The sequence below is a fragment of the Micromonospora lupini genome (assembly GCF_026342015.1).
Lineage (GTDB): Bacteria > Actinomycetota > Actinomycetes > Mycobacteriales > Micromonosporaceae > Micromonospora > Micromonospora lupini_B.
In genome coordinates this window covers 1,019,743-1,134,004 of the sequence record NZ_JAPENL010000002.1, presented here as the reverse complement: position 1 = coordinate 1,134,004, position 114,262 = coordinate 1,019,743, and the positions used below count along the sequence as shown (strand labels likewise).

At 72.2% G+C, this 114,262-nt stretch carries 99 protein-coding genes, 3 tRNA genes, 1 other RNA gene and 1 pseudogene (2 of these 104 running past the window's edge); 56 read left to right on the top strand and 48 right to left on the bottom strand.

Annotated elements, in window-relative coordinates:
* Both OOJ91_RS20145 and OOJ91_RS20140 read left to right on the top strand, forming a co-directional pair.
* A protein-coding gene (locus OOJ91_RS20145; RefSeq protein WP_266247101.1) for a tRNA adenosine deaminase-associated protein crosses the window boundary here: on the top strand, nt 1-129 show its final stretch. It extends 399 nt beyond the left edge of the window; 129 of the gene's 528 nt are visible here — the last part of the coding sequence; its start codon lies off the left edge, out of view; the stop codon is at nt 127-129.
* 196 nt (nt 130-325) lie between these two features.
* The gene (locus tag OOJ91_RS20140; protein ID WP_266249774.1) at nt 326-769 is read left to right on the top strand and encodes a nucleoside deaminase; all 444 of its coding nucleotides are present in this window, start codon (nt 326-328) and stop codon (nt 767-769) included.
* A 69-nt stretch (nt 770-838) separates the two neighbouring features.
* Here the strand turns inward: OOJ91_RS20140 and OOJ91_RS20135 are convergent, their stop codons facing one another.
* Both OOJ91_RS20135 and OOJ91_RS20130 read right to left on the bottom strand, forming a co-directional pair.
* Nucleotides 839-1,993: a sensor histidine kinase gene (locus tag OOJ91_RS20135; RefSeq protein WP_266247098.1), complete on the bottom strand. Its 1,155-nt coding sequence runs from the start codon at nt 1,991-1,993 to the stop codon at nt 839-841.
* A complete protein-coding gene (locus OOJ91_RS20130) occupies nt 1,990-2,646 on the bottom strand; it encodes a response regulator transcription factor (protein ID WP_266247096.1) in 657 nt (218 codons plus the stop codon). The genes OOJ91_RS20135 and OOJ91_RS20130 overlap by 4 nt, the downstream gene beginning before the upstream one ends.
* 140 nt (nt 2,647-2,786) lie before the next feature.
* Between OOJ91_RS20130 and OOJ91_RS20125 the strand changes: the two genes are divergently transcribed.
* From OOJ91_RS20125 to OOJ91_RS20110, 4 genes are read left to right on the top strand one after another with little or no spacing between them, the layout of a single operon-like run.
* Complete coding sequence (locus OOJ91_RS20125; protein WP_266247094.1) at nt 2,787-3,296, top strand: hypothetical protein; 510 nt, start codon at nt 2,787-2,789, stop codon at nt 3,294-3,296.
* A complete protein-coding gene (locus OOJ91_RS20120) occupies nt 3,293-4,381 on the top strand; it encodes a peptidoglycan-binding protein (protein WP_266247092.1) in 1,089 nt (362 codons plus the stop codon). Before OOJ91_RS20125 ends, OOJ91_RS20120 begins: the two co-directional genes overlap by 4 nt.
* A complete protein-coding gene (locus tag OOJ91_RS20115) occupies nt 4,378-5,073 on the top strand; it encodes an ABC transporter ATP-binding protein (protein WP_266247089.1) in 696 nt (231 codons plus the stop codon). The genes OOJ91_RS20120 and OOJ91_RS20115 overlap by 4 nt, the downstream gene beginning before the upstream one ends.
* A complete protein-coding gene (locus OOJ91_RS20110; RefSeq protein WP_266247087.1) occupies nt 5,073-6,272 on the top strand; it encodes an ABC transporter permease in 1,200 nt (399 codons plus the stop codon). Before OOJ91_RS20115 ends, OOJ91_RS20110 begins: the two co-directional genes overlap by 1 nt.
* A 158-nt stretch (nt 6,273-6,430) precedes the next feature.
* On the opposite strand, the gene deoD is transcribed toward OOJ91_RS20110, so the two are convergent.
* A complete protein-coding gene (gene deoD, locus OOJ91_RS20105; RefSeq protein WP_030328147.1) occupies nt 6,431-7,138 on the bottom strand; it encodes a purine-nucleoside phosphorylase in 708 nt (235 codons plus the stop codon).
* Nucleotides 7,139-7,213: 75 nt separating this feature from the next.
* On the opposite strand from deoD, the gene OOJ91_RS20100 reads away from it, so the two are divergent.
* Nucleotides 7,214-7,300 (top strand) — tRNA-Ser (locus OOJ91_RS20100).
* A 56-nt stretch (nt 7,301-7,356) separates the two neighbouring features.
* Here the strand turns inward: OOJ91_RS20100 and OOJ91_RS20095 are convergent.
* A complete protein-coding gene (locus OOJ91_RS20095) occupies nt 7,357-8,106 on the bottom strand; it encodes an SDR family oxidoreductase (protein WP_266247082.1) in 750 nt (249 codons plus the stop codon).
* A 131-nt stretch (nt 8,107-8,237) separates the two neighbouring features.
* Between OOJ91_RS20095 and OOJ91_RS20090 the strand changes: the two genes are divergently transcribed.
* Nucleotides 8,238-8,870, top strand: coding sequence for a TetR/AcrR family transcriptional regulator (locus OOJ91_RS20090; RefSeq protein ID WP_266247081.1), 633 nt, complete (start codon nt 8,238-8,240; stop codon nt 8,868-8,870).
* Between the two features lie 64 nt (nt 8,871-8,934).
* On the opposite strand, the gene OOJ91_RS20085 is transcribed toward OOJ91_RS20090, so the two are convergent.
* The gene (locus OOJ91_RS20085; protein WP_266247079.1) at nt 8,935-10,071 is read right to left on the bottom strand and encodes an ice-binding family protein; all 1,137 of its coding nucleotides are present in this window, start codon (nt 10,069-10,071) and stop codon (nt 8,935-8,937) included.
* 125 nt (nt 10,072-10,196) lie between these two features.
* Nucleotides 10,197-11,132, bottom strand: coding sequence for a TetR/AcrR family transcriptional regulator C-terminal domain-containing protein (locus OOJ91_RS20080; protein WP_266247076.1), 936 nt, complete (start codon nt 11,130-11,132; stop codon nt 10,197-10,199).
* A gap of 170 nt (nt 11,133-11,302) precedes the next feature.
* Between OOJ91_RS20080 and OOJ91_RS20075 the strand changes: the two genes are divergently transcribed.
* Nucleotides 11,303-12,925: a carboxylesterase/lipase family protein gene (locus tag OOJ91_RS20075; protein WP_266247074.1), complete on the top strand. Its 1,623-nt coding sequence runs from the start codon at nt 11,303-11,305 to the stop codon at nt 12,923-12,925.
* A 67-nt stretch (nt 12,926-12,992) separates the two neighbouring features.
* On the opposite strand, the gene OOJ91_RS20070 is transcribed toward OOJ91_RS20075, so the two are convergent.
* The 4 genes from OOJ91_RS20070 to OOJ91_RS20055 all read right to left on the bottom strand — a co-directional run bounded on the left by OOJ91_RS20070 (nt 12,993) and on the right by OOJ91_RS20055 (nt 15,189).
* Nucleotides 12,993-13,487, bottom strand: coding sequence for a hypothetical protein (locus OOJ91_RS20070; RefSeq protein ID WP_323178578.1), 495 nt, complete (start codon nt 13,485-13,487; stop codon nt 12,993-12,995).
* Between the two features lie 92 nt (nt 13,488-13,579).
* A complete protein-coding gene (locus OOJ91_RS20065; RefSeq protein ID WP_266247070.1) occupies nt 13,580-14,134 on the bottom strand; it encodes a hypothetical protein in 555 nt (184 codons plus the stop codon).
* 105 nt (nt 14,135-14,239) lie between these two features.
* Entirely contained in the window at nt 14,240-14,431 is a 192-nt protein-coding gene (locus tag OOJ91_RS20060) for a DUF397 domain-containing protein (RefSeq protein ID WP_266247067.1), read from the bottom strand.
* Nucleotides 14,422-15,189, bottom strand: coding sequence for a helix-turn-helix domain-containing protein (locus tag OOJ91_RS20055; protein WP_266247065.1), 768 nt, complete (start codon nt 15,187-15,189; stop codon nt 14,422-14,424). The genes OOJ91_RS20060 and OOJ91_RS20055 overlap by 10 nt, the downstream gene beginning before the upstream one ends.
* Nucleotides 15,190-15,385: 196 nt before the next feature.
* Here OOJ91_RS20055 and OOJ91_RS20050 point away from each other — a divergent pair, with 196 nt between their 5' ends.
* A complete protein-coding gene (locus OOJ91_RS20050; RefSeq protein ID WP_266247063.1) occupies nt 15,386-15,631 on the top strand; it encodes a flavin reductase in 246 nt (81 codons plus the stop codon).
* Nucleotides 15,632-15,641: 10 nt separating this feature from the next.
* Here the strand turns inward: OOJ91_RS20050 and OOJ91_RS20045 are convergent, their stop codons facing one another.
* On the bottom strand, nt 15,642-16,478 hold the full coding sequence (locus OOJ91_RS20045) for a class I SAM-dependent methyltransferase (RefSeq protein ID WP_266247061.1): 837 nt from the start codon (nt 16,476-16,478) through the stop codon (nt 15,642-15,644).
* Nucleotides 16,479-16,600: 122 nt separating this feature from the next.
* Nucleotides 16,601-16,685: transfer RNA gene (locus tag OOJ91_RS20040), tRNA-Ser, on the bottom strand.
* Nucleotides 16,686-16,767: 82 nt separating this feature from the next.
* Here OOJ91_RS20040 and ffs point away from each other — a divergent pair.
* Nucleotides 16,768-16,857, top strand: an RNA gene (gene ffs / locus OOJ91_RS20035) — signal recognition particle sRNA small type.
* A gap of 189 nt (nt 16,858-17,046) precedes the next feature.
* Complete coding sequence (locus tag OOJ91_RS20030) at nt 17,047-20,562, top strand: DNA polymerase III subunit gamma and tau (RefSeq protein ID WP_266249773.1); 3,516 nt, start codon at nt 17,047-17,049, stop codon at nt 20,560-20,562.
* Nucleotides 20,563-20,662: 100 nt separating this feature from the next.
* On the opposite strand, the gene OOJ91_RS20025 is transcribed toward OOJ91_RS20030, so the two are convergent.
* A complete protein-coding gene (locus OOJ91_RS20025) occupies nt 20,663-21,340 on the bottom strand; it encodes a DUF998 domain-containing protein (protein WP_266247059.1) in 678 nt (225 codons plus the stop codon).
* Nucleotides 21,341-21,543: 203 nt separating this feature from the next.
* Between OOJ91_RS20025 and OOJ91_RS20020 the strand changes: the two genes are divergently transcribed.
* The 9 genes from OOJ91_RS20020 to OOJ91_RS19980 all read left to right on the top strand — a co-directional run bounded on the left by OOJ91_RS20020 (nt 21,544) and on the right by OOJ91_RS19980 (nt 33,260).
* Complete coding sequence (locus OOJ91_RS20020) at nt 21,544-21,852, top strand: YbaB/EbfC family nucleoid-associated protein (RefSeq protein WP_266249772.1); 309 nt, start codon at nt 21,544-21,546, stop codon at nt 21,850-21,852.
* An 8-nt stretch (nt 21,853-21,860) separates the two neighbouring features.
* Nucleotides 21,861-22,454: a recombination mediator RecR gene (recR, locus tag OOJ91_RS20015; RefSeq protein ID WP_007466277.1), complete on the top strand. Its 594-nt coding sequence runs from the start codon at nt 21,861-21,863 to the stop codon at nt 22,452-22,454.
* A 105-nt stretch (nt 22,455-22,559) separates the two neighbouring features.
* Nucleotides 22,560-26,546, top strand: coding sequence for a golvesin C-terminal-like domain-containing protein (locus OOJ91_RS20010; RefSeq protein ID WP_266247058.1), 3,987 nt, complete (start codon nt 22,560-22,562; stop codon nt 26,544-26,546).
* A 61-nt stretch (nt 26,547-26,607) separates the two neighbouring features.
* A complete protein-coding gene (locus tag OOJ91_RS20005) occupies nt 26,608-27,066 on the top strand; it encodes a hypothetical protein (RefSeq protein WP_266247057.1) in 459 nt (152 codons plus the stop codon).
* Between the two features lie 229 nt (nt 27,067-27,295).
* Nucleotides 27,296-28,969 carry an ABC transporter substrate-binding protein gene (locus tag OOJ91_RS20000; RefSeq protein ID WP_266247056.1) on the top strand — a complete coding sequence of 558 codons (1,674 nt, stop codon included), beginning with the start codon at nt 27,296-27,298 and terminating at the stop codon, nt 28,967-28,969.
* Nucleotides 28,970-29,067: 98 nt separating this feature from the next.
* The gene (locus OOJ91_RS19995) at nt 29,068-30,075 is read left to right on the top strand and encodes an ABC transporter permease (protein ID WP_266247053.1); all 1,008 of its coding nucleotides are present in this window, start codon (nt 29,068-29,070) and stop codon (nt 30,073-30,075) included.
* Between the two features lie 86 nt (nt 30,076-30,161).
* Nucleotides 30,162-31,121, top strand: a complete 960-nt coding sequence (locus OOJ91_RS19990) for an ABC transporter permease (protein ID WP_439117121.1) — start codon at nt 30,162-30,164, stop codon at nt 31,119-31,121.
* 55 nt (nt 31,122-31,176) lie between these two features.
* Nucleotides 31,177-32,163 (top strand): ABC transporter ATP-binding protein, encoded by a 987-nt coding sequence (locus OOJ91_RS19985; RefSeq protein ID WP_266247051.1) that lies wholly within the window; start codon nt 31,177-31,179, stop codon nt 32,161-32,163.
* A complete protein-coding gene (locus tag OOJ91_RS19980) occupies nt 32,160-33,260 on the top strand; it encodes an ABC transporter ATP-binding protein (RefSeq protein ID WP_266247050.1) in 1,101 nt (366 codons plus the stop codon). Before OOJ91_RS19985 ends, OOJ91_RS19980 begins: the two co-directional genes overlap by 4 nt.
* 121 nt (nt 33,261-33,381) lie before the next feature.
* Here OOJ91_RS19980 and OOJ91_RS19975 read toward each other — a convergent pair whose 3' ends face one another.
* Together OOJ91_RS19975 and OOJ91_RS19970 are read right to left on the bottom strand one after the other, a co-directional pair.
* Nucleotides 33,382-33,756 (bottom strand): hypothetical protein, encoded by a 375-nt coding sequence (locus tag OOJ91_RS19975; RefSeq protein WP_266247047.1) that lies wholly within the window; start codon nt 33,754-33,756, stop codon nt 33,382-33,384.
* Nucleotides 33,753-34,397 (bottom strand): HNH endonuclease family protein, encoded by a 645-nt coding sequence (locus tag OOJ91_RS19970; protein WP_266247046.1) that lies wholly within the window; start codon nt 34,395-34,397, stop codon nt 33,753-33,755. The genes OOJ91_RS19975 and OOJ91_RS19970 overlap by 4 nt, the downstream gene beginning before the upstream one ends.
* Before the next feature lie 107 nt (nt 34,398-34,504).
* Here OOJ91_RS19970 and OOJ91_RS19965 point away from each other — a divergent pair, with 107 nt between their 5' ends.
* Nucleotides 34,505-36,007 (top strand): MFS transporter, encoded by a 1,503-nt coding sequence (locus OOJ91_RS19965; protein WP_266247044.1) that lies wholly within the window; start codon nt 34,505-34,507, stop codon nt 36,005-36,007.
* A 32-nt stretch (nt 36,008-36,039) separates the two neighbouring features.
* Here the strand turns inward: OOJ91_RS19965 and leuA are convergent, their stop codons facing one another.
* Nucleotides 36,040-37,791 carry a 2-isopropylmalate synthase gene (leuA, locus tag OOJ91_RS19960; RefSeq protein ID WP_266247041.1) on the bottom strand — a complete coding sequence of 584 codons (1,752 nt, stop codon included), beginning with the start codon at nt 37,789-37,791 and terminating at the stop codon, nt 36,040-36,042.
* Between the two features lie 237 nt (nt 37,792-38,028).
* Nucleotides 38,029-39,300, bottom strand: a complete 1,272-nt coding sequence (locus tag OOJ91_RS19955) for an MFS transporter (protein WP_266247039.1) — start codon at nt 39,298-39,300, stop codon at nt 38,029-38,031.
* Between the two features lie 108 nt (nt 39,301-39,408).
* Here OOJ91_RS19955 and OOJ91_RS19950 point away from each other — a divergent pair, with 108 nt between their 5' ends.
* The gene (locus OOJ91_RS19950; RefSeq protein ID WP_266247038.1) at nt 39,409-40,365 is read left to right on the top strand and encodes an ArsR/SmtB family transcription factor; all 957 of its coding nucleotides are present in this window, start codon (nt 39,409-39,411) and stop codon (nt 40,363-40,365) included.
* A gap of 5 nt (nt 40,366-40,370) precedes the next feature.
* Here the strand turns inward: OOJ91_RS19950 and OOJ91_RS19945 are convergent, their stop codons facing one another.
* A complete protein-coding gene (locus tag OOJ91_RS19945) occupies nt 40,371-40,901 on the bottom strand; it encodes a nitroreductase family protein (protein ID WP_266247037.1) in 531 nt (176 codons plus the stop codon).
* An 85-nt stretch (nt 40,902-40,986) separates the two neighbouring features.
* Nucleotides 40,987-41,775, bottom strand: coding sequence for a hypothetical protein (locus OOJ91_RS19940; protein ID WP_266247036.1), 789 nt, complete (start codon nt 41,773-41,775; stop codon nt 40,987-40,989).
* Nucleotides 41,776-42,041: 266 nt separating this feature from the next.
* Here OOJ91_RS19940 and OOJ91_RS19935 point away from each other — a divergent pair, with 266 nt between their 5' ends.
* Entirely contained in the window at nt 42,042-43,307 is a 1,266-nt protein-coding gene (locus OOJ91_RS19935) for an aspartate kinase (protein ID WP_007466238.1), read from the top strand.
* A 5-nt stretch (nt 43,308-43,312) separates the two neighbouring features.
* Nucleotides 43,313-44,374, top strand: a complete 1,062-nt coding sequence (locus OOJ91_RS19930) for an aspartate-semialdehyde dehydrogenase (RefSeq protein ID WP_266247035.1) — start codon at nt 43,313-43,315, stop codon at nt 44,372-44,374.
* A 179-nt stretch (nt 44,375-44,553) separates the two neighbouring features.
* On the opposite strand, the gene OOJ91_RS19925 is transcribed toward OOJ91_RS19930, so the two are convergent.
* Nucleotides 44,554-45,975: a GGDEF domain-containing protein gene (locus OOJ91_RS19925; RefSeq protein ID WP_266247034.1), complete on the bottom strand. Its 1,422-nt coding sequence runs from the start codon at nt 45,973-45,975 to the stop codon at nt 44,554-44,556.
* Between the two features lie 184 nt (nt 45,976-46,159).
* Here OOJ91_RS19925 and OOJ91_RS19920 point away from each other — a divergent pair, with 184 nt between their 5' ends.
* Both OOJ91_RS19920 and OOJ91_RS19915 read left to right on the top strand, forming a co-directional pair.
* Nucleotides 46,160-46,939, top strand: coding sequence for a phosphodiesterase (locus OOJ91_RS19920; RefSeq protein ID WP_266247032.1), 780 nt, complete (start codon nt 46,160-46,162; stop codon nt 46,937-46,939).
* A 10-nt stretch (nt 46,940-46,949) separates the two neighbouring features.
* Entirely contained in the window at nt 46,950-47,606 is a 657-nt protein-coding gene (locus OOJ91_RS19915) for a histone deacetylase (RefSeq protein WP_266247030.1), read from the top strand.
* Nucleotides 47,607-47,631: 25 nt separating this feature from the next.
* Here OOJ91_RS19915 and OOJ91_RS19910 read toward each other — a convergent pair whose 3' ends face one another.
* On the bottom strand, nt 47,632-48,009 hold the full coding sequence (locus tag OOJ91_RS19910; protein WP_266247028.1) for an alpha/beta fold hydrolase: 378 nt from the start codon (nt 48,007-48,009) through the stop codon (nt 47,632-47,634).
* 231 nt (nt 48,010-48,240) lie between these two features.
* Between OOJ91_RS19910 and OOJ91_RS19905 the strand changes: the two genes are divergently transcribed.
* Entirely contained in the window at nt 48,241-49,968 is a 1,728-nt protein-coding gene (locus OOJ91_RS19905) for a bifunctional metallophosphatase/5'-nucleotidase (protein WP_266247026.1), read from the top strand.
* A 259-nt stretch (nt 49,969-50,227) separates the two neighbouring features.
* Here OOJ91_RS19905 and OOJ91_RS19900 read toward each other — a convergent pair whose 3' ends face one another.
* Nucleotides 50,228-51,511, bottom strand: a complete 1,284-nt coding sequence (locus OOJ91_RS19900) for an MFS transporter (protein WP_266247024.1) — start codon at nt 51,509-51,511, stop codon at nt 50,228-50,230.
* A 129-nt stretch (nt 51,512-51,640) separates the two neighbouring features.
* Between OOJ91_RS19900 and OOJ91_RS19895 the strand changes: the two genes are divergently transcribed.
* Nucleotides 51,641-52,114, top strand: coding sequence for a hypothetical protein (locus tag OOJ91_RS19895; protein WP_266247023.1), 474 nt, complete (start codon nt 51,641-51,643; stop codon nt 52,112-52,114).
* Between the two features lie 47 nt (nt 52,115-52,161).
* Here the strand turns inward: OOJ91_RS19895 and OOJ91_RS19890 are convergent, their stop codons facing one another.
* The 3 genes from OOJ91_RS19890 to OOJ91_RS19880 all read right to left on the bottom strand — a co-directional run bounded on the left by OOJ91_RS19890 (nt 52,162) and on the right by OOJ91_RS19880 (nt 55,472).
* Nucleotides 52,162-54,081, bottom strand: a complete 1,920-nt coding sequence (locus tag OOJ91_RS19890; RefSeq protein ID WP_266247021.1) for a hypothetical protein — start codon at nt 54,079-54,081, stop codon at nt 52,162-52,164.
* Nucleotides 54,082-54,284: 203 nt separating this feature from the next.
* Nucleotides 54,285-54,361 (bottom strand) — tRNA-Pro (locus OOJ91_RS19885).
* 217 nt (nt 54,362-54,578) lie between these two features.
* Complete coding sequence (locus OOJ91_RS19880) at nt 54,579-55,472, bottom strand: metallophosphoesterase (protein WP_266247020.1); 894 nt, start codon at nt 55,470-55,472, stop codon at nt 54,579-54,581.
* 25 nt (nt 55,473-55,497) lie between these two features.
* Here OOJ91_RS19880 and OOJ91_RS19875 point away from each other — a divergent pair, with 25 nt between their 5' ends.
* Complete coding sequence (locus OOJ91_RS19875; protein WP_266247018.1) at nt 55,498-55,953, top strand: GatB/YqeY domain-containing protein; 456 nt, start codon at nt 55,498-55,500, stop codon at nt 55,951-55,953.
* 121 nt (nt 55,954-56,074) lie between these two features.
* Here the strand turns inward: OOJ91_RS19875 and OOJ91_RS19870 are convergent, their stop codons facing one another.
* Complete coding sequence (locus OOJ91_RS19870) at nt 56,075-58,489, bottom strand: penicillin-binding protein (RefSeq protein WP_266247017.1); 2,415 nt, start codon at nt 58,487-58,489, stop codon at nt 56,075-56,077.
* Between the two features lie 405 nt (nt 58,490-58,894).
* Here OOJ91_RS19870 and OOJ91_RS19865 point away from each other — a divergent pair, with 405 nt between their 5' ends.
* Nucleotides 58,895-59,215 (top strand): WhiB family transcriptional regulator, encoded by a 321-nt coding sequence (locus tag OOJ91_RS19865; RefSeq protein ID WP_007466209.1) that lies wholly within the window; start codon nt 58,895-58,897, stop codon nt 59,213-59,215.
* A 6-nt stretch (nt 59,216-59,221) separates the two neighbouring features.
* On the opposite strand, the gene OOJ91_RS19860 is transcribed toward OOJ91_RS19865, so the two are convergent.
* The 3 genes from OOJ91_RS19860 to OOJ91_RS19850 are packed head-to-tail and all read right to left on the bottom strand — an operon-like array spanning nt 59,222 to nt 62,013.
* A complete protein-coding gene (locus OOJ91_RS19860) occupies nt 59,222-60,373 on the bottom strand; it encodes an ArsA family ATPase (RefSeq protein ID WP_266247016.1) in 1,152 nt (383 codons plus the stop codon).
* A 54-nt stretch (nt 60,374-60,427) separates the two neighbouring features.
* Nucleotides 60,428-61,405, bottom strand: coding sequence for an ArsA-related P-loop ATPase (locus tag OOJ91_RS19855; protein ID WP_266247015.1), 978 nt, complete (start codon nt 61,403-61,405; stop codon nt 60,428-60,430).
* Between the two features lie 26 nt (nt 61,406-61,431).
* Nucleotides 61,432-62,013, bottom strand: a complete 582-nt coding sequence (locus OOJ91_RS19850; protein ID WP_266249770.1) for an Rv0361 family membrane protein — start codon at nt 62,011-62,013, stop codon at nt 61,432-61,434.
* A gap of 743 nt (nt 62,014-62,756) precedes the next feature.
* On the opposite strand from OOJ91_RS19850, the gene OOJ91_RS19845 reads away from it, so the two are divergent.
* The 7 genes and pseudogenes from OOJ91_RS19845 to OOJ91_RS19815 all read left to right on the top strand — a co-directional run bounded on the left by OOJ91_RS19845 (nt 62,757) and on the right by OOJ91_RS19815 (nt 70,977).
* Entirely contained in the window at nt 62,757-63,242 is a 486-nt protein-coding gene (locus OOJ91_RS19845) for a hypothetical protein (RefSeq protein ID WP_266247013.1), read from the top strand.
* A 43-nt stretch (nt 63,243-63,285) separates the two neighbouring features.
* On the top strand, nt 63,286-63,441 hold the full coding sequence (locus OOJ91_RS19840; protein ID WP_007466198.1) for a DUF4177 domain-containing protein: 156 nt from the start codon (nt 63,286-63,288) through the stop codon (nt 63,439-63,441).
* A gap of 55 nt (nt 63,442-63,496) precedes the next feature.
* A complete protein-coding gene (locus OOJ91_RS19835; RefSeq protein ID WP_266247012.1) occupies nt 63,497-63,958 on the top strand; it encodes a RidA family protein in 462 nt (153 codons plus the stop codon).
* Nucleotides 63,959-64,081: 123 nt separating this feature from the next.
* Nucleotides 64,082-64,918 (top strand): MBL fold metallo-hydrolase, encoded by an 837-nt coding sequence (locus OOJ91_RS19830; protein WP_266247010.1) that lies wholly within the window; start codon nt 64,082-64,084, stop codon nt 64,916-64,918.
* Nucleotides 64,915-68,517 (top strand): adenylate/guanylate cyclase domain-containing protein, encoded by a 3,603-nt coding sequence (locus OOJ91_RS19825; RefSeq protein ID WP_266247009.1) that lies wholly within the window; start codon nt 64,915-64,917, stop codon nt 68,515-68,517. The genes OOJ91_RS19830 and OOJ91_RS19825 overlap by 4 nt, the downstream gene beginning before the upstream one ends.
* 207 nt (nt 68,518-68,724) lie before the next feature.
* A pseudogene (locus OOJ91_RS19820) lies at nt 68,725-69,189 on the top strand (hypothetical protein); the annotation flags it as partial.
* 228 nt (nt 69,190-69,417) lie between these two features.
* Nucleotides 69,418-70,977 (top strand): serine/threonine-protein kinase, encoded by a 1,560-nt coding sequence (locus OOJ91_RS19815; RefSeq protein WP_266247007.1) that lies wholly within the window; start codon nt 69,418-69,420, stop codon nt 70,975-70,977.
* On the opposite strand, the gene OOJ91_RS19810 is transcribed toward OOJ91_RS19815, so the two are convergent.
* Entirely contained in the window at nt 70,964-71,305 is a 342-nt protein-coding gene (locus tag OOJ91_RS19810) for a hypothetical protein (protein WP_266247006.1), read from the bottom strand. The two genes, OOJ91_RS19815 and OOJ91_RS19810, sit on opposite strands and share 14 nt — an antisense overlap.
* A 169-nt stretch (nt 71,306-71,474) precedes the next feature.
* On the opposite strand from OOJ91_RS19810, the gene OOJ91_RS19805 reads away from it, so the two are divergent.
* Together OOJ91_RS19805 and OOJ91_RS19800 are read left to right on the top strand one after the other, a co-directional pair.
* On the top strand, nt 71,475-72,416 hold the full coding sequence (locus OOJ91_RS19805) for a transporter substrate-binding domain-containing protein (RefSeq protein ID WP_266247004.1): 942 nt from the start codon (nt 71,475-71,477) through the stop codon (nt 72,414-72,416).
* Nucleotides 72,413-73,567 (top strand): hypothetical protein, encoded by a 1,155-nt coding sequence (locus tag OOJ91_RS19800; protein WP_266247003.1) that lies wholly within the window; start codon nt 72,413-72,415, stop codon nt 73,565-73,567. Before OOJ91_RS19805 ends, OOJ91_RS19800 begins: the two co-directional genes overlap by 4 nt.
* Before the next feature lie 22 nt (nt 73,568-73,589).
* Here OOJ91_RS19800 and OOJ91_RS19795 read toward each other — a convergent pair whose 3' ends face one another.
* Nucleotides 73,590-74,282 (bottom strand): hypothetical protein, encoded by a 693-nt coding sequence (locus OOJ91_RS19795; protein ID WP_266247002.1) that lies wholly within the window; start codon nt 74,280-74,282, stop codon nt 73,590-73,592.
* Between the two features lie 71 nt (nt 74,283-74,353).
* Between OOJ91_RS19795 and OOJ91_RS19790 the strand changes: the two genes are divergently transcribed.
* Nucleotides 74,354-74,764, top strand: coding sequence for a PadR family transcriptional regulator (locus tag OOJ91_RS19790; protein ID WP_266247001.1), 411 nt, complete (start codon nt 74,354-74,356; stop codon nt 74,762-74,764).
* 115 nt (nt 74,765-74,879) lie between these two features.
* Here OOJ91_RS19790 and OOJ91_RS19785 read toward each other — a convergent pair whose 3' ends face one another.
* From OOJ91_RS19785 to OOJ91_RS19745, 9 genes are all read right to left on the bottom strand, one after another.
* A complete protein-coding gene (locus tag OOJ91_RS19785; RefSeq protein WP_266247000.1) occupies nt 74,880-76,043 on the bottom strand; it encodes an acyl-CoA dehydrogenase family protein in 1,164 nt (387 codons plus the stop codon).
* Nucleotides 76,040-78,124 (bottom strand): ATP-binding protein, encoded by a 2,085-nt coding sequence (locus OOJ91_RS19780; RefSeq protein WP_266246998.1) that lies wholly within the window; start codon nt 78,122-78,124, stop codon nt 76,040-76,042. Before OOJ91_RS19780 ends, OOJ91_RS19785 begins: the two co-directional genes overlap by 4 nt.
* Before the next feature lie 11 nt (nt 78,125-78,135).
* Complete coding sequence (locus tag OOJ91_RS19775; protein ID WP_266246997.1) at nt 78,136-79,737, bottom strand: acyl-CoA carboxylase subunit beta; 1,602 nt, start codon at nt 79,735-79,737, stop codon at nt 78,136-78,138.
* Complete coding sequence (locus OOJ91_RS19770) at nt 79,734-80,930, bottom strand: acyl-CoA dehydrogenase family protein (RefSeq protein WP_266246996.1); 1,197 nt, start codon at nt 80,928-80,930, stop codon at nt 79,734-79,736. Before OOJ91_RS19770 ends, OOJ91_RS19775 begins: the two co-directional genes overlap by 4 nt.
* Nucleotides 80,927-82,591 (bottom strand): acyclic terpene utilization AtuA family protein, encoded by a 1,665-nt coding sequence (locus OOJ91_RS19765; RefSeq protein ID WP_266246995.1) that lies wholly within the window; start codon nt 82,589-82,591, stop codon nt 80,927-80,929. Before OOJ91_RS19765 ends, OOJ91_RS19770 begins: the two co-directional genes overlap by 4 nt.
* On the bottom strand, nt 82,588-83,385 hold the full coding sequence (locus tag OOJ91_RS19760; RefSeq protein WP_266246993.1) for a TIGR03084 family metal-binding protein: 798 nt from the start codon (nt 83,383-83,385) through the stop codon (nt 82,588-82,590). The genes OOJ91_RS19765 and OOJ91_RS19760 overlap by 4 nt, the downstream gene beginning before the upstream one ends.
* A 38-nt stretch (nt 83,386-83,423) precedes the next feature.
* Nucleotides 83,424-84,059 (bottom strand): TetR/AcrR family transcriptional regulator, encoded by a 636-nt coding sequence (locus OOJ91_RS19755; protein WP_266246992.1) that lies wholly within the window; start codon nt 84,057-84,059, stop codon nt 83,424-83,426.
* A gap of 658 nt (nt 84,060-84,717) precedes the next feature.
* Nucleotides 84,718-85,461: a metallophosphoesterase family protein gene (locus tag OOJ91_RS19750; RefSeq protein ID WP_266246990.1), complete on the bottom strand. Its 744-nt coding sequence runs from the start codon at nt 85,459-85,461 to the stop codon at nt 84,718-84,720.
* Nucleotides 85,462-85,604: 143 nt separating this feature from the next.
* Nucleotides 85,605-86,282: a Crp/Fnr family transcriptional regulator gene (locus tag OOJ91_RS19745; protein WP_007466162.1), complete on the bottom strand. Its 678-nt coding sequence runs from the start codon at nt 86,280-86,282 to the stop codon at nt 85,605-85,607.
* A 143-nt stretch (nt 86,283-86,425) separates the two neighbouring features.
* Between OOJ91_RS19745 and OOJ91_RS19740 the strand changes: the two genes are divergently transcribed.
* The 6 genes from OOJ91_RS19740 to OOJ91_RS19715 all read left to right on the top strand — a co-directional run bounded on the left by OOJ91_RS19740 (nt 86,426) and on the right by OOJ91_RS19715 (nt 91,735).
* Nucleotides 86,426-87,088, top strand: coding sequence for an adenosylcobinamide amidohydrolase (locus tag OOJ91_RS19740; protein ID WP_266246973.1), 663 nt, complete (start codon nt 86,426-86,428; stop codon nt 87,086-87,088).
* A 56-nt stretch (nt 87,089-87,144) separates the two neighbouring features.
* A complete protein-coding gene (locus OOJ91_RS19735; protein ID WP_266246972.1) occupies nt 87,145-88,323 on the top strand; it encodes a CapA family protein in 1,179 nt (392 codons plus the stop codon).
* Between the two features lie 41 nt (nt 88,324-88,364).
* Nucleotides 88,365-89,153, top strand: a complete 789-nt coding sequence (gene nth, locus OOJ91_RS19730; protein WP_439117084.1) for an endonuclease III — start codon at nt 88,365-88,367, stop codon at nt 89,151-89,153.
* On the top strand, nt 89,150-89,803 hold the full coding sequence (locus OOJ91_RS19725; protein ID WP_266246971.1) for a TlpA family protein disulfide reductase: 654 nt from the start codon (nt 89,150-89,152) through the stop codon (nt 89,801-89,803). The genes nth and OOJ91_RS19725 overlap by 4 nt, the downstream gene beginning before the upstream one ends.
* Nucleotides 89,800-90,492, top strand: coding sequence for an NUDIX hydrolase (locus OOJ91_RS19720; RefSeq protein WP_266246969.1), 693 nt, complete (start codon nt 89,800-89,802; stop codon nt 90,490-90,492). Before OOJ91_RS19725 ends, OOJ91_RS19720 begins: the two co-directional genes overlap by 4 nt.
* A gap of 64 nt (nt 90,493-90,556) precedes the next feature.
* Nucleotides 90,557-91,735: a MarP family serine protease gene (locus OOJ91_RS19715; protein ID WP_266246966.1), complete on the top strand. Its 1,179-nt coding sequence runs from the start codon at nt 90,557-90,559 to the stop codon at nt 91,733-91,735.
* A 13-nt stretch (nt 91,736-91,748) separates the two neighbouring features.
* Here the strand turns inward: OOJ91_RS19715 and OOJ91_RS19710 are convergent, their stop codons facing one another.
* The 4 genes from OOJ91_RS19710 to eccCa all read right to left on the bottom strand — a co-directional run bounded on the left by OOJ91_RS19710 (nt 91,749) and on the right by eccCa (nt 98,746).
* Nucleotides 91,749-92,444, bottom strand: a complete 696-nt coding sequence (locus OOJ91_RS19710) for a phosphatase PAP2 family protein (RefSeq protein ID WP_266246964.1) — start codon at nt 92,442-92,444, stop codon at nt 91,749-91,751.
* Between the two features lie 37 nt (nt 92,445-92,481).
* The gene (locus OOJ91_RS19705; protein ID WP_266246962.1) at nt 92,482-93,273 is read right to left on the bottom strand and encodes a phosphatase PAP2 family protein; all 792 of its coding nucleotides are present in this window, start codon (nt 93,271-93,273) and stop codon (nt 92,482-92,484) included.
* A gap of 89 nt (nt 93,274-93,362) precedes the next feature.
* On the bottom strand, nt 93,363-94,694 hold the full coding sequence (mycP, locus tag OOJ91_RS19700; protein WP_266246961.1) for a type VII secretion-associated serine protease mycosin: 1,332 nt from the start codon (nt 94,692-94,694) through the stop codon (nt 93,363-93,365).
* 74 nt (nt 94,695-94,768) lie between these two features.
* Complete coding sequence (gene eccCa, locus OOJ91_RS19695; RefSeq protein WP_266246960.1) at nt 94,769-98,746, bottom strand: type VII secretion protein EccCa; 3,978 nt, start codon at nt 98,744-98,746, stop codon at nt 94,769-94,771.
* Nucleotides 98,747-98,846: 100 nt separating this feature from the next.
* Between eccCa and eccD the strand changes: the two genes are divergently transcribed.
* Nucleotides 98,847-100,250: a type VII secretion integral membrane protein EccD gene (eccD, locus tag OOJ91_RS19690; RefSeq protein ID WP_266246958.1), complete on the top strand. Its 1,404-nt coding sequence runs from the start codon at nt 98,847-98,849 to the stop codon at nt 100,248-100,250.
* Nucleotides 100,251-100,281: 31 nt separating this feature from the next.
* On the opposite strand, the gene OOJ91_RS19685 is transcribed toward eccD, so the two are convergent.
* Complete coding sequence (locus tag OOJ91_RS19685) at nt 100,282-100,788, bottom strand: inorganic diphosphatase (RefSeq protein WP_039907066.1); 507 nt, start codon at nt 100,786-100,788, stop codon at nt 100,282-100,284.
* Nucleotides 100,789-101,324: 536 nt separating this feature from the next.
* Here OOJ91_RS19685 and dacB point away from each other — a divergent pair.
* The 3 genes from dacB (at nt 101,325) to tilS (ending at nt 104,971) form a co-directional block, all read left to right on the top strand.
* Nucleotides 101,325-102,788 carry a D-alanyl-D-alanine carboxypeptidase/D-alanyl-D-alanine endopeptidase gene (dacB, locus tag OOJ91_RS19680; protein WP_439117120.1) on the top strand — a complete coding sequence of 488 codons (1,464 nt, stop codon included), beginning with the start codon at nt 101,325-101,327 and terminating at the stop codon, nt 102,786-102,788.
* A gap of 103 nt (nt 102,789-102,891) precedes the next feature.
* Nucleotides 102,892-103,962, top strand: a complete 1,071-nt coding sequence (locus OOJ91_RS19675) for a zinc-dependent metalloprotease (protein WP_266246954.1) — start codon at nt 102,892-102,894, stop codon at nt 103,960-103,962.
* 10 nt (nt 103,963-103,972) lie between these two features.
* Complete coding sequence (tilS, locus tag OOJ91_RS19670) at nt 103,973-104,971, top strand: tRNA lysidine(34) synthetase TilS (RefSeq protein WP_266246953.1); 999 nt, start codon at nt 103,973-103,975, stop codon at nt 104,969-104,971.
* A gap of 99 nt (nt 104,972-105,070) precedes the next feature.
* Here tilS and OOJ91_RS19665 read toward each other — a convergent pair whose 3' ends face one another.
* Nucleotides 105,071-106,033, bottom strand: a complete 963-nt coding sequence (locus OOJ91_RS19665) for a GlxA family transcriptional regulator (RefSeq protein WP_266246952.1) — start codon at nt 106,031-106,033, stop codon at nt 105,071-105,073.
* Between the two features lie 138 nt (nt 106,034-106,171).
* On the opposite strand from OOJ91_RS19665, the gene OOJ91_RS19660 reads away from it, so the two are divergent.
* The 4 genes from OOJ91_RS19660 to folE all read left to right on the top strand — a co-directional run bounded on the left by OOJ91_RS19660 (nt 106,172) and on the right by folE (nt 110,232).
* Nucleotides 106,172-106,321 (top strand): hypothetical protein, encoded by a 150-nt coding sequence (locus tag OOJ91_RS19660; protein WP_234587421.1) that lies wholly within the window; start codon nt 106,172-106,174, stop codon nt 106,319-106,321.
* A gap of 100 nt (nt 106,322-106,421) precedes the next feature.
* The gene (gene hpt, locus OOJ91_RS19655; RefSeq protein WP_266246949.1) at nt 106,422-106,997 is read left to right on the top strand and encodes a hypoxanthine phosphoribosyltransferase; all 576 of its coding nucleotides are present in this window, start codon (nt 106,422-106,424) and stop codon (nt 106,995-106,997) included.
* A 515-nt stretch (nt 106,998-107,512) separates the two neighbouring features.
* Nucleotides 107,513-109,531, top strand: coding sequence for an ATP-dependent zinc metalloprotease FtsH (gene ftsH, locus OOJ91_RS19650; protein ID WP_266246947.1), 2,019 nt, complete (start codon nt 107,513-107,515; stop codon nt 109,529-109,531).
* A 35-nt stretch (nt 109,532-109,566) separates the two neighbouring features.
* A complete protein-coding gene (folE, locus tag OOJ91_RS19645) occupies nt 109,567-110,232 on the top strand; it encodes a GTP cyclohydrolase I FolE (protein WP_091403265.1) in 666 nt (221 codons plus the stop codon).
* Nucleotides 110,233-110,340: 108 nt separating this feature from the next.
* Here folE and OOJ91_RS19640 read toward each other — a convergent pair whose 3' ends face one another.
* Together OOJ91_RS19640 and OOJ91_RS19635 are read right to left on the bottom strand one after the other, a co-directional pair.
* The gene (locus OOJ91_RS19640; protein ID WP_439117083.1) at nt 110,341-111,060 is read right to left on the bottom strand and encodes a hypothetical protein; all 720 of its coding nucleotides are present in this window, start codon (nt 111,058-111,060) and stop codon (nt 110,341-110,343) included.
* A gap of 28 nt (nt 111,061-111,088) precedes the next feature.
* The gene (locus OOJ91_RS19635; RefSeq protein ID WP_266246945.1) at nt 111,089-113,650 is read right to left on the bottom strand and encodes an FtsK/SpoIIIE domain-containing protein; all 2,562 of its coding nucleotides are present in this window, start codon (nt 113,648-113,650) and stop codon (nt 111,089-111,091) included.
* A gap of 185 nt (nt 113,651-113,835) precedes the next feature.
* Here OOJ91_RS19635 and OOJ91_RS19630 point away from each other — a divergent pair, with 185 nt between their 5' ends.
* Nucleotides 113,836-114,262 carry the 5' portion of a hypothetical protein gene (locus OOJ91_RS19630; RefSeq protein ID WP_439117082.1) on the top strand. It continues 137 nt past the right edge of the window, so only the first 427 of its 564 coding nucleotides appear in the window; the start codon lies at nt 113,836-113,838; its stop codon lies beyond the right edge, outside the window.

Here is a 114,262-nt window from a genome sequence, read left to right as displayed (position 1 = left end):
CTGGGCATCTCCGCGCAGAAGCTGCTGACGCTCTGCGGGACCGAGGGGATGCTGCCGGCCGACGTCACCGCCGAGATCTGCGAGGTCCTCGGGTGCGTCGACGAGGTCGAGGAGCTGCGTGAGGTCTGACCCCACCGGGTCGGCAGCGTACGGCGGGATCGTGCCCGCGGGCGGCGCGGAGCCGGCCGACGCCACCGATCCGCTGTTGGAGACGATCCGGCCGGGGCAGCCGACGCCCGGCGCGGTGGGTCGAGCCGGCCCGGGCGCGCACGAGGGGCTGGCCGACCCGGGCGACCTCGGTCGGCGGCAGCGGCACGAGCTGTGGATGCGCCGAGCCCTGGAGGTCGCCGTCACCGGCCCGGCCGCCTCCGAGGGCGCCGACACGATCGATGACATTCCGGTGGGCGCGGTGCTCTACGGCCCGGACGGCGTCGAACTGGCGACCGGGCGCAACGAGCGGGAGCTGACCGGCGACCCCACCGCCCACGCCGAGGTGCTGGCCCTGCGCCGCGGGGCGGAGCGCACCGGCCGGTGGCGGCTGGACGGCTGCACCCTTGTGGTCACCCTGGAGCCGTGCACCATGTGCGCGGGCGCGCTGGTGCTGGCCCGGGTCTCCACAGTCGTCTTCGGCGCCTGGGAGCCGAAGACCGGCGCGGCCGGTTCCCTCTGGGACGTGCTGCGCGACCGCCGGCTCAACCACCGTCCGGAGGTCTACGGCGGCGTGCTGGAGGCCGAGACCGGGGCCGTCCTGCGCGCCTTCTTCCGCTGAACCCGAGTGGGCACACTGCCGCGCCTGCCATCGCCTCGCGGTCCGGCTGCGGGCCGGGCGCCCCGGCGATCACACTGCGGGAAGGGTCACCGTGATGTCCAGGCCACCGGCCGGGCGGGGTCGCGCATCGACGGTGCCGCCGTGGGCCCGGGCCACCGCGCGGACGATCGACAGCCCCAGACCGAAACCCCTGGCGCCCGCGACCCGCTCCCGGGACAGCCGGCGGAATGGCTGGAACATCGTCTCCACGTCGTAGCCGGCGATCATCGGGCCGGTGTTGCGCACAGTGAGGGTTGGCTGGCCGTCGACGAGCCCGGTGCGCACCTCGACCCAGCCCTCGGTGGGCAGGTTGTGCCGCAGCGCGTTCTCCACCAGGTTGAATGCGAGCCGTTCCAGCAGCACCGGGTCGCCGAAGACCTGCGCCGGCGCGAGCGAGCGGTGCACCGGGAGGTCGGGTGCCTGCTCCGCGGCCTGGTCCGTCACGTGCGCGCAGACCTCGGCCAGGTCCACAGGCGTACGCTCGGTCAGCTCGTTCTCCGAGTCCGCCAGGGTCAGCAGGCCGTCGATCAGCCGCTCGTGCCGCTCGTTGACCGCCAGCAGCGATTCGCCCAACTGCCGGGTCTCCACCGACGCGTCCGGACGGGTGATGGCCAGCTCCACCAGGGCGCGGTTGAGCGCCAACGGGGTACGCAGCTCGTGCGAGGCGTTCGCCACGAATCGGCGTTGCCCGTCGAACGAGCGGTCGAGCCGTCCCAGCATCTCGTCGAACGTGTCGGCGAGTTCGCGTACCTCGTCGCGGGGGCCGCGGAGCGCGATCCGCTCGTGCAGGCCCCGACCGGCGGTGTCCGCGCCGGCGATCCGTCGCGCCGTGTCGGTGACCTGCTGCAAGGGCTGTAACGCCCGGCCGGCGAGCAGCCAGCCGAAGGCGATCGCCACCGCCGACACCACGACCAACGCGATGCCACCCTGCGTGAGCAGCGACTCCAACGCGCTGCGTTTCGCCTCGTCCTGCGCGTCCTGAAGGAGGGCGCGCAGGTTGTCGACGTTCTGCCCGCTGGGCGTCGTGGCGGTGACCTTCGGCAGGTCCCGCAGGTTCACCCCGAACGGCTGCGGCATCCGCTGATCCACAAGCACGTACGTGACGGCGAGCAGGACCATGCCGGCAAGCAGGAAGAGCCCTCCGTAGATGAGGGTGAGCCGGGCGCGGATGGTCAGGCGTTTCATCGGATCCGGTACCCCGCTCCCGGCACCGTCTCGATCACCGGCGGGTCGCCGAGCTTGCGGCGCAGCTTCATCATCGTCACCCGGACCACGTTTGTGAACGGGTCGATGTGCTCGTCCCAGGCGCGTTCCAGCAGGTCCTCGGCGGAAACCACAGCGCCGTCGGCGCGTAGCAGCTCGGCCAGCACCGCGAACTCCTTGCGGGAGAGCGCCACGTGCCTGTCGTCGCGGCGTACCTCGTGTCGGGCCGCATCGAGCTGGATGCCGGCGCGGCGCAGCGTCGGAGGCGCGGCCGGGCGGGCCCGGCGGGTCAGCGCGTGCACCCGGGCCGACAGCTCGACCAGGGCGAACGGCTTGGTGAGGTAGTCGTCCGCGCCGAGCGCCAGCCCCGCGACCCGCTCCCGGACGGCCGCCGCGGCGGTCAGCATCAGCACCCGCGTCTCCCCGCCCGCGTCCACGATCGCCCGGCACACGTCGTCGCCGTGCACCACCGGCAGGTCCCGGTCCAGGACGACAACCGCGTACTCGTTGACACCGAGCCGTTCCAACGCGGCGTCCCCGTCGTACGCCACGTCGACAGCGAACGACTCCCGACGAAGCCACTCCGCGATGGCGTCCGCCAACATGGTCTCGTCCTCGACCACCAGCACTCTCACCCCTCCATGGTGCTCGGGGTGCGGTAACGGCGGCATAACCGCCGACGGTAACGCCGGGGATACGGCCGCCGGCGTCCACTGGTGCCACGTTCGGCGAACCGCGCCGGACCTGAGCGGAAGTGGACACCATGCGACGACAGATGCTTGCGATCCCCGTCCTGCTCGCCCTGGCGCTGGCCGCGTGCGGCGCGGGAGGCGACGACAGCGGGGTCGCGACCGCCGGCGGGACGAAGGCCGAGGCCACGGCGAGCGGCGCCCCGGTCAGCGACTCGGACCGGCAGCTCGCCTTCGCCCGGTGCATGCGGGAGAACGGGGTGGACATGCCCGACCCGGAGCCGGGTGGCCGCCCCAACTTCCGGTTCGGCGCGGACGTGGACCAGCAGAAGGTCCAGGCGGCCATGGAGAAGTGCCAGGACAAGCTGCCCAACGGAGGGCAGGGACCGCAGCTCAACCCCGAGCAGGCCGAGCAGATGCGCGCCCTCGCCACGTGCATGCGCGCGAACGGCGTACCTGACTTCCCGGACCCGGACGCCGACGGGCGGCTTCGGATCGGGACCGGGGACAACGCGATCAACATCGGCGACCCGGCCCTGAAGGCCGCGCTGGAGAAGTGCCGGCAGCACGCGCCCCAGCTCGGGGGCGGCAAGTGACCGACGCCACCCGACGCCCAGGGCTGCGCGCTGCTGTCGCCGTGGGGATCGTCCTGCTTGTCGCCGCCGTGGGCGTCGTCGCCGCACTGGGCTTCGACGGCGCCGCCGGGGACGCCACCCGCGCCGGCGGCCCGGCGGCGACCGCCCCGATCACCCGGCAGACCCTCGCCGACACGCAGACCGCCGACGGCGAGTTGGGGTACGGAACGACGCGCACCGCCACGGCGAAGCTCAGCGGCACGATCACCGGGCTCCCCGCGACCGGGTCGACAGTGCGGCGGGGCAAGGCGCTCTACCTCGTCGACAACGAGAAGGTCGTGCTCCTCTACGGCGGGCTACCCGCGTACCGGACGCTCGCGCCCGGCATCGATGGTCCGGACGTCACCCAGTTCGAGCGGAACCTCAGGGCGCTGGGCTACACCGGGTTCACCGTCGACGACGAGTACACAGGCGACACCGCCGACGCGGTCCGTGACTGGCAGGAGGACCTCGGTCTGCCCGAGACCGGCCGGATCGAGCAGGGTCGCGTCGTGTACGCCGACGGGGAGGTCCGGGTGGAGAGCCACCAGGCCGACGTCGGTGCGGCCGCGCAGCCCGGTCAGGCGGTGTTGACCTACACCGGCACCAACCGGGTGGTCACCGTCGACCTCGACATGGACGACCAGCGGCTCGCCAAGCGGAAGGCGAAGGTCACTGTGAAGCTGCCGGACGGACGGGCTGTCGCCGGCACGATCAGCACGGCCGAGACGGTCGTCCAGGCCGGCGCGTCCGGCGCGAACGGGCAGTCGTCAGGCGAGGCGGAGACGAAGATCGAGGTTACAGTCGCGGTCACCGACCCGAAGGCCCTCGCCGGCTTCGACCAGGCCAGCGCCACAGTGACATTCACCGCCTCGGAGCGCCGCGACGTGCTCACCGTCCCGGTGGCGGCGCTGCTGGCGCTCGCCGAGGGCGGCTACGGCGTCGAGGTCGTCGACGGCGACGGCAGCCGGATCGTTGCCGTGACGACAGGGCTGTTCGCCGACGGCCGGGTCGAGGTCAGCGGGTCGGAGATCGCCGAGGGCATGACGGTGGCGATGCCGACATGACAGGTGACGTGATCGTCCTCGACCGGGTCAGCAAGCGGTACGCCGGTGGTGTGGTGGCGTTGGACGACGTCTCGTTGCGGATCGGTCATGGCGAGCTGGTGGCCATCGTCGGCCCGTCCGGTTCGGGCAAATCGACGATGCTGCACCTGATCGGCACCCTGGACCGGCCGTCGTCGGGAAGCGTGCTCCTCGACGGGTACGACGCGGCGAAGCTGACCGACCGGGAGCTGTCCGCGTTGCGGGCCACCCGGATCGGCTTCGTCTTCCAGCAGTTCCACCTTGCCCCCGGCGTTCCGGTCGTGGACAACGTCGCCGACGGGTTGCTCTACTCCGGCGTACCCCTGCGGCGGCGTCGGGAACGCGCGGAGGCCGCGTTGGTCCGGGTTGGCCTGGGCCACCGGCTCGGGCACCGGCCGCACGAGCTGTCCGGCGGCGAACGGCAGCGGGTGGCGGTGGCCCGGGCGGTGGTCGGTGAGCCGGCGGTGCTGCTCGCCGACGAGCCGACCGGCAACCTCGACTCGCAGTCCGGCGCCGGGGTGTTGGAGCTGCTGCGCGATCTGCACCGGGCCGGCACGACCGTCGTGGTGATCACGCACGACCGGGAGATCGCGGGAAGTCTGCCCCGGCAGGTGCGGATGCGCGACGGCGCGGTGCGGCACGACTCGGCCTTCGCGTCGGGCGGGGTCGGCTGATGGCGACGCTGACCCCGGCCCGGCTGCGGCCGGCGGACGTCCTGCGCGTCGGTGGGGTGGGGCTGCGGACCCGTCCGCTGCGGGCGTTCCTCTCCGCGTTGGGCATCGCGATCGGCATCGCCGCGATGATCGCGGTCGTCGGCATCTCCTCGTCGTCCCGGGCGGAACTGGACCGCGCGCTCGACGCCCTCGGCACCAACCTGCTCACCGTCGAGCCGGGCGACACTCTGTTCGGCGCGGACGCGCAGCTGCCCGGGGATTCGATCGCCATGATCGGCCGGATCGGTCCGGTGACGCAGGTGACAGCCACCGGGCGGGTCCCCGACGCCAAGGTGTACCGCACGGACCGGATTCCGGCGGCGGAGACCGGAGGCATCGCCACCCGGGCGGCCCGGTTGGACCTGCTGGACGCGGTCGGAGCCGAGGTGGCCGACGGCACCTGGCTCAACGAGGCCACCGCCCGCTATCCGGCGGTCGTCCTCGGCGCCACCGCCGCGCAGCGACTCGGCATCACCACGGCCGGTTCGCAGGTGCGGGTGTGGTTGGGCGGACGGTGGTTCACGGTGGTCGGCGTCCTCGGGGCCGTGCCGCTCGCCCCGGAGCTGGACGCCTCGGCGCTTGTCGGGTGGTCCGCTGCGAGCGACTACCTGGGGTTCGACGGGCACCCGACCACCGTCTACACCCGGGCGCAGGAGTCGCAGGTCGAGGCGGTGCGGTCCGTGCTCGGCGCGACCGCCAACCCCGAGGCGCCGAACGAGGTGGAGGTGTCCCGCCCCTCCGACGCGCTGGCCGCGGCCGAGGCGACCGACGACGCGTTCACCGGGCTACTGCTCGGTCTCGGGGCGGTCGCCCTGCTGGTGGGTGGGGTGGGCGTGGCGAACACCATGGTGATCTCGGTATTGGAGCGACGGGCCGAGATCGGCCTGCGCCGCGCACTCGGGGCGACCCGCGGTCAGGTACGCACACAGTTCCTCGCGGAATCGCTGCTGCTGTCCGCGTTCGGCGGGATCGGCGGAGTGCTGCTGGGCATCGTGGTCACCTCGGGGTACGCGCTGTCGCAGGGCTGGCCGATCGTGGTGCCGGCGTGGGCGATGCTCGGCGGAGTCGGCGCGACCCTGGTGATCGGTGGCTTCGCCGGTCTCTACCCGGCGGTCCGCGCCGCCCGCCTCGCGCCGACGGAGGCGCTGGCCGCCGTCTGACCGAGGTGCCGGTCCGTGCCGGTGTGGCGGGCCGGCGTGGCGGGGATCGGGCCGGCGTGGCGGCCGGGGGCCGGCAGATGCGGAAGAGCGGTATGACTCTGAGGCATATTTATACCTCTGAGTCATACCGCTCTCGGCAGTGACACCCGCCAAACGGGTCAGGCGATGATCGTGTCGAGCGCGATCTCGACCATCTGGCTGAAGGTCTGCTCGCGCTCCTCCGACGTGGTCTTCTCGCCGGTCTTGATGTGGTCGCTCACCGTCAGCACGGTAAGCGCGCGGGCCTTGAACCGGGCGGCGATCGTGTAGAGGGCCGCCGACTCCATCTCCACCGCCAGCACGCCGTAGTCGGCGAGCGTGTCGTAGAGGTCCGGCCGGTCGGTGTAGAAGGCGTCCGCCGCCAGGATCGGCCCGACGTGCATGCTGATGCCGCGCCGCTCGGCCACCTCGACCGACGTACGCAGCAGCCCGAAGTCGGCCACCGGGGCGTAGTCGATCAGCCCGTCGAAGCGCATCCGATTCATGTTCGAGTCGGTGGACGACCCGATCGCCGCGACCACGTCGCGCAGTTGCAGGTCGGTGCTGAGGGCCCCACAGGAACCGACCCGGATAAGCGTCTTCACGCCGTACTCGTTGATCAACTCGTGGGCGTAGATGGAGGCGGACGGCATGCCCATGCCGGAGCCCTGGACCGAGACCTCGACGCCGTTCCAGCGGCCGGTGAAGCCCAGCATGCCCCGAACCGTCGAGTAGCAGGTGGCGCCCTCGAGGTAGGTCTCCGCGATCCACTTGGCCCGCAGGGGGTCACCCGGCATCAGGACCCGCTCGGCGATCTCGCCCGGCTTCGCGCCGATGTGCGTACTCATGGCAAAGATCCTGCCAGGCCGGCGGGAGCGATACCGGTTCGGCGTCCGAACCGGCGGTCCTGTACCCTCGTCGGCGGTGGCGTGTCCGAGCGGCCTAAGGAGCACGCCTCGAAAGCGTGTGAGGGTTAACGCCCTCCGAGGGTTCAAATCCCTCCGCCACCGCTCTGAAATGCAGAAACGCCCGGTCGATCCGTGAGGATCGACCGGGCGTTTCCGCGTCAGAGCTGCTGCTCGCCGCCGTCGACGAACAGCTCGCCGCCGGTCATGAAGCTGCTCTGGTCGGAGGCGAGGAAGAGCGCCGCGTTGGCGATCTCGTCCGGGTGGGCCATCCTGCCCATGGGCACGGTGGAGGCGATGCCCTTCAGCAGGCCGGGGGCCTCCTCGGGGCTGGACGCCAGGCCCGCGAGCCCGGGGGTCTCGGTCGAGCCGGGCACCAGGGTGTTGACCCGGATCTTCCGGCCCATCAGCTCGGCGGCCCAGGTGCGGCCGAACGAGCGGATGGCGGCCTTGGAGGCGGCGTAGACGCTGAACGCCGGAATGCCGCTGACCGCCGAGGTCGAGCCGGTGAGCACGACCGAGGCACCCTCGTTGAGCAGGGGCAGGGCCTTCTGCACTGTGAAGATGGTGCCGTAGACGTTTGTGTCGAAGGTGCCGGCGACGTGCTCGACCGTGATCGATTCGAGCGGGCTGAACTCGCCGCCGCCGGCGTTGGCGAACAGCACGTCCAGCCCCGCGCCGCGGGCCTCGATCGCCCGCATCACCCGGTCCAGGTCGTCGAGCTTGCCGACGTCGCCGGCGATGCCTGTGGCGTTGGCCCCGATGCTTGCCACGGCCTCGTCCAGCGGGCCCTTGCGGCGGCCGGTGACGAAGACGTACGCGCCTTCGGCGGCGAAGCGGCGGGCGGCGGCCAGGCCGATGCCCGTGGTGCCGCCTGTGACGAGGGCGGTCTTGCCGTCGAGCTGTCCCACGATCGATCTCCTTCACAAATTGTGTACCGAGCGGTATTGATCCGACCGTAGCAACCCCTGACCCGCTCCGCAAATTTCTGTACCGATCGGTTTCGGTAGCGGGTAGGATCAGTTGCGGGAGGTGGTGGGCCGTGCCACAACGAGGGCGACCACGCGGCTTCGACGCCGGCGAGGCGTTGGAGCGCGCGCTTGAGGTGTTCTGGCGTCAGGGGTACGAGGGCGCCTCGATGAGCGACCTCACCGCCGCCATGGGCATCAACAAACCGAGCCTCTACGCCGCCTTCGGGAGCAAGGAGGAGCTGTTCCGCAAGGCCGTGGCCCGCTATGCCGAACAGGACATGGAGTACGCGCGGCGCGCTTTCGCCCAACCCACCGCGTACGAGGTCGTCGCCACCCTGCTGCGGGAGAACGTGCTCGCCGTGACCCGACCCGACCGCCCGGCAGGCTGCCTGTCGATCCAGGGTGGCACCGCCTGCTCCAGCGACAACGCGGCGGTGGCCGGATTCCTCGCCACCAGCCGTCTGGCCGGGGAGCACGCCCTCGCCGACCGGTTCAGCCGGGCGGTGGCCGAAGGCGACCTACCCGCCGACGCCGACCCAGCCGCGCTCGCCCGCTTCGTCATGAGTGTCACCGAGGGGCAGGCGATACACGCCGCCGCCGGGGTCGCCCGGGAGGCTCTGCGTCAGACGGCGGAGATCGCGCTGGCCGGGTTCGCGGCCGTTTCCGGGGCGCGGTCCCCCGAGCAGGTCGCCGAGTCCGTCTGAGCAACGGCCGCCCGGGCCCGGCGCGTTCACCGTCCAAGCCGAGCGGCGTCGTTGCCATGGTCTTTCAGGCGACCGAGAAGGTGACAGTTCCGGTGTAGGTGCCCGCGACGGCCGTCAGGGGGATCTGGACCGAGACGACCGGATTCCAGGTCGCCGAGTTGTTGCCGATGCCGTCGGTAAGGGTGAACGCGGTGCGTTCGACGTTGATGATCTCTGCGTCTCCCGCGGTGGGTTGGCCCGAGGTGAACGTGCCGATACCGCTCGTCGCGGTGGCCGGCCCCGACCAGCAGGAGACGTTCGTGCTGGCGATCGAGTGAACCGGAAGGCCGCTGGTGACGAAGTTCGTCGCGACCACAGTCGCGGTCCAGGTCGGCGCCGACAGCAGGCGCTCATCGGTCACCGTGACCGATCCCAGGCTGCCCGAGGCGACTCCGCCGAGGCCGGCGCTGCTCAGGGTGGCCGTCTCCGGCGCGCTGATCGACAACTCGCCCGGCTCGGCGCAGGTCGACCTGGTGACCGTGTCGGTGTCCATGGTGACCGCGCCGTTGATCGCCATCGCCCGACCGTCCACCTCCAGTGCCGCGCCCACGGTGATCGAGGTGAAGGTGAGCAGGTTGCCGCGGAACAGGGAGTTGGCGCCGAGCGTGACGGAGCTGCCCACCTGCCAGAAGACGTTGCACGACTGGGCGCCGTTGATCAGGTTCACGGTGCTCGACGCACCGGTGATGAGTGTGGTGGTGGTCTTGAAGATGAAGACCGCGTTCGGGTCGCCCTCGGCGTCGAGGGTCAGGTCCCCAGCGAGGGTGAACGTGCCCCCGGCTGATTCGTACACGCCTGTGGTCTTGGTGGTGCCGCCGAGTTCGGTCGCGACGACGTCAGTGGTCGTGCGGGAGGCGGCGTTGTTGTAGGCGACGGCGAGGTCGCTCTTGGCCTGCACGGCGGGGCCGTCGTTGGAGTGGATCGCCCCGTTCAGTTGGCCCGGAGGGAATCCGGTCACGGCGGTGCCCGGGCTCACGCCCAGGTCGCCGGTGACGACGCTGAGCCCGGTGTTGGTGACAGTCGTTCCGGCGAGGACCGCGAAGTCCGCGGCCGTACCCAGCGGCACCGGCGACTCGGCGGCGCTCGCGCTGGGAGGCCCGGCCACGATGACCAGGACGGTGGTCGCACCGACCAGGGTCAGGGCGCTTGCTGTCCGGGACATCCTGGTGATCGTGCGGCGGATGCCCGTGCGCGGAAAGGTCGCCATGGTCTCCTCGAAGCTCGACAGGGCGGTAGCTCTTCAGCGCCCCATACTGGCACACCGAGGCACAAATAGGTTGTAATCGGTCATGAGCCGATCAGTCGGTCCACTCCGTCGAGCAACCGTTGCAGCCCGAACTCGAAGAGGCTGTCGACGTTGAGGTCGATCGCCGACCGGGAGAGCCGGGCCAGGTGCGGAAACTCGCCGGCCGCGAGCAGCCGGCCCAGGGCGTCGGCCTGGGCCTCCATCCACTCGTCGTCGGTCAGGCCGGTGTCCTGTTCCGCCTCGGCCCCCTGTTGCAGGTTCACCGCCGTGCCCCGTACGTGGTTGGCGAGGGCGGTCACCAGGTGCAGCTGGGTGTGCGGATCCAGGCCGCAGCCGGCGAGGGCCCGCAGGGCGCATTCGGTGTGCGCGACCGCGTGCGGTGCCATCAGCGGGCGGGTCAGCGAGACGACCTGGGGCAGCCAGGGATGTCGACAGTAGATCGACCACTGCAGCCGGCAGAGCAGCTCCAGGTGGGCCCGCCATCCGGGTGGGAACGTGCCGGGCAGTCGGTGGGCGGCGAACGCGGCGTCCGCCATCAGCAGCAGCAGATGCTCCTTGCCGCGGACCTGCCGGTACAGCGACATGGTCGGCACGTCCAACTCGGTCGCGATGCGCCGCATGCTCAGCCCCGCCAACCCCTCGGAGTCGGCGATCCCGACGGCCGTCCGCACCACCTCGTCGCGGGTCACCCCGTGGGCGGGGCCACGCCGCACCTCGGCCCGGCCCCCCCGAGCGGGCGGCGTCGGCGGCGAGCCGGCGACCACCATGCCCACGCCGGGCACCGCCTGGACCAGGTTCTCCTGCCGGAGCACGGTGAGGGCGCGACTCGCCGTCGCCATGGCGACCCCCCACTCCCGGACGATCTGGCGGGTGGACGGCACCCGGTCGCCGGGGCCCAGCTCACCCGACGCGACGCGCCGCCGCAGCTCCGCGACGATGCGCAGGTACGGGGGTGTGGACTCGTCGATCCCCGTCACCGTCGCCCTTCCCGTCGGCCGGAACCCGACCCTAGCGCACTAGAGCACTGGGAGTCGTCCCGCCGACCCGTCCTGGCGGCTGTCCACGGGTGCACTAGAGCTATCTGGCCACCCGGTGCCCGAGCCGACATGCTCCCCACACGGCGTGTACGCCGTACATGATTTCACGAATGGGGACTGTCATGACATGCATCCCGTACCGCCGATGGGTTGTCGCGATCGGCGCGGCCGCGCTCCTCGCGGCGGCGACGGCCGTCGGCCCGGCCGTGGCGGCCGACCGTCCGGCCGCGGCCGTGGTGCGAACCGACCAGGGCGCCCTCCGCGGGACCGTCGCTGCGGACCACCGGACGTTCGAGGGCATCCCGTACGCGCGCCCGCCGCTGGGCGCGCTGCGCTGGGCCCCGCCGCTACCCGGCCCGCGGTGGACGGGTGTACGCGACGCGTCCCGGCCCGGTGCCGCCTGCGCCCAACTGAAGGGGCTGCCGATGGACGACGCGTCGGCGTCCGAGGACTGCCTCTACCTCAATGTCACCACGCCGCGCACCCCCGTCCGGGCGCCCCGACCGGTGCTGGTGTGGCTGCACGGCGGCGACTTCCGGTTCGGCCAGGGCGACGTCTACGGCGGGGAGCGGCTGGCCGCCGACGGCGACGTCATCGTCGTCACGGTCAACTACCGACTCGGTGCGCTCGGCTTCCTGGCGCATCCGGCGCTGGCCGGTCCGGACGGGTCCACCGGCAACTACGGGTTGCAGGACCAGCAGGCGGCGCTGCGCTGGGTTCGGCGCAACGCGGCGGCCTTCGGCGGGGACCCGGGCAGCGTCACAGTGGCCGGCCAGTCGGCCGGCGCGACAAGTGTCTGCGCCCACCTGGCCGCGCCCGGTTCCGCCGGCCTGTTCCACCGCGCGATCATGCAGAGCAACTCGTGCGCCAACCCCGTCCAGTCCCGGGCCGAGGCGGTCCAGGCCGCGCAGGAGTTCGCCGGGCGGGTGGGCTGCACCGATCCCGGCACGCTCGCCGCCTGCCTCCGGGGGCGGGACGCCGCCACGCTCGTCGACGCCGTCGGCTACCCCGGCGCGGGCGTCGACCTGGGCCCCGCCGTCGACGGCCGTACCCTGCCGGTGGATCCCGCGGACGCGCTGGCCCGCGGCCGGTTGCACCGGGTGCCGGTGCTGACCGGGACGAACCGCGACGAGTCCGCGCTCCAGGTGTGGGGGATGGAACGCAGCGGGATGAACTGCGTCCAGCCGCCCGCTCCGGGCCAGGAGCCCGAGTCGTGCCGGCTCACCGACGACACGTACCGCGAGCAGGTCCGCGCCATGTTCGCCGATCACGCCCAGGAGGTGCTGGCCCGCTATCCGAGCGACGAGACGCGCTCCGCCAGCGAGGCGTTGGGGGCCGTGTGGACCGATCAGGGGTACGCGGAGCCCATCTACACCGCCGCGCTGGCGTTCGCCCGGAACGTGCCGACGTACGTGTACGAGTTCGCCGACGAGGACGCGCCATTCTTCACCGAGGGGCCGGCGCCGACCTTCCCGACCGGCGCGTACCACTGCGCGGAACTGCCCTACCTGTTCGACGTCGACTACGCCGAGGCGCTCACGCCCACCCAGCGACGGCTCTCCGCCGAGATGGTGCGCGCCTGGAGCGACTTCGCCCGCACGGGTCGGCCCGGGTGGCCCCGACTGCGCGCCGACGCACCGTACGTGCGGGTCCTGGCCGGTGGCGGCGGGTCGGGCAGGACTGACTTCGCGGCGGCGCACTCGTACGACTTCTGGCGGTCGCTGCGCGGCTGACGCCGGGCCGGGCGGGCGGTCCACAGCGGACCGGCCGCCTGACGTGGCGGGGTGGGCGTCGGACGGGTCAGCAGGGTCCGGCGCCCTCGTCGAAGAGGCGGCGGGCCCAGTCGGCGTACCCGGCGATGGTTTTTCGGACCGTGCGTCCGTCGTGCAGGAAGAGGTACGCGCGGTCGCCGCTGCGGGCGAGCAGCCCGTCGAGCCGGTGCGTCCCCTGTGGAGCCGGTAGCCGCGTGACCGACGGGTAGCGGGCCCAGACCTCGTCGATCGGCGAGCCGGCAGTGATGCCCTCAGGTGTGCGCATCGGGTCACCGACCCACAGCAGCACCAGTCTGTCCTCGACGAAGACCGGGCTGACCGTGTCGTGGCCGGTGAGCACCGGGCCGCAGGCGTCCTGGTCGGTGCGCAGGGCGCCCCGACGGGTCAGCTCGGCCTCGGTGTCGCCGAACTCGATGTTGCGCAGGCCGTTCAGGTCGATGATCTCGACGTTGCCGGCGGGCCGGTTCGGCGGCATCGGGCTGGGCGGCGACGTACCGCTGCCCGCGATCGAGGCAGCAGTCAGCAGCATGGCAATAAACGCGAATTGTCGCAATTTCATGGAATCCCCCAGTCCCCAACGGGATGGGGCCGCTCAGGTTGCTGCCCGTCGCCGGATTACCGGTTTTCCCACTGTTCGACAAGCTCGTCCCAGTAGTCGGCGCTGAGTCGCCGCCGCCCGTGCGCCAGCCACCCGTCGGTGTTGCGCTCCAGGTGCAGGCCCACCTCGGCGAACGGATCGATCCACGCCCCGCGCTCGACGCCGAGCCGGACCAGCGCCGCGTTGATCGGCCACTCGTCGCGCGGCGCATCGAGAACGTCGTCGAAGCGCGGACCCCAGGACGGCGCGCCGCCCAGCCACACCGCCGCCGCCTGGTGACCGACGCCCCCGCCGAACTCGGCCTCCACGTACGCCACCGGCCCTGACCGCGACCAGCGTGCCAGCGGCTCGACCAGCGCCGGCGACAGCATCAGGCCGAACGGCTGCGCGGCGCTGCGGTCGTCAGTCGCGTAGTCCGGCAGCGACCCGGTCAGCTCCACCACCAACTGCGGGGTGATCGGCAGCAGCGCGAAGTCCTGCCGCAGCTCGCCCAGGACCGCGTGATCCAGCTCGGCGGTCTGCTCGCGGAGCAGGTCCGCGTCCGCGACCACCGCGCTGAGCTGGTAACCCATCGAACCCTCCGCCGTCCACAGCCTGTGGATAGAACGTGTGTACGACGGGTTCCGGGTCCGCCGTTCCCTGGCACGCTACCGGTGCCAGCTGTGGCGATGCGGGCGTCAGGCGCGGTGGGGGAGGTGGGTGACGAACGCGCGCCAGGCCGTCGGCCCGAAGGTGAGCGCCGGCCCGCTCGGGTCCTTGGAATCCCGTATGCCGATCACGCCGGGCAGGTTGGCGGCGACCTCGACACAGTTGCCGCCGTTGCCGCTGCTGCGGCTGCTCTTGCGCCACCGGGCGCCGTTCAGCTCCATGTCTCCGCCACTTCCGTCATCAGCTCGACCGACTGCCAGTGGGACAGCGCCTCGCCGCGCACGTTCTCCCATGCCGCCATCATGGCCGCGATGTCGTCCGGGTCGCTAGCCACGTGTCCCTGGAGCTGGTTGTCGAGGTAGCCGGCGACCCGGTGGTCGTGACTGTTGGCGATCACGAACGGCCCGTTGAGGCCGGCGTACGCGCCGACCGTGCTGGGCACGACGTGCACCCGGACGTGCGGCTCCGCGCACGCCGCGACGACGGCCAGCAGTTGGTCGCGCATTGTCGCCCGGCCGCCCACCGGCCGGCGCAGGATCGCCTCGTCGATGACCGCCGTGAACTGGGGCGGGTCGTCCCGCCTGAGCACGCCCTGGCGGTTGAGCCGCACCGTGAGGTGCCTCTCGATCTCGCCTCGCGGGATCAGGCCCGCGCCGCCGAGCACCGCGCGGGCGTACGCCTCGGTCTGGAGCAACCCCGGCAGGACCGTCGACTCGTACGAGCGCAGCGACACCGCCTCGCGCTCGATTTCCTGCCACGGACGAAACCAGATGGGGTCACGACGTCTTGAAGTGTCCGGCCAGATGTCCGACACGTCCTTGTGGAGGGCTTCCGCTGCCGCGAACCGGTGCCGAGGATGCGGGATGCGCCCCTCGGTCAACCAGCGCGCCGCGGTCTTCGGGTCGACACCGACTGTCTCGGCGAGGGATTCGGTGGTGTGCCCGGTGTCGTTGAGCGCCACCCGCAGAGCGTCGTTCATGGCTCCTCCATCGGATGTCTCGAATATCTGAAGACCATATAGCTACGGGGTGTACTTGTCCGATTACGCGCCCCAGGGTGGTCCACAGAAGACGGCGAGGCCGGTGGAGGCGCAGCAGCCCGGCGGCCGACGTCAGTCAGGGGTCGCCCCGGCGGGAAGGGCGGGGCGGCCCCTTCCACCGCGAAGGAGGCCCGAATTGCCCCGCCGCCGCCGCAACCGGAACCACCTGCCCACCCGTCCCACCTGGCGCTGCGCGGCGTGCGGCATCGCCTGGCCCTGCTCGGCGGCTAAGTTGCGGCTGCTCGGGGAGTACCGGCACGACAGGCTGGCGTTGACCGTCTACCTGGCGACGCTCCAGGCCGAGGCCTGTGAACACCTCCGGGACGTCGACCCGACCCGGCTCACCGAACGCTTCCTCTCCTGGACCCGCGCCCGGGGGTGAGGGCCTTTCGTCAGGGGCGCCAGATGATGATGTCCACGTCCCGTCGCCGCTCGGCGAAGCGGCCCGCACGCGCCGCCGCCGTCAGCAGCTCGCGCAGGTCGGCCTCGAAGGCGGCGAGGCGGTCGGCGAACAGGTGCGGTGCCGAACTGGACAGCGAGAACACGGCCGAGACGGTCTCGTCGACCGAGCGTTCCACGACCATCCCCTGTTCGACGGTGACCCGGGTGGGGCCGGTGAAGCCCGCCGCGAGCATGATCTCCCCCTCGCCGCTGGGAGTGCCCGAGGGCAGCGATCCCTGACCGGCCCGGCGGACCGGCCCCAGGTAGCGCGCGACCAACTCGTTGATCTGCGGCCAGGGCGGGCGGGGGTACGGCAGCAGGTCGTCCCCGGTCACACCCTGGTGCGTGTTGGCGCTGACGTGGACCCAGGCCCCGTCCGGCGCGAGCATGTCGCGGACCCGGCGGGCCACGAGCGGCCGATCCATCCAGTGGAACGACTGCGCGAACGTGGCCACCCGGAACGTACCCAGGTCGGCCGGCAGCGCCTCGGCGCGCAGGTGCCGCCACTCGACGTTTGCGGTCCGTGCCGCGTCGGCTCTGCGCTGCGCCTCGACGAGCATGCCCCGGTCGGGGTCGACCCCCACCGCCGCCTCGAACAGTGGCGCGAGCAGCAGCGTCAGCGAGCCGGGGCCACAGCCGACGTCCAGGAGGCGACCGGTGCCGTCGAGGTCGAGCGCGGCGCGGATCGCCTCGGCAAGTTCGGGTGGATAGGGCAGCCGGCCCACGCTGTAGTGGCGTGCGGTGCCCGCGAACAACGTCTCGTCCCACTCCCACGCCGCGTCAGCCACGATGTCGATGAGACCACAGGGGTGGACCCGGGCCGACCGATATTCGGTCGAGGCGCGTCGGCTGACGAATCAGGGCCGGTCCCCGTGGGGGCCGGCCCTGCCGTTTTTCCTGCTCAGGAGAGCGGAGGATACGAGATTCGAACTCGTGAGGGTGTAAACCCAACACGCTTTCCAAGCGTGCGCCCTAGGCCTCTAGGCGAATCCTCCGCGAGCCAGGATACAGGCCCTCGCCGACCGGGCCACCCCACCACCCCCTGAAGATCGACGGGCCGTCGGGTAGGGTTGGCGTCACCTCCCGTGCGGCGGTATCTCGTGAACCTCCCCAGGGCCGGAAGGCAGCAAGGATAAGCGAGCTCTGCCGGGTGCACGGGAGGCCTTTTCGTCTCCGGCGCCTTGATCCACTCCAGGTCGCCGATGTGGGGCTGTTCTGGGCCGTGGATACCGCCACGTCGCCGAGGTGGAGTCGATCAAGCGCGGCAACCCGCAGCAACCCGGGCTGCCCGGCGGGGTGGGTGGTCAGCCGCGCCCGACCGGCGCAGAATGGCTCGGTCGAGAGGAGGCGGGACGAGTGACGCTGGCGCTCTACCGCAAGTACCGGCCGCGTACCTTCGCCGAGGTCATCGGGCAGGAGCACGTCACCGAGCCGTTGTCGCAGGCGCTGCGCAGCGGGCGGCTCAACCACGCCTACCTCTTCTCCGGCCCCCGTGGCTGCGGCAAGACCTCCAGCGCCCGGATCCTGGCCCGCTCGCTCAACTGTGAGCAGGGCCCCACCCCGGAGCCGTGCGGCAAGTGTGAGTCGTGCCGCTCGCTTGCCATCGACGGCGCCGGTTCGATCGACGTGATCGAGATCGACGCGGCCAGCCACGGCGGTGTCGACGACGCCCGGGAGCTGCGGGAGCGCGCGTTCTTCGCGCCGGCCAGCAGCCGCTTCAAGATCTACGTGATCGACGAGGCGCACATGGTCTCGACCCAGGGCTTCAACGCCCTGCTCAAGCTCGTCGAGGAGCCCCCGGAGTACGTCAAGTTCATCTTCGCCACCACCGAGCCGGAGAAGGTCCTCGGCACGATCCGGTCGCGGACCCACCACTACCCGTTCCGACTGATCCCGCCGAAGGTCCTCCGCCCGTACCTGGAGCAGCTCACCCAGGCCGAGGGCGTCGCCGTCGAGCCGGCGGTCTTCCCCCTGGTGGTCCGCGCCGGTGGCGGTAGCGCCCGGGACAGCCTCTCCGTGCTCGACCAGCTCATCGCCGGCGCCGGCCCGGAGGGCGTGAGCTACGCACGGGCCGCCGCGCTGCTCGGGGTCACCGACGCCGCGCTCATCGACGAGATGTGCGACGCGCTGGCCGCCGGTGACGGCGCCGCCGCGTACGGCACCGTCGACCGGGTCGCCGAGGCCGGGCACGACCCGCGCCGGTTCGCGTCGGACCTGCTGGAACGGCTGCGCGACCTCATCGTGATCCAGCAGGTGCCGGACGCCGCCGCGAAGGGCCTCATCGACGGCCCCGCCGACCAGATCGAGCGGATGGCCGCCCAGGCTTCGCAGCTCGGCCCGGCCACGCTCTCCCGCTGCGCGGACATCGTGCACGACGGCCTGGTCGAGATGCGCGGCACCACCGCGCCCCGCCTGTTGCTGGAGCTGATCTGCGCCCGGATGCTGCTGCCCGGCGTGGACGACTCCACAGGCGGCCTGCTCCAGCGCCTCGAACGGATGGAACGCCGGCTCACCCTGAGCGGCACCGACGCGCCGTCGGCTGCCGCCGGCTCCGCGCCAGCGGCCCACCCAGGAGTACGCCCACAGCACGCCCCTCCCGTCCCGGCTGCCGCCACCCCGGCACCCGCCGACGCCCCGACCTCCGCACCGCCGTGGGACGTCGACCCGACCGCGTCCCCGACCCCGGGCACGCGGTCCACAGGCGCTGCGGGCCCAACCGCCTCGGGCGCTGCAGGTTCGGGTGCTGCAGGTTCGGGTGCTGTGGGTTCGGGTGCTGTGGGTTCGGGCGCTGCCGGTTCGGGCGTTGCGGGCTTGGGCGTCGCTGGCTTGGCCGCTGTGGGTTCGGGCGCTGCCGGTTCGAGTGCTGCCGGTTCGGGCGCTGCCGGTTCGGGCGCTGCCGGTTCGGGCGCTGCCGGTTCGGGCGCTGCCGGCTCGGGCGCTGCCGGCTCGGGCGCTGCCGGTTCGGGCGCTGCGGGCTCGGGGGCTCGTGCCACGGGCGCACCGGGCTCGTATGCCCCCTCGGGGGCCGACTCACCGATTCCGGGATCGCCCGGCGCGTCGGCGTCTACCTCCGCTGACCCGGCCGCACCCGTCTCGCCCGCCGGACCGGGCACCGGCTCGCCGGCCCCGCGTCGCGTGGTGCCGCCGTCGGCGGTGCTGCCCGACCCGGCGACACCCGTGCCGCCCCGCCCCGGAGCGCCGGCCGCCGCACTGGACGCGGTAGCGGTCCGCCGGGTCTGGCCCGACGTGGTCGGCAAGGTCAACCGGACCAACAAGCGGATCGCCGCCCTCATGCGCGACGCGGTCGTGCGGGAACTCGACGGCGACATGCTGGTGCTGACGGTGAAGTCCACAGTGCTGGCCAAGATGATGGCCGACCACGCGGCGGTGCTGACCGACGCGCTCTACGAGGAGTTGGGCGGACGCTGGCAGATCCGCTGCGAGGTGGCCGGCGAGCGGGGTGGCGTGTCGCTGTCCGGCCAGCCGCGCTCGCAGCCGGCCTCGCCGCCCCGCCCAGCGGCGCCGACCGTGGCGGCCTCGCCGTCCAACCCACCGAACGCGCCCGCTGCCGGGCCGACGAGCGCCCCGCCCGCGTCGAACGCGCACGCCGCTGCGCCGAGTGCTGGGCCGGCGGGCGGCGCGTCGACCGTGCACGCCGCTGCGCCGGGTGCCGGGCCGGCGGGCGGCGCGTCGACCGTGCACGCCGCTGCGCCGGGTGCCGGGCCGGCGGGCGGCGCGTCGACCGTGCACGCCGCTGCGCCGGGTGCCGGGCCGGCGGGCGGCGCGTCGACCGTGCACGCCGCTGCGCCGGGTGCCGGGCCGACGGGCGGCGCGTCGACCGTGCACGCCGCTGCGCCGAGTGCCGGGCCGACGGGCGCCCCGCCCGCGTCGAACGCGCACGCCGCTGCGCCGGGTGCCGGGCCGACGGGCGGCGCGTCGACCGTGCACGCCGCTGCGCCGGGTGCCGGGCCGACGGGCGGCGCGTCGACCGTGCACGCCGCTGCGCCGGGTGCCGGGCCGACGGGCGGCGCGTCGACCACGCACGTCTCGGCGAACGCGCCTACCGCCGCCGGCCCGACGAACGCAGCGTTCACCGGAGCGAACTCGGCAGGTACTGCCGGCCCGGGTTCGCGTGGCGGTGTCGGTGCGGACGGATCGACCGGTCACGGTGTTGGAAACCAGGGCGGCGGGCAGCCCGCCGAGTCGGCTGCCGATGAGGACGACTGGCCGGAGGCGGCCCGTCCCGGCGGCAACGCTCCTGCCCCGGCCACGGATGCCCCAGCCACGGATGACGAGGACTGGCCGGAAGCCGCCCGACCCGGCGGCGCCGCCACGGGCAACGGTGTCCCTGGCGATTCCGGCTCAGCACCCGTGCCGCTCAGCACGAACGGTGCTGGCGGCCCTGCCGGCCCCGGTGCGGCCAACGGCTCCCATGGCTCCAACGGCGGCAGTCCAGGTGGCACAGGTTCGACGACCGGTAGGCCGGACGCGCGGGCGGCCAACCCGACACCGGCGGCCCGGCAGCCGGCGACAGCCGGTGGCGCCCCGGTGAGCAGCGCCATCGCCGCGGCTCGCGCGGCGGCGGCGGGACGCGGTCCGCGTACCGCATCGGCTGCCCGGCCCGTCGCGGACGCCGAGTGGGCCGGCGAACCTCCCTACGACCCGGACTTCGACGGCCCGCAGCGTGGCGGACGGCCGGGTGGCGCGGCACCGGCGGCGACCCCAACCTACGAGGGGTTCGACCCGGGCGACGAGCCGTTGGACGAGGTCATCGACGAGAAGACCGCCCGGGAGTCGAGCGAGGAGCAGGCGGTACGGCTGCTGCGCGATACCTTCGGGGCCGAGAAGATCGACGAGGTCGACGCCCGCTAGGCCCTCGTCCCCTTGATCGTTGGCAGTTGAGCGACTCGACACGCCGAGCACCGCCTCGCTGAAGTGCCAACGATCGCCGTGCCCGTGCCGCTCAGCCACGTCAGGTCGGCGCGGCCGAGCGGCTCTGTGCGGGCCGGTCAGCGGGGGTTTCGGCGAGTAGGGCGCCCAGGCAGCAGGCCCACACCGGAAAGGGCAGCACCGCTACGCGTTCCATGCCGCCGACGCCGATCCCGAAGCCCTGCTGGGCGAAGAACAGTACGGTTCCCGCCAGCGCGGTGAGCCCGGCGGCAACGGTGAGCCCTCGCCACCGGCCGAGCACCGTGGTGTTCGGCGCGAAGCCGGCGAGGAGCAGGCCGACGTTGCCCACTCCCATGATCAGGAATGCGCCGAGGACGTGCCGGTTCTCATCGACGTCGGCGGGGTTGAGGGCCGCCAGGGCGTACCCGCCGGCAGCCAGCAGGAGGAGGGTCTGCGCCGAGCGCACCACGGCGCCGCGACCGAGGAGCCGCCAGGTCAGCAGCAGCCCGGCGGCGAGCAGGACGGCGGTGGCGAGCGTCGCGGCGTTCATCAGCGGGTGCCAGGGCGAACAGACGTAGCGCGGTCGGGTGGTGTCCCAGATCCCGCAGTGCGCGTTGCCGAGGTCGCTGATGTTGTGGGTGGCCCAGCTGTAGGCCGGGTCGTGCCAGCGCAGACCTGTGACGAGGCTCGCGACCAGGAAGATCGGTACGGCCGTCACCCAGCAGAGCGCGCCGACGCGGCCGGTGCGGTTGAGGTTCATGCCGTCGAGCACACCAGCGCGACGGGTCGCCGCGCACTACCCGCAGATGGCCGGTTCGGGGTAGGGGTAGGCGTACCCCGGAGGGCTCGGCGTGGGCGGACGCACCGGGCGGGGCGTGGTCGGTCCCAGCGGTTAGGCTGGTCGGCGGCCGAGCAGACGAGCGCGAGAAGGAGCCATCCGTGCGCCCAGGTGGACAGCCCAACATGCAGCAGATGCTGAAGCAGGCGCAGAAGATGCAGCAGCAGATCGCCGCCGCCCAGGCCGAGCTGGCCGAGGCCGAGCTGACCGGCACCGCCGGCGGAGGGCTGGTCACCGCGACCGTCTCCGGCTCCGGTGAGCTGAAGACCATCAAGATCGACCCGAAGGCCGTCGACCCGGACGACGTGGAGACGCTTGAGGACCTGGTGGTCGCGGCCGTGCACAACGCCGCCGAGGCCGCGCGCGAGTTGACCGAGCGCAAGATGGGTCCGGTCGCCGGCGGCATGGGCGGCCTCGGCCTGCCCGGTTTCTGAGCCGGCAGATGTACGAGGGCGCCATCCAGGATCTGATCGACGAGCTGGGGCGACTGCCGGGCGTAGGCCCGAAGAGCGCACAGCGGATCGCGTTCCACGTCCTGTCGGCCGACCCGGCCGACGTCACCCGGCTGGCCGGCGCGCTGCGCAAGGTCAAGGAGCTGGTGCGCTTCTGCACGACCTGTTACAACGTGGCCGAGTCCGAGCAGTGCCGGATCTGCCGCGACCAGCGCCGCACCGACGAGGTGCTGTGCGTGGTGGAGGAGCCCAAGGACGTGGTGGCCATCGAGCGGACAGGTGAGTTCCGCGGTCGCTACCACGTGCTCGGCGGCGCGATCAATCCGCTGGAGGGGATCGGCCCGGACAACCTGCGCATCCGGGAGCTGATGACCCGGTTGAGCGGCGGCGCGGTCCGGGAGCTGATCCTGGCGACCGACCCGAACACCGAGGGCGAGGCGACCGCCACCTATCTGGCGCTGATGGTGAAGCCGATGGGCATCGCGGTGACCCGGCTGGCCAGCGGGCTGCCGGTCGGGGGCGACCTGGAGTATGCCGACGAGATCACACTGGGCCGGGCCTTCGAGGGCCGTCGAGCGGTCTGATCCCTCGGCCGGTGATGTGCGATCGGTGAGCCGGTGATGACGCCACGGTGAGATCCGTCGTGAGGATGGTGGCTCTTCTCTCCGCATCTCGCGACGGAGGTCACCGTGCGTCGGTTCCTCGCTCCCCTACTGGGACTCGCGGTGTTGACACCGCTGGTCCCGTCTCAACAGGCGGCCTCGGCCGCCTCCGTCGACCCCTCCCGAACGACCTCCGTCAACCGGCCGGCCGACCCGGGCCGGCCGGCCGACCCGGACCGCATCCTCGATCCCGACCGACGGCTCGGCGCCACCTGGAAGCGTTCCACCGACCGGGTCGTCACCACCTCGTCCGACGAGACCGGCCTGCACGTGCTGGTGGCGGACTCCAAGGAGGCGTACCACTGGCGGACGGCCGCCACGCTCGGCGGACGCGGCCTGCCGACGGACCAGTGGATCGGGCAGGTCTGCCTGACCGGCTCCGGTCGACGCGCGGTGGCGGTCTACGCACCCCGTGAATTCACCAACCGGGAGAACATGCTCAACGCGGGGGCCTTCGCGGCGGTTGTCGACCTGGACACGGGCGCGGTCACCACGTTGCCCGAACGCTACTCCCTGGCCTATCACAATCCCGGTTGCGGGGCGGGGGAGACGGCGGTGCTGTCCCGCCTGGAGCTACCGGCATCGCCGCGAGCCGGCACGGCGGCGCGGACCGTACTGACCACCGTCGACACCCGCAAGCCGCTCGCCGTGCAGAAGACGGTGGAGCCGGGTCAGCTCAGCTCGGCCATCCCCGTCGGTGATGCCATCATCGCCGCCAAGGGTGACGCACTGCTCACCCTCGACCGCCGAGGGGCGGTCCGGGCAACCCTGCGGACCGGAGGATCCCCGTTCCGGTTGATGGCGGACGGCCCCCGGGACGTTGCGCTCCAGGTGGCCCGGGGAGACGAGGTCGATCTCGCCCGGATGGCCGGTGGTCGGCTGGTGCCGGTGGCGACTGTCCCGACGGGCACCGTCAAGCTGCGGGCCGGGGGTGAAGGCCGAGTCTTCGCCGTGGGCGGCCGGGCCGGCGGTCGGCTCGTGGGCAAGCGCCTGCCCTCGCGGTGGAGCACTATCGACGCGCCACCCGACAGCGACGTCTCCCGCACCGGCGACCTGGTGCTGACCAGGGCCGTCACTGGCCGGGAGGCCGCCGGGTCGGTCGCGGGTGCGCCGAGCGACGGGCAGACGGACCGGGTCGACATCAAGGCTCGTCTGCGTACGGGAGGCGATGTCGCCTTCTCGGTACTGCCGCCGAGCGGGGTCGGCGGGCAGACGGCCGCGCCCGCCGGGGCGGCGGGAAAGACGACCACGCTCGCCGACCCGAGCCCGGAGACCGTCGCGTACGACCTCGACGGCTCCTGCGCGGTACGCCGCAACGATCCGGCCATCCAGGTCTACCAGCCGACCCGTGAGCAGGTGGAGTGGGCTGCCGACCTCGCGGTACGTGGACAGTTGACCTTCCAGCGGGCGGCCAACTGGGCGAACAACGGCCTGCCGGCCTACTCGCCGCAGGCAATGTTCCCGTCGACGACGCTCGCCGGTGGAGGCAACGTGCCGGCGCAGGTGTTCCTGGGAATCCTCGCGCAGGAGTCGAACCTGTGGCAGGCCAGTTTCCACGTCGTGGACGGCCTGGCCGGGAATCCGCTGACCAGCCTCGGCTACTACGGGCTGGATCTGGCGAACCCGGACTACACAAAGATCGACTGGACGAAGACCGACTGCGGCTACGGCGTTGGTCAGGTGACCTCCGGGATGCGGAAGAGCGACACCGACCAGTGGATCGCGGGCGTCCAGTGGGACGCGACGAAGCAGAAGGCGGTGGCGCTGGACTACGCGGTGAACGTCGCAGCCGGTCTGCGGATTCTGCAGGACAAGTGGAACCAGACCCGAAACTCCGGGCTGATCGCGAACAACGGTGACGCGAGGTACATCGAGAACTGGTGGTTCGCCATCTGGGCGTACAACACCGGTTTCTACAACCAGATCCCGGCGAGCCCCACCGCGCCGTGGGGGGTGGGCTGGGCCAACAACCCCTCCAACCCCAACTTCCCGGCAGACCGGAAGATGTTCCTGACCCAGCCGTTGGACGTGCCGAGCGCCAACCCTCCGGTGGACGACCAGGTCGGTTACGACAATGCCAAGCACCCGAACCACTGGTCGTATCCGGAGCGGGTGATGGGCTTCGCCTACACCTCGCTGCGCCGCTACAACTACGAGACCGGTAACTACAGTCCGACGTATGCCACGGCGCAGGAGCGCAACAAACTCGTCGCCCAGCCGTCCCGGTTCACCTTCTGTGTGCCGGCCCAGAACGAATGCGACCCGAACGCGTCGGAGGTGCCGGGCGACTATCCGACGGAGGAGCCGGGCCCGTGCACCCGGGACGACCTGAAGTGTTGGTGGCACTCGTCGGTCACCTGGACGGACTGCTCGATCAACTGTGGGCTGGAGAACCGGCGGTACACAAGCGTCGAGCCCCGTCCGTACGGATCCAGCATCTACGATTCGCAGTGCAGTCGGGACGGGTTGCCGAGCAACGCGCTGATCATCGACGACATCGACAGCGCGGTCCCACTCGGCCCTCAGGGCTGCCAGCGGGACTTCACGCCGGCAGGGAAGTTCTCGTTCAGCTATCCCTCCCGTGTCGGGCCGAACAACGTGACCATCTATCCCGGCAAGGTGGACACCCACCAGATCGGTGGCGGGTTCGGCGGTCACTTCTGGCACGCGCACACCCAGAAGTCCGACGCGGCGCCAGAGAAGGTCACCGGGCGATGGACGCCGACCACCCGGCTGAACGGCTGGGCCAAGGTCATGGTGCACATCCCCGACCATGGCGCGCACACCCAGCAGGCGAAGTACGTGATCAACACGGGGGCGGGGCAGAAGGCCCGGTACATCCCCACGCGGACCGAGGAACACCGCTGGGTGACTCTGGGGACTTACCAGTTCTCCAACGCGGGCGCTCAGTCGGTGGAGCTGAACAACATCACCGAGGACGGCAACGGCACCGAGGACATCGCGTGGGACGCTCTCGCGTTCGTCCCCTTGAGCGCCAAGCCACGGCACTTCGTGGTGGCAATGGGTGACTCGTACGGCTCCGGTGAGGGCGTCGGCAGCTACTACTACGAGACGGACAACAACTACGGCAACCACGCGTGGAACGCCTGCCGCCGCAGCACCAAGGCCTGGCCGCTCTTGACCCGCCTTCCCGGTTCGTCGAGTTCGATCTCCAGCCGGCTGGCCGGCCACGACCAGAGTCTTGACTTCCAGAACGTCACCTGCTCCGGATCGACGGCAGCAAAAATGGGCAGCACGAGCACGCCCTACTACTGGCAAGACCCACCCGACGATATCGGCGGGTACGGGTTCGACGCGGAGGGGCAGTTCCGGGAGATGTCCCAGATCGAGTCCGGCGTGCTGGACGGCAACACGACCCTGGTGCTGCTCTCGGCCGGCGGCAACGACGCCAAGTTCCCTCTCACGATGAGCACGTGCGCGGAGGATGCCTGTGACACCGCGGCCTACGAGGCGACCGTCCAGCAGCGGATCGACAACGCACAGCTCGAGGTGCGTCAGTTGATCAACGCGGTGTCCACGAAGGCGCCCAACGCCACCATCATGGTGGTCGGCTATCCCCGCATCTTCGCGAGTTACTACCAGGACTCGTGCGTCTTCAACAGGTACACCGCTGGTGAGATGGCGATGATCAACAGGCTGGCGCTCTACATGCGGGACGCGGAGCGGACGATGGCGGACTCGGCACGCGCCGCCGGGAAGAAGGTGCAATTCACCGACATGGTGGACGGCATGCTCGACCACGGGACGTGCCGCAAGTACGACGCCAGCCACGACATCCTCGTACCTGACGACATCAATGCGCTGGTCGTCGGCCCGGAGGGTGAGGGCGACTTCCAGATGGTCACCGACGACACCTACGCGAACTGCGTCGGCTGGATCACGGCAGGCTTGAACGTCTGCATCAGCCGGGCTTCCTTCCACCCGAAGGACACGGGCGCGGTGACATACGCCAACGCCGTGACGTCACGATTGTCGGCGGTGGGATACAACTGAGTCGATCCGGTGGGCCTGCGTGACGAGCGCGGGCCCACCGGCGTACCTCTGGAGGTGGCGAGTGGCGACGCGGCGGCCGGCCCAGCGGTCCTGGGCCCCGGCGGTGCTGGTGGCCGTGCTGGCGCTTGCCCTTGGTGGCGTCACCGTGGCGATCGAGGTGGGGAGCCGGCGACTGGCCGCGGACAGCCACGCGGAGGAGGCCGCGGCCGAAGCCGCCGTGACCCGTGACGCCCAGGCGTACGGCGCAGCGGTGGTCGCCACCGGCGACCCGGCGCCGACCGACGAACGGTTGGCGGCGGCCGCGGAGGGTGCCCAGGTCCAGGTTCGGCAGGTGCACCGGACTCCCGACCTGGTGGTGGTCGTGTACGGGTCCGCCCCGGTCGGCACGTTGTTCGGAGCGAGCTACGTGGACGCCTGCCACCGCGTGAGCTTCCACGACTTGGGCACGGCCACGGCGGGTTCGGCCGTCGAGCGGCTTGCCGATTGCCCACCACCCGTCGCCAGGCCGTCGCCCTCCTGACACGCCCCGAGGCCGTCGACACCCGGAGTCGACGGCTGGCGTCGTGGCGTCGGATTGATGTGTCGCTCCAGGTATTCGCCGTGCTGTCGACTGTCAGACGTCCGCACAAGGTGTCGGCTTGGTAGCGATTGCCTGACGGCCGTTCCTCTTTACGTGTGACATGTCATAGCCTCCCGCACACGGACCGAGCCACAGCTCGGCGTGGTCATGCGCATGACAGAGGTGAGAGATGCAGGCGAGAAGGCTTAAAGCGGCCGTGGCCATCGCGGCCGTTGCCGCTCTGGCGGTCGGCGCGGCCGGCTGCGCGAAGAGCGAGCGCGACGGCGACAGTGGCGAGGCCAAGACTGGCGGCACCTTCATCTTCGCGGGTGCCGGTGACCCGAAGAACTTCGATCCGATCTTCAACGACGACGGTGAGTCGTTCCGGCCGGTCCGGCAGATGTTCGACACCCTGGTGAGCCACAAGCCGGGCACCGCGGAGCTGCAGGGCGGCCTGGCCGAGAGCTGGGAGCACGACCCGGACGGCAAGGTCTGGACGTTCAAGCTGCGCCAGGGCGTGAAGTTCCACGACGGCACCCCGTTCAACGCTGCCGCGGTCTGCTTCAACTTCGACCGCTGGTACAACATGAAGGGCGCTGCCGCCCAGTCCCAGATGATCTACTACATGGACACCTTCGGCGGGTTCGCCAAGAACGAGGCCGAGGGTGCCGGCGAGTCGATCTACAACAAGTGCGAGGCCAAGGACGACGGAACCGCCGTCCTGACCCTGAACAAGTACAAGGGTGCCTTCCCCGGCGCCTTCGCGCTGACCTCGCTGTCGATCGCGAGCCCCGAGGCGCTGAAGAAGTACGACGCCAACACGGTGAAGCAGAACGGCGACTCGTTCGAGTACAGCGCGTTCGCCACCACCAACCCGGTCGGCACCGGCCCGTTCACCTTCGGTGGCTGGGACAAGGCCAAGAACGAGATCACCCTGAACCGGAACCCGGACTACTTCGGTGACAAGGCCAAGGTCGACAAGGTGATCATCAAGATCATCAAGGACGAGAGCACCCGTAAGCAGGAGCTCCGCGCCGGCACGGTCCAGGGCATCGACTTCCCGGCCCCGGCCGACCGCAAGGCGCTGGAGGGCGAGGGCTTCCAGGTCATCAACCGCCCGGCGTTCAACGTCCTCTACCTGGGCCTCAACCAGAAGAACCCGAAGCTCAAGGACCTGCGGGTGCGCCAGGCGATCGCCTACGCGCTCAACCGCCAGCAGCTGGTGCAGACCAAGGGCCCGGGTGGCGCGAAGGTCGCCGACGAGTTCATGCCGGACACCGTGCTCGGCTACGCCCCGGACGTGCAGAAGTACGAGTACAACCCGGACAAGGCCAAGCAGCTGCTCAAGGACGCCGGCGCCGAGGGTCTGACGCTTAACTTCTACTACCCGCCGGACGTCTCCCGGCCGTACATGCCGAACCCGCAGGAGATCTTCACCGTCCTCGCCAACGACCTCCAGGCCGTGGGCATCAAGGTCAACGGTGTGCCTCGCCCGTGGAACGGTGGCTTCAAGGACGACGTGCAGCAGTTCGGCAAGCAGGACCTGCACATCCTCGGCTGGACCGGTGACTACAACGACCCGGGCAACTTCGTCGGCACGTTCTTCGGCCGCGCCAAGGTCGAGTTCGGCGACCAGTCGATGACCGAGATGTTCGAGGCGATCACCAAGGCCGACGCCACCGTCGACGACGCTGGCAAGAAGGCGGCCTGGGAGCAGGTCAACCGGGACATCGCCGCCAAGTGGCTGCCGGCCGTGCCGCTCTGGCACGCCCCGCCGGCCATCGTCGTCACCAAGGATGTCAAGGGCATGGTGGCCAGCCCCCTTACCGACGAGCGATTCAACACGGTAAGCGTCGGCAAGTGACGTCCCTCGGCTGAGGCCGTAGGCGTGATCGGCCCGGGTCCGGGGTTCCTCCCGGCCCGGGCCGATCCGCGATTCATCGAGAGTCTGGTGTGTGAGAGATGTTGCGAGTCATAGTCCGCCGGCTGTTGCAGCTGGTGGTGACCCTGATGGCGCTGTCGGCGCTGATCTTCATCTGGCTGCGGAACCTGCCCGGTGGCCCCGTCGAGGCGCTGCTCGGCGAGCGGGCCACGCCCGAGCGCCGGGCCCTGCTGACCAAGGCGCTCGGCTACGACCAGCCGATCCTGGTGCAGTACGGCAAGTTCATGCAGCGCGTGCTGACCGGCGATTTCGGCAACTCGATACGGACCGGTGACCCGGTCACCGAGGTCATCAGCCGCGCCTTCCCGGCCACCATCGAGCTGGCCCTCGTCGCGATGATCATTGCCGTCGGCCTCGGGGTGCCACTCGGCTACCTCGCCGCCCGCTGGCGTGGACGTTGGCCGGACAACCTCACCATCGCCGGCACCCTGCTCGGCATCTCCATCCCGATCTTCTTCCTGGGCTACCTGCTCAAGGACGTCTTCACGCAGAACATCCACTGGTTCCCGCCGTCCGGGCGGCTCACCACGGGTCTGGACAACACCCACGTCACCGGCTTCTTCGTGCTCGACGGGCTGCTCACCAGGGAGTTCGACGCCAGTGCCGACGCGCTGTGGCACCTGATCCTGCCGGCGATCACGCTCGCCACCATCCCGCTGGCGGTGATCGTGCGGATCACCCGGGCCAGCGTGCTCGACGTCCTCAACGAGGACTACGTGCGGACCGCCGAGGCGAAGGGCCTGCGGCACCGCACCATCCGTGGCCGACACATCCTGCGCAACGCGCTGCTCCCGGTGGTCACCACCATCGGCCTGCAGACCGGCGCGCTCCTCTCCGGCGCGGTGCTCACCGAGAAGGTCTACAACTGGGGTGGCATCGGCACGCTGATCACCGACTCGATCACCGGCGGCCGGGACTACCCGGTGCTTCAGGCGATCATCCTGCTCGCCGCGTTGGTCTTCGTGGTGGTCAACCTGCTGGTCGACCTCTCCTACGCCTTCATCGACCCCAGGGTGCGTGTGCGATGAGTGACCCCATCACCCAGGCCGGAGCGCCGACGCCCCGCAGCGGGAACGACAAGCCCGCCAGTGGGGACGACACGCCCCGCCCCGGCATGAGCGAGCGCAGCATAGGCGTGCTCGGCGACCGGAAGAAGGCACGGCTGGAGGAGCTGGCCCGCGCCAGCGCGTCCGGCCGCGGTGGCGTCAGCCTCGTCCGCGACGCCGTGCGCCGGCTGCGGCGCAACCCGGTCGCCATCGTCGGCGCCAGCATCGTCGGACTGTTCATCCTGGTGGCCATCTTCGCCCCGCTGATCGCCCCGCACGATCCGGTGCAGCGCTTCGACGAGCTGACGAAGAACCTCACAGTGGACAGCATCCCGGGCTCCAGCAGCGAATTCCCGTTCGGCTCCGACCCGCTCGGCCGGGACTTCCTGTCCCGGATGATCTACGGCGCCCGGCAGACGCTGTTCGTGGGTGTGCTCGCCACCCTCATCGGTCTGGCACTCGGCGTGCTGATCGGCGCGGTCGCCGGCGCGTTCGGCGGATGGGTAGACGTCGTCCTGATGCGACTCACCGACGTGATGCTTGCCCTGCCGAGCCTGCTGCTGGCGATCACCCTGGTCGCGATGGCCAGCCGGTCGAGCCAGTGGACTGTCATCTTCGCGGTGGCCATCGTCAACGTGCCGATCTTCGCCCGACTGCTGCGCGGCTCGATGCTGGCCCAGCGGGAGAGCGACCACGTGCTCGCCGCCCGCGCGCTCGGCGTCAAGCAGCGCAACATCGTGCTGCGGCACATGCTGCCCAACTCGCTGACCGCCGTCATCGTGCAGGCGACCCTGACCTTCGCGGTGGCCATCCTGGACGCCGCGGCGCTCTCCTTCCTGGGCCTCGGCGACCCGGACATCAACCGTGCCGAGTGGGGCCTGATGCTCGGCGTGGACGGTCAGCGCTACTTCGAGGTCCGTCCGGAGCTGGCGTACTTCCCGGCGCTCGCGATCATCGTGGTCGCGCTCGGCTTCACCCTGCTGGGTGAGGCGATGCGCGAGGCGATCGACCCGAAGAACCGGCGGTGACCGCGGTGCGCGTAACAAGCACGGCCGGCGTGAGTCGGCGAGAGGAAGTGACCCGATGAGCCTGCTCGACGTCCGTGACCTGAGCGTCGTGTTCCAGCGGCGGGGCGAGCGGCCCTTCACCGCAGTCGACAAGGTCAGCTTCACCGTGGAGCCGGGGCAGACCGTCGGCCTGGTCGGCGAATCCGGCTGCGGCAAGAGCGTGACCAGCCTGGCTATCATGGGCCTGCTGCCCAAGCGGGGCAACAAGGTCAGTGGCGAGGTGCTCTTCGACGGCACCGACCTGCTGAAGCTGCGACCGGACGACATGCGCGACAGGCGTGGCCGCGAGATCAGCATGATCTTCCAGGACCCGCTGTCGTCGTTGAACCCGGTCATCCCGATCGGCGTCCAGGTGGCCGAGGTGCTGGAACGCCACCAGGGCCGGGACCGCAAGCAGGCGCTGCGGGAGGCGCGGGACCTGCTCGACGCCGTCGGGATTCCCGACCCGCAACGGCGGCTCAGCGAGTACCCGCACCAGATCTCCGGCGGGATGCGCCAGCGCGCGCTGATCGCCATCGCGCTGGCCTGCAAGCCTCGACTGCTGATCGCCGACGAGCCGACCACCGCGCTCGACGTGACCATCCAGGCGCAGATCCTCACCCTGCTCAAGCAGTTGGTCGACGACACCGGCACCGCACTCGTGATGATCACGCACGACCTGGGCGTGGTGGCCGGGCTCTGTGACACCGTCAACGTGCTCTACGGCGGCAAGGTCGTGGAGCGGGCCCGCCGGCACGAGCTGTTCGCGCACGCCCGGCACCCGTACACCCACGGGCTGCTCAACTCGGTGCCACGGCTGGACTCTCCGCGCGGTGAGCGGCTGCACGCCATCCGCGGGTCGGTCTCCGACAACATCCCGTGGACCGAGGGGTGCGCGTTCGCCCCGCGCTGCGACAACGTCGTGGACGCGTGCCTTGAGGGGCCGCCGCCGCTCGAACCCACCGCCACCGGCGGCGACCTGCGCTGCAACAACCCCGTTTCCGAGGAGGTGGCGGTCCGATGACCGAACAGACCGGACCCCTTGTCGAACTGCGCGACCTCAAGGTCCACTTCCCGATCAAGAGCGGCCTGCTCTTCGACCGGACCGTCGGGTACGTCTACGCGGTGGACGGCGTGTCGCTGAGCATCCGCAAGGGCGAGACGTACGGCCTGGTCGGCGAGTCGGGCTGCGGCAAGTCGACGCTGGGCCGCGGCCTGCTCCGGCTCGTCGAGCCCACCGAGGGCGAGATCGTCTTCGACGGCACCGACGTCCGCTCGCTCAAGGGCGAGGCGATGCGGCACGCCCGCCGCCGCATGCAGATGATCTTCCAGGATCCGCTCTCCAGCCTCGACCCTCGTCAGTCGGTGGAGTCGCTGCTCGTGGAGGGCCTGAAGGCCCACGGGCTGGCCGGCGACAAGGCCGAGACGAACCGGCGGCTGCGCGAGACGCTGGAGGCGGTGGGCCTGCCCGCGTCGGCCCTCAGCAAGTACCCGCACGAGTTCTCCGGTGGTCAGCGCCAGCGGATCGGCATCGCCCGGGCCCTGGTGCTCAACCCGGACCTGATCGTCGCCGACGAGCCGGTCTCCGCACTCGACGTGTCGATCCAGGCGCAGGTGCTCAACCTGCTCGAGGACCTGCAGAACGAGCGGGGCCTGACGTACCTGATCATCGCGCACGACCTGGCGGTGGTCCGGCACATCGCCGACACGGTGGGCGTCATGTACCTGGGTGGTCTGGTGGAGGAGGCGTCCAGCGACGACCTCTACCGCGAGCCGATGCACCCGTACACCCGGGCGCTGATGTCCGCGGTCCCGGTGCCCGACCCCGTCGTCGAGGACCGTCGGGAGCGCATCCTGCTCGCCGGCGACCTGCCCTCGCCCACCAACCCGCCGTCGGGCTGCCGGTTCCACACCCGGTGCCCGTGGGCGCAGCCGACCCGCTGCGCCGAGGAGCGGCCGGCGCTGCGCGACGTGGTCGACGGGCACCGGGTGGCCTGCCACTTCGCCGAGGACATCGCCGCCGGCCGGATCCGGCCGCACGAGGTCGAGGTGGAGCTGGTCCGCCCGGCCGAGGGCACCGGCCCGCTCGACCCGCCGGGCGAGTTGATCCCGACACCGTGACGACGCAGTGAGGTGATCCCGACGCCGTGACGAGCATTGGGGTGATCCGGCGCCGTGACGACATCGGGGGCCGTCCTGTCGACAGGACGGCCCCCGGTGGCACGGGTCGACGGCTGTGGCGTCAGCCCTCCGGGCGGTGCAGCAGGGCCACCGCCACGGCGTGCACCGCGTCAAGCCCCGCCGGGTCGCCGAGCGGGACCGAGCCGCCTGTCACCGCGTACCACTCGTCCGCGTCCTTGTACTGCACCCGCAGCGTGACCTTGCCGTCGGCGTACTCGGTGCGCAGGGTCAGCTCGCCGGTGACCACCCCGACCTCGTCGGTCATCACCCCGCCCGGACCGGGCACGATGTCGGCAGTGCGGCTCTGCGCGCCACCCGCGCCGTCGGTGTCCGCGACCATGCCGGCCCCCGGCACCGCGGCCGAGGTGTCGGCCGTGCCGTCGGCGGTCATCCCGGCCGTGGCCGGCGCGGCGCCTGTGGCAGCTCCCTCGCTCATCTACAGCCCTCCAGCATGTCGGTCAGGGCGGCCTTCTCGGCACTTGTCACCGTCAGCCGCCAGTGGTGCTTGACCGTCACCCAGTCTTTGGCGTACTGGCACCAGTACGACCGGTTCGCCGGTTTCCACTGGGACGGGTCCTGGTCACCCTTTGCCCGATTGGAGGACGCGGAAACCGCGAGGAGCTGCGGCCGGGTCGTGTCGTTGGCGAAGTCGCCGCGCTTCGCGTCGTCCCACTCGTCGGCGCCCGAGCGCCACGCGTTGGCCAACGGCACCATGTGGTCGATGTCCACGTCGGAGGGGTCGGTGGCGCTGCGGCCGTCGTACGCGCTCTCCCAGCGACCGCCGACGACGTTGCAGCCGGACAGCTTCACGTCCTTGCCGTCGCGTTGCAGGATGCTGTCCCGCACGTCGCAGTTCTTCCCGGTGTTCCGCCAGTGCGGGAAGCGGTCCCGGCTGTAGCCCTTCATCGAGGCGGCGTTGGCGACTGTCAGCTGGCCCAGCTGCTGTGCCGCGTTGCCGCCGTCAGTCGGTGGGGGCGGCGCTCCCGTCTCGTCCGGAGGGACGCAACCGGCTACGCCGAGCGCCAGCGCCGCGACGAGCGCGGTCACCGCCGCGCGCGGTCCTGATCTGGTACGCACAGACGACACCTCTCCAGCTTGCGGGCTCCCGGCGATTGCGCACAGTACCCGGGCACGGTTTCGGCGTTTCGCGGCGTCTCCCACATCCTGCAAGGCAGATTGGTGGGATGACCACAGCCGTACCGTCGCCCGCTCTTAGAATGGGCACCGCCGCCGGCCGGGGGACGCTGCTCGCCGCGGTGCTCGCCTCCGGCATGGTCTTCCTCGACAGCACAGTCGTCAACGTGGCGCTGCCGAAACTCGGCCAGGATCTCGGGGCCGACGTCGCCGATCTGCAGTGGACCGTGAACGGCTACCTGCTGATGCTGGCGGCGTTCGTGCTGCTCGGCGGTGCGCTCGGGGACCGCTTCGGCCGACGACGGATCTTCCTGATCGGGGTGGTGTGGTTCACCCTGGCGTCGGTGCTGTGCGGGTTGTCCCAGGGCACCGGTTGGCTGATCGGGGCCCGGTTCCTCCAGGGCGCCGGCGGCGCGCTGCTCACCCCGGGCTCCCTGTCGGTGCTCCAGGCCAGCTTCCACCCGGACGACCGGGGGAAGGCCATCGGCGCCTGGGCCGGGCTGTCCGGTGTGTCCACCGCGCTGGGCCCGTTCCTCGGTGGCTGGCTGATCGACGCGCTGTCGTGGCGGTGGATCTTCTTCCTGAACGTGCCGATCGCCGTGCTCGTGGTGCTTGCCACCGTCCGCTGGGTGCCGGAGAGCCGGGACGAGAACGCCTCCCGGACGCAGGGGCCGGGCCGGACGCGACGCCGGTTCGACGTCGCCGGGGCGCTGCTCGGCGCGCTCGCGCTCGCCGGTGTCACGTACGCCCTGATCGATGCGCCCGCGCGGGGGTTCGCCTCGGCGTCGGTGCTGATCGCCGCACTGGTCGGGTTGCTGGCCGCGGTGGCCTTCGTGCTCGTGGAACGGCGGCGCGGCGACACGGCGATGCTGCCCACCGGGCTGTTCGGCAGCCGGCTCTTCTCAGTCCTGAACATCTTCACGGTCGTGGTCTACGCGGCGCTCAACGGGTTCACGTTCTTCTTCGCCGTCTACCTGCAGAACGTGGTCGAGTGGTCGGCCTTCCGCACCGGGATCGCGCTGCTGCCGATGACTGTGCTGCTGCTCGTCGGGTCGGCGCGGGCGGGCGCGCTGTCGGCGCGGATCGGACCCCGGCTGCCGCTGGCCGTCGGGCCGGTGGTGGCCGCGGCCGGTCTGCTGCTGCTGCGCGGCGTCGGCCCGGGAGCGTCGTACTTGACCGACGTGCTGCCCGGGGTGCTGCTCTTCGGCCTCGGTCTGACCCTGGTGGTGGCGCCGCTCACCGCGTCGGTGCTCGCGGCCGTCGAGGACCGGTTCTCCGGGGTGGCAAGCGGCTTCAACAACGCCGCGTCCCGCGCGGGCGGTCTGCTCGCGGTGGCCGCGCTGCCGCTGCTCGTCGGTCTCTCCGGCGGCGGGTACGAGCAGAAGACCGAGCTGACCGACGCGTTCCGGGGAGCGCTTGCCTGGTGCGCGGGACTGCTGCTGGCCGGCGCGGTGCTGGCCCTCGTGCTGGTGCACCGGCCGCCCCGGGCGGCCCCGCCGTCGCAGCCCTGTCACTCGATGCCGGCCGCCACACCCCCGGCCCGCCGGGGCTGAGGGAGGGCAGCGGGTGCCCTCCCTCAGCCAGGTCAGCCGCGGGCGCGGTTGACGGCGCTGGTGACCGCCTTGATCGACGCGGTGACGATGTTGGCGTCGGTGCCGACACCCCAGACCGTCCGACCGTCCACCTCGCACTCCACATAGGCGGCGGCCTGCGCGTCCCCACCGGAGGACAGCGCGTGCTCGTGGTAGTCGAGCACCCGGACGGCCACCCCTACCGACTGGAGCGCGTTGACGTACGCGTCGATCGGGCCGTTGCCGACCGCGGCGAGCGAGCGCTGCTCACCGCCCACGCCGACCTGTGCCTCGATCTCGACCTTGCCGTCGCTGGTGCCGATCGTGTAGCCGCCGAACCGGACGGCCGGGTTCGGCTGGTGGTCGAGCAGGTAGTGCGTCGCGAAGATCTCCCACATGGCGCGCGGGTCGACCTCTCCGCCGTCGTGGTCGGTGACCTGCTGCACGACGCCGGAGAACTCGATCTGGAGCCGGCGGGGCAGGTCCAGTTGGTGCTCGCTCTTCATGATGTACGCGACGCCGCCCTTGCCGGACTGCGAGTTGACCCGGATGACCGCCTCGTAGGTGCGGCCCAGGTCCTTCGGGTCGATCGGCAGGTACGGAACCGCCCAGGTGTGTTCGTCCATCGGCACGCCGGCGGCCTTCGCGTCGGCGGCGAGGGCGTCGAAGCCCTTCTTGATGGCGTCCTGGTGGGAGCCGGAGAAGGCGGTGTAGACCAGGTCGCCCGCGTACGGGTGGCGCTCGTGCACAGGCAGTTGGTTGCAGTATTCGACGGCTCGCCGGATCTCGTCGATGTTCGAGAAGTCGATCATCGGGTCGATGCCCTGGGAGAAGAGGTTGAGGCCCAGCGTCACCAGGTCGACGTTGCCGGTGCGCTCGCCGTTGCCGAACAGGCAGCCCTCGATCCGGTCCGCGCCGGCCAGCAGGCCCAGCTCGGCGGCGGCCACGCCGGTGCCCCGGTCGTTGTGCGGGTGCAGGCTCAGGATCACGCTGTCGCGGCGCGGCAGGTGCCTGTGCATCCACTCGATCGAGTCGGCGTACACGTTCGGGGTGGCCATCTCGACCGTGGCCGGCAGGTTGATGATCAGCGGCCGGTCCGGCGTCGGGTCGATCACGTCGATCACCCGGGAGCAGACCTCCAGGGCGTACTCCAGCTCGGTGCCCGTGTACGACTCCGGCGAGTACTCGTAGAAGATCTCCGTGTCCGGGGTGTGGATCTCCGCGTACTTCTGGCAGAGCCGCGCGCCGGTGGTGGCGATGTCGGCGATGCCGTCGCGGTCCAGGCCGAAGACCACCCGCCGCTGGAGGGTGGAGGTCGAGTTGTAGAAGTGCACGATGGCCCGCTTCGCGCCGCGCAGCGACTCGAACGTCCTGTCGATCAGGTGCTCCCGGCACTGGGTGAGCACCTGGATGGTGACGTCGTCCGGGATCATGTCGTCTTCGATGAGCTGCCGGACGAAGTCGAAGTCGGTCTGGCTGGCCGACGGGAACCCGACCTCGATCTCCTTGTAGCCCATCTGCACGAGCAGCTGGAACATCCGCCGCTTGCGCTCGGGCGACATCGGGTCGATAAGCGCCTGGTTGCCGTCGCGCAGGTCCACGGCGCACCAGCGCGGCGCGGCGTCGACGGTGCGGGTGGGCCAGGTGCGGTCCGGCAGGTCGACCCGGAACTGCTCCCGGTACGGCTGGTAGCGGCTGTACGGCATCCGGCTGGGGCGCTGCCTGGCGATCGGATCGGTCTCGGCGTCGGTGACAGGTTGAGCCATCTCAGAGTGCTCCCTGGAACATGTGGCGTCAGCAGATCGGAAGGTGTCGGCGCGCTGCCGGGCGACGATGCGCGGCGGCGCCGAGAAGAAACTCGGATGTGCTGGACGGCGCGAAGCGACTCCGCGACGAGGTGCCGGCCGGTCAGGCCTCGTCGCGGCGGCTAAGGAGAAGAAGCGCCCGCCACATGACCAGGTCACCCTACGTGATGGAGGGGAGGGTGGAAAGGCTGGTCCGGACTATGGGACCGGTGTCATGTCCGGCTCCGGGGCCTCGGCACCCAGCCTCGGCGTCCGTTGCGCCCAGGCCACCGCGGGCACGATCGCCACCGCTACCAGCACGAAGATCGCTGCCGTCGGTAACCAGCCCCACCCGCCGGTGGTCACCCCGAGCGCGGTCAGCCCGGCCGGGGCGATCAGGTACTGGAGCTGCACGCCGAGCCCGAGCGCCCCCACGTACGCGCCGCGCTCGCCGGCCGGCGGCAGGGTGGCGGTGAGCCCCCAGGTGCCCGCCGACTCGATCAGCTCGGCCAGGATCAGCAGCAACGCGGCTGCCACCAGCACCACGACGGTGAGCGGACCCCGGGTCATCCCGGAGATCGGCAGAACCAGGCAGGCCACGGCGACCAGCAGCCCACCCCGGCGGGAGGCCCGTGCCGCGCCCGCCGCGGTGTCCGTGCCCCGGCTGACGCGTACCTGGAGCAGCACGATCAGGATCGTGTTGAGCAGCACCAGAGCGGCGATCACCGTCTTCGGGGCGTCGGTGTGGGTGAGGATCCACAGCGGCAGGACCGTCAGGTAGAGCACCTGGTGCGCGGTGAGCAGCCCGGACAGCAGGGACACCGCCATGAACGGGCGGTCCCGCAGCGCGGCGAGCCGGCTCATCGGCTCCGCTCGTCGGGCCACCTGCGGCAGCCGGGGCAGTCGCCGCACGAAGAGGGCGGTCACGAGAAAGACCGTCGCGATGAACCAGACCATTCCCCGGTACGCGGTGATCGTGTCCACCGCCAGCACCACGCCACTGATCACTGCGCCGAGTCCGAAGCCGACGTTCAGCGACGAGCGCTGGTACGCCATCGCGGTGACCCGTTCGGCCGGCGGGAGCGCGTTGATCGAGTAGACCTGCCGGGCCACGCCGACGGCGGAGTCCACGCCGGCCAGCGCCACCACCACGGCGAGGAAGCCGGCGAAGCCGCCCACGAAGGGGTACGTCGCGAACAGCGCCGCGTTCAGCACCAGCCCGACCACCCAGACCCGCTGCGGGCCGTACCTGTCGGTCAGCCCGCCCAGCGGCACCGTGCCCAGCAGCGACACCCCCGCCGCGATGGACAGCCCCAACCCGACCTGGGCGGCGCTGAGCCCGAGCGCCCGGGTGAAGAAGACGGCGCTGCCGGCGTGGAACAGCCCGCTGCCAACGGCGTAGATCATTGCCTGCACGGCCAGGGCGCGGGTCAACCCGGCAGGCGGTACGACGTCTCGAACGGCGGTACGGATGGTGTCTCTGGTCCCCATGGCGAGGAAGTGAACAGTGCCCCCACGAGGTCGGTCGAGCCTTTTAGGCTGGACCGAATCCTGCGTCCGGGGGTGCGTGTGTCGGAGTTGCGGTTCAGCTTGGCCGACGTGGCGGGAGTGCGGCTCGTCGTGTCACCGGCCAACGAGACGGTCATGAGCATGTGGGCGCTCGCCGACCCGGTGCGCCACGCCGTGCACCTGCCGTGGATCGACCGCGCCCGCGTCACCCTGCGTCGTCCCGAGGTGGCCGACCGGGTCCGACCGCTTGTGGACCTGACCCGGCCACAGCGCTGGCTGCCCGACTTCCTCACCCCGGCGGCCCTGCCCACCATGGGGATGGCCGAGCAGCTCGACCAGATCGCGGCAACACCACCGGCAGTGGTGGTCCGGGATCTGCTGGCGACCACCCCGAACCGGCCGTTGAGCCCGTTCGGGCGGGCGCTGCTCGCCGATCCCCGCGGGCTGTTGCCGCAGCTCGTCGACGCGGTGCGGGTCTGGTACGAGGAGGCGATCGCCCCGGACTGGCCGCGGATGCGCGCGTTGCTCGACGCCGACGTGGCGTACCGGGCCGCCCAGCTCGCCGAGGGCGGCGCCGGTCGGTTCTTCGAGCAGCTCCACCCGAGCCTGCGTTGGCTCGGCGACCGGGTGGTCAGCGACGACCCGTTCGAGCGGGACTTCGACCTCCGCGGGCGCGGGTTGGCGCTGAATCCGGGCGTGTTCGCCAACCGGCGGGTGCTGTGGAACCTGCTGGAGGACTCGATGCCGGCCGGGGCGTACCCGGTCCGGGCCGTCGGGACGTTCTGGGAGGGGGCCGCGCGGCCGTCCGGCGACCCACTGGCCCGGGTGATCGGCCCGGGACGAGCCGCGCTGCTGGACCTGCTCGACACGGCGACCACCACCAGCGACCTGGCACGACTCACCGGCATGTCCGCCGGTAACGTCTCCCAGCACCTGGCCGCGCTGCACGCCGCCGGCCTTGTCGATCGGTCCCGACAGGGTCGGCACGTGCTCTACCGCAACACCGACGCCGCAATGGTCCTGCTGCGCGCCAGCCGGGGTGGCTGACCCGATCAGGCGAGCAGCAGGTCGGCGACCGGCCGGCGGTGCCGCAGGCCGGTTTCCCGGGCGCGCAGCTCGGCCGGGAGGGCGAAGGGATCTCCGAGCCGACCGACGGCGGCGACCACAAGCGGTCGGACGCCGCCGGGCAGGTCGAGTTCGGTGGCGAGGCCGGCCCGGTCGAAGCGGACGAGCTGGCGGACGTGCAGGCCGAGCGCCGTGGCCTGCAGTGTCAGGTGTGCCATCGCCTGACCGAGGTCGTACGCGGCCCGCTCGGCGTCGTCTCCGGTGTGCGCGCCGACCACCAGGGTTGCGGCGTTCCGGGCCCAGCCCTGGTCGTCGGCGGGGAGGCTGATCAGGATCCGTTTCCAGTTCCTGTCGTCCCGGTGGCCGAGGGCGAACCGCCAGGGCTGCCCGTTGTCCGCCGACGGCGCCCACCGCGCGGCCTCCAGCAGCGAGGCCGCCTCGTCCGAGGTCAGGGTGGCGCTCGGGTCGAAGGCCCGAGGGCTCCAGCGGAAGGCGAGCAGCGGAGTCAGGTCAGCCATGCCGAGGATCGTCCCGTATGGGCGATTCGTCACTTGAGCTGGGCGGTAGCAAATGTGGGCAAGGCCACCCGTAACGGGATGAAGATCAGGACGTTCCCGCGCTCGGGCTGAGCGTCGGATCCGGCGTCGGAGGAGCCGCGGTGTCCAGGGGTTCCGCGTCCGCCACGACCGGTCCGGCGAGCTGCACGGTGGCGGGCGCCGGGGCGGGCGGGGCCGCCAGCCGCAGCGTGCCGGCCTCGGTCCGGACGCCGGTCGGTGTGCCGTCGGTGTCGTAGCAGTAGATGCCGACGTCCACAGGCGCGTTCAGCGAGGCGGAGGTGGAGTCGACCGAGTAGCAGGCCCCGCTCAGGCCCTTGGGCGTGTTGGCCAGGGCGACCGCGAGCGGCGCGCGCCTGTCGGTAAGCACGTCCAGCCAGTCGGTGAGCGGATGCTGGATCCGGGGGTCCAGCCGGCGCGGGATCGCGTCGTCGCGCTCGCCGAGGCGTACACAGCGTGCCGGCTCCGGGTGACCTGTCGAGGGCAGGGCGCACTGGAACAGCCCGTCGCCGGTGGCGGCCAGTGAGACGTCGGCGGTCCCACCCAGCGCCCCGCCCGGCACGTCGACCCGCCAACTGCCGTCGTTCGCGCTTGTGAACACGATGCTGCGATCCGGCTGGCCGGACTTGGCGAACACGTACCGCGCCACCAGGTGGCGATCCTGCGCGGCGGCGGCCAGGGCGGCCAGCTCGTCCCGGGTGGCGTCCACCTCGACCGGCCCGGGATCGGCCGGTGGCGGAGGTGGGGGCCGCTCGGTGGTGCAGGAGACCAGGACTGCCGGCAGGGCGAACACGAGCGGCCCGAGCACGCGGCCGGCCGAGCGGAAGAGGACGGGCACCGGCCCATTCTGGTGGGTCCGGGCCGGGTGCGGGCAACGGCGGCAGCCGTCCGCCCCGGCGTGTCGGACGCGGACTTTCGGCGTACCGCCCTAACTCGCGGACCTGGCCAGGCGCGTTGCCGGGACGGCCGCGCGGGCCGGATGGTGGGATCACCCGATCCGCCGCCGTGACCCGCCGGATACCCTCATGGGGTCTGACACGCGCCGCCGGCCCCGGTTCCGGCGGCGTCGGCACGCTCAGGGTCGCTGGGAGGGAGTGCACAGTCGTGGCACTCGTGGTGCAGAAGTACGGCGGGTCCTCCGTCGCCAACGCCGAGCGGATCAAGCGGGTGGCCGAGCGCATCGTCGCCGCCCGCAAGGCCGGCGACGACGTCGTGGTGGTGGTCTCCGCGATGGGGGACACCACCGACGAGCTGCTCGACCTGGCCAACCAGGTCAGCCCGCTGCCGCCGGGCCGCGAGCTGGACATGCTGCTCACCGCCGGGGAGCGGATCTCCATGGCGCTGCTGGCCATGGCCATCCACAACCTGGGGTACGAGGCCCGCTCGTTCACCGGCTCGCAGGCCGGTGTGATCACCACGTCGGTGCACGGCAGGGCGCGGATCATCGATGTCACCCCGGGGCGGCTCAAGGGCGCGCTCGACGAGGGCTCGGTGGTCATCGTGGCCGGCTTCCAGGGCGTCTCGCAGGACACCAAGGACGTCACCACGCTGGGCCGTGGCGGCTCGGACACCACTGCCGTGGCGCTCGCCGCCGCGCTGCACGCCGACGTCTGCGAGATCTACACCGACGTGGACGGCGTCTTCACCGCCGACCCGCGGATCGTCCCCAACGCCCGGCACATCCGGGACATCACCTACGAGGAGATGCTGGAGCTGGCCGCGTGCGGCGCGAAGGTGCTGCACCTGCGTAGCGTGGAGTACGCCCGTCGGGCGGGGTTGCCGATCCACGTCCGTTCGTCATACTCGACCAACACCGGCACGATGGTCACCGGATCGATGGAGGACCTTTCCGTGGAGCAGGCACTGATCACCGGGGTCGCGCACGACCGCAGCGAGGCCAAGATCACGATCGTCGGGGTGCCCGACGAGCCGGGTGCCGCCGCGGCGATCTTCGACACCGTCGCCGGCGCCGAGATCAACATCGACATGATCGTGCAGAACGTCTCCACCGAGGGCACCGGCCGTACGGACATCTCGTTCACGCTGCCCAAGGCCGACGGCCCGACCGCGATGGCCGCGCTCAGCAAGATCCAGGAGCCGGTCAAGTTCAAGGGCCTGCTGTACGACGACCACGTCGGCAAGGTCTCCCTGATCGGTGCCGGCATGCGCTCGCATCCCGGTGTGGCCGCCGGCTTCTTCGCCGCGCTCGGCGCTGCCGGGGTCAACATCGAGATGATCTCCACTTCCGAGATCCGCGTCTCCGTCGTCTGCCGGGACACCGACCTCGACGCCGCGGTCCGCGCCATCCACGACGCGTTCGAGCTGGGCGGCGACACCGAAGCCGTGGTCTACGCCGGTACGGGTAGGTAGCGCCGATGACGGCGCTGCCCACCCTCGCCGTGGTCGGAGCGACAGGTGCCGTCGGCACCGTGATGTGTGAGCTGCTCAGCGGGCGTCGCAACGTCTGGGGTGAGATCCGGCTCCTCGCCTCCGAGCGTTCGGTCGGGAAGCGGGTGCGCTGCCGGGGCGAGGACATGGTCGTCCAGGCGCTGACCCCGGAGGCGTTCGACGGGGTCGACGTGGCGATGTTCGACGTGCCCGACGAGGTCTCCGCCGAGTGGGCGCCCATCGCCGTCACCCACGGCGCGATCGCCGTGGACAACTCCGGCGCGTTCCGGATGGACCGGGACGTCCCGCTCGTCGTTCCGGAGATCAACCCCGAGCAGGTCCGCAACCGGCCCCGGGGCATCATCGCGAACGCCAACTGCACCACCCTCGCGATGATCGTCGCGGTCGCGCCCCTGCACCGCGAGTACGGCCTGCGGGAGCTGGTGCTCGCCTCCTACCAGGCGGCCTCCGGCGCCGGCCAGGCTGGCGTGGACATGCTGCACGACCAACTCACCAAGGTCGCCGGGGATCGCGCGCTCGGCTCGCGTACCGGCGACGTCCGGCAGGCCGTCGGCGACGACCTGGGTCCCTTCCCGGCGCCGCTGGCGCTCAACGTGGTGCCCTGGGCGGGCTCGCCGGCCGACGCCGGCTGGTCGTCCGAGGAAATGAAGATCCGCAACGAGTCGCGGAAGATCCTCGGCCTGCCCGACCTCAAGGTCAGCGCCACCTGCGTACGCGTGGCGGTGGTGACCGGCCACTCGGTGGCCGTGCACGCGGTCTTCGCCACCGAGGTCGACGCCGAGGGCGCCCGCGAGGCGCTGCGCAACGCCCCCGGCGTGATCCTGGTCGACGACCCCGCCGCCGGTGAGTTCCCGATGCCTATCGACGCGGTCGGCACCGACCCGTCCTGGGTCGGCCGGATCCGCCGCGCCCTGGACGACCCGCGCGCCCTCGACTTCTTCGTCACAGGCGACAACCTCCGCAAGGGCGCGGCCCTCAACACCGCCCAGATCGCCGAACTCCTGGCCAAGGAACTCCGCACCGCCTGACCGCCTCCGTTGAAGCCCGCCGGCGGCCTGCGGTGACCGTCGGTCACCTTCGTGGGGTCGGACGCGGTGGTGAGCGGTATACCTCAGAGTCATATTCATACCTCTGAGGTATACCGCTCAACAGCGCATCAACACGGCCGGCAACAAAGGCCGATGGCCACCGCCAGGTGCACGGCCACTCAGGCGGCGGCCAGGTGGACGCCGTCTCTGCCCTGGCGCTTCACCGCGTAGAGGGCCTGGTCGGCGCGGCGGAGAGTGCGGTCGGGGGATTCGCCGGGGCGGGGCAGCGCGACGCCCACGCTGATCGTGCGACCGGTCCGTCGGGCCGCCTCGGCCAACCGCTCGGCGATCCGGACCGCCTCCTCCGGACGGCTCACCTCGATCACCGCGACGAACTCGTCGCCACCGATCCGGTACAGCTCGTCGCCGTGGCGCAACGCCCCCTCCAGCGCCCGGGCCAGCCCGACGAGCACCTGGTCGCCGGCCTGGTGGCCGTACGTGTCGTTGACAGTCTTGAAGCCGTCCACGTCGATCGCCAGCAGCGCCGTACGCCCGGGGGTGGCCGCCGCGATCCGCTGCCCGAACGGGCCGGTGTGCCGCAACCCCGTCAGCGGGTCCGAGCTGGCCTGCTCCCGCAGCCGGGCAAGGGTACGCAGCCGGTCCAGGCTGGTCCACGCCTGCCCGGCGAGCAGCTCCATCAGGCTGACAGTGGTCGGGTCCGGCCGCAGCGCCCGCTCGTCGGCGACGAGCAGCGCCCCACAGTCGTCCGGCGGCCCGACCGGAACGGCGATCAGAGTGCGTACCCCGGCCCTGGTCAGCGGACGATAGTCCTCGGTCGGCGGGTGCCCCGCCTCGCCAAGCGTGTAACCGGCGCCGTACCGGTGCGCCCGGTCGATCATCCGGCCGAGCGCCTCCGCCCCCGCCTCGGCCAACTCCGCCCGGATGCGGGACTCCAACTCGCACCCGGCAGGCGTCGGCGGCCCGAGCTGGGCGCCCTGCGGGCCGCCGAGCAGCAGCACCGCGGTGGAGAGGGTGGACACCTCCCGGGCGGCGGAGGTCGCCGCGCTGATCACGGCCTCCTCGGTCGACGCGGCGGAGAGCGCGGCGGCGTGCCGGAGCAGCTTCTCGCTGCGGCTCTCCGACGGAGGGCCGCCCAGTCCGGCGATCCGCGTGCCGAGTCGGCCCGCCAGCCGCTGCGCGGTCTCCCGCCACGGCTCCAGGTCGACCGGCCCACTCCACTGCAGGTCCAACACGCCGATCACCCGGCCCGCCGGATCGCGCACCGGCAGGCACAGCTCGGCGGTCACGTCCGGGCGTACCGGGAGGTAGTCGGGGTCGACGGTGACGTCGGGGACCACCGCCGCGACGCCTGTGGCGTACACCCGGCCGACGATCCCGGTGTGCGCCGGGACGGTCGCGAAGACCTGCCACGCGCCGGTGGCCGCCACACAGCGCAGCCGGTCGTGGGCTTCGAGCAGCACCGAGATGGTGGCCGGGGTGTGGCGCGACAGCGCGGCGACCGTCCGCCTGCAGGCCTCCGGCGCGCTCGACGCCATCGACAGGCGGACGGTGACGTCACGGATGACTCGCTGATGATCCACTCGCACGTCGTTCCAGGTAGGGGAGGGGTCGGCGCGATCAAGGGTACTCACGCCGGCCGGGGTCGACCCCTCTTCGTACACATGTGCCATCCACAGGCTGTGGACACAGCCTGTGGGCGGCGGTCCCCGCCGGGGCCCGGCTGTCGGTAGCGTGGAGTTCCCGGCGCCGAGGAGGCGAGCCCCCATGCTCATCGCCCAGCTCAGTGATCCGCACGTGACCACCGGCCTGCTCGCCGCCGAGCCCGCCGCCGGGCTGCACCGGGCGCTCGGCCGGGTGCTTGCGCTGCGCCCGCGCCCCGACTGTGTGGTGATCACCGGTGACCTGGTCGACCACGGCCGGCCCGACGAGTACGCCGCGCTGCGCGAGCTGATCGACCGGTTCCCCCTGCCGGTGCACCTGGTCGCCGGCAACCACGACGACCGGGAGTCCCTGCTCGACGCGTTCGGCGGGACGCCCTGGCTCGGCGGCGGTTTCTCCACCTACTACCACGCCGACCACGAGGAAGCGTCAGTCGTGGTGCTCGACTCGCTCGTCCCGGGCGGCGGTGGCGGACAACTCGGCGAGGAGCAGCTCGGCTGGCTCGACGGCGTCCTCTCCGGTCGACCCGACGTGCCCGCCGTGGTCTTCCTGCACCATCCGCCGGTCGCGGTCGGCATCCCGACGGCGGACACCATCCGGCTCGCCGACGGGCCCGCGCTGGCCGAGGTGATCGGCCGGCACCGGCACGTCGTCCGGGTCGCCGCCGGGCACCTGCACCGCACGGTCACCACGGCGTACGCGGGCACGGTGCTCACCGTGGCCCCCAGCACCTGGAAGCAGAGCACGCTCACCATGGCCACCGACGAGCAGATCGGCTGGGTCGTCGAGCCCACCTCCTTCCTGCTGCACCTCGTCGAACAGGGCGGCTGCACGACGCACACCGTGGCGGTCAGTCACTCCGCAGGTCAGACCTGCGGCTTCTGACCACACCCCGATGATCGACACCGTCTGGTACGTCGCGTACGGCTCGAACATGCACGCAGCCCGGCTGGCGTGGTACATCGGTGGCGGCTGCCCGCCCGGCGGCCGGCGGACGTACCCGGGTTGCCGCGACCCCCGCCCACCGAGCCGGTCGGCGGCGGTGTTGCTGCCGGGCGGGATCTACTTCGCCGGCGAGTCCCGCGCGTGGACCGGCGGGATGGCGTTCTACGACCCGGACCTGCCGGGCGAGGCCGCCGCACGGGCCTACCTGGTCAGCATCGAGCAGTTCACCGACATCGCCGCCCAGGAGATGTACCGCCCGACGGGCGACACCGCCGACCTCGTCCCGGGGACCGGCGCGGCAATCGACGCCGCGGTCGCCAACGGGCGGGCGACGCTCGGCCCGGGGCGCTACGAGACCCTGATCTGCCCCGGCCTGCGCGCCGGCGTCCCACTACTCACCTTCACCGCCCCCGAGCCGGCGTCGTCCGCGCGGTGCCGGCCACCGGCGCCGGTCTACCTGGGCATGATCGCCCGGGGGCTGCGCGAGGCACACGGCTGGCCCGCCGAGCGGATCGCCGACTACCTGGCGCAGCGTCCCGGGGTCGCGGACGGCTGGCCGCCCGACGCCGTCACGACACTGGTCACCGACGCGCTCGCCGCAAACTGACTGTGGATGCGCGCGGGCGGGGTCGTCAGCCGAGCAGGAACTCGCGTAGCGCAGGGGCGAGTGTGGCGGGCGGCACCTCGTGGTGGCCGCCGTCGAGACTGATGGACCGGCCACCGGGAATCGCCTCGGCGGTGGCCCGGCTCGCGTCGCACAGCCACTGTGGACTGCCGGTGCTGTCCACAGCGAGGGTCGGGGTGGTGATCGTCCCCAGCCGGTCGGCCGGGAATGAGCCGCCGGCGCTCACCAGCGCGTCGTACGGCAGGGTGTGCGCGAGCGCGGCCAGGATCGCGCCGGAGGAGGTCCCGTACAGGGCGATGCCGTCCCCCTCCGCCGCCTGCCCTCGGGTCCTTCCCAGACCACCTGTCCGACAATCTCCGGCAGGTCGGCATCGACCACCGGTCATGTCGACACGTGCGTCCAGGGTGGCGTATCCGCAGCTCTGGCCCGCTGCCTGCATCGACGGCTTCGATCCGCCGCCCGGCTCGACCGACCGGCGTCCGGATGAGAGGCTGTCGAGGCGGGCGGCGATTCCCCACCGCCGCCATTCGCGACCGACCCTTCCGACGGCGTCGGTCGGCGGCCCGGTCGACCCACAGGCCGGGCACCGCACGCGCCGATTCTCACGAGGAGTTCCATGTCCATAACCGGGATGCGTCGGGCCGCTGTCGGCCTGACCGCGCTCGCGGTGGCAGCGCTCGGCGCGGTCGCCACCACCCCCGAGCAGGCCGACGCGCGACCGAAGCCGGTCGACCTCACCCTGCTGGCCCTCAACGACTTCCACGGCAACCTCGAACCGCCGAGCGGGAGCAACGGCACCATCGCCGGGCAGACCGCGGGCGGCGTCGAATACCTCGCGACCCACCTGGCCGAGCTGCGCGCCGCCGCCAAGAAGAAGAACACCATCACGGTCGCCGCCGGTGACCTGATCGGCGCGTCCCCGCTGCTCTCCGCCGCGTTCCACGACGAGCCGACAATCGAGGCGCTGAGCATGGCCGGGCTGGACTACGCCAGCGTCGGCAACCACGAGTTCGACGAGGGCGCCGCCGAGCTGCTGCGGATCCAGAACGGTGGCTGCCACCCGGTGGACGGCTGCATCGACGGCACCCCGTACCGGGGGGCGGGCTTCCAGTACCTGTCCGCCAACGCCTTCAAGACCGCCACCGGCAGGCCGCTGATGGCGCCGTACGCGATCCACAAGGTGCAGGGTGTCAAGGTCGGCTTCATCGGCATGACCCTGGAGGGCACCCCGCAGATCGTCAGCCAGCAGGGCGTCGCGGGCCTCACCTTCACCGACGAGGCGGAGACCGCCAACCGGTACGCCCGCGAGCTGCGCCGTAAGGGCGTGCAGACGATCGTCGTGCTGCTGCACGAGGGTGGCGCCCAGGAGGCGACAGGTGGCATCAACGACTGCGTCGGCATGACCGGGCCCATCGTGGACATCGCCAACCGGATGGACCCGTCGATCGACGTGGTGGTCAGCGGCCACACCCACCAGGCGTACAACTGCAACATCAACGGCAAGCTGGTCACCAGCGCAAGCTCGTTCGGTCGTCTTGTCACCGACATCGACCTGAAGATCGACCGTCGCTCCGGGGACGTGCTCTCGGCCTCCGCGAACAACGTCGTGGTCACCCGCGACGTCGCCAAGGACCCGAAGCAGACCGCCCTGATCGACAGGTACAAGACGGTGCTCGGCCCGGTCGCCGGCCGCCAGGTCGGCGAGACCGCCACCGCGCTCACCAAGACGCAGGAGGACCTGCTCGCCACCTGCTCGGCAGCGGTGCCGGCCTCGTGCGGCGAGTCGCCGCTGGGCAACCTGATCGCTGACGCGCAGCTCGCCGCCACCGACGACGAGCAGAACGCGGTGGCCGCCTTCATGAACCCCGGCGGGGTACGCGCCAACCTGGACGCCGGCCCGGTCACCTACGAGGAGGCGTTCACGGTGCAGCCGTTCGCCAACAACCTGGTGACGCTGGATCTGACCGGCGCGCAGCTCTACTGCGTACTGGAGCAGCAGTTCGTGACCGGTCGGGTGCTGTACCCGTCGTCGACAGTGGGCTACGTCGTCGACCTGAACGGCACCACCGCCCCCGCCACCGACCCGTGCGCCGGCACCCGCGTGGTGCGGGGCAGCCTCACCATCGGCGGCGCCGTCGTCGACACCGCCGCCACCTACCGGGTGACGGTGAACAACTTCCTGTCCGGCGGCGGCGACGGCTTCAGCGCCCTCACCGCCGGAACCAACCAGGTCACAGGTCTGATCGACCTGGACGCGTTCGTGGCGTACCTGACCGCGCAGTCGCCGGTCTCCGCCCCGGCGCTCGACCGCATCCGCACCACCGCCGAGGTCCCCGCCGCCTGACGGCCGACCCCGCGACGATCGGGCCCCGGAGCACCCGCTCCGGGGCCCGACCCGTCCCCGGGCGTCAGCCCTCTGCCGAGGGCTGCCCGTGCCCGGCGCGCGGCCCTCGCGCCGCAAGATCGTGCTCGAACCTGGTTGTAGTGGTCTGGGAGCGCGCCGATGCCACTACGTCCAGGATCGAGCACGATCTTGGGCCGCGCGGCGCCGCTTCCCGCGTCGGGGTGGGGTCAGTCGGGGTGGGCGTCTGGGCGGGGTGGGGTCAGGCGGGGGTGGGTGTCTGGGCGGGGGTGGGCGGGGTGATCGTGGGGCGGCCGTCCTGGTCGACGGTGAGCAGCCGGCGCAGGGAGAGCGCGATGAGCGAGGCCACCAGGCAGCCGCCGACCACCACCGCGACCCAGACCATGCCGTTGGCCGCGCCGATGAGCGGGCCGGCGGTCACCGGGCCGATCACACCGCTGATTCCGAAGATCATCGAACTCATGGCGTTGTACCGGCCACGCAACTCGTCCGTGGCCAGCGCGTTTGTCAGCGCCGGCATCACTGGCGACAGCAGCGTCTCGCCGAGGCCGAAGATCGCCGAGCAGGCCACCACGCACAGGGCGGCCACTAGTGCATTTTCGGTGCTGATCAGGCCGGCGACGCCGAGGACGAGCCAGGCGACGGCGAACACCGCCCCGACCACGGCGAGCGCGCCGGTGCGACTGCGCCCCTCGATGCGGCGGATCACCAGCAGTTGGGCGAGCACGATCATCACCGTGTTGGCCGCCAGCGCCCAGGCCACCACCCGGGGGTTCACCTCGGCGACGCGTACGGCGAACGCGGCGAAGCCGACCTCGACCTGCGCGTACCCGCACGTGGTGAGGACCAGGCCGAAGATCACCAACCGGCGGAACGGACGGTCCCGGAGCACGGTCAGGTAGCCCCCGCTCGACGGCCCGTCGCCGGCGGAGCGGTGGCCGAGTCGGTGGCCGACACCGGGCAGGGTCAACAGGATCAGGGCCGGCATCAGGTAGCTGATCGCGTCCAGCAGGTAGACCGTCTGGAAGGTGCCGGGTCGTGCCGTGTCGACGATCGCGCCGGAGGTCATGCCGCCGATGCCGATGCCGAGGTTGAGCAGCGCGAAGTTCAGACCGAAGATCCGTTGCCGCTCACCGTCGTCGGTAAGTGAGGCGAGGATGGTGTTCTGCCCGGACCAGACCGCCGAGCTGCCGACGGCTACCACTGTCATCACGAGCAGGGCCGAGCCGGTCGAGTGGACAAGCGACAGCGAACCGGTGCCCACGGCTTCGATCAACAGGCACGGCAACACCACCCGACGGGCGCCGAACCTGTCGATAAGGGTCCCGCCCAGGGGCGACAGCGCCAGCGTGACGACGCCGTACCAACCGATCACCAGGCCGGCGCGGGTGTCGGTGAGCCCCCGCACGTCGGTCAGGTAGATGAACAGGAACGGCAGGGTCAGACCCCGCCCGATCGCCGACAGCAGGGTGCCGAGGAGGATCCAACGGGCTTCCGGACGACGGGGCAGGACTCGACGCAGCATGCCCGGCATTCTGTTCGGTGGGTGTGACGCCACGCGAACCGTTTTGACGGGACTCCTCTGTGCCCCGGACCGCCGGGTGACCAACTCCACGATGATCCAGTGGTCCGCCGGGTCTGCGATGCTGGCCCGATGACCGGCACCTGGCGACATCTGCCCGCTACCGCCCGCGCCATCGCGGTGACCGCCACCGCGGCCGTCGCCGCCGCCCAGGCACGCGACGGTCAGGCGTACGACGGGGCGGTCGCCGACCTCGCGACCGACGAGCGGTCCGGTCTGGTGCTCGGAACGGTGGTTCGGCTCCTGCTGGAGGAGGGCCACCCGGAGGGGTTGGTCGGCGACGACATCCGCCAGGTGCTGGCACGCTGCGTGCAGGACGCCATGCGGTGGCGTCCGGACGTCGATCCACACGTGGTGCTCGTGCTGCTCGCCGGAGCGCTGGGGGTGTACGACCCCGACGGGGACGAGTCGCCGCCGGACGGGCCTGCCCTGGCCCGGCACGCCCCGCTGCTCGTGGCCGACCTGTTGGCGGTGACGGGCGTGCCGTTTGACGACTACCTGGCCGCCGCGTTCACCGAGATCGAGCGCACCGAACGGCAGGACTGACGACCAAGGGCGGCCACATGGTGTGTGGCCGCCCTCGTTTCGGCAGGTCAGGAGGCGGAGGCCGCCACCTCGAACGAGTACCAGTTGGGGTAGTCACTTACCGTGCCGTTGGCGCGGACGGCGTAGACGGTCAGGTCCACGTACCCGCCTGCGGTCGGCGTCCAGGTGATCGTGGCCCGGCCGTTCGCGTCGGCCGCGACCTCGATCGGCTCGGCGTAGTTGAAGCTGTACTGGTACGCCGTGGTGTCCGTCCAGCCCGGCGGTGGGGAGAAGGTGAAGGTGCCCTCGACCCCCACCCCGCCGACTGGCGAACCGTCAGGCGAGAAGTAGACGTCCGACTTCACCCCGGGGCCGGGGTAGAAGTACGTGGACCAGTTGCTCGCCGCCGAGACGAACCCGTTGTCGCTGTGGCTGCGGACCGTGACGTTGTGTCCGTCCGCCCTGTTGGCGACGAAGCTGAAGTAGGCGGTCCCGTCCTCCTCGGCGGACCGCATCTCCGGGTCCCGTCCGTCCAGGGTGATCTCGTACTCACGTACGCCTGTGACACCGGCCGCCGGGACGAACTTCAGCACCACCTCCTGCCCCCACTCGGGAACGCCACTCTCCACCCGGACCTCCGGCTCACTTGGCCGCACGAAGGTGCTGTACGTGACGGTCTCGGAGGCGTTGCCCGCGAGGTCGACCGAGCGGACACTCAACCGCTGCAGCCCCGAGCCGGGTGGGTTGAGCGTCACGGTCGCCGATCCGCCCGGGGTGTTCGCCCGCACCGAGCCCGGCAGGTCGAGAGGGTCGTGGCACTCCAACTGGCCGTACTCGCCAGTGGCCGAGCAGCCGTGGACGCCGAGGCCACCCCAGGAGTACTCGAAGCCCGCGATGTCCTTGTCGCCCTTGCCGGAGAAGGTGAAGATCCCCGACACGCCCGCCGGGCCCCACTCCCCGGTGGTGTCCGCCGGGTAGTTGGCCGAGGTGACCGAGGGCTCACCGGGGCTGGTGCGGTCGTAGGTGAAGAAGCACTTCTTCGACCAGGACGAGTAGTCGGCGCCGTCGGTCACCCGGGCCTGCCAGACGTAGGTCTTGCCGTCCGTGAGCGTGTTCTCCGGCAGGGTGACCCGGTTGGCGCGGCCGGACTGACCGTGCTCGCCGGTGAACACCTGACGAGCGTCGGGGTCGGCTTTCGGCCAGACGGCGACCTCGGTCATCACCGAACGCTCGTCGTACTCGTCGGCGTCACTGCCGACCGCCTCCAACACGCTGGCGAAGCCGCCGATGCGCGGGTAGGGCGCGAGTTGGGTGCAGGGGAGCCCGCCGTTGTACAGGTGGGCGCTGTCGATCTGCGGCACCGAGTTGAACTGGACGTTCAGATCGACGCCGCGGTACGGGTGCAGCCCACGGCTGTAGGACGCGTCACTCTCGTACTGCTCGGGCACCCGGATCTCGAAGGTGACGTACCGCTGCCGGTGTGCGACAGCGTCCTGCACCGCCGCAGCCACGTCGAACGTGATGGTGGCGCCCGGGCAGAACTGCACCGGAGTGAGGACCTCGCCGAGCTTGGTGAGCGGTTCGGGTGCTCGGTTCCAGGTCGGCGTCGCGGTGACCGGCTTCGTACGCCAGATCTCGACGGCTCGTTTGCCGCAGTCGGCGACGGTGCGCTCTTCGACGAACACCTTGCCGCCGTAGATCTTCTTGCCCTCGTACGCGGAGAGGTCGAAGGTGGCGTACACCCGCGAGGTGTGGCTCTTGCCCGCGGCGTCCTGCCAGGTGCCGAGCGGGACGTTCGTGGTGCCGTCCGTCGGGTACGCCTTCTTCGGCGTCGCCGAGTCGGTCCAGCCGACCTGGACGGACGGTGGGTCGTCGTAGTGCGGTGCCGCGACGGCGGCGCTCGCGGTGGAGATGAGACTGAGTCCGCTGATGCCCAGCGTCAGCGCGAGTGCGCTGACGACGCTGCGACGCGGCCTGGATCTGATCACTGTGGATCTTCCTCCCGTGTCCCATCCGGCTCTTGGCCAGATGATCAGCCGCATCAAAGCGTGTGCCGTTGCGGGAGGCAACCTCCTTTCGGCCGACTCGGAGCCCCGCCGACCGGATCGATGATCTTGGCCCGGGGCTCCGGTGGACCGTTCGTGAAACGCCAAGAGGGCACACCCACCGAGTGGATGTGCCCTCTTACCTCTGGTCGGGGTGGCCGGATTCGAACCGACGACCTCTTCGTCCCGAACGAAGCGCGCTACCAAGCTGCGCCACACCCCGAGGCGTGCCGACAAATAGTAGCCCACCCGCCCCGATGGTCAAACTCGGTACCCCCGCCGCCCGGACCGGCCGCGCCGCGCCCGACCCGCCAGGATCTGCACAACTTCCGCGTTGTTGCTGCCTCGCGGCACCGTGAGGCAGCAACAACCCCGATGTTGCGCGGATCTTGGGCCGCGGTGCGCGCGGATCTTGGGCCGCCGTGCGCGCGGAGCGGGGGTCAGCGGGGGATCAGGGTGAGGATGCTGGCCTCCGGGGGGCAGGCGAAGCGGATCGGCGCGGTCGGGTGGGTGCCGAGGCCGGCGGAGACGTGCAGCCAGGAGTCCGACCCCGGCCACCGGTGCAGGCCGCGCGCCATCGAGCGGGGCAGGCCGCAGTTGGTCACCAGAGCCCCGTACCCCGGGACGCAGACCTGCCCGCCGTGGGTGTGCCCGGCCAGCAGCAGACCGAAGCCGTCGGCGGCCATCTGGTCGAGCACCCGTGGCTCGGGGGAGTGTGTAAGCGCGATGGACAGGTCGGCCGAGGACGAGGCCGTGCCGGCCACCGCCGGGTAGTCGTCCCGGTCGATGTGGGGGTCGTCCACGCCGACCAGGTCGAGTTGCCGGCCGCCGGCCTTGAGGGTGGTCCGGGCGTTGTTGAGGTCCGCCCACCCGGCCCCGGTGAACACCTGGCGCAGTTCCTCGTAGGGCAGGTCGACGCCCTCGGTGTACTCCCGGTCGGGCAGGAAGTAGGTGAACGGGTTCTTCAGCACCGGCCCGGTGTAGTCGTTGGAGCCGAACACGAACGCGCCCGGGTAGTCCAGCAGCGGTTGCAGCGCCCGCAGCACGCCCGGCACCGCGCCCGGGTGCGCCATGTTGTCGCCGGTCACCACGACGAGGTCCGGATCGAGGGCGGCCAGCGACGCCACCCAGCGCTGCTTGCGCGCCTGGTCGGGCGTCATGTGCAGGTCCGACAGGTGCAGCACGCGCAGCGGCTCCGCATCGGCCGGCAGCATCGGCACGTCGTACCGCCGGAGGGTGAACATGTTTCGCTCGACGAGCGACGCGTACGCGAGTGTGGTCGCGCCGACCGCGGCGGTTCCGGCGGCGAGGCGGAATAGTGTGCGCTTTCGCATGGCGTTCAGGGTAGTTTGACCGTCCATGAGCACGCTGAAGGACCGCCTCACCGCCGACATGCGTTCCGCCCTCAAGGCGCGCGACGAGCTGACCACCTCCACGCTGCGGATGGCCCTGGCCGCCGTCGGCACCGCCGAGGTGGCCGGCAAGGCCAAGCGCGAGCTGACCGACGACGAGGTGCTCGCGGTGTTGACCAAGGAGGCCAAGAAGCGCCGGGAGGCGGCCACCGCCTTCGCCGACGCGGGCCGCGCCGAGCAGGCCGCGAAGGAGACCGCCGAGGGTGAGGTGCTGGACCGCTACCTGCCCAGGCAGCTCTCCGACGCCGACCTGACGGAGCTGGTCGCGGGGGCGCTCGCCGCGGGCGGCTTCACCGGCAAGGCCCAGATGGGCCCGGCCATGAAGGCGGCCCAGGCCGCGGTGGCCGGCCAGGCCGAGGGTGGTCGGGTCGCCGCCGAGGTACGTCGACAGCTCGGCCTCTGACACGCTGGCACTGCCGCAGCGGTTCCCCTGCGGACAAGTCGGCAGCGCCGTTCCGGACCGACGAAACGGGCGGGCACCCACTGTGGGTGCCCGCCCGTTTTCGTGTGCCCTGCGCGTCGACTCAGCCGTTGGGGCGGCCGCCGGGCGGTTTCGTCTTGTCGGTGCCCGCCGGAGCGCCGCCGCCGGTGCTGATCTGGATGGTGACGATGCCGTTCTTGATGGTGCGCCCGTCCGGGCTGGTGCCGGCGGCGGTGCCCGCCGGGCAGGTGGAGGCCACCTTCGTCTCGGAGACGATCGGCTCGAAGCCGGCGCCCTTGATCCGGGACTTCGCGGTGTCCACCGGCTGGCACTTCACGTCGGGGATGCTGCGCTGGTCACCCTCGGAGATCTTCTGGCCCGGTGGCTCGAAGTTGATCCGCGGTTTGCCCCTCATGGCGTCCCGCAGCGTCTCGTACACCGGCGGGTTGATGCCGTCCTTCTCGGCGTGCTTCATCTTGACGTTCGTCTGCGGCCAGTCCGGGTCGGCCATGATGCCGGCCACCGCGTACTGCTTGGTCATCGCGACCAGGGCGGCGGTCTTCTCCGAGTCGGTGGTGCCGGACTTGCCGGCGACCGGCGCGTCGACGATGCCCTTCACCACCGCGGCGGTACGGCTGCTGCCGCACTTGCTGGTCTTGGAGTTGTCGCCGACCGGGCAGCGGGCGGCGTCCACGGCGGCACGGGCCACGTCGGTGCTGAACCGCTTCTCGCAGCGCGGGTTGGCGATGTCCAGCTTCTTGCCGTCCGGGTCGCGGATCTCCTGCACCGGAATCGGCTCGCAGTACTTGCCGTCCGCCGCGAGGGTCGCGTACGCGTTGGCCAGGTCCAGTGGGGTGGTGGAGGAGACGCCCAGGGTGAAGGCGCCCCACTGGTGGGCCGATTCCTTGGTGGCGGCGAACGTGGCGTCGGTGCTGGCCCGGAACTGGATGCCGGCCCGCTTGGCGACGTCGACCACGTTCTCGGCGCCGACCTGCTGCTGCAGCGGCACGAAGTAGGTGTTGATCGACTGGGCGAAGGCGCTCCACATGGTCTGCACGCCGCCGGCCTTCTTGCCGGAGTTGGTCGGGCAGTAGAAGTGGGTGCCGGGGCAGGCCGCCGGGCTGCTGCTGTCGATGATGTATTCCGACTTGAACTGCTGCGGCGCGTTGAACGAGTAGCTGAGCGGGATGCCCTTCTCCAGCGCGGCGACGATGCTGAAGATCTTGAACGTCGAGCCGGCCTGGTAGCCGGCGATGCCGTCGCCGCCGGTGAGCAGCGGGTTGACAGTCGCCGGGTAGTTGCCCTTGATGCCCCTCCGGCTCTTCGCCGGGTCGCTGGAGATCTTGTTCGTCGGGTGCTTCGGGTCGTCAAGCTTGAACTGCCTGTTGACCGCGAGGGCCCGCACCCGGCCGGTGCCCGGCTCCACCACGGCGACCATTGCGGCTTCCTTGCTGGTCTCCTTCTTGGCCTTGCGGACCGCCTTGTCGGCGCCCTTCTGCGCCTGGATGTCGATGGAGGTCACGACTGTGTAGCCGCCGCTCTTCAGGCGCCGCTCACGGTCGTACGACGTCGAGCCGAACGTCTCCTGCTGCATCCACCAGCGGTAGAAGTAGTCGCAGAAGAAGCCCCAGCTGTTGACGTTCGTGGAGACACAGCCGTTCGGGGTGCGCTTGTCCTGCACCTTCAGCTTGACCGCCTTGGCGGTGTCGGCCTCCTGCTGGGTGATGGCCTTGGTGTCGACCATGTTCTGGATGACGTAGTTGCGTCGGTCCTGCGCCAGCGGGTAGCCGCTCTTGGTGGTCGGGTCGTTCGTCGTCGGCGCCTTCACCATGCCGGCCAGCAGCGCGGCTTCCTCGATCTTCAGCTTGCTCGGCGGTTTGCCGAAGTAGACCTGGCTGGCGGCGTAGATGCCGTACGCGCCGTTGCCGAACGAGGCGAGGTTGAGGTAGCGGGTCAGGATCTCGTCCTTGGAGAACTCCTTGTCGACCTGCAGGGCCAGCCGCATCTCGCGGAGCTTGCGGGCGCTGGTGTCCTCGGTCGCCGCGACCACGTCGGCCGGGTGCGTGGCCGAGTAGGCGATGGCCAGCCGGACGTACTGCATGGTCAGCGTCGAGGCGCCCTGTCGGCCGGAGCCCTCGCTCTGGTTGTTGACGAACGCGCGGGCGACACCGTTGATGTCGACGCCGTTGTGCTTGTAGAAGTCATGGTCCTCGGCCGCGATGATGGCCTTGATCATGTACGGCGAGATGTCCGCGAGCTTCACGTCGCGGCGGTTCTCGTCGTACATCGTCGCCAGCGGCGTCTTGCCGTCCGACGCCAGCAGGTAGCTGATCTGCGGCGCGCGGGCCACCGTCAGCTCCGTCGGCAGGTTGCCAAATGTCTCTGCGCCGGCCTTCGCGGCCAAGCCGGACATCGCCACCGCGGGGAAGGCCGCCGCAGCGACCACCACGCCAGCCAACAGGCCACATATGAGCAGCGATGCGGCGTTGGTCAGCACATTGTGGTCACGTTTCCGCATCCAGGTCACCTCGGCATGGTACGCGAGTAGGGAACGAGGGGCGCCTGGGAGTTCTTTCCCCATTTCCTGCGCGCGCTGCCCTCGTTGTGCTAAACGCATGACCCCCGGTACGAGGTTGCGTGTGACCCGGCGTGAGTCTCCACCGTTTGGCGGAGGCCCCGCAGCGTTTTCGTCGACCTCGGCGGGGTAACCGGCGGTCGAGAGCCCGGGAAGCCGGGAGTGTCCGGAATGATGGATTTCGCCGACAACGTTGCGTAATCAGTCGACTACAGAGCATGATGATGGCGGCGACAGCGCCACATGTCGCCCGCGCCGCCTTGGGGAAGGCGGGCCGGGCGATCGGGGGGAAATTGCCGGCTGCCGTGCAACGAGGTCGGTAGGTACTGCAAGGGGGGACGAGTACACATGGGCATGATCACTGACTGGCCGTCGCTGGCGGCGTGTCAGAACGGGGACCCGGACGCGTTGTTCGTACAGGGCGCCGAACAGAACGTGGCGAAGCGGATCTGCCGGAGCTGCCCAGTTCGGTACGAGTGCCTGGCCGACGCGCTGGACAACCGGATCGAGTTCGGTGTGTGGGGCGGTATGACCGAACGCGAACGCCGGGCGTTGCTGCGTCGTCACCCCCAGGTGACGAGCTGGCGCAAGATGTTCGAGGCAGCGATGAAGAAGAACAGCAAGGACAAGGCTGGCAAGGACAAGATCCTCGTCAGCGCGGCCACCTGACGCCGGTCACGACCGGCTGATCGCCGCGCCGATCGTCCGCAGCCCGTCGACGTCGTGCACGTCGGCGGGCTGCGCCGTCACCGACACCGCCGGCACCGCCGGGAACGCCTCGGTGAACCGCGCGGCGACCTGCTGCTCGCGTACCGCCTGACGGGCCAGCGCGGCGTGCGCCCGCAGCACGTCGGCGGTGGCCTCGTGCCCACCCAGCTCGGCCAGCCGCTCCGCGGCGGCCCCACTCTGCTCGGCGTCCAACTGCGGGACCACCGGTCGGTGCACCCGGTTGAGCACCAGGCCGGCCAGCGGCATCTTCTCCTCCCGCAGCCGGCTCGCGAAGTAGGCGGCCTCCCGGACCGCGTCCGGCTCCGGCGCCGCGACCAGCACGAAGGCCGTCTCCCGCGCCTGCAGGATGCGGTACGTCTGCTCGGCCCGCTGCCGGAAACCCCCGAACATCGAGTCGAGCGCGGCCACGAAGCCGGACAGGTCGGTGAGCAACTGCGCGCCGAGCACCTTCTGGACCACCTTCGAGAACATCCCGAACGAGGCCGTGACCAGGTTGAACATGCTCCGCCCGCCGCTGCGCGCAGGTGCCAGCAGCAGGCGCAGCATCCGGCCGTCGAGGAACCGGGACAGTCGGGCCGGCGCGTCCAGGAAATCAAGCGCCGAGCGGGACGGCGGCGTGTCCACCACGATCAGGTCCCACTCGCCCCGGGCGTGCAGCTGGCCCAGCTTCTCCATCGCCATGTATTCCTGCGTGCCGGCGAACGTCGAGCTCATCGCGTGGTAGAACGGGTTCGCGAAGATCTCCGCGGCCTTCGTCGGGTCGGTGTGCTGGAGCACCACGTCGTCGAAGGTGCGCTTCATGTCCAGCATCATGGCGTGCAGCTCACCGCCGCTGGCCTCGACGTCGATGCCCTTGACCTGACGGGGTGTGTTGTCCAGCTCGGTCAGGCCCAGCGACTGGGCCAGCCGGCGGGCCGGGTCGATGGTGAGCACCACCGTGCGCCGACCGTGCTGTTCGGCGGCCCGCAGCGCCAGCGCCGCGGCGGTGGTCGTCTTACCCACCCCGCCGGCACCGCAGCACACGACGATCCGCACGCCCGGGTCGGCGAGGATCTGGTCGACGTCCAGCTGCGGCGCCGCGTCTTCGGAAGGCACCAATCGAGCGTATCGGGCCGCGTCGGTCCATGCGCCCGTGCTGAGCTCAGGTGTGAGTCAATCGGCGCTGACGAGGGCCCGGGCCAGTGTCGAGAGGCCCGCCCGGTCCACCCCGTCGGGCAGCAACGGCAGCTCGATCATCGGCAGCCCCAGTTCCACCAGGTCGGCGCGGAGCGAATCCTCCAGTTCGCGCCGGATGAGCTGGTCCCGCGCCTCGTTGTGCAATCCGGCCACGATGTCCCGATCGGCAGGCAGCCCGGCGGCGACCAGGCCGCGCTCGAGTTCCGCGGCGGTGACCGCCGGGCCGGCCGGCAGCGCGGGTCGGGCGCCGTTGACGATCACCTTTCCGACGCCGAAGCCGAGCGAGGTCAGGTCGGCGATGGCGTCCACCGTCTCCTGCACCGGCATCTCCTCCAGCAGCGTGACCACGTGGACGGCGGTCATCGGGGAGCGCAGCAGCGCGGAGACCCCCTCGCTCTGGGTCTTGATCGGGCCGACCTTGGCGAGCCGCGCCGTCTCGGCCGTGACGTTGAGGAAACGGCCGATCCGACCGGTGGGCGGCGCGTCAAGCACCACCGCGTCGTACGCGCGCCGCTGCCCCGCGGTGCGGGTGGTGGCCTCCTTCACCTTGCCGGTGAGCAGCACGTCACGAAGACCCGGGGCGATTGTCGTGGCGAAGTCGATGGCGCCGAGCTTGCGCAGGGCCCGGCCCGCCGCTCCCAGCTTGTAGAACATGTCCAGGTACTCGAGCAACGCCTCCTCGGCGTCCACCGCGAGCGCGCGCACCTCACCGCCGTCCGGCGAGTCGGCGAGGTGCCGCTCCTCGTACGGCAGTGGATCGATGCCGAAGAGCTGGGCGATGCCCTGCCGGCCCTCGACCTCGACCAGCAGGGTGCGACGGCCACCGGCGGCCAGCGCCAGGGCCAGCGCCGCCGCCACGCTTGTCTTGCCGGTGCCACCCTTGCCTGTCACCACGTGGAGACGGGCCGACCATCCGGTACCGGCCGGGTCGGACGGCCGCTCAGCTGCACGCACCCGTCGAGCCTATCCAGGCTTGCCGGTCAGGCGACCTCGCAGACCCACCAACCCGTCTTCTGCACCACAGTGAAGCGCAGGTCCTGGTCGGCCACCTTCTCGTCGGCGGTGGTCATGGTGATGCGGGTGGAGACGGTGGCCCGGTCGCCGGTCTGGTTGTCGACCTTCGGGGTGGTCCACTTGAACCGGGGGTTCTGGTACTCGTTCGCGTACTTCTGCACCTCGGCCACCTTCGCCGCGATCTTCTTGTCGTCCCGGGAGGCGGCGCAGACGTGGTTGGCTGCCTTCTTCGCGTCCCGGTCCTTGTAGACGGCGGTGAGGAACTCGTCGACGGCGACCGCCGGCTCCTTCGCGCCCTCGCCGGACTCCGCGTTGCGAAGGGTCAGGAACGCCACGACGCCGCCGCCCACGCAGAGCACCATGATCACGACCAGCGCGATGGCCGCGATCAGCAGCCCGCGCTTCTTCTTCGGCTCGGCCGTGCCCTGGTACGGCGGGTAGCCGGGCGGCGGTGGTGGGATCGCGCCAGGGGCGCCGGGAGCTGCCGGCGGGCCGGTCGGGTCCTCGGTGTGCGGGACGCCGGCGGGCGCACCGGGCTGGGCCGGCACGCCCGGCTGCGCGGGGAGCGCCCCCGGCGCGGGCTGCCCGGGAAGAGCGAGCTGACCGGGCTGGACAGCCGGACCGTCGGGAGGGCCGTAAGGGGCGGCGGGGCCGGAAGTGGCGGGCGGGCCGGAAGGAGTGGCCGGGCCGGGAAGGGCGGGCTGGGCGGCCGGGCCGGGTTGGGTGGCGGTCGGTGGGCCGGGCCGCTCCTGGACGGTTGCCGCGTCGGACTCCACCGAGGAGGCCGACGGGTCGGACTGCCCGGGGACCGGCTGTCCGGAGGCCGTCGGGCCGGGCTGGCCGGGGATGGCAGGCGTACCGGGCTGACCGGTGGGATCCGGGGACGCCGACGGAAGAGCGCGCGGGCCGGCCTGGTCGCCGCTGGGCGGTTGGGTCATCTCGTTCCCCCGGGGGTGCGGCGCCCGGCCGCCACCCCTGGCGCCGAGCGAGATCGAGCGGGCGGCCGGGCGCTGTGCGACCGTCCGACCGGAAGGGTAGCGGCCATCCGTCGGTTCGGTGTCGCCCCTACCGCGCAGTTCTTGGCGCCGGGTGCATCACCCGGACCGCGGAATCAACCGCAGTCGGGATTCCTACCTGCCATCTGTCACATATGTGACTCTCGGTGACTGATCGTGCGCGTCCTGTTGGCGAGACCGCCTCCGGGGACCTACCTTCGTCCGGTGCGGGGGGCGGAACGGATGAATGGTCCGGGCCGGAAGCGTGGTCCGAGAGGTACTACCGGAGGCAGTTCATGCGCGATGCGGACAACATCCCTCGCACCCAGTTTCCGACAAACGACAGGCAACGCCGGCCCGGCTCTGTGGGAGAGGTGGCCGGCGGGCCGTTCGGCAGCCTGCCCATCAACGAGCGGTCGTACCGTCGGGTTCCGGAGCCCCCGGAGGTGATCCGGGTGTCGACCCGGCCCGTCGAGCGGTTGCGGGACGACGACGAGCCCGGGTTCGTCATCCACCTGCCGATCCGGGTGCCCGACCTCGCCTCGGCGACCGCGCTTGCCGGCCGGGTCGCGGAGTCGCTGGGCTTCCTGCCGGAGCTGGACGCCGGCGAGACCACCGTGTCCAACGCCGACGACCAGAACAACCGCCACCGGGTCTTCTGCGACCTGCTGCTGCCCGACCGGTCGCGCTGCCCCCAGGGGTACGAGCACGAGGGGCCCTGTGGAGAGCTGCCGGCCATGCCCGAGCAGCGTCCCGCGCCTCGTCCGGCCAGCGGACCGTAGGCTGTGCCCGACGAAGTCCGCACCACGAGGGAGCCCTCCAGCGATGCAGAAGTGGGAATACTCCACGGTCCCTCTGCTGGTCCACGCGACCAAGCAGATCCTCGACAACTGGGGTGAGGACGGGTGGGAGCTCGTCGCCGTGGTCCCCGGCCCCAACCCGGACCAGCTGGTGGCGTACCTGAAGCGGCCCAAGGCGTGAGCGCGAGGAGCGCAGCGCAGCGGAGCCCCGCAGTCGCGAACGAAGGGGTGACGCGATGAGCAACGGTCCCCACGCGAAGCTCGCCGAGCTGGGCCTCGAACTGCCCGACGTGGTGCCGCCGGTGGCCAGCTACGTGCCGGCCGTCCAGTCCGGGCAGCACGTGTACGTCTCCGGCCAGCTGCCGATCGCCGAGGGCAAGTTGCTGGCGACCGGCAAGGTCGGCGCCGGCATCTCCGCCGAGCAGGCGAAGGACCTGGCCCAGCGGTGTGCGCTCAACGCGCTGGCGGCCGTCGACTCGCTTGTCGGCCTGGAGAACGTGGTCAAGGTGGTCAAGCTGACCGGGTTCGTGGCGTCGGCCCCCGGGTTCGTCGGCCAGCCCGCCGTGATCAACGGCGCCTCCGACCTGTTCGGCACCGTCTTCGGCGAGGCCGGCCGTCACGCCCGCAGCGCCGTCGGGGTGGCCGAGCTGCCACTGGACGCCCCGGTGGAGATCGAACTGATCGTCGAGGTCGCCTGACCGCATCGCCGCGGCCCGCGATCGTGCGGCACCGGCCCGGAGGAAAGCCCTGAACGGGGACGAATCAGGGGCCGGACGTGCATGATCGCGGGCAGTGGCGGGCGGGGTCGTACGATCGCAGCCATGAGCGGGCACGTGACGGGGGCGACTGCGGCGCTTGCCGACAGGTTGCCGAGCTGGGTGACGCTGCTGCGCGCGCCGAATCCAGGCCCGATGACCCTCGACGGCACCAACACCTGGCTGCTGCGCGCGGCGCCGGGCGAACCGGCGGTGGTCGTCGACCCCGGGCCGGCCGACGAGGGGCACCTGACCGCGATCGCCGCACACGGCCCGATCGGGCTGATCCTGATCACGCACGGCCACGCCGACCACACCGAGGGCGCCTCCCGGCTCAGCGAGCTGCTGGGCGGGGTGCACGTCCTCGCCGTCGACCCGGCGCACACCATCGGCGGTGAGCCGCTCACCGAACCGGCCGAGCACCTCGGCGGCTTCGGCCTGGACATCCGACTGCTGGACACCCCGGGGCACACCGCCGACTCGGTCTGCTTCCTGGTGGAGCACGGCGACGAGCGGGCGGTGCTCACCGGTGACACCATCCTCGGCCGTGGCACCACAGTGGTGGCCCACCCCGACGGGCACCTCGGCGACTACCTGAGCAGCCTGGAGCTGCTGTCCGCGTACTCCGGAGTCCCGGCGCTGCCCGGCCACGGCCCGGCGCTTGCCGACTGCGCCGCGGCCGCCACCTTCTACCTCGCCCACCGCCGGGCGCGGCTCGACCAGGTCCGGGCGGCGGTCGCCGCCGGGGCGCGGACACCCTCGGCCGTGGTCGCGGCCGTCTATGCCGACGTGGACCGCTCGCTCTGGTGGGCGGCGGAATGGTCGGTCCGTGCCCAGTTGGAGTATCTGGGCGTCGACACCGGGGAATCTGCGCCGGGGGTCAGTGGGTTGGAGCACATGTGACCTGCCCGGTGTGCGGAACCGTTGCCGTCCCCGGTGCCCGGTTCTGCCACAACTGCGGTGCCGCGCTGCCGGCCGCCGCCACGTTGCCGGCGGCCGAGCGCCGGGTCGTCACCGTGCTCTTCGGGGACCTCTCCGAATTCACCTCCTGGTCGGAGGATCTCGACCCGGAACGGGTCGGCGCCGTCACCGACCGGGTGCTCGCGGCCCTGGCCGGCGCGGTGAAGACCTTCGGCGGGCACGTCGACAAGCTGACCGGTGACGGGATCATGGCGGTCTTCGGGGCGCCGGTGGCGCACGAGGACGACGCCGAACGGGCCGTCCGGGCCGCCCTGTCCATGCAACGGGCCGTCCGCCGGGTGCTCGACGACGAGCGGGGCGGCGGCGCCCCACTCGGCCTGCGGGTCGGCCTGAACACCGGCGACGTGATCGCGGGCATCCAGGCCGCCATCGAGTACACGGTCATCGGCGACACGGTGAACACCGCCGCCCGGCTGGCCGACGCCGCCGCCGTCGGCGCGGTCTACGCGGGCGGCCGGACCGCCGCTGCCACCCGGCACGTCGCCTCCTGGCGGGCGCTGCGCCCGCTGCGGCTCAAGGGCAAGCGTGAGCCGGTCGAGGCGTACGAGTTGCTGGGCCTGCTGGACGCGCCGGGCACCCGCTCGGGTCTCGGCGACGAGGCGCCCTACGTGGGCCGGGAGACCGAGATCGGCCGGGTCGCCGGTCGACTCGCCGAGGTGATCGACCAGGGTGACCCGCGGGTGCTGCTGATGACCGCCGAGGCGGGCATCGGCAAGTCCCGGTTCGCCGCCGAGGTCGAGCGCCTCGCCGCCGGGTACGACGTGGGCGCCGGCCGGTACGCCGCGCACACAGGCGCTCGCGTGCTCTCGGTGCGCTGCGCCGCCTTCGGCGAGCGGCGCCGGCTCGCGCCGTTGGCCGACCTGGTCCGTGCCGCGGTCGGCCTGCCCAGCGACGCGGCGACAGCGCTGACCCGGCCGGCCGTGGACGAGCGGCTGCGCCGGCTCGGTCAGCGTCTCGCCCGATCTGCCGGCGAGACACCCCCGATCGCCACCGACCAACTGCTCGCCCTGCTCGGCTACGCCGAACTGCCCGTGCACGCCGGCACCGACAACGGCGAGTGGGCCAGCGCGGCCGCCCCGCCCGCCGATGCCGAGGCGGTGCCGAACGCCGTCGCCGACCTGCTCAGCGGCCTCGCCTCGGAGGCGCCGCTGGTGATCGTGGTGGACGACCTGCACGACGCCACCCCCGAGACCATCCGCGCGCTCGGGCTTACCCTGTCCCGACTCACCGGCCCGGTGCTCGTGCTGCTGCTCGGCCGTCCCGAGCTGGTCCGCACCGCCGGGACGCTCACCCGCGTCGCGGACGCCGAGGTGCACTCCCTGCCGCCGCTGCGGGGCGCCGACGCCGCCCGGCTGCTCACCAGCTACCTCGGCGGCGGGAAGCTGCCGCCGGCCGACGCGGACCGGCTGCTCGCCACCGCCCAGGGCAACCCGTTCTACTTGGCCGAGCTTGTCACCCTGCTTATCGAACGCGGCGCGCTGACTGCGGAGCGGCAGGCATCCGCCGACCGCGACCCGAGCACGCCCGCCGGCTGGCGCCTCGTGCCCGGTTCCCTGGGCAGTCGGCTGCTCTCCCGGGACCTCGCGGCCGTCCTCGCCGCCCGCATCGACGCGTTGCCGCCGGACGCCCGTTCCGTCCTGCGGGACGCGGCGGTGGTCGGCGACACCGTGCCGACCGGCGCGCTGGAGGCGTTGCGCGAGCAGCGGGCCGGCCGCGACGGGAGGCCCTCGGCGGTGGTCGCCGTGGAGTTCGACCGGGCCGTCGAGGAACTGCTGCAACGCCGCATGCTGCACCGCACCCGCGCCGGTTACGCGTTCGCCACGCCGCTCATGCGGGAGGCCGCGTACGCCGGGGTGAGCAAGGCGGAACTGGCCGACCGGCACGCCGCGCTGGCCCGTTGGGCGGCGCCCGTCGACGGGGCCACGGCCGTCGCCGTGGGCGGGTTCACCGAGGAGGCACGCGACGACTTCGTCGCCACGCACGTCCAGCGGGCCGCCACGCTCGCCGACGCGGTGAAACTGCGACCGGACGCGCCGGCCCGCGCCGTCGTCCCGCTCGGGATCGCCGCGCTCGGCCGGGCCGCCCGCCGGTCACTGTCCGCCGGGGAGCCCACGCTCGCCATCGAGTACGCCGAACGCGCCAGCGAGCTGTCCCGCGACGGGATACCGGCGATCGACCGGGTGGTGCACGCCCGCGCGCTGCTGCAGATCGGTCGGGTCGTCGATGCGCTCGCCTTCGCCGAGAAGATCGCCGCGAACGCCGGGGACGACGCCACCCGGGCCAGCGCCCTGCTGCTCGCCGGCCAGGCCCAGCAGACGCTCGGCGACCAGGGGCGGGCGGAGGCCGCCTGGCAGGAGGCGTTACAGGTGGCCAAGGCCGGCGGGCTGCCCACGCTGCGCGCGTCCGCCATGCGTCGGCTCGGCATGGGCGACTTCGTGGCCGGTCGGCTCAGCCAGGCGAGCAGCCGGCTGGCCGCCGCCTACCAGGTCAGCCTCAGCGCGCAGGATCGGCGTGGGCAGGCCTGGTCGCTGCAGAACCTGGCCTGGGTGACCACCACCCGGGGTGACTTCGCCGGCACCGATGCGGTTCTCGGCCGGGCCGCCCGGCTCTTCGCCGAACTGAAGGACCCGTACGGGCGAGCCTGGCTGCGGGGCACCACCGCGTTCGCCCGGCTGCTCGCCGGCCGGCTGCGGGAGGCGTGCCGGATGGCGCAGGTCTTCCTGCCCTTCGGCGAGCGGGTCGGCGAGGCGTGGGCGGTGGGCACGCTGCGTGCGGTCGCGGCGTTCGCCACCGCCGAGCTGGGCGAGTTGGCCGAGGCGGACCGGGAGGCCCGTCGGGCGTACCGCGAGTTCGCCGCCGCGTCCGACGACTGGGGGCGCGGTTTCGCGCTTGTCGTCCGGGCCGTCGTGGCGCGTGGGCTGGGCGAGCCCGAGCACGCGGCCGACCTGCTCAGCGACGCCCTGGTGTACGCCGAGCAGACCTCACACCCGCTGCTCACCGGAATGGCCGGCACGCTGCGCGGGTTCGTGGCGCTGGAACTGGGCGACCACGAGACCGCCGAGCGGGCCGCCCGAGCGGTGCTGACGACAGTCGAACCGCACAACCCGCAGGCGCCGGCGCAGGTCGCGCCCCGGGTGCTGCTGGCCACCGCCCGGCTGGCCGCAGGTGACCCGGCGACCGCGGTCGGGCTGCTCGCCCCGGTGGCGACAGCCGCCGCCCACGCGCCCTCGCTGCTCTTCTCCCGCCGACAGACCATGGCCCGGTACGCGTCGGCGCTGCTCGCCCACGGCCAGCGGGAGCAGGCGCTGGACTGGGCCCGACGGGCGGTCACCGCGCCCGCCGAGGACGTGCGCAGTCAGGTGATCGCGGCGAGCGTGCTCGCCGAGGCGCTGGCGGCCTGCGGCCACCAGGCAGAGGCGCTCGCCTGCGCCGACGAGGCGGTCCGCCTCGCGTACGCCACCGAACAGCGCAGCGAACGAGCAGCAGCCAAAAAACTCCAAGCAAGCCTGAAAACCCCCTAAACCCCCACTCCTTCTCGCCGGTGATCAAGAGGTTCGGGTCATCGGAAGCCCGCTTCCTGACCCAAACCTCTTGATCACCGGAGGGGTGGGGGTGGGGGTGGGTGGTTTTGGCGGTTCTGGGGATGTGGTGGTCGGGGTGAGGGGCTAGCGTGTCACCACCGCGCGTGGTCCACAGTGGTGACCGTCGCCGTGCCTGGGGAGGCCATCATGAAGCTGCCGCGTTCCGTCGCGGGCTGGACCATCGCGGTCTTCGGCGTACTGGCGCTGGTGATGGGCGCGCTCGGTCTGCTCTGGCCGGAGGCGCAGCTACGCCTGCTCGGGTTCGAGGTGCCGACCACGCGTGGCGCTGGTGACTACACGGGCACGTTCCTGCTGGCGTCCTCGATGGCGTCGTTCAACATGGGCGTCTATTACCTGCTCGCCACGGTCACCGAGTGGCGGGTGTTCTACCGGTTCACGGTGGTCTTCCGGCTGGTCACGTTCACGGTGTTCAGCATCGCCGTGCTTGCCGACATCGCCCCCGACCGGTTCTTCGGCGTGGCGGCCTGGGAGGGGCTGGGCGCACTGGCGACCGCGATCGGCCTGCGTGTGGACGCCCGCCGGGGCGCGCCGGCCGCCGCCGACACCGCTGCCGCGTCCCCCGGCCCTGCCGCGTCGGCCGATGCCGCCAAGTCTCCCGCGCCCGCCGCCACGTCGGCCGGCGCCTCCGCCGCCACGTCTCCCGCGCCCGCCGCCGCCACGTCCGCCGGTCCCCGTCGCTCTGCGTCGGCCGATGCCGGCTCCTCCACGTCTGCCGAGGCCGGCGGATCGGGAGGCACCGGAGAGGCGCCCGGCGCGGCCGGTGCCGCTCCGGCGGACGCGGCGCGCTGAGCCGCCGGCCGGGTTGGGTATTTTCGAGCGGTGACCGACACCCCGACCGGCGGCTTGCCGGTGCCGATCGTGCCCGGTCTGACCGATTTACGGGTCTTTGCCCGCGGCGGCTATGCCACTGTCTACCAGGCCACCCAGATCTCGGTCGGCCGAGAGGTCGCCGTCAAGGTGGAGAACCGCACGCTGGACAGCGAGCGCGACCAGGCCCGGTTCCTGCGCGAGGCGCGGGCCGCCGGACGGATGTCGTCGCACCCGCACGTGGTGGATCTCTTCGACGTCGGCGTCACAGTCGACCAGCACCCATACCTGATCATGGAACTCTGTGACGGGTCGTACGCCGAGCGGATGCGCAGCTCGCCACTCGGCCCGGTAGAGACCCGCGATCTCGGCATCAAGATCGCGGACGCGTTGGCGCACTCGCACGGGGCCGGGGTGCTGCACCGCGACGTGAAGCCCGCGAACATCCTCTACTCGCACTTCAACTCGGCGGTGCTTGCCGACTTCGGGCTCGCCGTACTGGCCGAGGCGCGGGACGCCTCGGTCACCCTGGAGGTGCTCACCCCGGCGTACGCGCCGCCGGAGATGTTCAGCCACAGCCCTCCGTCGCCGGCCGTCGACGTGTACGCGCTCTGCGCCACCCTCTACGCGGTGATGCACGGTCGGCCGCCCCGGTGGCAGTCCGAGCGCAACCCCAGCCTGGTGACCGTGCTGGAGATGTTCAACCAGCCGCTTCCCGGCCTGCCGGGCGTACCGGACGAGTTGATCGACGTGCTGCGCCTCGGCATGGCCAACGACCCGGCCGAGCGGCCCTCCGCCCTCGAACTGCACGACCTGCTCGCCAACCTGCCGTTCGGATCGCCGGCCGCCCCGGTGAGCGGCGTCCCGACCGGCGGCACCCCGACCAGCGGTGCCCCGGTCGGTGGCAAACCGGTAAGTGGCTCTCCGGTCAGTGGTGGCCCGAGCCGGTCCGGCCTGTACGGCACCGGCCAGCCGGGGCCCCGCCCCCCGGTCGAGGACACCCGCCCCAGCGTCCCCGGCGGTCGGCGCTGGCGGCGGCGCTGGTTCCTCGGCGGTGCCGGGGTGCTGGCGCTCGCCGCGTCGGCCACCACAGGCGCCTGGCTGGCGAGCAGTGGCCCACCGCCGGACCCGTCCCCCTCGGTGACCCAGGTCGCGGCGCCGGCAACCGGGCCGCTGCCCGGCTGCGCGTCCGGCGCCGGCGCGCCGACCGCGCTGCCCAGCGGCGCCCGTTGCCTGCCCGAGCTGGAGTGCTTCGGCCCGGTGCGCATCCGCGGCGCCCGCGCCGAGGCGGCACGGGTCCCCTGCGACGGCAGGCACACCTGGGAGACGTACGCCGAGGGCATCCTCCCGGTGCCGCTCGTCGGCGCGGACTACGACGAGGTGATCGCCGCCGAGCCGGTACGGCAGGTGTGCAGCGCCACGACGTTCCGCGTGACCACGGAGATCACCGAGCCGGTCGGCTGGCACCTGGAGGTGTTGCCGCCGGTGGACGGCAACGTCGACCGGGTCTACCGGTGCCTGGCGGGGCGGGGCGTCGACGCGCTCACCGCGCCCACTCTCACCGGTCGCTGAACCCGCCGCGCGCCCGTCCCCGGTCACGCACCGCACGCAACGCGTCCCGGCTGTCCAGGGCGTCGAGCGTGTCCGCGTCGATCCCGTACGGCAGCAGGTCCGGCGGCGCGGTGGCGTGCGGTTGGTCCGTCGGCTCCGGTTCGGCACGCTGGCGGGCGGCGGACACGGCGACCGCGGCGACCATGGCCAGCAGCACGCAGAGCAGTCCGAGAACCACACCGAGAAGGTCCTGCCGGCGTAGAACGACAAGCAGGGCCAGCAGCGCGACGGCTCCCGGCGCGGCGACCGCCGCCACCATCCGCGCATCGATCCTGGACAGTCGATTCACCCCTCCAGCATGTCGCGGCCGGGCCCGCTGTCAACCGGAGAGGCGATCCGCCACGCCGATCGGCGTTGATCGAACTGACCAGCCCAGCTGACCGGTGGGCGCGCACACACAGTGGACCGAACTCGCTACTCTCGGTGTTCCGCAGGCTGCTCCGTCAGCGAGGTTGCCCATGAACGTACGTAGTTCCCAGTCCCGGCTCCGCTCGGTCGCGACGACGCTTGCGGTCGCGCTCACCCTCACCCTGGCCGCCGCCGCAGGCTGTGACAGTCGGAAGGAGCCGGACCTGCAGTCGGTGCAGGAGAAGATGCGCGAGTCGCACATCTACGGGCAGTCGAAGCTGCGCATCGGCGTCGCCACCAACGAGCCGTTGATGGGTGACCTCCGCAACGGCGAGCACGTCGGCTTCGACGTCGAGATCGGTCGGTACATCGCCGCTTCCCTCGGCTACGAGGGCGAGCAGCAGTTGGAGTTCGTGTCGGCGGCCACCGAGGACCGGATCCCGTACCTGCAGGGCGGCACTGTGGACCTGGTGGTGTCCAGCTTCTCGATGACTGAGGAGCGCAAGAAGCTTGTCAGCTTCGCCGGCCCGTACTTCGTCACCACCCAGGAGGTGCTGGTGCCGGTCCGGCTCAAGGACAAGATCCGCACGATCGAGGACCTGCGCGACCCGGCCTACAAGGTCTGCACCACAGGCGGCTCCACCACCGAGGGTGAGCTGGAGAAGCGCCAGGTCAAGGCGCTTGTGGTGAAGGACGTCTGGGACTGCGTGACAGGCATCCGGGCCGGCCGGTACGACGCCGTCAGCTCGGACGAGACGATCCTCGCGGGCTTCCTGGCCACGTACCCCAAGGAGTTCGAGATCGTCGACCTGCCCTTCGGCACGAGCGAGCTGTTGGGGATCGGCGTGCCGATCGGCGATCCGGCACTGCGTGACCTGGTCGCCTACTTCCTGCAGAAGAGCTACCAGCAGGGCCGCGACGGGCAGGCCAGCCCGTGGCTCACGGCGTACAACCGGACCCTGGGCCCGTGGCTGCGCGTCGAGAAGAACCAGCCCCAGCCCCTGGAGGTGCCGAAGCTTGTCGACTTCGACGACAAGGCGCCCCGGAGGTGAGCGCGGCGCCGACCGCCACCGGTGACGCGAGCGCCGACGGCGCGGTCCCGCCGCCCCGGGCGTCCGTGCCGACCGACCACGTCGAGGTGGACGCCGCCGGGTGGCCGACCGGGGTGCCGCGCGCCGAACCCGCCGAGCCGGTCGCCGACGTCGAGCGGATGCCGGTGCGCTGGGATCCGGCCGAGCGGCGGGCGCGGGCCAGCCAGTCGTTCTGGACTGCGGTCGTGGGCGTACCGGCGATCTTCTCGGTGCTGCGACTCGGCGTGGAGGCGGGCGGGGAACTCCAGACCACGCTGCTGCTGGTCGCCAATGTCGGCCCGGTCAACCTGCTCGCCGGGTTCCTGACCACCGCGGCCCGGCTGCTCTCCACCGGGCTGGTCGCCGTCTTCGCGCTCGGCGCGGTGCTGGCCGTGAGCGTGGACCGGTTGCCGCCGGGCACTCTCCGCCGCCCGCTGTTCGCCCGTTGGGCGGACCTCACCCCGGCCTGGGTCGTGGCGGCGAGCTTCCTGCTCGCCCTGCTCACCTGGCCGCTGCTCTACCTGCCGCTACTGCTGCCGGCGTTCGCTGCCGCGTTCCAGCTCCGTCCGGACCGGCTGCACGAGTGGGTCCTCCCCCGGTTGTTGGCGATCGCCGCGCTGCTCGCCGGGTACGGCTGGCTGCTGCTGCCGACCCTGCGCGACGCGGGTGCGCAGGGCGAGCTTCTGGTCCTGGCACTCCTCGTGGTGCCTCCGGTGCTGGCGCTCTTCATCGCCGGGCCGCTGCCCGACGTGGTGATCCGACCGCTGGCGTCGCTGACCCAGGTGGCGGTGCTGGCCATGCTGGTCTGGGCCGCGCTGCCGGTGATCAGCACCCCAGTGCTCCCGCTCACCGTCACCACTGTGGGCGCCGAGAACGGCCCGACCGAGGACGTCCGAGGGCACGTGGTGACCACCGACGACGTCAACATGGTGATCCTGCAGGAGCGGGGTGGGGTCCGGTACGTGCCCGTCGACCTCGTCCGCGCCCAGGTGCTCTGCCCGAGCGAGGAGGAGTTGCCCCGGCACCGGCTGCGGATCCACGACTTCCACATCGAGGACTCGCTGCTGGAGGGGATGGGTCGCCGCGTCCGACCCGTACACCGCATCGACGCCGCCTGCCGAATTCCCCACTGATCCCGCGAGGTGATCGGTCCGATCAGTGCGCTCGGCGTGCCGTCGCGTCGGCGGCGTCGGCCAACTCGTCGGCGACCTCCGGGTTGGTCGAGTTGATGGCGGCGGTCCACAGCACGTCGGTGGGCGTCGCGCCGGCCAGCCAGAGCCGCATCGACTCCTGGGCCCCGTCGGGCAGGGGACCCAGGTATGGCCAGTTCTGGACGACCGTCGCCAGGTGTCGGGCGGTGTGCTCGCCCGGAATGGCCGCGAACTGGGCCAGGTACGGCCCGAGGTCGATCTCCAGCCCGGCGACCGCCTCCAGCAGGCTCCAGGCCGAGGTGGTGGACGGGAACTCCGCGAGGATCCGCTGCCACCAGCCGAGGAGGAACCGCTCGACGGCCTCCCGCTCGGCGGCCGGCCAGCCGTGCCACTGGTCCCGCATCCGCCCGGTGACGGCCTCCGGCGGCAGGTACGAGAGCTCGCCACCGGCGGCCGCCTCGAGCAGCCGGGGCAGCAGGTGCGGCACCTCGGTCCCGTCTCCCCAGGTGCCCCGGTTGCCCAGGTAGTCATCGAGTTGGTCGGTGGTCAGCTTCCGCAGCGGGGTATGGACGAAGCGGGCCAGGTCCGCCGGCTCCACGCAGTGCGGGCAGGCCTCCATGTCGCCGGGCATCGGGTGGTGGGCGAAGGCTGAGTAGAGCGCGTCCACAAGCGGATCCAGCTCGACGTCGTTGCGCACCCGCTCAGTATTTCCGACGAGGCGCTCGGACGGTGGCACGCATATACAGCCCAACTGTGTGCGCTGTGGCAATGGCGAAGGCTTCCCTGCACGAATCGACCTATCTGATCCTCACCGCGCTCGTCGAGGCCCCACGGCACGGATGTGCCGTCCTCGACGAGGTCCGCCGGATCTCCGACGGACGCGTCGACCTGCGCGCCGGGACCCTCTACGCGGCGCTGGACCGGCTGCGTACCGAGGGCCTCATCGACGTTGAGCGCGACTGCGCCTGCTCGCGCTCGTCGTCCCGGTGGGCGTCACGCTGCTGCTCACGCGGGTGGGTCTCGGAACCACCGGGACGTACCTCGAACGGTCCAGTCACGACTGTGTGCTCGGCGCGCTCACCTGGGCGCAGTGGTCGACGTTGGTGCTGGCGCCCGTGTTGCTCTTCGCGGTGGCCGTGGCGATCCTGCACCACCGCGAGCGTCCGGACGCCGGCGTAGCCAGGGCGCGGACCGCGGGTGGTCGACTCGGTCTTCTTGATGTCGGGGCATCGATGAGCCTCAGACGCCCGAGGATCACAGAAACCGAGTCGATCACCCCCCGGAACAGGCCGGGTCAGTAGGACTTGTCCTGGCCGAGGACGTGTTGGGCGACGAAGTTGAGGATCATCTCCCGGCTGACCGGGGCGATCCGGCCGGCCCGGACCGCGCCGAGCAGGGTCGCCACCCCGTACTCGGTGGTCATGCCCGCCCCGCCGAGGGCCTGCACGGCGGTGTCCACGGCGAGCGCGGCGGCCTCCCCGGCCGCGTACTTGGCCATGTTGCCGGCCACCCCGGCCTCCAGGTCACGGCCGGCGTCGTACAGGGTGGCCGCCTTCTGGATCATGAGGCGGGCCAGCTCCACCTGCACCGCCGCGTGTGCCAGCGGATGGGACACGCCCTGGTGCGAACCGATGCTGCGGCCACCCCACACCTTGCGGGTGGCGGTGTACTCGCTGGCCCGCTCGATGGCGTACCGGCCGGTGCCGGCGCCCATCGCTGCCACCGTGATGCGCTCCGGGTTGAGCCCGGCGAAGAGCGCCGGCAGCCCGGCGTCCAGCGACTCGCCGAGCAGCGCGTCGGCGGGCACCCGCACGTCGTCCAGGTAGAGCAGGAACTGGTTCTCCGGAGACACGATCTCCATGTCCAGCTTGGACCGGGTCAGCCCGGCCGCGTCGGTCGGCACCAGGAACAGCGCCGGCTTGAGCTTTCCGGAGGACGAGTCTTCGGTACGGGCCACCACCAGCACGTGACCGGCCTCGTCGACCCCGGAGATGTAGCACTTGCGGCCGTTCAGCAGCCAGTCGTCGCCGTCGCGGCGGGCCACCGTGCCGAGCCTGTGGAAGTTCGAACCGGCCTCCGGCTCGGTGATCGCGAAGACGATCTTCGCCGAGCCGTCCGCGAGACCGGGCAGGTGCCGTTTGCGCTGCTCCTCGGTGCCGTGCCGGGCGAGCACGGTCGCCGCGATGGCGGGGGAGACCACAAGCAGCAGCAGCGGGCACCCCGCCGCCGCCAGCTCCTCGCAGACGATGGCCAGCTCGGTGATGCCGCCGCCCCCGCCGCCGTACTCGATGGGGATGTTCACCCCCAGATAGCCGAGCCTTCCCGCCTCCGCCCACAGCTCGGTGGTGTGCTCACCGGCCTTCGCCTTCTCGACGAAGTAGCCGTGGCCGTACCGGCGGCCGAGCGCCCGCACGGCGTCGCGCAACTGGTCCTGCTCGGGGGTGAGGTCGAAGGTCATCGGGGGTCCTCCTCGGGGTTCGACGGCGTCAGGTCGCCGGCTGCGGGGGCGCCGTCGATGACGGCCAGCACCGCGCCCGTCCGCACCTGGCCACCGGCCGGCACCGGCAGCTCGGTGACCACGCCGTCGGTCGGGGCCAGCACCTGATGTTCCAGCTTCATCGCTTCAAGCGTGAGCAGCGGATCGCCGGCCGTGACCCGCTTGCCGACCTGGACGTGCACCCGGGTCACCGCGCCGGGCAGCGGCGCGAGCAGCGACCCGGCCGCCACCGCCGCGGTGGGCAGCGGGAGACGCGGCAGCTCGACGAGGCTCGCCGCCCCGTCCGGGCCGTCCACGAAGATCTCCGACCCCGCCCGATGTACACGAAACGCCTGCCGTACCCCGTCGACGTCGAGCACCACCCGGGCCGGGGCGGCGTCAACGAGCGCGACAGCCGACCGCTCGTTCTCAGGGTCGGCGTTGCCAGGGTCGGCGTTGCCAGGGTCGGCGGTGCTGCGGTCTGCGGCCTCGGGGCCGGCGGTGCTGCGGTCGACCGACCACTCGGCGAGCCCACCCGTGCGGTCCAGTCGGTAGCGGACCTCGATCTCGCCGCCCGGGCCGCTGAAGCGGCTGACCTGCGCGACGGCCGGCACGTTGCGCCACCCCGACGGCAGCCCGGCCAGCACCCGGGCGTCGGCGCGACGCGCGGCGGCCGAGGCGAGCGCCGCCGCGAGGGCGGCACGCGGGAGCCGGTCGGCGGGAAGCAGGGGCGCGATCACCTCCGGATGCCGCTCGAGGAAACCGGTGTCGATCCGTACCGCACCGAACTCCGGGCTGCGCAGCACCCGGACCAGCAGGTCCCGGTTGGTGGTGACGCCGTGGATCTCGGCGCGGGCCAACGCGCCGGCGAGGGCCCGCGCGGCCTCGGCGCGGGTCGGCGCCCAGGCGACCACCTTGGCAAGCATCGAGTCGTAGTGCACCCCGACAGTCGAGCCGTCCACCACGCCGGAGTCGAGCCGCAGCCCCTTCGTGGGCGCGAATCTGCCCGCCGCGCCTGGGATGGCGAACCGGTGCAGGGCGCCGGTGGCCGGGCGGAAACCCTGGGCCGGGTCCTCGGCGCAGAGGCGAACCTCGATCGCGTGGCCGTCCACCGGCGGGGTGGCCCCCAGCGGCAGCGGCTCCCCCTCGGCGACGAGCAGTTGCCACCGGACCAGGTCCAGCCCGGTGACCGCCTCGGTGACCGGGTGCTCGACCTGGAGACGGGTGTTCATCTCCAGGAAGAAGAACTCCCCGGTCGGCGCGAGCAGGAACTCCACAGTGCCCGCGCCGACGTAGTCGACGGCACGGCCGGCCGCCACCGCCGCCTCGTGCAGGCGGGCTCGCAGCTCCGGATCGATGACCGCCGGTGTCTCCTCGACGATCTTCTGGTGCCGCCGCTGGATCGAGCAGTCCCGCTCGCCGAGAGCAGCCACCGTCCCGTGGGTGTCGCCGAAGATCTGCACCTCGACGTGCCGGCCGCGCTCGACGTACCGCTCGATGAAGACAGTGCCGTCGCCGAACGCGGCAGCCGCCTCGCGGCGCGCGGAGGCGACGGCCTCGGAGAGCCCGGCGGCGTCCCGGACGACCCGCATGCCCCGTCCGCCGCCACCGGCGGACGCCTTCACCAGCACCGGGAATTCCCTGACGTCGTCGGTGTCGGTCCAACTCGGCAGCATCGGCACGCCCGCCTCGGCGAGCAGAGCCTTCGCCGCGAGCTTGTCGCCCATCGCGGCGATCACCTTGGCCGGTGGCCCGACCCAGGTCAGCCCGGCGTCGGTCACCGCCGCCGCGAACTCGGCGTTCTCGGCGAGGAAGCCGTAACCCGGGTGGACGGCGTCCGCCCCGCTGCGGCGGGCCGCGTCCAGGATCCTCTCGACCCGCAGGTACGTCTCGGCAGGCGTGTCACCTGGCAACCGCACCGCCTGGTCGGCCTCGGCCACGAACGGCGCGTCGGCGTCCGCGTCGGAGTGCACGGCGACGGTCTGCACGCCCATCGCGCGGCAGGTGGCGAAGACCCGGCGGGCGATCTCGCCCCGGTTGGCCACGAGCAGTCTGTTGATCATGAGTGGCCCCTCTACATCCGGAAGACGCCGAAGCCTTCGGCGCCCCGCACCGGTCCGTTGTGGATCGCCGAGAGGCAGAGCCCGAGGACGGTACGGGTGTCCCGCGGGTCGATCACCCCGTCGTCGTAGAGCCGGCCGGAGAGGACGAGCGCGCCCGACTGCGACTCGATCTGCTGCTCGACCATCATCCGCATCGCCGCGTCGGACTCCTCGTCGTAGTCACGCCCCCGGGCGGCGGCCGCCTGCCGGGCCACGATCGACAGCACCCCGGCGAGCTGCGCCGGGCCCATCACCGCCGACTTGGCGTTCGGCCAGGTGAACAGGAACCTCGGCTCGTAAGCCCGGCCGCACATGCCGTAGTTGCCGGCCCCGTACGAGGCGCCCAGGTTCACCGTCAGGTGCGGCACCGTCGAGTTGGACACCGCGTTGATCATCAGGGCGCCGTGCTTGATGATGCCGCGCTGCTCGTACTCGGTGCCGACCATGTAGCCGGTGGTGTTCTGCAGGAAGATCAGCGGGGTGTCGGACGCGTTCGCGAGCTGGATGAACTGGGCCGCCTTCTGCGCCTCCGCGCTGAACAGCACGCCCCGGGCGTTCGCCAGCACCCCCACCGGGTACCCGTGCAGCTCACCCCAGCCGGTGACAAGCGCGTCCCCGTACGCCGGCTTGAACTCGTCGAAGTCGCTGCCGTCCAGGATCCGGGCCAGCACCTCGCGCGGGTCGAACGGCACCTTCAGATCGGCGCTGACGATGCCGAGCAGCTCCTCCGGGTCGTACTTCGGCGGCTGCGGCACCGCCGTGCGCGGCGACGGACCCTGCTTGCGCCAGTTCAACCGGCGTACGCACTGCCGGGCCAGCCGGATGCCGTCCCGCTCGTCCACGGCCAGGTAGTCGGCGAGCCCGGACGTGCCGGCGTGCATTGCCGCGCCGCCCAGCGACTCGTCGTCGGTGACCTCTCCGGTCGCCATCTTCACAAGGGGCGGCCCGGCCAGGTAGACCTGTGACCGGTCCCGGATCATGATCACGTGGTCGGACATCCCCGGCACGTACGCGCCGCCGGCCGTTGCGTTGCCGAAGACCACGCTGACAGTGGGAATGCCCGCCGCCGAGAGCCGGGTCAGGTCGCGGAACACCCGCCCACCCGGGATGAAGATCTCCGCCTGGGTGGGCAGGTCCGCGCCGGCCGACTCGACCAGGTTGACCATCGGCAGCCGGTTGGCCAGGGCGATCTCGCCGGCCCGCCGGGTCTTGGCGAGGGACCACGGGTTGACCGCGCCGCCACGTACCGTCGGGTCGTTGGCGACGATCAGGCACTCCACGCCCTCGACCACGCCGATGCCGGTGACCACGCTGGCCCCGACCGGGAAATCGGTGCCGTACGCGGCGACAGGCGACAACTCCAGGAACGGGCTGTCCGCGTCCACCAGCAGCTCGATCCGCTCCCGGGGGAGCAGCTTGCCGCGCTTGTGGTGCCGGGACACGTACTTCTCGCCGCCGCCCGCCCGAGCCTGGTCCAGCGCTGCGTCCAGCTCGGTCAGCCGCTCCCGCAGCGCGGCCCGGTTCGCCACGTACCCCGGTGCCGCCGGGTCGACCGCACTGTCCAGCGTGCTCACAGGCCCATGCCCTTCGCGATGATCTCGTTCATGATCTCGGTGGTGCCGCCGCCGATGCCGAGGATCCGGGCATCGCGGTAGTGCCGCTCCACCTCGGCGTCACGCAGGTAGCCGAAGCCACCGTGCAGTTGCAACGCCTGGTCGACGACCTGGTCGCAGGCGGCCACCGCGACGTTCTTCGCCATCGCCACCTCGGTCACCACCGGCTCGCCGGCGGCCACCCGGACGGCGACCTCGTGCACGTACGACCGGGCCGCCTCGGCGCGGGTGTGCATCTCGGCCAGCCGGTGCCGGACCAACTGCCGGCTGGCCAGCGGACGCCCGAAGGTCTCCCGGTCCCGGCACCAGCGCACCGCCAGCTCGACGCAGCGCTGCGCGGTCGCGTACGCCTGGGTCGCCAGTGACAGTCGCTCGGCGGCGAAGTGCTGCATGATCGCCAGGAAGCCGGTGTTCTCCGCGCCGATCCGGTTGGCGACCGGCACGCGCACGTCCGCGAAGGACAGCTCGGCGGTGTCCGAGCAGTGCCAGCCCAGCTTCTCCAGCCGGCGCCCCACAGTGAACCCGGGCGTCCCCTTGTCGATGACGAGCAGGGTCAGCTCACCGCTGCCGGGGAAGTCGGTGCACACCGCAGTGGTCACGAAGTCGGCCCGGTGCCCGCTGGTGATGTACGTCTTCGCCCCGTTCACCACGTAGTGGTCGCCGTCGCGCAGGGCTGTGGTGCGGATGCCTGCCACGTCGGAGCCGCCGTCCGGCTCGGTGATCGCCAGCGCGCCGATCATCGTGCCCGCGAGGGTGGGCCGCACGTACCTCTCGATGAGGCCGTCGTCGGCGGGCGGCGGAGCGCCGCGAAGCCGGCCGCCCAGTGACCCGCCGGTGCGGGCGCCGGCCGCGGCGACCATGTGCGGCAACGCGATGCCGTGCGTGAACAGGGCCGCGACCAGGCCGGACGAGCCGCCGGAGCGGATCAGCTCCTCGGTCACGATGATCGAGTCGAGCAGGTCGCCGCCGCTGCCACCGACCGACTCGGGAAAGCCGATGCCGAGCAGGCCGAGCTTCGCGGCGGTCGCGTGCAGAGCCCGGGGAACCTCACCGGCCCGCTCCCAGTCGTCGAGGTGCGGCAGCACCTCCCGGGTCACGAAGGACCGGGTCAACTCGCGCAGCTGACGCCGTTCGGGGGTGTCGACGATGCTCACGGTGCCACCTCGGCGGGGAGGTCGACGATCCGGGCGCGCAGCAGCTCGCCGAGGGCCTTGGCCTGCGGGTCGAACCGGGTGGACGCGGCGACCCCCGCCCCGAGCAGGCCCTCGATCACGAAGTTGACCGCGCGCAGGTTCGGCAGCTCGTAGCGCCGCACCGAGAGCGACGCCGTCTCCGGCAGCAGCTCGGCCAGCCGCGCGACTGTCAACCAGGCACGCAGCCACGCGTACCCGGCCTCCGACCGCGCCCAGACACCGAGGTTGGCGTCCCCGCCCTTGTCGCCCGAGCGCGCGCCGACCAGTTCGCCGAGCGGGCCGCGCCGGGTCGGGCCGTCGACAGCCGCGTCGCCGCCCGGGGCAGTCTCGTCCGGCACGGCGGGGGCGGTGCGGACCGGCGGAGCGATGGGCACCCGCTCGCCACCTGGCAGCACCGCGACGTGCGCCACCGCGTCCTGCGCCACTGTGTCGGCGGTGAAGACCCCGTACGGTGTCGCGTCGCCGGGCAGGGTGGTAAGCGTGCAGCCCGGGTAGGACGCGAGCGCCAACTCCACCGCGGCGGCCGAGAAGGCCCGCCCGGCCCGCGCCCTGTCGCCGTCGCGCAGGTGTACGTGCAGCAGGGCGCTGGCCACCTCGGTGTCGGCGGCGTCCGGGTGGTCGGTACGGGCCAGCGTGAACGCCAGTCCGTCCTTGCCCACCGCCTCCTCGACCTGCCCGCGCACCAGTGCCGCCTTCGCCTCGATGTCCAGCCCACAGAGGACGAACGTCATCGAGTTCCGGAAGCCGCCGAGGTTGTTGACTCCCACCTTCAGCGTCGCCGGCGGCCGGGTGCCCCGGACGCCGGAGACCCGGACCCGGTCCGGCCCGTCGGGGCGCAACGTCACCGAGTCGAGCCGGGTGACCACGTCCGGCCCCAGGTACGCCGGCCCGCCGATCTCGTAGAGCAGTTGGGCGGTGACGGTCTCCACGGTGACCGCGCCGCCGGTGCCCGGATGCTTGGTGACCACTGACGAGCCGTCGGCGTGCACCTCGGCGATCGGGAAGCCGGGGCGGTGCCCGCCGTCGGGCAGTTCCGTGAAGAAGCTGAAGTTGCCGCCGGTCACCTGCGCGCCGCACTCCAGGAGGTGCCCGGCGACTGTCGCCCCGGCCAGCTCGTCGAGGTCGTCGCGACCCCACCCGTACCGGGCGATGGCCGGGCCGACCACAAGCGACGCGTCGGTCACCCGGCCGGTGACCACCACGTCGGCCCCGGCGTCGAGACAGGCGGCGATCCCGAACGCGCCCAGGTAGGCGTTCGCGGTGAGCGCGTCGGGCCGCTGGATCGCGTCGCCCTCGACGTACCCCACCCGTGCCGACAGGCCAAGACGGCCGGCGAGCGCCTCGATGGCGGCGGCCAGGCCGGCCGGGTTCAACCCGCCGGCGTTGGTCACGATCCGCACCCCCCGGTCGAGGGCCGTGCCCAGGCACGTCTCCAGCTGGCGCAGGAACGTCTTCGCGTAACCGACGTCGGGGTCGCGCAGCCGGTCCCGACCGAGGATCAGCATGGTCAACTCGGCCAGGTAGTCACCGGTCAGCACGTCCAGCTCGCCGCCGTCGAGCATCTCGCGCCAGGCGGTGAACCGGTCGCCGTAGAAGCCGGAGGCGTTGCCGACGCGGATCACGCCTGAACTCCGCCTCGGCCGGCCGGTTCGCGCCCGGTGCCCGGCGGCCCGGCGAACGCCTGCGCCACGTCGAGCCACTCGTCGGCGACGGGGCCGGTGGCCAGCAGGGCGAGGTCCGCGCGGTGCCGGCGGCGGGTGACGAGCAGGCAGAAGTCCAGAAGGGGACCGGTCAGGCGGTCGGCGGCGTCCGCCGGACCCCAGGCCCACGTCTCCCCGCCAGGTCCGGTCAGCTCGACCCGGACCGGCGCCGCCGGTGCCGGCCGGCCGTGGGCGGCGAAACCATTTCCGAGAGTACGCACACCGAGGTGCGCCACGTGCCGGAGGCGGTCGGTGGCGGGGCGGACGACACCGAGGGCCTCGGCCACGTCCTCACCGTGCGCCCAGGTCTCCATGATCCGGGCGGTCGCCATCGAGGTGGCCGACATCCGCGTGCCGTACCAGGGCAACTTCTCGCCGGCCGGGACCGCGACGAGCGCGTCGTTGAGCGCCGCCCGTCCGGCCCGCCAGCGGGCGAGCAGGTCGACCGGCGGTGCGAGGAACGCCTCGGCGCCGGTGTCGACCATCCGTGTCGGGTCCGGCGCGGCCGTCACGGTCGCGTAGAAGGCCTCGGCGTCGGTGGCGGCCAACAGCGCCACGTGGTCGGTCCAGGCGAGGTGAGCGATCTGGTGCCCGATGCTCCAGCCCGCCGCCGGTGTCGGTCGGGCCCAGTCCTTCGCCGGCAGCGGCGCCACCAACGCGTCCAGGCCGGCGGACTCGTCGGCCAGATCGGCGAGCAGGTCACTGAGGTCGACCATGGTGCCTCCGGTCGGTGCTGGGGCCGGTGCGGCCGGGGTCAGGGCGTGAGGAGGGTGGCGAGCTGGCGTTTCCAGGTGTCGAGCAGGGCGGCACGGCGGGTCGAGTCGTCGCTGAGCAGATTGGCCACCCCGAGCCCGCGCAGCAGGTCGAGGGTGGCCTGCACCGCCTCGCGGACGCCGGGACGACGCTCGTCGACACCGAGCAGGGCGACGGTGAGCCGGTGCATCTCGCGGCCGACGGTCGCCTCCAGCGGGACCAGTGCGCCGCGGAGCTCCGGGTCGGTGCGGGCGGCCACCCACAGTTCGAGCGCGGCGACGAAGAGCGGCCCGGTGAACGCCACCCCGAGCAGGTCGATCACCCGATCCAGCCGCTGCGGGCCCGCCGGCAACGCCTCGGCCTCGGTGCGCAGCTCATTGGCCCGACGCTCGGCCAGATGGGCGACGGCGGCCGTGACCAGCGCGGCCTTGGTCGGGTAGTGGTGCAACTGCGCGCCCCGTGAGACACCGGCTCGCGCCGCCACGACAGTCGTGGTGGTGCCGGACCAGCCGTGCTCGATGAGGCAGTCGACGGTCGCCTCCAGCAGGCGGGCCTTGGTGGCGCGGCTGCGCTCCTGCTGAGGCACACGCGTCGCTGCGCTTGACGTCGCTGCTGGGGACGTCGATGCGGCGGACACGGCAACAGCCTGCGGCCTCCGAAACAAACAGTCAAGACTGACTTTTTCTAGGGATGTCGTCGCCGTTGATCGCCTGTAGTCACCGTTCGTCGCCTGTCGTCGCCCGTCCCCGGGGCGCGGCGGGCACGGGGAGCCCGGCGGCGTGCGGCTTACCGGGGGTGTGCGGCTTGCCGGGGGTGTGCGGCTTGCCGGGGGTGTGCGGCTTGCCGGGGGTGTGCGGCTTGCCGGGGGTGTGCGGCTTGCCGGGGGCGTGCGGTTCACCGGGGCGTGCGGCTTGCCGGGGGCGTGCGGTTCACCGGGGCGTGCGGCTCACCGGGGCGTGCGGCTTGCCGGGGGCGTGCGGCTCAAGGGTCGGGTGCGGTGTGTTCGGTCCCTTTGGAGCTGATGTCGCGAAGGACATCGCCGTTCGCCCGGCCGCCCACGAGATCCTTGCCGATCGTGTTCGCCGATAACGCCAAGCGAATCAACTCCAAAGGACCCGACAACCATGTTCCGAGCCGCTGCTTGAGCGATGGTCGTCACGCGGGGAGGCGGTGGGTCCAGCAGCGATTCCCCGACCGGGTCGTCGGCCGCCCGAGCCCTTGACCGGCCGAGCCCCTGACCGCCCGAGCCCCTGACCGGCCGAGCCCCTGACCGACCGGGTCCTCGACTACCCGGGTCAGCGGCCGTCGCGGGGGCCGAAGACGGCGAGGGCGTCGGCGTCGCTGTGCTGGGAGCGCAGGTACTCGTCGGCCCAGGCGGCGGCATCGGGGTAGGTCGACTCCGCGGCCACCCGGGCGCAGGCCGCGTCCACGTCGAAGGCGGTGCGGCGCAGCTGGACGCCCGGCCCGAGCAGCGCCCACCAGGCGCCCGCACCCCCGTACGGCATGCCGACGCTGCCCGGGTTGACCACCAGGCGCCTGTCGACCAGCCTGGTGAACGGCATGTGGGTGTGGCCGCAGACCACCGCCGCGACCTCTGCCGGCAGGCCCGCGAACACCTCCGCCCAGCGCGCCATCCGGGAGTCGACGAGCACCACCTCCTCGTCGTCGCGGGGCGTCGCGTGGCAGAACAGCGTCGGGCCGAGGCCGTCGATCTCCAACGTCACGGTCGCCGGCAGCGCGGCGAGCAGGGCCACCTGATCGTCGCGGAGCTGCCCGGCGGCCCAGTTGGACACCCTGATCGAGGCGGGTCGACCCCCGCGGGCCTCGACCAGCTCCCGCTCGCAGTTGCCGCCCACCCAGCAGACGCGCTCACCCAGCTCGGCCAGCAGATCCAGCACCTCGACCGGCTGTGGCCCCGCCGCGATGTCACCTGTCAGCACGATCAGATCGGCGCCGGCGACGTCCGGCTCGGCCAGGACGGCCTCCAGCGCGGGCAGTACGCCATGAATGTCGGAGAGTACGGCGACGCGGTTCGGCATTGCCCCACCCTCACCGCAGCAGGACGCGAACACCAGCGATTCTGCGCGCGGCAGACGAAAACACCGGGCAGACCGAAACACCGGGCAGACCGAAACGTCCCCGCCTCCCGTCGGTGACGGCAGGCGGGGACGGGACGTACCGCTCAGACGCGGGCGCGGCGGGCGAGGCGCTCCGGGTCCAGGATGATGATGCTCTTACCGTCCAGCCGCAGCCAGCCGCGCGAGGCGAAGTCGGCAAGCGCCTTGTTGACCGTCTCCCGTGAGGCGCCGACGAGCTGGGCGATCTCTTCCTGGGTGAGGTCGTGCGTCACGCGCAGCACGCCGCCGTCGCGCGTGCCGAACCGGCCGGCCATCTGGAGCAGGTTCTTCGCGACCCGGCCCGGCACGTCCGTGAAGATCAGGTCGGCGAGCGAGTCGTTGGTCCGACGCAGCCGCCGGGCGAGCACCCGGAGCAGCTGCTCGGCGATCTCCGGGCGATTGTTGAGCCACGGCCGCAGCGCCTGCTTGCGCAGCCGCACCAGCCGGGTGTCGGTCACCGCGGTGGCGGTCGCCGTACGCGGACCGGGGTCGAAGAGCGACAGCTCACCGACCATGTCCGACGGCCCCATCACCGCGATCAGGTTCTGCCGGCCGTCCGCCGCCCGGCGGCCGACCTTGATCTTCCCGGACAGCAGGATATAGAGGCTGTCGCCGGGCTCGCCCTCATTGAAGACGATCTCGCCCTTGCGGACCTCGATCGTCTCCATCTCCTTGGCGAGCGCCTCGGCAGCTTCCGGGTCGACACCCTGGAAGATCCCGCTGCGGGCCAGTACCTCATCCATCGCGCACCTCCGGTTGCGCGTGCCGTCCGTCGGCCGGGGTCGCCGTCCGCTGATCCCCTCGCGCGCCGCCAAGTCTAGGCGCACGTGAGCACGAATCAGAGGTCGCCCCTGGAATCTTGATCGGTGGGCGTAACCTGCCCGACGTGCTGAGGGACCCGACTGTGACCAGCCGCGCCGAGGACGGGCGGCACATTCCGCTGCTCGTCTGGCGGGCCGACGGGCCCCTGCGGGCAGTCAGCAGCGGCCCGCTCGGCGGTGGCGTCGGCGTCCGGCACTGGGTGCTGAACGCAACAGTGTCGATGTCGTACGACCGGGACGACCCCGCCGCCCACCTGACCGCGCTCGCCGCGGGCCTGGCCCTCGACGGGCCCGGGGTTGGCCTGCTGACCGGCGTCGACGTGACCGAGGTGGTCGCCCGGACCGACACCGGGGTGCGGGCCTGGGCGACTGTCGGGCTCGGCACCCCGGTGCCCGCCGCCGCGCCGGAACCGGCGGCGCTCACCCAGCGGGTGGGCACGGTCAACATCGTGGTGTACGTCCCGGCCCGGCTCGCCGACTCGGCGCTTGTCAACGCCGTCGCCACCGCCACCGAGGCGAAGACCCAGGCCATCACCGAGCTGGGGTTGCCGGGCACCGGCACCCCCACCGACGCCGTCACCGTCCTCTGCCCGGTGGACGGGCCGGAGAACGCGTACGGCGCGCCGCGCTCGACCTGGGGCGCCCCGCTGGCCCGAGCCGTCCACGCGGCCGTGCGCGCGGGCGGCGACCGGCACGTCGTGCCCTGGTCAGACCGGCTGACCGGCTGAACTTCCGACCGATCGGCCCTCGTCGGCGCGTTTGGGGGCCGGTAGGGTCGCGGACGATGTACGCTTCCGCCCCCCTCGCGCCCCGCCCGTTCCGCCGCGTCGCCCTCGGCCTCGCGGCGCTGCTGGCCGCCCTGCTCGTCGCCGGCTGTGCCGACAGCGGGGAGGCCCCCGTCTGGCAGCCCGGCGCCGGTGGCGGTGGCACCGGAGCGCCGGTGACCACGTCCGGCCCGAAGGCGAGCGGCGGCACGTCGGCGTCCGGCGGGGGCGGCGCCATCTCGCTCTCCGCAACCGGCGACATCATCATGGGCAACGCGCCGAGCCGACTGCCCGCCGGTGGCGGCAAGGGCTTCTTCGACTCGGTCACGCAGGCGCTCAAGGCCGACCTGGTGATGGGCAACCTGGAGGAGCCGTTGACGGTGGACACCGGCACCGGCAAGTGCGGGGCCAACTCCACCCGCTGCTTCCAGTTCCGGGCGCCTCCGGAGTACGCCGCGCACCTGCGCGACGCCGGCTTCGAGGTGCTCAACCAGGCCAACAACCACGGCTACGACTACGGGCCGAAGGGCTACGCGAACACGCGGAAGGCTCTGGAGACGTACGACCTGGAGCACACCGGCGCCCCGGACGAGATCACCGTGGTCGACGTCAAGGGCGTCAAGGTCGCCGTGGTGGGCTTCTCGTCGTACGTCTGGTCGAACAGCCTGGTCGACATCGCCACGGCGAAGACTGTGGTAGCCAAGGCCGCCACCATGGCCGAACTGGTAGTGGTGCAGGTGCACATGGGCGGCGAGGGAGCGGACAAGACCCGGGTGAAGCCGGGCACCGAGATGTTCCTGGGCGAGAACCGGGGCGACCCGGTGAAGTTCTCGCACGCCATGATCGACGCCGGGGCCGACCTGATCGTCGGGCACGGCCCGCACGTGCTGCGGGGGATGGAGTTCTACCAGGGCCGCCTGATCGCGTACAGCCTGGGCAACTTCGCAGGTGGTGGCAACTCGCTGAGCAACACCGGGCGGCTGGGCTGGGGCGGAGTGCTGAAGGTGTCGCTCAAGACCGACGGGAGCTGGGCCGGCGGGTCGTTCACCTCGACGTACATGAACTCCGCCGGCAAGCCGACGATGGACCCGGACGACCGCGGCCTGGGCCTGGTCACCGAGCTGAGCCGCGCCGACTTCGCGAAGAGCGGCGCCCGGCTCGACGGCCAGGGAAAGATCACCGCGCCGACGGCCGGTTGACCCGAGGAGGAACGTCCGGGGCGCGACGTAGGCTGACCGTCGTGACCAGTAGCCCTTCCGGTGCCAGCGAGACCGATCTCGGGCGCACACGTCGTGCCCGCAGGATCGGTCGGGTGCTGGCCGAGACGCACCCCGACGCGCACTGTGAGCTGGACCACTCCAACGCCCTGGAGCTGGCCGTCGCCACCATCCTCTCGGCGCAGTGCACCGACAAGAAGGTCAACGAGGTCACCCCGAAGCTCTTCGACCGCTACCCGACCGCCGCCGCGTACGCGGGGGCCGACCGGGGCGAGATGGAGGAGCTGATCCGGCCCACAGGCTTCTACCGCAACAAGACCGACTCGCTGCTCAAGCTCGGGCAGGCCCTCCTCGAGCGGTACGACGGTCGGGTTCCCGGCCGGCTCGTCGACCTGGTGACGCTCCCCGGGATCGGCCGCAAGACCGCCAACGTGATCCTCGGCAACGCCTTCGACGTCCCCGGCATCACTGTCGACACGCACTTCCAGCGGCTGGTGCACAGGTGGCGGCTGACCACCGAGACCGACCCGGTCAAGATCGAGCACGCGATCGGCGCGCTGTACCCGAAGCGCGACTGGACCATGCTGTCGCACCGGATCATCTTCCACGGGCGGCGGGTCTGCCACGCCCGCAAGCCCGCCTGCGGGGCGTGCACGCTCGCGAAGCTCTGCCCCTCGTACGGCGCCGGCCCGACCGAGCCGGCCGCCGCCGCCAAGCTGCTCAAGGGCCCCCGGGCGCGTGACCTCGCGGTGGCCGTCGGGGTCGACCCGGAGCTGGTGCCCGCGCAGGCGGTCGCCGCGGAGGTGCCATGAACCGGCGGCTCGCCCTCGTGATCCTGCCGCTGCTGCTGGCCCTCGCCGGCTGCACCAGCGGCACGCAAGACGACGGCCCGGCCCCCCGTCCGGCCGCCGCCGAGCGTCCGTCTCCGTTCCGGGACTGCGCCTCGCTGAGCGCAGCGCCCACGACCGCCTCGCCCGGCCCCGACGCGGCGACCCCCACGTCGAGCGTTCCCGGTACGCCCGGCTCCGCCGCCGGGGGGCAGGCGCTGCCTGAGCTGACCCTGTCCTGCTTCACCGGCGGCGCCCCCATCGCGCTGCGGGACGTGGCCGGGCCCGCGCTGATCAACGTCTGGGCCTCCTGGTGCGGGCCGTGCCGCAAGGAGCTGCCCGCCTTCCAACGGCTCAGCGAACGGGCCGCCGGGCGACTCCAGGTGGTCGGGGTCAACACCCAGGACAGCCGGGGCGGCGCCCAGTCCATCGGCGAGGACTTCGGCGTACGGTTCCCGATCCTGGTGGACCAGGGCGACGCGCTGCAACGGGAACTGAAGCGCAAAGCCTTCCCGTTGACCCTCTTCGTCGACGGGCAGGGCCGCATCCGGCACATCGACGCCACCGGGGCACTCGACGACGCCCAGCTCACCAAGCTGGTCCGCCAGCACCTCGGTGTGACGGTGCCGGCGTGACCCGCCGACCACCCGAGTGGATCGAGCCGCTGCTGGCCCGGCTGGGCACCGCGCGCGCCGAGGACTTCACCCGGCTGACCACCCCCGCCGAGGGCGGCCGGGAGAGCGCCGTGCTGGTGCTGCTCGGTGAGCAGCCCGACGTCGGCCCCGACGTGCTGGTCCTGCAACGGGCCGCCACCCTGCGCAACCACGCCGGTCAGCCGGCCTTCCCCGGCGGCGCGGCCGACCCGGAGGACGCCGACGTCCGCGCCACCGCGCTCCGCGAGGCGAACGAGGAGGTCGGCCTCGACCCGACCAGCGTCACAGTGCTGGCCGAGCTGCCGAAACTGTGGATCCCGGTCAGCGACTTCGTGGTCACCCCGGTGCTTGCCTGGTGGCACGACCCGCACCCGGTGCATCCCCGGGAACCCGCCGAGGTGGCGCACGTGGCGCGACTGCCGGTTCGCGAACTTGTCGACCCGGCCAACCGGCTGCGGGTCCGCCATCCCAGCGGCTGGGTGGGGCCGGCTTTCTCGGCGCGCGGCATGCTCGTCTGGGGCTTCACCGCCGGGGTGCTGGCGACCCTGCTGGAGATGGGCGGCTGGGCCCGCCCGTGGTCGCCCGGCCGGCTGGTCGAGCTGCCGCCCACGGGGGCCGCTCCCGCGCCGTCGGCGGGCACCGAAGAGGTCGACGAGACCGCCCTACGCTGACCCCGCGGTCACCTTCCGCAAGCGGTGGTCATCCAGCGGGCGCGCTGCCCGTACGCTGGACCCCGTGTCCGTCGTGGATCTCGTCCTGCTGCTGCTCATGCTCGTGTTCGCGATAAGCGGATACCGCCAGGGTTTCGTCGTCGGCATCACGTCGCTGTCCGGCTTCTTCCTGGGGCTGCTGCTCGGCCTGCAACTAGGGCCGCTGTTCGCCAGGCAGTTCGTCGACGCCGGCACCCGGGTGCTGATCTCACTGGTGGCGATCTTCGGGCTGGCCGTGATCGGGCAGGCGCTCGCCGGCTGGCTCGGCTCGCACCTGCGCAAGACGATCACCAGCGACGTGGGTAGGCGGATCGACGACATCGGCGGGGCGTTCGTCTCCCTGTTCGCTGTGCTCCTGCTGGCGTGGCTGGTCGCCGTGCCGCTCGGGTCGTCGTCGGTGCCCTGGCTCGCCGCCTCGGTACGCAGCAGCGCGCTGATCACCGTGGTGAACGGGGTGCTGCCGGAAGAGGCGCACCGGCTCTCCACCGCTCTGGAGGACACCGTCGACACCGACGGTTTCCCGGACGTCTTCGGTGGCCTCGCGCCCACCCGGTCCCGCCAGGTCGAGCCGCCCGACCCGGCGTTGGCCGGCTCCCAGGTGGTCGTCAACGGCAAGCGGTCGGTGGTCAAGGTGCTCGGGTCCGCGCCCAGCTGCTCGCGCCGCATCGAGGGCTCCGGTTTCGTGTACGCCGACGACCGGGTCATGACCAACGCGCACGTGGTCGCCGGCACCCGCTCGGTGTCGGTGGAACTGGACGGCGAACGGTACGACGGTCAGGTCGTGGTCTACGACCCGAACCGGGACCTCGCCGTGCTGCTGGTGCCGGGGCTGCCCGGCCCGTCGCTGCGGTTCGCCGCCGGCAACGCGGGCAGCGGCTCGGACGCCATCGTGCTCGGCTTCCCGCTCGACGGACCGTACAACGCGCAGTCGGCGCGGGTCCGCGACGTCGACCGGATCAACGGCCCGGACATCTACTCCTCCTCGAAGGTGACCAGGGAGATCTACACGATCCGGGCTCTGGTGCGCAGCGGCAACTCCGGTGGGCCGCTGCTCTCCGCCAACGGTCTGGTGCTCGGCGTGATCTTCGCGGCGGCGGTGGACGATCCCAACACCGGGTTCGCGGTGACCGCCGCCGAGGCCCGGCCGGTGGCGCTGGCCGGCGCCGAGCGCAACCGGGCCGTCGCCACCGGCGAGTGCACCTGAGCGCCGCGCCCGATCAGGTCCGGGCCGGCGCGACGACAGGCAGCTTCGCCCGGCCCCAGCGCAGCCCCCGGTCCAGAACCGCCCGAGCCATGATCGCGACGCAGGTGCCACCGTTGAGGAAGGACGCCGCCACGTCGCTCGGGTGGTGCATTCCCCGATACATGCGGGTCAGCGCCACACCCAACGGCACCATCAGCAGCAGCGTCCACCAGGCCACCTTCGCTCCGGTGCTGCGCGCCCGCAGCGCCATCAGCACGGCGATGCCGACGTAGAGCGCCACCGCCGCCGAGGTGTGGCCGGACGGGAAGCTCGACGTGGGCGGCGAGGTGTCCATGTGCTCCACCGCCGGCCGCTGCCGGTCGATCACCATCGTGGTCAGCAGGAACACGAGCGCCTGGGCGGAGACCGCCGCGCAGAGGAACAGGGGCTCCCGCCAGCGCTTCAGCCAGAGCCGCAGCGCCAGCGCCACCAGCACGGTGACCACGACGATCAGTTGGGTGCTGGCCAGGGTGCTGAACACCAGGGAGACGTTGTTCCAACCGCCGGTGCGGTCGCCGGCGAACTCCCGATTCACCGCGTCCTCGACGGTGAACGGCCACGTCCGGGCGAACACCCGGGTGACAAGCACTCCGAGCAGCACCATGACGCCGAATAGGAGGGACACCGGCAGGAGCACCCGCCGGATGATCTGGACCACGGTGTCGGGCATGAGTCGGCCAGTACCCGTTCGACGTTGTCGGCATTCCTCAGGTCGCGTCGGGGTGCCGCTCGACCTCGGGCGCGACACCGTCGTGTGCCGGCCGCACCGGTCGCAGGCCGGTGTGCGCACGCCAACTGGTGAACGCGGCGGTGGTCGCCGCGACCACCGCCACGCCGAGCAGCCACCCACCGAGCACGTCGCTTGCGAAGTGCACACCGAGCGCGACTCTGCTCAGCCCGGTCACCACCGTGAGCAGCAGCGCGGCTACCCAGAGCGTGACCCGCGAGGCCCAGCCCCCGACGTACGGCAGGAACACCAACAGCAGCACCCCGGCAGCCAGGGTGGCGTTCAGCGCGTGCCCGGACGGGAACGAGTAGCCGGCGGCCCGCGCCACCGGGTCGAGCAGTTCCGGCCGGTCCCGGCCGACGAGCAACTTGAGCAGTGGACCCATCAACCCGCCGACCACCATTGTGGTGGTCACCCAGAGGGCCAGCCGGCGGGCCTGACGGCGCAGCAGCCAGATCACCACGAGCAGGGCCGCGACCCGCAGCGGCAGAGGCCCGAACACGGCACTCCAGACGTGCATCAGCGTGACCCAGGCCGGGTGGTCCACCGCGTGGGCGTGCAGCGCGTCGGTGATCGCCGTGTCCAGCCGGTGCAGCGGGGCCCACGCCCCGAGCACCAGCAGCGCGAGCAGGGAGAACGGCACCAGCACCAGGAACGCGGCCGTCGCCGCCAGGGTCAGCCGCAGACCCAACGAGTGGTCCGGGTCGAGGCGGCGGCGCCGCCAGGACGGGTGCCGGGTCATGTCGAGGGTACGTGCGGCGGGCGTGCTCATGCGGACGGTTCTACCCCACCCACCGGGCAATCAGGCCTGCCGACGGAGGTGTGCGCGACGGCGCGGGGGTCGTCGTGGCCGCCGCTCGGTCAGCGGTGCCGTTGGCGGAACCGGCGCACCATCAACGCCGCGCCGGTCACCAGGACGGCGAAGAGCGCGACCCCGGTCCACATTTGCTCCGGCGCGGATTCCGCCGGCACGCCCGCACCCCGGGCCGTCCACCCGGTCTGCTGTCGTGGCGCGGTGAAACCGAGCGGGTCGCTGCCGGCGCCGCTGACCGGGTCGCTGTCGCCCGAACCGGGGGCCGGGCCGAAGCCGACCACGCCCGGCGAGGTCAGGTCGTCAAGCGGATTGGCGGTGACCGGGGGAACGTCCGCGGTCAGCGCCGCCACGGGGTCGACCACCCCGTACCCGAAGCGGTCGTCCCGGCCGGTCGGGCCGATGTCACGGGCGGTGGCCAGCAGCCGGTTGACCACCTCGCCGGCGGGCATGTCCGGGTAGCGGGACCGGACCAGCGCGGCGGTGGCGGCCACCAACGGCGCGGCGAAGCTGGTGCCCTGCACCCGCCAGTACCCGTCAGCCGGACGGGCGCCGACCAGACCGGTGGCGGGGGCGGTGAGCACTGTCGCCCGGCCGGTGATCGAGCCGGACCACAGGTTGTCGCTGCTGCGCTCCAGCCCCGCGACCGCGATCACCCCCGGCTCACGAGCCGGGTACCAGACCTTGGAGTCGGTCGACGTGGCCAGGTTGCCGGTGCAGGCGACCACCACCACGTCCCGGGCGAACGCGTAGTCCAGAGCGGCGGCCAGGGCCGGGCTGTCGCCGCTGCCACCCAGCGACAGGTTGATCACCCGGGCGCCGTTGTCGACAGCCCAGCGGACGCCCTTCGCGACGATCAGGGCGTCGTCGTACTTGTTGCGCTCGTCCAGAACGCGGACCGGAAGGATCCGGGAATCCGGCGCCAGGCCGACCACGCCCCGCTTGTCGTCTTTGCGCCCGGCGATCAGGCCGGCGACAGTGGTGCCGTGACCGACCGGATCCGGACCGGCGCCGCCGGCGGGCCCGACCAGGTCGAGGCCGGGCAGCACCTGGCCGGCCAGGTCGGGATGGTTCGCGTCCACACCGGAGTCGACCACCGCCACGGTCACGCCCCGGCCGGTCGAGCTGCGCCAGGCCGTGTCGGCCCGCAGCTCGTCGAGCTGCCACTGCTCGTCACGGACCTGGTCGGTGCGGGCGACGCTGTCACCGGGCGCGATCGCCACCGGCGCGCCGGCGAGTTGGCCGCCGCTGCTGGGCACGGCGACGGGCGCGGCGGTCGGGACCGCGACGGCGAGCAGCGCCGCCGCACCGAGCAGCGCCCGGCCGGCCCTCCGGGCCACTGCCGGACCGCTGTGCCGAACCCCTGTCACATCCTCAGCCATTCATCCCGACGGAACCACGACGATCGGAGATTACCGGTTTCCCCACCCGTCACGGGAGGAACCACGAAGACAGGTCATGGTGGCGGCAGGTGTGCGAGCTGAACGAGGCGTACGCCCTCGCGTCGGGTGACCAGCCGGCCACGGCCCGCCGGCAGCGGCCCGGGGCGCACCGGGCCGACGAGCGCGCCCTCCTCGGGGCTGCCCGCCATCACCAGCCCGGCGGTGGACAGCTCCCGCAGCCGCTGCACGATCGGTTCGTACTGTGCCCGTCCCGCGCCTCCGGAGCGGCGGACCAGCACCAGGTGCAGCCCGACGTCGCGGGCGTGCGGCAGATGCTCCTCAAGTGCCCGCAACGGGTTCGCCGGCCCCGCCGCCACCAGGTCGTAGTCGTCGACAAGCACGAACAACTCCGGCCCCGACCACCACGAGCGGTCCCGCAACTGCTGCGGAGTGACCTCCGGCCCGGGAGCCCGTCGCTCCAGGTATCCGGCGGCCGACTCGACCAGGTCGGCGGTGTGCGCGGCGGCGGTGCCGTACCCGATGAGGTGTGGCGTCTCGATGGCGCCCAGCAGGCTGCGCCGGTAGTCGACCAGGATCACCCGGGCCTCCTCAGGCGTGAACCGGGTGGTGATCGAGGTGGCCAGCGCCCGCAGGAACGTCGACTTGCCACACTCCGCGTCCCCGAAGACCAGGAAGTGCGGCTCGCTCGCGAAGTCGAGCAGCACCGGCCGCAGGTCCGCCTCGGCGATCCCGATCGGCAGCCGCAGCCCGGCCGTCGCCGCGAGATCCAGATCGGCGTACGGCAGCACCGGCGGGAGAAGCCGGACGCGGGGCGCCACCGGACCGGCCCAGCTCTCGGCGATCCGTTTGACGAGGTCGGCGGTGCCCGCGTTGGGGGTGGCGAGCTGCGGAAGCGCGGTGAGGAAGTGCAGGCTCTCCGCCGTCACCCCCCGGCCGGGGCGCTCCGGCACGTTCGCCGCCGCCCGCCGGGCCACCAGGGAGTCGGACGGGTCGCCGAGGCGCAGCTCCAGCCGGGAGCCGAACAGGTCCCGGATCGCCGGGCGGAAATCCAGCCAGCGCAGCGCCGTGGCGACCACGTGCAGCCCGTACGACAGGCCCCGGGTGGCCAGGTCGGTGACAAGTGGTTCCAGGTCGTCGTACTCGCCGCGGACGGTGCTCCACCCGTCGATCACCAGGAAGACGTCGCCGAACGGGTCGGCGCCCGGCTGGCTGGTCGTTCCCACCGTGGCACGACGCTGCCGGTACGCGGCCATCGACTCCACGCCCAGCTCGGCGAATCGGCGCTCCCGCTCGGCCAGCAGTGTCGTCATCTCGCCGACAGTGCGCCGCACGGCTGTCGGATCGGCGCGGCCGGCCACCCCGCCCACGTGCGGCAGGTCGCGCAGCGCCGCGAGGCCACCGCCGCCGAAGTCGAGACAGTAGACCTGCGCCTCGGCCGGGGTGTGGGTGAGCGCCAACGCGCAGATCAGCGTGCGCAGCGCTGTGGACTTGCCGCTCTGCGGCGCGCCGATCACCGCGACGTGCCCGGCGGCGCCGTCCAGGGTCAGCCAGAGCAGGTCCCGGCGCTGCTCGAGCGGCCGGTCCACCACGGCCACCGGCACCCCCAGCGCGCCGTGCAGCTCGGGGTTGCCCACGGTGAGCCCGCGCGCCGGGTCCACCTCGACGGGGCCCAACAGCTCGTCCAGGGCCGGTGGCTCACCGAGCGGCGGAAGCCACACCTGGTGGGCGGGCGGACCCTGCCCGACGAGCCGGTCGACAAGCAGGTCGAGCAGGGTCTCCCGGTCGCTCTCGGCCTCCGCCGCAGCGGGCAGGGCAGGGGTGGCCGGCTCGGGCAGCGGCACGGCGTGGGTGGTGAACGTGAGCAGGCGGGCGCCGCCGCCGGCCGCGTCGCCAGCCGTCGCGGCCCGGCGGCGCACCGCCCCGGAGACGTACGCGGCCTTGAACCGGGCCAGCGGATCGGTGCCGGCGCGCAGGTAGCCGTGGCCCGGCGAGCGGGGCAGCTCGTGGGCGTCGGGCACACCGAGCACCGTCCGGGACTCCAGCGCGGAGAAGGTGCGCAACCCGATCCGGTACGACAGGTGGGTGTCGAGCCCGCGCAGCCTGCCCTCCTCCAGGCGCTGGCTGGCGAGCAGCAGGTGCACCCCGAGCGACCGGCCCAGCCGGCCGATCTGCACGAACAGGTCGATGAAGTCGGGCTTGGCGGAGAGCAGTTCGGAGAACTCGTCGCAGATCAGCAGCAGCGACGGCAGCGGGGCGAGTGGGCTGCCGGCCGCGCGGGCCCGCTCGTAGTCGCGCACGCTTGCGAAGTTGCCGGCGCGGCGCAGCAGCTCCTGCCGACGGACCAGCTCCCCGTTGATCGCGTCGACCATCCGGTCGACCAGAGGCAGCGCGTCGGCCAGGTTGGTGATCACTGCGGCGGTGTGCGGCAGCCGGTCGAACGACGCGAACGTGGCGCCGCCCTTGAAGTCGACCAGGACGAAGTTGAGCTGCTCGGAGCTGTGCGTCGCCGCCAACCCGAGCACCAGTGTGCGCAGCAACTCGGACTTGCCGGAGCCGGTGGCCCCGATGAGCAGGCCGTGCGGGCCCATCCCGTCCTGGGCCGACTCCTTCAGGTCCAGCTCGATGGCGCCACCGTCGACGCCCACCCCGATCGGCACCCGCAGCCGGTCCCGTGCCGAGCGCGGCGCCCAGCCCTGCTCGGCGGTGAAGCTCTCCGGGTCGCCGAGGCCGAGCAGCTCCGGCAGGCCCAGCTCGACCTGGAGTGGGGAGTCCGGGCCGCGGGCCGCGCCGGCCAGCCGCAGCGGCGCCAACCGCCGGGCGACCGCCTCGGCGTCGGCGAGGTCGAGGTGGTCGGCGGTGCCCACCTCCGCGTGCCCCTCCGCCGAGAACGAGTGCAGCCGCCTGTCGCGCAGCTCCAACAGCAGCGCGTACCTGTCGAGCAGGCGGGGCGGCGGCGTGTCCAGGTCCAGCACCGTCACGGCGTCGATGCCGCCGTCGCCGGTCAGGTCGGTGGCGCCGGTCAGGTCACCGCCGTCGAGGACCACCACCACGTGCGGGCCGTCGGTGGCCGGCCCGGCCGGACTGAACCGGGACCGGCTGGCCAGCACGTCACCGAGCAGCCGTTCCAGCTCCGCTGCCGACGAGGTCACCAGCCGCACCGGCCCGAGCGCGTCAGTACGGGAGGGATGGTGCGCGTGGGGGAGCCACTTCACCCACTCCCACTCGGCCCGGCGTTCCGGGCCGGCGCAGACCGCGATCAGCAGCTCGTCGGGGGCGTGGAACACGGCCAGCTGGGTCAGCACGGCCCGGACCAGGGCCTGGACGGCCGGGTCACCGGTGGGCGGCCCACCGCTGGCCGGGCCACCGCCGGCGGCACTGCGGAGGTGCACCCGGGCGAAGCTGCGCAGCGACAGGGCCACCGGCAGATCCGGCACCACCGAGTACGCGTCCAGGAAGCGGCGCAGCGCGCCGGCGGTCATCGGCTCCAGCTCCTCGAGCGGTCGGGTGACCGGTCCGACGAGCGGGGTGGCCAGGGTCTGCGGCCCGACGGCGACGCGTACCACGGCGAAGTCCGGGTCGGCGGGGCGGCGTTCCCAGACCCGGCGGCTGTCCACTGTCGACCACAGCCGACCCGGGTCGGGGTGTCGGTAGTAGAGCCCGGCCCGCTGCTGACCGGCTGTCTGCCGGACCCGGCGGCGCAACGTTGCCAGGTGGCGCAGGTACTCCCGGCGGGCCGCCATCATCTCCGACTTCTTCGGGGTGCCCGAGGCGCTGCCCCACGAGGTGACAAGCATGGCAAGCGACGAGAGCCCGAACATCCCGCCCACCACGTACGAGTAGGCGCCGCCGCCCCGCCCGAACATCATCGCCATCGCCACCGTGCCGCCGAGCATGGGCAGCACCATCAGCATCTGCTGCCACCGGCCGCCGGCCACCGCGGGGATCTCCGGCGGCGCCTCGACGGGCAGCTCACCAACGGGGATCTCCGGCGCCGGCCGACGCGGCGGGCGCTTGATGACGACTGTGGACACTCGGCCTCCTGACAGCGCTGGGTAACCCGAGCCTGGCTCATCGTAGGTAAAGTCCTCTCGTCCGCGTAGCCTCCGATCCCCTCGATATGGAGATCACTCGATGACAACCGGCCTGGCTCGCGTCACCATCAGCGCGCCGCAACGGCGGGTCGACGTCGCACTGCCGGAGCAGGTGCCCCTGGCCGAGCTGCTGCCCGACGTGCTCCGACACGCGGGCGAGGGCCTGGCCGACGACGGCGAGCGGCACGGCGGCTGGGTGCTGCGTCGTACCGACGGGGCGCTGCTGGCGACGGCGCAGGCGCTGCTGCCGCAGGGGGTCCGCGACGGTGAGGTGCTGCACCTGGTGCCGGCCCGCGCCCACTGGCCCGAGTTGGAGTACGACGACGTGGTGGAGGCGATCGCCGACGGCGCCCGCCGACGGGGTGGCGCCTGGTCACCCGCCGCCACCCGGGTCGCCGGTCTGGCCGGTGCCGCCGTCCCGCTCGCCGTCGGGTTGCTCGCCCTGCTCGCCAGCGGTCCGACGCTGCGCAGTGCCTGGGTCGCGGCGGCGGTGGTGGCGCTCCTGCTCACCGTGGCGGGCGCGGTCGCCTCCCGCGCCCACGGCGACGGCGTCGCCGGGGCGACCCTCGGCGGCTACGCCCTGCCGTACGCCTTCGTGGCCGGCGCCCTGGCGATCGGCTCCGGTGATCCGGTCGGCCCGCTCGGGCCGGTGCGCTGGGTCGGCGCGCCCGAACTGCTGACCGGCTCGGTGGCGTTGCTGCTTGTGGCGCTCGTCGGTCTGCTCGGGGTGGCCAGCCGACTGCGGGTCTTCGTGGCCGGCGTCACTGTCGGTCTGCTCGGTGCCGGCGCGGCGCTCGGCGCGCTGCTGCTGACCCCGGCGGGCACGGCGGCGGTGCTGCTCAGCGCGCTGGTCTTCGCTCTCGGGGCGATCCCGCTGCTGGCCATCCGGTTGGGCAAGCTTCCGCTGCCGCCGATCACCCTGCCGGCCACCGCGTCCGGCGCCGAGCCGGAGCGCCCCCGGGACCTGCCGGACCGGGGTCGGGTGCACGCGGCCGTCACCCGCACCGAGGAGGTGCTGACCGGGATGCTGCTCGGGCACGCCGTGCTGGCGGTGGGCGCGGCGGTGGTCCTCGGGGTGGCCGGTGGGACTGCCGGCCCGGTGCTGGTGGCGGTGGTCTCGGCCGTGCTGCTGCTGCGGTCGCGGCTGTTCGTGGCACTGCGGCACCGGGTGCCGACGGTGCTCGCCGGGCTGGCCGGCTACGCGGTGCTTGGTGCGGTGCTGGTGGCCCGGGCCGACGACACCGGCCGGCTGGCGCTGGCCCTCGGCGGGGCGGCGCTGGGTCTGGTGACCGTGGCCGCCGGCACCGGGTACGCCCAGCGAGCGGTGTCGCCGTACCTCGGCAGGGTCGCGGACCTCACCGACACGGCCCTGGTGGTCGCCGTGGTGCCTGTCGCCTGCGCGGTGCTCGACCTGTACGACAGGGCCCGGGGGCTGCTCGGTTGAGCGGCTCCCGGGCCCTGTCGGTGGTCGTACGTCAGTGGGTGGACTCGCCGCGCGCCTCGGCGTCGCGGGCCCGCTGGTAGGAGGCCCGGATCTCGGCCTCGGCCTCGGTGCGGCCGACCCAGGTCGCGCCCTCGACCGACTTGCCGGGCTCCAGGTCCTTGTACACCTCGAAGAAGTGCTGGATCTCCAGGCGGTCGAACTCGCCCAGGTGGTGGATGTCGCGCAGGTGCTCCTGGCGGGGGTCCTCGTAGGGCACGCAGAGGACCTTGTCGTCGCCGCCCTTCTCGTCGGTCATCCGGAACATGCCGATGGTCCGGCAGCGGATGAGGCAGCCCGGGAAGGTCGGTTCGGGGACGAGCACCAGCGCGTCCAGCGGGTCGCCGTCCTCGCCCAGCGTCTCCTCGATGAACCCGTAGTCGGCCGGGTACTGGGTGGACGTGAACAGGGTGCGGTCCAGCCGGATCCGGCCGGTCTTGTGGTCCACCTCGTACTTGTTCCGGTGACCCTTGGGGATCTCAACCGTCACGTCGAAATCCATCTGCACGCTCCCTCGTCTGCCCACGCTGGCTAACGGAACCACTGGCGGCCCTCCGGACAGGTGAATGCCCACCCGCCGACTCCGGCCGCCGCATAGTCTTCGGACCGAAGTAGTGTCACCCAAGCCGATTTTCGCTGGGGGAGGAGGGGGTCGTGGGGAGGGAAGATTCACACTACCGCCCGGACGGGGGCGCCGCGCGTGGTACCGGGCGATCCGGCTCCGGTGGCGCCACCGGACGGGTGCCGGTGCCCGACGCTCACCTTCCCCGGGCACCCGAGGAGTCGGTTCCCGAGCGGCCCCCGCCGCTGCCGTGGCGTCCGTCGGAGCCGCCTGCGGCCGGGTCGAACAGCGGTCGTTTCCCGGTCCTCGGCCCAGACCGCCCCACCAGCGCCCCGCCGAGCGGCGCACAGCCGACCGGCCCCGCCCCGCTAGGCCACGCCCCGACCAGCCCTGCCCGGGGCGACGCACCGTCCGGTGACGGCCCGACTGTCCGCATCCCGACTGGCGTACCGCCGCTGGGCCCGCCGATCTCCGCGCTGCCGGCGTCGGCCGACGCCGAACCGCCGCCGGTGCCGCGCCGCCGGGGACGGCTGGTGGCCGTGCTGGCCGTGGTGGTGCTGCTGGTGCTGACCGGTGTCGGCGTGGTGGTGACCCGACCCGGCCCGGTCGCCGGCTGGTTGGGCGAGGACGCGGTGTCGACGCCGACCGCCGCCGACCCCGCGCCGGAACCCGACCCGGTGGACGTGCTGGACGGGCCCGACCCGAACGCCCCGCTGCCCGCGCCCGACGGCGTACGGGCCGCGCTGGACCCGTTGGTCGGCGTGCCCGCCCTGGGCGACCGCGTGAACGTCTCGGTGGCCGACGTGACCACCGGGCAGACCCTGTTCGCCAAGGGGGCGGACGACGGGACGGTGCCCGCCTCCGTCACCAAGCTGGCGACCGCGGTGACAGTGCTGGCCGCCCGTGGACAGGGGTATCGGATCCCCACCCGGGCGGTGGCCGGCACCAAGCCCGGCGAGGTGGTGATCGTCGGCGGCGGCGACCCCACGCTCGCGGTGGACAAGAAGGGCTACTACCCCGGGGCGGCACGCCTGGACGACCTGGCCGCGCAGGTGCGCACCGCGCTCGGCGGCACGACCCCGACCAGCGTCACCGTCGACGGGACGATCTACTCCGGCCCGGTGTACGGCCCCGGCTGGGACGACGACATCCCGACCGGCGGGTACGGCGGCGCGGTGACCGCGCTGATGACCGACGGCGCGCGGAAGAACCCGAGGGCCGAAGCCGGCGGCGCCGAGCGGGTCGCCGAGCCGGACCTCGCCGCCGGCCGGTCGTTCGCCCGGCTGCTCGGCGTACCGGCCAGCACCGTCAAGCGGGGCACGGCGCCGGCCCTGGCGACAGCCGCCGGCGGCACCCCGCCTCCCGGCACCGAGCTGGGCGCGGTGCAGTCGCCGCCGATGATCCGGTTGGTCGACATCATGATCAGCGAGAGTGACAACCTGCTGGCCGAGGCGTTGGCCCGCCAGGTGGCGCTGGCGCGTAGCCAGAAGGCCTCGTTCGACGGCGCCGCCGCCGCGATGGACGCCGAGGTGGCGGAGCTGGGCCTGCCCGCCGACGAGATCACCCTCTCCGACGGCAGCGGGCTGTCGCGCAACAACCGGATCAGCCCGTCCCTGCTCACCGACCTGATCCGGCTGGCCGCAAGCCCGGACCACCCGGAGCTGGCCGGCGTCTTCGGCGGCCTGCCCGTGGGCGGCTGGTCCGGCACGCTCGGCGAGCGTTACCGAGGCGCCCCGGGCACCGCCGCGGGGGCGGGCGCGGTCCGCGCCAAGACCGGCACGCTGACCGGGGTGCACGCCATCGCGGGCCTGGTCACCACGGCCGACGGCCGTCTGCTCACGTTCGCGGTGCTCACCGACAAGGTGCCCGGTGGGACGGACACCGCCCAACCGGCGCTGGACCGCATCGCCGCCGCGCTGGCCGGCTGCGGGTGCCGCTGACGGGCGTCGGGGCGGGGTTTCCGGCCGGCGTCGGGCCCGCGACCGGCGTCGATCGCCGACGCGAGCCCGGGCCGGGGTGTCGCGACGCGGGTACGGTGGGTCCATGGCGCAGTTCGTGGACTGGGATCTGGCCGCCGCCACCGCGGGGGCGTTGAGCAAGTCGGGCCCCCGGGTGTCGTACTCCGAGGCCACCGACGTCGTCGGCGACCTGCGTCGGCTGACCGAGGAGGCGGCCGGGCACGTGGCCGACTACACGGGGCTGCGGGCGCAGGTGGCACACCCGCCGGTGCGGGTCGTCGACCGCCGGGACTGGGCGGCCACCAACATCGCCGGGCTCCGCGAGGTGATCACTCCGCTGGTCAGTCGGCTGTCCGGCGACAAGCAGCCCGGCGCGCTCACCGAGGCGATCGGGTCCCGGCTGACCGGGGTGCAGGCCGGCACCGTGCTTGCCTACCTCTCCGGCCGGGTGCTCGGCCAGTACGAGGTCTTCTCCGCCGACCCGGGCCAACTGCTGCTGGTGGCGCCGAACATCGTCGAGGTGGAGCGCAAGCTCGGCGCCGACCCCCGGGACTTCCGGCTGTGGGTCTGTCTGCACGAGGTCACCCACCGGACCCAGTTCACCGCCGTGCCGTGGATGCGGGCCTACTTCCTCGGCGAGGTGCAGGCGTTCGTCGACGCCTCGTCCAGTGGCAGCGAACACCTCGTGGAGCGGCTGCGGCGCGGGGTGGCGACGCTTTCCGAGGCGATCCGCGACCCGGAGAGCCGCACGAGCGTGCTGGACATCGTGCAGACTCCGGCGCAGCGCGCCGTCCTCGACCGGCTCACCGCGCTGATGACCCTGCTGGAGGGGCACGCCGAGTTCGTGATGGACGGTGTCGGCCCGCAGGTGATCCCGAGCGTGGAGCGCATTCGGGCGTCGTTCAACAGGCGACGCGAGGCGGGTAACCCGTTGGAGAAGGCGATCCGCAGGCTGCTCGGGGTGGACGTCAAGATGCGCCAGTACGCCGAGGGCCGCAAGTTCGTGCACGGCGTCGTCGAGCGGGTCGGGATGGACGGCTTCAACTCGATCTTCAACTCGCCGCTCACCCTGCCCCGGCTGTCGGAGTTGGGCGACCCGGACGCCTGGGTGGCGCGGGTGCACGGCCCGGCCGGCACCGTACCGGCCGCTGGCTGACCGTCAGTCGATGGCCGCGCTCGCCCCGCCGGTGGCCGCGATCCGGGTGGCGGTCCGTCGAGCGCTTACCGGCCTGCCGTCCGGCGGTCCGGTGCTGGTCGCCTGCTCCGGTGGGGCCGATTCGCTGGCCCTGGCGGCGGCGACCGTGTTCGTGGCGACCCGGTCGGGTCGGCCCGCCGGTCTGGTGACCGTCGACCACGGCCTGCAGGCCGGCTCGGAACGACGCGCGGAGGCCGTGGCGGGCTGGGCCCGGGAGGCCGGGTTCGCGCCGGTGGTGGCGGTGCGGGTGCGGGTGGCCGGGCGTCCGGGTGGCCCGGAGGCGGCAGCCCGGGAGGCCCGCTACGAGGCGTTGAGCGAGGCGGCTCGGCAGCACGAGGCGGTCGCGGTGCTCACCGGGCACACCCGCGACGACCAGGCGGAGACCGTTCTGCTCGCGCTCGCCCGGGGCGCCGGCCCACGCGGACTGTCCGGAATGCCGGAGCGGCGGGACCTGGACGGGGTGCCGCTGCTGCGTCCGCTGCTGGAGATCGCCCGGGAGCAGACGCGCGCCGCCTGTGCCGCGCTCGGGCTGAGCCCGTGGCAGGACCCGCACAACACCGACCCGTCGTACGCCAGGTCGAGGGTGCGGGCCGACCTGCTGCCGGCGTTGGTGCGGGCACTCGGGCCGGGCGTGGTGGGCAACCTGGCGCGTACCGCCCGACTGGTGGCTGCGGACAACGCCGCCCTCGACGAGTTGGCGGGTACGGCGCTGGAGGCGGCCCGGTGCCCCGACGGAGGGCTCTCCGTTCGGCCGCTGGCCGACCTCCCGCCCGCCGTGCGCGGTCGGGTGCTGCACTCCTGGGCGCGTGAGCTGGGTGCGCCGCCGAGCGCGTTGTCGCACCGGCACGTCGTCGCCCTGGACGCGCTTGTGACGGGCTGGCACGGTCAGGGCCCGACCGACCTGCCGGGCGGTCGCCGGGTGCTCCGCCGTGCCGACCGGCTGACACCTGTCGACCCCCCGCCCGACTGATCGAACTCCCGTTGCTCTGCTTCAGCCGGCGCAACAGATTCGGTGCTCGAGTGGTGCGCGGAGTGCAGCAGAGCAAAGCTCGCCAACTGATGCCCCGGGTCAGGCGGTGTGGGCCCGGTCCCGGAAGGTGCTCCGGTAGCTGTGCGGGGTGGCGCCGACCCGGCGGCTGAAGTGGTGGCGCAGCGCGGCAGCGTCGCTGAAGCCGGCCTGGTCGGCGACGGCCTCCACGCTCAACGGGGTCTCCTCCAGCAGCCGTCGGGCGAGCAGCACCCGCTGGTTGGTGAGCCAGTCGTGCGGAGTGGTGCCGGTCTCGGCGCGGAACCGGCGGGCGAACGTGCGCGGGGCCATGCCGGCGCGGGTGGCCAGCTCCTCCACCGTGATCGTCCGGTCCAGGTGCCCCATCAGCCACTCCAGCACGGGCTCCAGGGTCGGCGCCTCGGGCGCCCGCGGGATGGGTGCCTCGACATACTGCGACTGGCCGCCGTCGCGGTGCGGCGGGACCACCATCCGCCGCGCCAGCCGGGTCGCGGTGGCCGAGCCGTGCACCTGGCGGATCAGGTGCAGGCAGGCGTCGATGCCGGCCGCCGTGCCGGCGCTGGTGAGCAGCCGACCGTCCTGGACGTACAGCGAGTTGCAGCGCACCCGGGCGCGGGGGTGCCGGCGTTGCAGCTCGTCGACGTAGCGCCAGTGGGTGGTGCACTCCCGGTCGTCAAGCAGGCCGGCCGCACCGAGCAGGAAGGCGCCGGAGCAGACGCTGAACAGGTACGCGCCGCGCGCGTCGGCACGGCGCAGCGCGTCGAGCACCGGGTCGGGGACGACGGTGCCCTGGCTGTGCGCGGGGACGGCCACCAGGTCGGCCTCCTCCAGCGGGCCGAGGTCGGCGTTCGGGGTGAGGTGGAAGCCGGAGGACGTCCGCACGGCAGCGCCGTCGGGGCTGCACACGTCGAAGCGGTACGCGGGGAAGCCGTCGGCCGTCCGGTCGGTGCCGAACACCTCGGCCAGCACACCGAGCTCGAAGGGAGCGACCTGGTCGAGGGCGAGGACGGCGACGGACCGGAGCATGTGACGAGGGTAACCCGAGGGGTGGCAGTAAATCGATGCCCAGTGGCATTTCTGCCACTGTCCGGGTGGCGGGAGTCGGCGCAAACTGGTCTCAGTCCGGTGCGCACCGGCGGCGAAACCGACAGCAATCATGCGAAAGTGAGCGCCGCCATGGAGTTCCTGCTCTTCCTCCTGTTCCTCGTCCTACTCGTCGCCGCCTCGGCGGCCGGCCTCACCGCGGACAGCCACGACTCGGCCGACTGGAAGCCCAGCGAGGACGGCCGCCGCTGGCGGTCTCGTACCAGCTGATGCTTTTGGCGTCTTTTGCGCCGAAGATCCCCGGCGGGACCGTGCCGAAAGGTGCGGCCCCGCCGACGGAGGCCATCCGACGTACGGCAGGCTAGGAGTCATGGCTGACGGCTCCTGGTACGACGCCGACATCGACCACGTGATCATCTCCGAGGCGCAGATCCGCGAGAAGACGGCGGAGCTGGCCAAGCAGGTCTCCGCCGACTACTCCCACGTGGGCGACGGACTGCTACTGGTCTGCGTGCTCAAGGGCGCGGTGATGTTCATGGCGGACTTCGCCCGGGCGTTGGGCCGCAACGGCCCCCCTGCCGAACTCGACTTCATGGCCATCTCCTCCTACGGCCAGGGCACCACATCCTCCGGCGTGGTCCGCATCCTCAAGGACCTGGACCGGGACATCGCCGGCCGGCACGTCGTGGTCGTCGAGGACATCGTCGACTCCGGGTTGACGCTCTCCTGGCTGCTGCGCTACCTGGAGTCGCGTTCGGCGGCGAGCGTCGAGGTGGTCGCGCTCTTCCGCAAGCCGGACGCGGTGAAGGTGCCGGTCCCGGTCAAGTACGTCGGCTTCGACATCCCCACCGAGTTCGTGGTCGGCTACGGCCTCGACTTCGGCGAGCGGTACCGGGAGCTGCCCTACGTCGGCGTGCTCAAGCCCGAGGTCTACGCCCGCTCCTGACGGCGGGCCCGCCCGTGGCGCTGTGACGCCGACTCGATCGGCATCCATCAAGCCGACGTTCAGCGCGCTCTCAGCTGTTCCGGTTACCGTGGAGCCCGGTGGCGCGGAGGCAACTCCGTGCCCGGCCCCTCGACCGCGTGACCGGGCGTGCGGGTGGCCGGGCCGGATTCCCCGCCACGCCGGTTCTTGCCCGGACCCGCCGTACGTCTCGTGTGCGGGGCTGCCGAGGACCGCCCACGGAGCCCGTCGTCGATGGCGACGGAGAACCCGGGGGCGGGGCTCGCAGGCCCGCTCGTCGCGTACACGGGCTTTTGATTGGTACACGACTGCGGGGCTCGCAAGCTCACTCCTCGCGTACACGGTGTACCGTCGAATGACCGCGGCGCGGCAGTTTTCGCGCCTCGGGGTCGAGGCCGGCCCGCACGGCGGCTCCGACGCCGCCCAGGGCGGCGACACCATCAGACGGTCAGGACGTCGATCAGGAGGATGCGGGCGCTCCGGCGCTCGACAACAGTATGGAACGTACGCGTTTCTTCCGCCGACCGGTGGTCTGGATCATCCTGGTCATCCTCGGCGCCGTTGTGCTCAGTCAGCTGTTCACCGCTGGTCCCAGCTACCACCGCGTGGACACTTCCGTTGCGCTCGACCAGCTCCACACCGCCCAGATCAACAAGGTCGTGTTCCAGGACAAGGAGCAGACGCTCCAGCTGGACCTGAAGAACAAGACCAAGTTCGGTGAGACCAACACCGACCGGATCGAGGCCCAGTTCCCGTACCAGGCTGGGGACGAGATCTGGAACCAGGTGCTGGACGCCAAGGCGGCCAACCGGGTCACCGGCCCGGCCGACGCCAAGGTCTCGTCGGACAGCATCTGGGTGAGCCTGCTGGTCAACCTGCTGCCGATCGCGCTGCTCGTGCTCCTGCTGCTGTTCTTCATGTCGCAGATGCAGGGCGGCGGCTCCCGCGTGCTCAACTTCGGCAAGTCCAAGGCGAAGATGATCACCAAGGACACTCCGAAGACGACCTTCGCGGACGTCGCGGGTGCCGAGGAGGCCGTCGAGGAACTGCACGAGATCAAGGACTTCCTGCAGAACCCCGCGAAGTACCAGGCCCTGGGCGCCAAGATCCCGAAGGGCGTGCTGCTGTTCGGCCCGCCCGGCACCGGCAAGACCCTGCTGGCCCGCGCGGTCGCCGGCGAGGCCGGGGTGCCCTTCTACTCGATCTCCGGCTCCGACTTCGTGGAGATGTTCGTCGGTGTCGGCGCCAGCCGGGTCCGCGACCTCTTCGAGCAGGCCAAGACGAACGCCCCGGCGATCGTCTTCGTCGACGAGATCGACGCCGTCGGCCGCCACCGCGGCGCGGGCATGGGCGGCGGCCACGACGAGCGCGAGCAGACGCTCAACCAGTTGCTCGTCGAGATGGACGGCTTCGACACCAAGGGCGGGGTCATCCTGATCGCCGCCACCAACCGACCTGACATCCTCGACCCGGCGCTGCTGCGCCCGGGCCGGTTCGACAGGCAGATCCCGGTGGACGCCCCCGACATGGAGGGCCGCAAGGCCGTCCTGCGGGTGCACGCCAAGGGCAAGCCGTTCGCCCCCGACGTCGACCTCGACTCGGTGGCGCGGCGTACCCCGGGCTTCAGTGGTGCCGACCTGGCCAACGTGATCAACGAGTCGGCCCTGCTCACCGCTCGTAAGGACCAGCGGGCGATCTCCAACGACTCGCTCGAAGAGTCGATCGACCGGGTGATCGCCGGTCCGCAGCGACGGACCCGCGTGATGAGCGACCAGGAAAAGAAGATCACCGCGTACCACGAGGGTGGGCACGCGCTTGTCGCCTGGGCGCTGCCGCACGCCGCGCCGGTGCACAAGGTGACGATCCTGTCCCGTGGCCGCTCGCTGGGCCACACCCTGGTGCTGCCGACCGAGGACAAGTACACCCAGACCCGCGCCGAAATGATCGACACCCTGGCGTACGCGCTTGGCGGCCGGGCCGCCGAGGAACTGGTCTTCCACGAGCCGACCACAGGTGCCGGCAACGACATCGAGAAGGCCACCCAGCTGGCCCGCGCGATGATCACCCAGTACGGCATGAGCTCGAAGCTCGGCGCGATCAAGTACGGCACCAGCGGGGACGAGCCGTTCCTCGGCCGCAACATGGGCCACGAGCGGGACTACTCGGACTCGGTCGCCGCCGAGATCGACGGCGAGATGCGGGCACTTGTCGAGCTGGCGCACGACGAGGCCTGGGAGATCCTGGTGGAATACCGGGACGTCCTGGACAGCATCGTGCTCGAGCTGATGGAGAAGGAGACCCTCTCCACGGCCGACATGGCGCGGATCTGCGCGCGGGTGGTCAAGCGCCCGCCGCTTGCTCCGTACAACGGCTTCGGCAAGCGTCAGCCGTCCACCGAGCCGCCAGTGCTCACCCCCGCGGAGAAGGACAAGCTCAAGGCGCAGGCCGAGGCCGACGGTGCGCAGGCGTCCGTCGGAGGCGGCACACCGTCAAACAACTCGGACGGTACGCACTGAGCGACGACCCGACGGCCAGCTCCCCGCACCGGGAGCTGGCCGTCTCCGCGACCGAACCCGACGGCGACGACGAGTTGGACTACGTGGCCGCACGGCTGATCAGCGGCAAGCTGACCGGCCGCCCGGTCGAGGACGCTGTCGACCTCGGCCGGATCGAGAAGGCCGTCCGGGAGATCCTGATCGCCGTCGGCGAGGACCCGGACCGCGACGGACTCCAGCAGACCCCGGCCCGGGTGGCCCGCGCGTACGCCGAGCTCTTCGCCGGCCTGCGCGTCGATCCGGCGCAGGTGCTCAGCACCACCTTCGAGGCCAACCACGAAGAGCTGGTGATCGTCCGGGACATCGACGTGATGAGCCTCTGCGAGCACCACCTGCTGCCGTTCCGGGGCAGCGCGCACATCGGCTACATCCCCGGCCCGGACGGGCGGATCACCGGTCTGTCCAAGCTGGCCCGCCTCGTCGAGGTCTTCGCCCGGCGACCCCAGGTGCAGGAGCGGCTCACCTCGCAGGTGGCCGACCTGCTGATGAGCAAGCTCGCCCCGCGCGGCGTCGTCGTCGTGCTCGAATGCGAGCACATGTGCATGGCGATGCGCGGCATCCAGAAGTCCGGTGCCAAGACCATCACCTCGGCGGTGCGCGGCATCCTGCAGTCGGACTCCAAGTCGCGGGCCGAGGCGATGGCGCTGATCATCCCCCGCTGACCTACCGAACGCGACGACGGCCGGCCGCCCCTTCCGGGACGGCCGGCCGTGGCGTCTGCGGTGCTTCTCGGGGCCGTGACGTCTTCGGCCGGCCCGCTCGTCTGCGCGTCAGCCGGCCAGCAGGGCCAGCAGCAGGCCGGCCGTGACCAACACCGCCGGCACCAGGCAGACCAACGCGCCGAAGCGCATCGTGCGGTCCACCCGCTCATCGGGGCCGGCCCCGAACAGCCGCCCGACACCCGCCCAACCGACGACGAAGGCGACCGCAGGCATCGGCAACCCGGCGATCAGGGCCGTCACGCTGGCCGGGCCCGCGCCGGTCGCCACGTACACCACCACCTGGATCAGCGGCACCAGCAGCGCCAGCGGCCCGTACACCAGGAGGTTGCGCGCCCGCGTCGGCCAGGACGCGGCCCGGAGGCCGCGACGCGCGGCCAACGCCGCGTCCGCCGCCTCGGCCCGACCCCGCGCGGCCCGCAGCGCCGCCAGCACGGCGGCCGGGCCACCGACCATCGACCGGGCCGCCTCGGTCAGCTCCGGCGGCGACGGCACAAGCGAGATCGCCGGTACGCCCCGCTCCCGCAGCCGCTCCTGCTGACTCGCCAGCCCGGCACGGACGACAGTCAGTTCCTCCCGGGCGGCCTCCGCGGAGCGGGCCTGCTCACCGGCGGCCGCAGCCGCCCCGCGACGGACCGCATCCAGCTGGCGCGCCGCCGCCAGGTACTCGGCCCAGCCGCTGGCGGGTTCCGTGGCCGGCGGCGTGCCGGCGCCATCCGGTCCGACGGTCCGCTGCCGCCCCGGCCCGGTCACCGTCGCGTTCGACCCCACACCGACACCTCCCGCGTGCACCGCCCGCTCACCCCACCCTGTCGGCGAACGGCACCAGGACCGTGCCCCGCTCGTCCGGACCGTCCCACAGCGCCGCCCGGTCCGGGTGCGCCCGCCACTCCACAGGCCGGCCGAAGACCGCGGCGAGTTGCGGGGCCGGCACGTCCAGCACCACGACGGCGGCGAGCTTGTCGACCTCGCCGTCCGGCTCCAGCAGCGCGGCGAACGGCGGCACCGCCCGCCACCAGCCCAGCAGGTGCCGGCCCGCCGGCGGCCCGTCCCGAAGCAGTTCGCGCAACCGGTCGGCCGGCAGCTCCCGTGGCCCCGGCCGGTCCAACCCGAAGACCACCAGGTACGTCGGCAGCTCCCCATCGGTGTCCGCGAGCAGCGTCGGCACGTCCACCAGGCGGGCCGGATGACGGGCGGCCAGCTCGGCCGTCAACGCCTCCGCCAGCGGGCGTGCCCCCTGGTCCGGCGCGGCCACCAGGAACCGGGCGGTGCCCGGCGAATGATGGGCCGCGGTGCTCCGGGCCGCCGTCGCCAACAGGCCACCCGCCGCCGGCCCCGAGCCCAGCACCGCGAGATTGCGCCCGGCCGCCGGCCCCAGCGGAACGGCAACCGTCGTACGGGCCACGTCCACCGCTCGCCCGAGCAGGGCCGCCGGCCCGTGTGCCTCGCCCGCCAGAGCCGCCCGGTGACGCGGATCGTTGCTCAGCAGCGGACGAGCGTACCCGGCGAACACCACCGGGGGCGCCGACCCGGCTGGCCGGGCCGCCCACAGCTCGTGCCGCAGCTCCTCGACGACCTCCGGATGGTCCAGCGGATCCGGGTGCCTGATCAACCGCTCGTGGCCACGGATCGCGCCCCGGGGGCCACCCAGCCCTCCGGCGGTGTTCACCACCGCGCTGCCCACCGGCAGCCCCGCGGCCGAGTCGTTCTGCGGCTCCAGCACCGGGCCGCCGCCCGGCAACGCCACCCGCACCGGGAACTGCCCGAGCACCGAATCCCGGTGCCCGGCGTCCGCGCGGGCACTCAACCCCAGCTCACCCGCCCCCGCCAGCACCAGGTGTACGCCGTACGCCCGGCCGGCGCGCGCCAGCCCCTCCACCTGCGCCGTCAGCTCGGCTGCCAGCCGATCCCGCTCGGCGAAGAGCAGCGGCACATTGTCCACCACACAGACGATGCGGGGCAGTGAGCGGTGCTGGCGCAGCTCCGCGAAGCGCTGCCCACCGGCTCGCCCAGCCGCCTCCGCGCGCCGCTGCACCTCGGCCGTCAACTGGTCGAGCAGATCCCGGACGTACTCCCGGTCGGCGGCCATCGCCGCGGCCCGCACCTGTGGGATCCAGGAGCGGTCCCGCTCGGTCTGTAGAAACTCCACGAACGACTCGCCGTCGCCCAGATCCGCCAGGTAGAGCGCCAGGTCGTCCGGGCCGTACCGGGCGACCAGCCCCAGCAGCGCGGTGGTCAGGAACGCCGCACGTCCCGCCCCGGACCGGCCACTGACCAGCCAGTGCGGGGTCAACTCGGTGAAGCCCAGGGGCACCGGCCGGCCCCCGGCGTCACCCACCATCGTGGTGAGACTGTCCGCTGAGTCCGCCTCCCAGAGTCGCTCACCAGTCGCCGGCAGCAGATCCGCCAACGCCAGGCGGGAACCCGCCTCCACCTGGGCGGCGAGCCGCCGACAGACCGCGTCGACGAGATCCGCCGGAGGGTCCGCCTCCACGAAGACCGGCGAGTTCAACCCGCCCGGTGACTCGGCCGCCGGGCTCGTGAACGACGCCCCCGGCGGATCACCGAGCAGCGCGTACGCGTTGCGCAGCACCAACGAGGTGGCCTGCGGCAACGGCTCCCGGGACGCGTACGGGCCCGGTGGCGGCCAGCCGGCCACCACCAGGTGCAAGCCCGCTGCCGGCCCCTGCTCGGCCAGCGCCTCGATCCGCGCCAGGTCGGTCGGGCCTGTCAACTCCGGCAACGCGGCGACCACCAGCAGCAGGGTGCGGTCGTGACGGCGACGCCCGCTCGCACCCGGGGTGACCCACTGCTCCGCCTCCGTCAACACCGCCCGCAGACCCGCCACGTCCACCGCCGGTGGCGGCAGCAGCCCGGCATCGGCCAGCGCGCCGAACGGCGTCAGCACCGCACCCGTGGCGTCCACCGCGCGCACCAGCAGCGCACCCGCAGGCGCCGCGCCCAGCAACCGCAGCAGCACAGCCCGCAGCAGCCCCGCCACCCGAGGCTCCCGCGCATCGGCATCGACACTCAGGTGCCCGGTCCCGATCAACGGCACGAGCGCGGGGAAACGAGCGTCGTCCAACGGCGCCGCCGTACCCACCCGCACGAAGGGCGGAGGACCGTCACCCGCCGGAGAATCCACTGTGAGCGAGTCCAGACCGGCACCCGACCAGCCCGGAGCCAGCTGGGCGGCAACCACCCGCAGTCGGTCGGCCAACTCGTACTGGCGGCGCTGATCCGCAGGGGCCGGTCGCGTCTCGTCGAGGATGCCGGCAGCGGCGGTCACCACCGCTGCGGCCCGGCGGTGCAGCGCCGCGGCGCGGTTCGTGCGTGCCTTCGGACCGGCCACCGTGTCCACCCCCTCACCCGAGGTTGGCAACCCCTCCCGGAGCAGTGACGGTATCCCAGCCAGGGCCGCCGCTCCGGGAGGTACCGCGGCGGTGCGCCGGTGTTGTCGTGGATCTCACCGGTGGGGAGGGGTCCGTCACGATCCGCTTGATCTGAGGCATTGGCTCCGGGCCGTCCAGCCGTTAACTTCAGGAGGTGGAATCAGTGCAGCCCCCCGCCGGTTCCCAGGTCTCCCGCGTACCGGCCCAACGGACTCCGTCCGAGCAGCTGCCGCCGGCCCCGCCAGCGCCGGCGCCACAACCGCGCCGCCGCCGACTGCGAACCGTGCTCACCGTGGTCGGTGGGGTGCTCGCCCTGCTCTGCCTCGGTGCGGTGGCGACGGGTTATGTGTTGTACAACCGGGCGGCCGCCCCGGACCGCAGCGCGCCCGACGTGGTCGTGGTCAATTACCTGCAGGCGGCGCTTGTGTCTCGTGATACCCAGAGAGCCAAGTTGTTCACCTGCGATGGCGCAGTTCCGGCGGTAGATGAGTTTGGTGCACAAATGACCGAACGGCAACAGCAACTGAATGTATCGTTTTCAATCAATATCGAGGGTGTGGCGGTTTCTAAAATCAGTCCAA

Bases quoted from the DNA above. Each gene is read 5' to 3' on its own strand.
- OOJ91_RS20085 (WP_266247079.1), bottom strand. From the start codon at position 10,071: ATGTCCCGGACAGCAAGCGCCCTGACCCTGGTCGGTGCGACCACCGTC.
- eccD (WP_266246958.1), top strand. From the start codon at position 98,847: ATGACAACCGGCCTGGCTCGCGTCACCATCAGCGCGCCGCAACGGCGG.
- OOJ91_RS20075 (WP_266247074.1), top strand. From the start codon at position 11,303: ATGGGGACTGTCATGACATGCATCCCGTACCGCCGATGGGTTGTCGCG.
- OOJ91_RS19710 (WP_266246964.1), bottom strand. From the start codon at position 92,444: ATGCCCGACACCGTGGTCCAGATCATCCGGCGGGTGCTCCTGCCGGTG.
- OOJ91_RS19735 (WP_266246972.1), top strand. From the start codon at position 87,145: ATGTACGCTTCCGCCCCCCTCGCGCCCCGCCCGTTCCGCCGCGTCGCC.
- OOJ91_RS19900 (WP_266247024.1), bottom strand. From the start codon at position 51,511: ATGCTGCGTCGAGTCCTGCCCCGTCGTCCGGAAGCCCGTTGGATCCTC.
- OOJ91_RS19920 (WP_266247032.1), top strand. From the start codon at position 46,160: ATGCTCATCGCCCAGCTCAGTGATCCGCACGTGACCACCGGCCTGCTC.
- OOJ91_RS19930 (WP_266247035.1), top strand. From the start codon at position 43,313: ATGACGGCGCTGCCCACCCTCGCCGTGGTCGGAGCGACAGGTGCCGTC.
- OOJ91_RS19880 (WP_266247020.1), bottom strand. From the start codon at position 55,472: ATGCGAAAGCGCACACTATTCCGCCTCGCCGCCGGAACCGCCGCGGTC.
- OOJ91_RS20140 (WP_266249774.1), top strand. From the start codon at position 326: ATGCGCCGAGCCCTGGAGGTCGCCGTCACCGGCCCGGCCGCCTCCGAG.
- ftsH (WP_266246947.1), top strand. From the start codon at position 107,513: ATGGAACGTACGCGTTTCTTCCGCCGACCGGTGGTCTGGATCATCCTG.
- hpt (WP_266246949.1), top strand. From the start codon at position 106,422: ATGGCTGACGGCTCCTGGTACGACGCCGACATCGACCACGTGATCATC.
- OOJ91_RS19965 (WP_266247044.1), top strand. From the start codon at position 34,505: ATGACCACAGCCGTACCGTCGCCCGCTCTTAGAATGGGCACCGCCGCC.
- OOJ91_RS19865 (WP_007466209.1), top strand. From the start codon at position 58,895: ATGGGCATGATCACTGACTGGCCGTCGCTGGCGGCGTGTCAGAACGGG.
- deoD (WP_030328147.1), bottom strand. From the start codon at position 7,138: ATGAGTACGCACATCGGCGCGAAGCCGGGCGAGATCGCCGAGCGGGTC.
- OOJ91_RS20020 (WP_266249772.1), top strand. From the start codon at position 21,544: ATGCAGCAGATGCTGAAGCAGGCGCAGAAGATGCAGCAGCAGATCGCC.
- OOJ91_RS19990 (WP_439117121.1), top strand. From the start codon at position 30,162: ATGAGCGAGCGCAGCATAGGCGTGCTCGGCGACCGGAAGAAGGCACGG.
- OOJ91_RS20115 (WP_266247089.1), top strand. From the start codon at position 4,378: ATGACAGGTGACGTGATCGTCCTCGACCGGGTCAGCAAGCGGTACGCC.
- OOJ91_RS20000 (WP_266247056.1), top strand. From the start codon at position 27,296: ATGCAGGCGAGAAGGCTTAAAGCGGCCGTGGCCATCGCGGCCGTTGCC.
- OOJ91_RS20065 (WP_266247070.1), bottom strand. From the start codon at position 14,134: ATGGGTTACCAGCTCAGCGCGGTGGTCGCGGACGCGGACCTGCTCCGC.
- OOJ91_RS19805 (WP_266247004.1), top strand. From the start codon at position 71,475: ATGAACGTACGTAGTTCCCAGTCCCGGCTCCGCTCGGTCGCGACGACG.
- OOJ91_RS19745 (WP_007466162.1), bottom strand. From the start codon at position 86,282: ATGGATGAGGTACTGGCCCGCAGCGGGATCTTCCAGGGTGTCGACCCG.
- OOJ91_RS19685 (WP_039907066.1), bottom strand. From the start codon at position 100,788: ATGGATTTCGACGTGACGGTTGAGATCCCCAAGGGTCACCGGAACAAG.
- OOJ91_RS20055 (WP_266247065.1), bottom strand. From the start codon at position 15,189: ATGAACGACGCTCTGCGGGTGGCGCTCAACGACACCGGGCACACCACC.
- OOJ91_RS19995 (WP_266247053.1), top strand. From the start codon at position 29,068: ATGTTGCGAGTCATAGTCCGCCGGCTGTTGCAGCTGGTGGTGACCCTG.
- OOJ91_RS19665 (WP_266246952.1), bottom strand. From the start codon at position 106,033: ATGCTCCGGTCCGTCGCCGTCCTCGCCCTCGACCAGGTCGCTCCCTTC.
- OOJ91_RS19895 (WP_266247023.1), top strand. From the start codon at position 51,641: ATGACCGGCACCTGGCGACATCTGCCCGCTACCGCCCGCGCCATCGCG.
- OOJ91_RS19835 (WP_266247012.1), top strand. From the start codon at position 63,497: ATGAGCAACGGTCCCCACGCGAAGCTCGCCGAGCTGGGCCTCGAACTG.
- OOJ91_RS19875 (WP_266247018.1), top strand. From the start codon at position 55,498: ATGAGCACGCTGAAGGACCGCCTCACCGCCGACATGCGTTCCGCCCTC.
- OOJ91_RS20110 (WP_266247087.1), top strand. From the start codon at position 5,073: ATGGCGACGCTGACCCCGGCCCGGCTGCGGCCGGCGGACGTCCTGCGC.
- OOJ91_RS19845 (WP_266247013.1), top strand. From the start codon at position 62,757: ATGCGCGATGCGGACAACATCCCTCGCACCCAGTTTCCGACAAACGAC.
- OOJ91_RS19830 (WP_266247010.1), top strand. From the start codon at position 64,082: ATGAGCGGGCACGTGACGGGGGCGACTGCGGCGCTTGCCGACAGGTTG.
- OOJ91_RS20125 (WP_266247094.1), top strand. From the start codon at position 2,787: ATGCTTGCGATCCCCGTCCTGCTCGCCCTGGCGCTGGCCGCGTGCGGC.
- recR (WP_007466277.1), top strand. From the start codon at position 21,861: ATGTACGAGGGCGCCATCCAGGATCTGATCGACGAGCTGGGGCGACTG.
- OOJ91_RS19975 (WP_266247047.1), bottom strand. From the start codon at position 33,756: ATGAGCGAGGGAGCTGCCACAGGCGCCGCGCCGGCCACGGCCGGGATG.
- OOJ91_RS20025 (WP_266247059.1), bottom strand. From the start codon at position 21,340: ATGAACCTCAACCGCACCGGCCGCGTCGGCGCGCTCTGCTGGGTGACG.
- OOJ91_RS19905 (WP_266247026.1), top strand. From the start codon at position 48,241: ATGTCCATAACCGGGATGCGTCGGGCCGCTGTCGGCCTGACCGCGCTC.
- OOJ91_RS19840 (WP_007466198.1), top strand. From the start codon at position 63,286: ATGCAGAAGTGGGAATACTCCACGGTCCCTCTGCTGGTCCACGCGACC.
- OOJ91_RS19790 (WP_266247001.1), top strand. From the start codon at position 74,354: ATGGCGAAGGCTTCCCTGCACGAATCGACCTATCTGATCCTCACCGCG.
- OOJ91_RS20135 (WP_266247098.1), bottom strand. From the start codon at position 1,993: ATGAAACGCCTGACCATCCGCGCCCGGCTCACCCTCATCTACGGAGGG.
- OOJ91_RS19915 (WP_266247030.1), top strand. From the start codon at position 46,950: ATGATCGACACCGTCTGGTACGTCGCGTACGGCTCGAACATGCACGCA.
- OOJ91_RS19760 (WP_266246993.1), bottom strand. From the start codon at position 83,385: ATGGTCGACCTCAGTGACCTGCTCGCCGATCTGGCCGACGAGTCCGCC.
- tilS (WP_266246953.1), top strand. From the start codon at position 103,973: ATGGCCGCGCTCGCCCCGCCGGTGGCCGCGATCCGGGTGGCGGTCCGT.
- OOJ91_RS19780 (WP_266246998.1), bottom strand. From the start codon at position 78,124: ATGATCAACAGACTGCTCGTGGCCAACCGGGGCGAGATCGCCCGCCGG.
- OOJ91_RS19910 (WP_266247028.1), bottom strand. From the start codon at position 48,009: ATGACCGGTGGTCGATGCCGACCTGCCGGAGATTGTCGGACAGGTGGT.
- OOJ91_RS19955 (WP_266247039.1), bottom strand. From the start codon at position 39,300: ATGGGGACCAGAGACACCATCCGTACCGCCGTTCGAGACGTCGTACCG.
- OOJ91_RS19705 (WP_266246962.1), bottom strand. From the start codon at position 93,273: ATGAGCACGCCCGCCGCACGTACCCTCGACATGACCCGGCACCCGTCC.
- OOJ91_RS19675 (WP_266246954.1), top strand. From the start codon at position 102,892: ATGGCGCAGTTCGTGGACTGGGATCTGGCCGCCGCCACCGCGGGGGCG.
- OOJ91_RS20060 (WP_266247067.1), bottom strand. From the start codon at position 14,431: ATGGAGCTGAACGGCGCCCGGTGGCGCAAGAGCAGCCGCAGCAGCGGC.
- OOJ91_RS19750 (WP_266246990.1), bottom strand. From the start codon at position 85,461: ATGCCGAACCGCGTCGCCGTACTCTCCGACATTCATGGCGTACTGCCC.
- OOJ91_RS19870 (WP_266247017.1), bottom strand. From the start codon at position 58,489: ATGCGGAAACGTGACCACAATGTGCTGACCAACGCCGCATCGCTGCTC.
- OOJ91_RS19985 (WP_266247051.1), top strand. From the start codon at position 31,177: ATGAGCCTGCTCGACGTCCGTGACCTGAGCGTCGTGTTCCAGCGGCGG.
- mycP (WP_266246961.1), bottom strand. From the start codon at position 94,694: ATGGCTGAGGATGTGACAGGGGTTCGGCACAGCGGTCCGGCAGTGGCC.
- OOJ91_RS19785 (WP_266247000.1), bottom strand. From the start codon at position 76,043: ATGACCTTCGACCTCACCCCCGAGCAGGACCAGTTGCGCGACGCCGTG.
- leuA (WP_266247041.1), bottom strand. From the start codon at position 37,791: ATGGCTCAACCTGTCACCGACGCCGAGACCGATCCGATCGCCAGGCAG.
- OOJ91_RS19980 (WP_266247050.1), top strand. From the start codon at position 32,160: ATGACCGAACAGACCGGACCCCTTGTCGAACTGCGCGACCTCAAGGTC.
- OOJ91_RS19945 (WP_266247037.1), bottom strand. From the start codon at position 40,901: ATGGCTGACCTGACTCCGCTGCTCGCCTTCCGCTGGAGCCCTCGGGCC.
- OOJ91_RS19725 (WP_266246971.1), top strand. From the start codon at position 89,150: ATGAACCGGCGGCTCGCCCTCGTGATCCTGCCGCTGCTGCTGGCCCTC.